Origin of the sequence: Stappia sp. BW2, from assembly GCF_008107695.1 — a bacterium.
Taxonomy (GTDB): Bacteria; Pseudomonadota; Alphaproteobacteria; order Rhizobiales; family Stappiaceae; genus Roseibium.
This window is the reverse complement of sequence record NZ_VIRG01000070.1, coordinates 1255717-1371059: the sequence shown is the minus strand read 5'-3', so window position 1 is coordinate 1371059 and position 115343 is coordinate 1255717. Positions and strand designations below refer to the sequence as shown.

Annotated in this window: 102 protein-coding genes, 1 tRNA gene and 1 pseudogene (1 of these 104 running past the window's edge); 37 read left to right on the top strand and 67 right to left on the bottom strand. The window is 57.2% G+C overall.

Translation table 11 applies throughout. The features are described from left to right. The 6 genes from trkA to dusB all read right to left on the bottom strand — a co-directional run. Positions 1-1175 carry the 5' portion of a Trk system potassium transporter TrkA gene (gene trkA, locus FMN63_RS25300; protein ID WP_148586857.1) on the bottom strand. Its footprint begins 202 nt before the window's first position, so the window shows 1175 of its 1377 coding nt (coding positions 1-1175); its start codon is at positions 1173-1175; the stop codon falls past the left edge of the window. Between the two features lie 50 nt (positions 1176-1225). After that, positions 1226-2593 carry a nitrogen assimilation response regulator NtrX gene (ntrX, locus tag FMN63_RS25295; protein ID WP_148586856.1) on the bottom strand — a complete coding sequence of 456 codons (1368 nt, stop codon included), beginning with the start codon at positions 2591-2593 and terminating at the stop codon, positions 1226-1228. After that, complete coding sequence (locus FMN63_RS25290; RefSeq protein WP_148586855.1) at positions 2583-4847, bottom strand: sensor histidine kinase NtrY-like; 2265 nt, start codon at positions 4845-4847, stop codon at positions 2583-2585. The genes ntrX and FMN63_RS25290 overlap by 11 nt, the downstream gene beginning before the upstream one ends. Positions 4848-5216: 369 nt before the next feature. Next, positions 5217-6656, bottom strand: a complete 1440-nt coding sequence (gene ntrC / locus FMN63_RS25285; RefSeq protein WP_148586854.1) for a nitrogen regulation protein NR(I) — start codon at positions 6654-6656, stop codon at positions 5217-5219. A 2-nt stretch (positions 6657-6658) separates the two neighbouring features. Further along, positions 6659-7798, bottom strand: coding sequence for a two-component system sensor histidine kinase NtrB (locus tag FMN63_RS25280; RefSeq protein ID WP_148586853.1), 1140 nt, complete (start codon positions 7796-7798; stop codon positions 6659-6661). Positions 7799-7806: 8 nt separating this feature from the next. Then, entirely contained in the window at positions 7807-8811 is a 1005-nt protein-coding gene (gene dusB, locus FMN63_RS25275) for a tRNA dihydrouridine synthase DusB (protein ID WP_148586852.1), read from the bottom strand. 170 nt (positions 8812-8981) lie between these two features. Here dusB and FMN63_RS25270 point away from each other — a divergent pair, with 170 nt between their 5' ends. The 5 genes from FMN63_RS25270 to FMN63_RS25250 all read left to right on the top strand — a co-directional run bounded on the left by FMN63_RS25270 (position 8982) and on the right by FMN63_RS25250 (position 12506). After that, complete coding sequence (locus tag FMN63_RS25270; RefSeq protein ID WP_148586851.1) at positions 8982-10235, top strand: bifunctional 2-C-methyl-D-erythritol 4-phosphate cytidylyltransferase/2-C-methyl-D-erythritol 2,4-cyclodiphosphate synthase; 1254 nt, start codon at positions 8982-8984, stop codon at positions 10233-10235. Positions 10236-10241: 6 nt separating this feature from the next. After that, on the top strand, positions 10242-10751 hold the full coding sequence (locus tag FMN63_RS25265; RefSeq protein ID WP_148586850.1) for a CinA family protein: 510 nt from the start codon (positions 10242-10244) through the stop codon (positions 10749-10751). 104 nt (positions 10752-10855) lie between these two features. Then, entirely contained in the window at positions 10856-11323 is a 468-nt protein-coding gene (locus FMN63_RS25260; protein WP_148586849.1) for a hypothetical protein, read from the top strand. Between the two features lie 172 nt (positions 11324-11495). After that, positions 11496-11972, top strand: coding sequence for a hypothetical protein (locus FMN63_RS25255; RefSeq protein WP_148586848.1), 477 nt, complete (start codon positions 11496-11498; stop codon positions 11970-11972). Between the two features lie 99 nt (positions 11973-12071). Next, positions 12072-12506, top strand: coding sequence for a hypothetical protein (locus tag FMN63_RS25250; RefSeq protein WP_148586847.1), 435 nt, complete (start codon positions 12072-12074; stop codon positions 12504-12506). 18 nt (positions 12507-12524) lie between these two features. Here the strand turns inward: FMN63_RS25250 and FMN63_RS25245 are convergent, their stop codons facing one another. The 11 genes from FMN63_RS25245 to FMN63_RS25195 form a co-directional block, all read right to left on the bottom strand. Beyond that, entirely contained in the window at positions 12525-12977 is a 453-nt protein-coding gene (locus tag FMN63_RS25245; protein WP_148586846.1) for a type II toxin-antitoxin system RatA family toxin, read from the bottom strand. A 29-nt stretch (positions 12978-13006) separates the two neighbouring features. After that, positions 13007-13981 carry a lipoyl synthase gene (gene lipA, locus FMN63_RS25240; RefSeq protein WP_148586845.1) on the bottom strand — a complete coding sequence of 325 codons (975 nt, stop codon included), beginning with the start codon at positions 13979-13981 and terminating at the stop codon, positions 13007-13009. A 56-nt stretch (positions 13982-14037) separates the two neighbouring features. Next, a complete protein-coding gene (locus FMN63_RS25235) occupies positions 14038-14457 on the bottom strand; it encodes an acyl-CoA thioesterase (RefSeq protein WP_148586844.1) in 420 nt (139 codons plus the stop codon). A 3-nt stretch (positions 14458-14460) separates the two neighbouring features. Continuing rightward, positions 14461-14724 carry a hypothetical protein gene (locus tag FMN63_RS25230; protein WP_148586843.1) on the bottom strand — a complete coding sequence of 88 codons (264 nt, stop codon included), beginning with the start codon at positions 14722-14724 and terminating at the stop codon, positions 14461-14463. 39 nt (positions 14725-14763) lie between these two features. After that, positions 14764-15003 carry a GlsB/YeaQ/YmgE family stress response membrane protein gene (locus FMN63_RS25225; protein WP_148586842.1) on the bottom strand — a complete coding sequence of 80 codons (240 nt, stop codon included), beginning with the start codon at positions 15001-15003 and terminating at the stop codon, positions 14764-14766. Between the two features lie 32 nt (positions 15004-15035). Beyond that, the gene (locus tag FMN63_RS25220) at positions 15036-15284 is read right to left on the bottom strand and encodes a GlsB/YeaQ/YmgE family stress response membrane protein (RefSeq protein WP_148586841.1); all 249 of its coding nucleotides are present in this window, start codon (positions 15282-15284) and stop codon (positions 15036-15038) included. A 191-nt stretch (positions 15285-15475) separates the two neighbouring features. Further along, complete coding sequence (gene lpdA, locus FMN63_RS25215) at positions 15476-16924, bottom strand: dihydrolipoyl dehydrogenase (protein ID WP_148586840.1); 1449 nt, start codon at positions 16922-16924, stop codon at positions 15476-15478. Between the two features lie 72 nt (positions 16925-16996). After that, complete coding sequence (locus FMN63_RS25210) at positions 16997-18301, bottom strand: pyruvate dehydrogenase complex dihydrolipoamide acetyltransferase (protein WP_502706277.1); 1305 nt, start codon at positions 18299-18301, stop codon at positions 16997-16999. Positions 18302-18356: 55 nt separating this feature from the next. Beyond that, on the bottom strand, positions 18357-19748 hold the full coding sequence (locus FMN63_RS25205; protein ID WP_148586838.1) for a pyruvate dehydrogenase complex E1 component subunit beta: 1392 nt from the start codon (positions 19746-19748) through the stop codon (positions 18357-18359). 14 nt (positions 19749-19762) lie between these two features. Continuing rightward, the gene (gene pdhA / locus FMN63_RS25200; protein WP_148586837.1) at positions 19763-20812 is read right to left on the bottom strand and encodes a pyruvate dehydrogenase (acetyl-transferring) E1 component subunit alpha; all 1050 of its coding nucleotides are present in this window, start codon (positions 20810-20812) and stop codon (positions 19763-19765) included. A gap of 175 nt (positions 20813-20987) precedes the next feature. Then, entirely contained in the window at positions 20988-21329 is a 342-nt protein-coding gene (locus tag FMN63_RS25195; RefSeq protein ID WP_286192758.1) for an FtsB family cell division protein, read from the bottom strand. 126 nt (positions 21330-21455) lie between these two features. Here FMN63_RS25195 and FMN63_RS25190 point away from each other — a divergent pair, with 126 nt between their 5' ends. Next, a complete protein-coding gene (locus FMN63_RS25190) occupies positions 21456-22112 on the top strand; it encodes a protein-L-isoaspartate(D-aspartate) O-methyltransferase (RefSeq protein WP_148586836.1) in 657 nt (218 codons plus the stop codon). A gap of 195 nt (positions 22113-22307) precedes the next feature. On the opposite strand, the gene mfd is transcribed toward FMN63_RS25190, so the two are convergent. Next, the gene (gene mfd / locus FMN63_RS25185; protein WP_148586835.1) at positions 22308-25793 is read right to left on the bottom strand and encodes a transcription-repair coupling factor; all 3486 of its coding nucleotides are present in this window, start codon (positions 25791-25793) and stop codon (positions 22308-22310) included. Between the two features lie 17 nt (positions 25794-25810). Further along, on the bottom strand, positions 25811-26119 hold the full coding sequence (locus FMN63_RS25180; RefSeq protein ID WP_162530129.1) for an FAD assembly factor SdhE: 309 nt from the start codon (positions 26117-26119) through the stop codon (positions 25811-25813). Positions 26120-26357: 238 nt separating this feature from the next. Here FMN63_RS25180 and recG point away from each other — a divergent pair, with 238 nt between their 5' ends. Beyond that, positions 26358-28460: an ATP-dependent DNA helicase RecG gene (gene recG, locus FMN63_RS25175; protein ID WP_148586834.1), complete on the top strand. Its 2103-nt coding sequence runs from the start codon at positions 26358-26360 to the stop codon at positions 28458-28460. Between the two features lie 168 nt (positions 28461-28628). Here recG and FMN63_RS25170 read toward each other — a convergent pair whose 3' ends face one another. Continuing rightward, positions 28629-29366 carry a DUF502 domain-containing protein gene (locus tag FMN63_RS25170; RefSeq protein WP_205514278.1) on the bottom strand — a complete coding sequence of 246 codons (738 nt, stop codon included), beginning with the start codon at positions 29364-29366 and terminating at the stop codon, positions 28629-28631. 143 nt (positions 29367-29509) lie between these two features. Here FMN63_RS25170 and FMN63_RS25165 point away from each other — a divergent pair, with 143 nt between their 5' ends. Then, the gene (locus FMN63_RS25165; RefSeq protein ID WP_498931156.1) at positions 29510-29908 is read left to right on the top strand and encodes a DUF454 family protein; all 399 of its coding nucleotides are present in this window, start codon (positions 29510-29512) and stop codon (positions 29906-29908) included. 3 nt (positions 29909-29911) lie between these two features. On the opposite strand, the gene FMN63_RS25160 is transcribed toward FMN63_RS25165, so the two are convergent. From FMN63_RS25160 to glmU, 3 genes are all read right to left on the bottom strand, one after another. Continuing rightward, positions 29912-30358 (bottom strand): GNAT family acetyltransferase, encoded by a 447-nt coding sequence (locus FMN63_RS25160; protein ID WP_148586832.1) that lies wholly within the window; start codon positions 30356-30358, stop codon positions 29912-29914. Positions 30359-30361: 3 nt separating this feature from the next. Beyond that, the gene (gene glmS, locus FMN63_RS25155; protein ID WP_148586831.1) at positions 30362-32188 is read right to left on the bottom strand and encodes a glutamine--fructose-6-phosphate transaminase (isomerizing); all 1827 of its coding nucleotides are present in this window, start codon (positions 32186-32188) and stop codon (positions 30362-30364) included. Between the two features lie 117 nt (positions 32189-32305). Further along, the gene (gene glmU / locus FMN63_RS25150) at positions 32306-33661 is read right to left on the bottom strand and encodes a bifunctional UDP-N-acetylglucosamine diphosphorylase/glucosamine-1-phosphate N-acetyltransferase GlmU (protein ID WP_148586830.1); all 1356 of its coding nucleotides are present in this window, start codon (positions 33659-33661) and stop codon (positions 32306-32308) included. Positions 33662-33843: 182 nt separating this feature from the next. Between glmU and FMN63_RS25145 the strand changes: the two genes are divergently transcribed. After that, positions 33844-35112: a hypothetical protein gene (locus tag FMN63_RS25145; RefSeq protein ID WP_148586829.1), complete on the top strand. Its 1269-nt coding sequence runs from the start codon at positions 33844-33846 to the stop codon at positions 35110-35112. A 75-nt stretch (positions 35113-35187) separates the two neighbouring features. Here FMN63_RS25145 and FMN63_RS25140 read toward each other — a convergent pair whose 3' ends face one another. The 3 genes from FMN63_RS25140 to FMN63_RS25130 all read right to left on the bottom strand — a co-directional run bounded on the left by FMN63_RS25140 (position 35188) and on the right by FMN63_RS25130 (position 37758). Continuing rightward, the gene (locus tag FMN63_RS25140) at positions 35188-35928 is read right to left on the bottom strand and encodes a cytochrome c biogenesis CcdA family protein (RefSeq protein ID WP_148586828.1); all 741 of its coding nucleotides are present in this window, start codon (positions 35926-35928) and stop codon (positions 35188-35190) included. 127 nt (positions 35929-36055) lie between these two features. Continuing rightward, positions 36056-37123, bottom strand: coding sequence for a TAXI family TRAP transporter solute-binding subunit (locus FMN63_RS25135; RefSeq protein WP_286192757.1), 1068 nt, complete (start codon positions 37121-37123; stop codon positions 36056-36058). A gap of 341 nt (positions 37124-37464) precedes the next feature. Next, positions 37465-37758 carry a hypothetical protein gene (locus FMN63_RS25130; RefSeq protein WP_148586826.1) on the bottom strand — a complete coding sequence of 98 codons (294 nt, stop codon included), beginning with the start codon at positions 37756-37758 and terminating at the stop codon, positions 37465-37467. 371 nt (positions 37759-38129) lie between these two features. Here FMN63_RS25130 and FMN63_RS25125 point away from each other — a divergent pair. After that, positions 38130-38205, top strand: a tRNA-Lys gene (locus FMN63_RS25125). A 165-nt stretch (positions 38206-38370) separates the two neighbouring features. Here FMN63_RS25125 and FMN63_RS25120 read toward each other — a convergent pair. The 3 genes from FMN63_RS25120 to FMN63_RS25110 form a co-directional block, all read right to left on the bottom strand. Continuing rightward, positions 38371-38661, bottom strand: coding sequence for a hypothetical protein (locus FMN63_RS25120; RefSeq protein ID WP_148586825.1), 291 nt, complete (start codon positions 38659-38661; stop codon positions 38371-38373). Between the two features lie 96 nt (positions 38662-38757). Beyond that, positions 38758-39063, bottom strand: coding sequence for a hypothetical protein (locus tag FMN63_RS25115; RefSeq protein ID WP_148586824.1), 306 nt, complete (start codon positions 39061-39063; stop codon positions 38758-38760). Next, the gene (locus tag FMN63_RS25110; RefSeq protein ID WP_148586823.1) at positions 39060-39878 is read right to left on the bottom strand and encodes a glycoside hydrolase family 108 protein; all 819 of its coding nucleotides are present in this window, start codon (positions 39876-39878) and stop codon (positions 39060-39062) included. Before FMN63_RS25110 ends, FMN63_RS25115 begins: the two co-directional genes overlap by 4 nt. A gap of 23 nt (positions 39879-39901) precedes the next feature. On the opposite strand from FMN63_RS25110, the gene FMN63_RS25105 reads away from it, so the two are divergent. Then, positions 39902-40621, top strand: coding sequence for a hypothetical protein (locus FMN63_RS25105; protein WP_148586822.1), 720 nt, complete (start codon positions 39902-39904; stop codon positions 40619-40621). Positions 40622-40645: 24 nt separating this feature from the next. Here FMN63_RS25105 and FMN63_RS25100 read toward each other — a convergent pair whose 3' ends face one another. From FMN63_RS25100 to FMN63_RS25065, 8 genes are all read right to left on the bottom strand, one after another. Then, the gene (locus FMN63_RS25100) at positions 40646-43279 is read right to left on the bottom strand and encodes an endosialidase catalytic beta-propeller domain-containing protein (RefSeq protein ID WP_148586821.1); all 2634 of its coding nucleotides are present in this window, start codon (positions 43277-43279) and stop codon (positions 40646-40648) included. A 53-nt stretch (positions 43280-43332) separates the two neighbouring features. Further along, positions 43333-48060 carry an LPD38 domain-containing protein gene (locus FMN63_RS25095; RefSeq protein WP_148586820.1) on the bottom strand — a complete coding sequence of 1576 codons (4728 nt, stop codon included), beginning with the start codon at positions 48058-48060 and terminating at the stop codon, positions 43333-43335. Next, positions 48050-50560, bottom strand: a complete 2511-nt coding sequence (locus tag FMN63_RS25090; RefSeq protein ID WP_205514276.1) for a transglycosylase SLT domain-containing protein — start codon at positions 50558-50560, stop codon at positions 48050-48052. Before FMN63_RS25090 ends, FMN63_RS25095 begins: the two co-directional genes overlap by 11 nt. Before the next feature lies 1 nt (position 50561). Further along, positions 50562-51110 carry a hypothetical protein gene (locus FMN63_RS25085; protein WP_148586819.1) on the bottom strand — a complete coding sequence of 183 codons (549 nt, stop codon included), beginning with the start codon at positions 51108-51110 and terminating at the stop codon, positions 50562-50564. 9 nt (positions 51111-51119) lie between these two features. Next, entirely contained in the window at positions 51120-53186 is a 2067-nt protein-coding gene (locus FMN63_RS25080) for a phage tail protein (protein WP_148586818.1), read from the bottom strand. Beyond that, positions 53186-53809, bottom strand: coding sequence for a hypothetical protein (locus FMN63_RS25075; protein ID WP_148586817.1), 624 nt, complete (start codon positions 53807-53809; stop codon positions 53186-53188). The genes FMN63_RS25080 and FMN63_RS25075 overlap by 1 nt, the downstream gene beginning before the upstream one ends. Positions 53810-53873: 64 nt before the next feature. Next, positions 53874-54344 (bottom strand): hypothetical protein, encoded by a 471-nt coding sequence (locus tag FMN63_RS25070; protein ID WP_148586816.1) that lies wholly within the window; start codon positions 54342-54344, stop codon positions 53874-53876. Positions 54345-54403: 59 nt separating this feature from the next. Further along, entirely contained in the window at positions 54404-55279 is an 876-nt protein-coding gene (locus tag FMN63_RS25065; RefSeq protein ID WP_148586815.1) for a phage capsid protein, read from the bottom strand. 178 nt (positions 55280-55457) lie between these two features. Here FMN63_RS25065 and FMN63_RS25060 point away from each other — a divergent pair, with 178 nt between their 5' ends. Beyond that, positions 55458-56288: a S1 family peptidase gene (locus FMN63_RS25060; protein ID WP_148586814.1), complete on the top strand. Its 831-nt coding sequence runs from the start codon at positions 55458-55460 to the stop codon at positions 56286-56288. A gap of 24 nt (positions 56289-56312) precedes the next feature. Here the strand turns inward: FMN63_RS25060 and FMN63_RS25055 are convergent, their stop codons facing one another. The 12 genes from FMN63_RS25055 to FMN63_RS25000 all read right to left on the bottom strand — a co-directional run bounded on the left by FMN63_RS25055 (position 56313) and on the right by FMN63_RS25000 (position 67336). Then, positions 56313-57137, bottom strand: coding sequence for a hypothetical protein (locus tag FMN63_RS25055; protein WP_148586813.1), 825 nt, complete (start codon positions 57135-57137; stop codon positions 56313-56315). Then, on the bottom strand, positions 57137-57496 hold the full coding sequence (locus tag FMN63_RS25050) for a hypothetical protein (protein WP_148586812.1): 360 nt from the start codon (positions 57494-57496) through the stop codon (positions 57137-57139). The genes FMN63_RS25055 and FMN63_RS25050 overlap by 1 nt, the downstream gene beginning before the upstream one ends. Continuing rightward, positions 57493-59055, bottom strand: coding sequence for a portal protein (locus tag FMN63_RS25045; protein ID WP_148586811.1), 1563 nt, complete (start codon positions 59053-59055; stop codon positions 57493-57495). Before FMN63_RS25045 ends, FMN63_RS25050 begins: the two co-directional genes overlap by 4 nt. Next, the gene (locus FMN63_RS25040; protein ID WP_148586810.1) at positions 59056-59268 is read right to left on the bottom strand and encodes a hypothetical protein; all 213 of its coding nucleotides are present in this window, start codon (positions 59266-59268) and stop codon (positions 59056-59058) included. After that, positions 59256-59639, bottom strand: a complete 384-nt coding sequence (locus tag FMN63_RS25035; RefSeq protein ID WP_148586809.1) for a hypothetical protein — start codon at positions 59637-59639, stop codon at positions 59256-59258. The genes FMN63_RS25040 and FMN63_RS25035 overlap by 13 nt, the downstream gene beginning before the upstream one ends. After that, complete coding sequence (locus FMN63_RS25030) at positions 59639-61270, bottom strand: terminase large subunit domain-containing protein (RefSeq protein WP_148586808.1); 1632 nt, start codon at positions 61268-61270, stop codon at positions 59639-59641. Before FMN63_RS25030 ends, FMN63_RS25035 begins: the two co-directional genes overlap by 1 nt. A 340-nt stretch (positions 61271-61610) precedes the next feature. After that, on the bottom strand, positions 61611-62165 hold the full coding sequence (locus tag FMN63_RS25025) for a hypothetical protein (RefSeq protein ID WP_148586807.1): 555 nt from the start codon (positions 62163-62165) through the stop codon (positions 61611-61613). A gap of 460 nt (positions 62166-62625) precedes the next feature. After that, on the bottom strand, positions 62626-64515 hold the full coding sequence (locus FMN63_RS25020; protein ID WP_148586806.1) for a hypothetical protein: 1890 nt from the start codon (positions 64513-64515) through the stop codon (positions 62626-62628). A 51-nt stretch (positions 64516-64566) separates the two neighbouring features. Then, positions 64567-65280 carry a hypothetical protein gene (locus FMN63_RS25015; protein WP_148586805.1) on the bottom strand — a complete coding sequence of 238 codons (714 nt, stop codon included), beginning with the start codon at positions 65278-65280 and terminating at the stop codon, positions 64567-64569. 2 nt (positions 65281-65282) lie between these two features. Then, positions 65283-66425 carry a DUF7146 domain-containing protein gene (locus tag FMN63_RS25010; protein WP_148586804.1) on the bottom strand — a complete coding sequence of 381 codons (1143 nt, stop codon included), beginning with the start codon at positions 66423-66425 and terminating at the stop codon, positions 65283-65285. Further along, complete coding sequence (locus FMN63_RS25005; RefSeq protein WP_148586803.1) at positions 66425-66934, bottom strand: helix-turn-helix transcriptional regulator; 510 nt, start codon at positions 66932-66934, stop codon at positions 66425-66427. Before FMN63_RS25005 ends, FMN63_RS25010 begins: the two co-directional genes overlap by 1 nt. A 78-nt stretch (positions 66935-67012) precedes the next feature. Further along, positions 67013-67336 (bottom strand): hypothetical protein, encoded by a 324-nt coding sequence (locus FMN63_RS25000; RefSeq protein WP_148586802.1) that lies wholly within the window; start codon positions 67334-67336, stop codon positions 67013-67015. A 71-nt stretch (positions 67337-67407) separates the two neighbouring features. Here FMN63_RS25000 and FMN63_RS24995 point away from each other — a divergent pair, with 71 nt between their 5' ends. Further along, positions 67408-68091 (top strand): hypothetical protein, encoded by a 684-nt coding sequence (locus FMN63_RS24995; protein ID WP_148586801.1) that lies wholly within the window; start codon positions 67408-67410, stop codon positions 68089-68091. A gap of 78 nt (positions 68092-68169) precedes the next feature. After that, the gene (locus FMN63_RS24990; protein WP_148586800.1) at positions 68170-68847 is read left to right on the top strand and encodes a hypothetical protein; all 678 of its coding nucleotides are present in this window, start codon (positions 68170-68172) and stop codon (positions 68845-68847) included. A 116-nt stretch (positions 68848-68963) separates the two neighbouring features. On the opposite strand, the gene FMN63_RS30025 is transcribed toward FMN63_RS24990, so the two are convergent. Continuing rightward, the gene (locus FMN63_RS30025) at positions 68964-69182 is read right to left on the bottom strand and encodes a helix-turn-helix domain-containing protein (RefSeq protein WP_353619239.1); all 219 of its coding nucleotides are present in this window, start codon (positions 69180-69182) and stop codon (positions 68964-68966) included. A gap of 69 nt (positions 69183-69251) precedes the next feature. Here FMN63_RS30025 and FMN63_RS24985 point away from each other — a divergent pair, with 69 nt between their 5' ends. The 12 genes from FMN63_RS24985 (at position 69252) to FMN63_RS24930 (ending at position 75893) form a co-directional block, all read left to right on the top strand. Next, complete coding sequence (locus FMN63_RS24985; RefSeq protein WP_148586799.1) at positions 69252-69713, top strand: helix-turn-helix domain-containing protein; 462 nt, start codon at positions 69252-69254, stop codon at positions 69711-69713. An 18-nt stretch (positions 69714-69731) separates the two neighbouring features. After that, positions 69732-69962 (top strand): hypothetical protein, encoded by a 231-nt coding sequence (locus FMN63_RS24980; RefSeq protein WP_148586798.1) that lies wholly within the window; start codon positions 69732-69734, stop codon positions 69960-69962. After that, entirely contained in the window at positions 69959-70531 is a 573-nt protein-coding gene (locus tag FMN63_RS24975; RefSeq protein ID WP_148586797.1) for a hypothetical protein, read from the top strand. The genes FMN63_RS24980 and FMN63_RS24975 overlap by 4 nt, the downstream gene beginning before the upstream one ends. Before the next feature lie 773 nt (positions 70532-71304). Next, positions 71305-71601: a hypothetical protein gene (locus FMN63_RS24970; protein ID WP_148586796.1), complete on the top strand. Its 297-nt coding sequence runs from the start codon at positions 71305-71307 to the stop codon at positions 71599-71601. Continuing rightward, positions 71598-71921, top strand: a complete 324-nt coding sequence (locus tag FMN63_RS24965; RefSeq protein WP_148586795.1) for a hypothetical protein — start codon at positions 71598-71600, stop codon at positions 71919-71921. The genes FMN63_RS24970 and FMN63_RS24965 overlap by 4 nt, the downstream gene beginning before the upstream one ends. Continuing rightward, a complete protein-coding gene (locus FMN63_RS24960; RefSeq protein ID WP_148586794.1) occupies positions 71918-72313 on the top strand; it encodes a hypothetical protein in 396 nt (131 codons plus the stop codon). The genes FMN63_RS24965 and FMN63_RS24960 overlap by 4 nt, the downstream gene beginning before the upstream one ends. Beyond that, complete coding sequence (locus tag FMN63_RS24955) at positions 72310-72504, top strand: hypothetical protein (RefSeq protein WP_148586793.1); 195 nt, start codon at positions 72310-72312, stop codon at positions 72502-72504. Before FMN63_RS24960 ends, FMN63_RS24955 begins: the two co-directional genes overlap by 4 nt. A 109-nt stretch (positions 72505-72613) precedes the next feature. After that, positions 72614-73048 (top strand): hypothetical protein, encoded by a 435-nt coding sequence (locus FMN63_RS24950; protein WP_148586792.1) that lies wholly within the window; start codon positions 72614-72616, stop codon positions 73046-73048. After that, complete coding sequence (locus FMN63_RS29655; protein ID WP_205514274.1) at positions 73032-74387, top strand: site-specific integrase; 1356 nt, start codon at positions 73032-73034, stop codon at positions 74385-74387. The genes FMN63_RS24950 and FMN63_RS29655 overlap by 17 nt, the downstream gene beginning before the upstream one ends. A gap of 209 nt (positions 74388-74596) precedes the next feature. Beyond that, positions 74597-74869 carry a hypothetical protein gene (locus tag FMN63_RS24940; RefSeq protein WP_148586791.1) on the top strand — a complete coding sequence of 91 codons (273 nt, stop codon included), beginning with the start codon at positions 74597-74599 and terminating at the stop codon, positions 74867-74869. Continuing rightward, a complete protein-coding gene (locus FMN63_RS24935) occupies positions 74856-75398 on the top strand; it encodes a hypothetical protein (RefSeq protein WP_148586790.1) in 543 nt (180 codons plus the stop codon). The genes FMN63_RS24940 and FMN63_RS24935 overlap by 14 nt, the downstream gene beginning before the upstream one ends. A gap of 150 nt (positions 75399-75548) precedes the next feature. Then, positions 75549-75893: a hypothetical protein gene (locus tag FMN63_RS24930; protein WP_148586789.1), complete on the top strand. Its 345-nt coding sequence runs from the start codon at positions 75549-75551 to the stop codon at positions 75891-75893. 65 nt (positions 75894-75958) lie between these two features. Here the strand turns inward: FMN63_RS24930 and FMN63_RS24925 are convergent, their stop codons facing one another. From FMN63_RS24925 to tpiA, 8 genes are all read right to left on the bottom strand, one after another. After that, complete coding sequence (locus FMN63_RS24925) at positions 75959-76597, bottom strand: hypothetical protein (RefSeq protein ID WP_148586788.1); 639 nt, start codon at positions 76595-76597, stop codon at positions 75959-75961. Positions 76598-76638: 41 nt separating this feature from the next. After that, a complete protein-coding gene (locus FMN63_RS24920; RefSeq protein WP_148586787.1) occupies positions 76639-76950 on the bottom strand; it encodes a hypothetical protein in 312 nt (103 codons plus the stop codon). 447 nt (positions 76951-77397) lie between these two features. Beyond that, on the bottom strand, positions 77398-80553 hold the full coding sequence (locus FMN63_RS24915) for an efflux RND transporter permease subunit (RefSeq protein ID WP_148586786.1): 3156 nt from the start codon (positions 80551-80553) through the stop codon (positions 77398-77400). Next, a complete protein-coding gene (locus FMN63_RS24910) occupies positions 80554-81714 on the bottom strand; it encodes an efflux RND transporter periplasmic adaptor subunit (RefSeq protein WP_148586785.1) in 1161 nt (386 codons plus the stop codon). It lies immediately after the preceding gene. Between the two features lie 286 nt (positions 81715-82000). After that, positions 82001-82822, bottom strand: a complete 822-nt coding sequence (locus tag FMN63_RS24905; protein ID WP_148586784.1) for a VOC family protein — start codon at positions 82820-82822, stop codon at positions 82001-82003. Between the two features lie 27 nt (positions 82823-82849). Continuing rightward, entirely contained in the window at positions 82850-84478 is a 1629-nt protein-coding gene (gene pyrG / locus FMN63_RS24900; protein WP_148586783.1) for a CTP synthase, read from the bottom strand. Positions 84479-84611: 133 nt separating this feature from the next. Further along, on the bottom strand, positions 84612-84995 hold the full coding sequence (gene secG, locus FMN63_RS24895; RefSeq protein ID WP_148586782.1) for a preprotein translocase subunit SecG: 384 nt from the start codon (positions 84993-84995) through the stop codon (positions 84612-84614). 125 nt (positions 84996-85120) lie between these two features. Beyond that, on the bottom strand, positions 85121-85879 hold the full coding sequence (gene tpiA / locus FMN63_RS24890) for a triose-phosphate isomerase (protein WP_148586781.1): 759 nt from the start codon (positions 85877-85879) through the stop codon (positions 85121-85123). A gap of 231 nt (positions 85880-86110) precedes the next feature. On the opposite strand from tpiA, the gene FMN63_RS24885 reads away from it, so the two are divergent. From FMN63_RS24885 to FMN63_RS24865, 5 genes are read left to right on the top strand one after another with little or no spacing between them, the layout of a single operon-like run. Further along, complete coding sequence (locus FMN63_RS24885) at positions 86111-88003, top strand: peptidylprolyl isomerase (protein ID WP_148586780.1); 1893 nt, start codon at positions 86111-86113, stop codon at positions 88001-88003. 24 nt (positions 88004-88027) lie between these two features. Further along, positions 88028-89041, top strand: a complete 1014-nt coding sequence (gene trpD / locus FMN63_RS24880; RefSeq protein WP_148586779.1) for an anthranilate phosphoribosyltransferase — start codon at positions 88028-88030, stop codon at positions 89039-89041. A 3-nt stretch (positions 89042-89044) separates the two neighbouring features. Continuing rightward, a complete protein-coding gene (gene trpC / locus FMN63_RS24875) occupies positions 89045-89857 on the top strand; it encodes an indole-3-glycerol phosphate synthase TrpC (protein ID WP_148586778.1) in 813 nt (270 codons plus the stop codon). Positions 89858-89863: 6 nt separating this feature from the next. Then, positions 89864-90376 (top strand): cyclic pyranopterin monophosphate synthase MoaC, encoded by a 513-nt coding sequence (moaC, locus tag FMN63_RS24870; RefSeq protein WP_148586777.1) that lies wholly within the window; start codon positions 89864-89866, stop codon positions 90374-90376. Next, positions 90376-91581, top strand: coding sequence for a molybdopterin molybdotransferase MoeA (locus tag FMN63_RS24865; protein ID WP_148586776.1), 1206 nt, complete (start codon positions 90376-90378; stop codon positions 91579-91581). The genes moaC and FMN63_RS24865 overlap by 1 nt, the downstream gene beginning before the upstream one ends. A gap of 128 nt (positions 91582-91709) precedes the next feature. On the opposite strand, the gene FMN63_RS24860 is transcribed toward FMN63_RS24865, so the two are convergent. From FMN63_RS24860 to FMN63_RS24835, 6 genes are all read right to left on the bottom strand, one after another. After that, positions 91710-92507: an FAD binding domain-containing protein gene (locus FMN63_RS24860; protein WP_148586775.1), complete on the bottom strand. Its 798-nt coding sequence runs from the start codon at positions 92505-92507 to the stop codon at positions 91710-91712. A gap of 74 nt (positions 92508-92581) precedes the next feature. Next, on the bottom strand, positions 92582-94942 hold the full coding sequence (locus FMN63_RS24855; protein ID WP_148586774.1) for a xanthine dehydrogenase family protein molybdopterin-binding subunit: 2361 nt from the start codon (positions 94940-94942) through the stop codon (positions 92582-92584). Positions 94943-95160: 218 nt separating this feature from the next. Next, positions 95161-95652: a (2Fe-2S)-binding protein gene (locus FMN63_RS24850; RefSeq protein ID WP_148586773.1), complete on the bottom strand. Its 492-nt coding sequence runs from the start codon at positions 95650-95652 to the stop codon at positions 95161-95163. 234 nt (positions 95653-95886) lie between these two features. Beyond that, on the bottom strand, positions 95887-96591 hold the full coding sequence (locus FMN63_RS24845) for an SRPBCC family protein (protein ID WP_148586772.1): 705 nt from the start codon (positions 96589-96591) through the stop codon (positions 95887-95889). A gap of 277 nt (positions 96592-96868) precedes the next feature. Beyond that, positions 96869-99106, bottom strand: coding sequence for a bifunctional diguanylate cyclase/phosphodiesterase (locus FMN63_RS24840; RefSeq protein WP_209001305.1), 2238 nt, complete (start codon positions 99104-99106; stop codon positions 96869-96871). A 7-nt stretch (positions 99107-99113) separates the two neighbouring features. Further along, the gene (locus tag FMN63_RS24835) at positions 99114-100484 is read right to left on the bottom strand and encodes a sensor histidine kinase (protein WP_209001304.1); all 1371 of its coding nucleotides are present in this window, start codon (positions 100482-100484) and stop codon (positions 99114-99116) included. A 1207-nt stretch (positions 100485-101691) separates the two neighbouring features. Here FMN63_RS24835 and FMN63_RS24830 point away from each other — a divergent pair. Together FMN63_RS24830 and FMN63_RS24825 are read left to right on the top strand one after the other, a co-directional pair. Then, positions 101692-102450 (top strand): FadR/GntR family transcriptional regulator, encoded by a 759-nt coding sequence (locus FMN63_RS24830; protein ID WP_148586770.1) that lies wholly within the window; start codon positions 101692-101694, stop codon positions 102448-102450. A gap of 130 nt (positions 102451-102580) precedes the next feature. After that, the gene (locus FMN63_RS24825) at positions 102581-103732 is read left to right on the top strand and encodes a fumarylacetoacetate hydrolase family protein (RefSeq protein WP_148586769.1); all 1152 of its coding nucleotides are present in this window, start codon (positions 102581-102583) and stop codon (positions 103730-103732) included. Positions 103733-103794: 62 nt separating this feature from the next. On the opposite strand, the gene fumC is transcribed toward FMN63_RS24825, so the two are convergent. Both fumC and FMN63_RS24815 read right to left on the bottom strand, forming a co-directional pair. After that, complete coding sequence (gene fumC, locus FMN63_RS24820; RefSeq protein ID WP_148586768.1) at positions 103795-105180, bottom strand: class II fumarate hydratase; 1386 nt, start codon at positions 105178-105180, stop codon at positions 103795-103797. Between the two features lie 22 nt (positions 105181-105202). Continuing rightward, complete coding sequence (locus FMN63_RS24815) at positions 105203-106012, bottom strand: hormone-sensitive lipase (RefSeq protein ID WP_148586767.1); 810 nt, start codon at positions 106010-106012, stop codon at positions 105203-105205. Positions 106013-106165: 153 nt separating this feature from the next. Between FMN63_RS24815 and FMN63_RS24810 the strand changes: the two are divergent. After that, positions 106166-107747 (top strand): annotated as a pseudogene (locus FMN63_RS24810) (acyl-CoA synthetase). A gap of 1027 nt (positions 107748-108774) precedes the next feature. Continuing rightward, the gene (gene lexA / locus FMN63_RS24800; protein WP_148586766.1) at positions 108775-109485 is read left to right on the top strand and encodes a transcriptional repressor LexA; all 711 of its coding nucleotides are present in this window, start codon (positions 108775-108777) and stop codon (positions 109483-109485) included. A 4-nt stretch (positions 109486-109489) separates the two neighbouring features. Here lexA and FMN63_RS24795 read toward each other — a convergent pair whose 3' ends face one another. After that, complete coding sequence (locus FMN63_RS24795; RefSeq protein WP_148586765.1) at positions 109490-111628, bottom strand: ComEC/Rec2 family competence protein; 2139 nt, start codon at positions 111626-111628, stop codon at positions 109490-109492. 403 nt (positions 111629-112031) lie between these two features. On the opposite strand from FMN63_RS24795, the gene gltX reads away from it, so the two are divergent. Next, positions 112032-113456 (top strand): glutamate--tRNA ligase, encoded by a 1425-nt coding sequence (gene gltX, locus FMN63_RS24790; RefSeq protein ID WP_148586764.1) that lies wholly within the window; start codon positions 112032-112034, stop codon positions 113454-113456. A gap of 235 nt (positions 113457-113691) precedes the next feature. After that, the gene (gene gltA / locus FMN63_RS24785) at positions 113692-114984 is read left to right on the top strand and encodes a citrate synthase (RefSeq protein ID WP_148586763.1); all 1293 of its coding nucleotides are present in this window, start codon (positions 113692-113694) and stop codon (positions 114982-114984) included. The last annotated feature ends 359 nt before the right edge of the window (positions 114985-115343 follow it).

The following is a 115343-nucleotide window of genomic DNA, read 5'->3' as shown; positions in this document are numbered from 1 at the left end:
GTGTCGAGCGCCTCCGCTTCAACAATTTCAGCAGCACCATTCTGAAGCGAATGCACGCCTCGGATACGCCCGCGCCGAACATGTTGCAGAATGCGGGAAATCGTGACGGCGCGTGGGTTGATGAACGCATCGATCCCAAGCGCATTTGCAAAAGCTGGATAACTCGGATTGTTCAGAAGCGACAGCGACCGCTTACAGCCAAGTTTCTTGGCCATGACGGAGGACAGGATATTGACTTCATCCTCGTTGGTGAGAGCCACCATGGTGTCAGCGTCGCCTGCGTCCGCCTCATTCAGGATCGTCTGATCCAGTGCGCTACCATGCAGGATAACCGAGCGCTTCAATTCATCTGCCACGGCCATCGCCCGTTCGCGCGAGGCTTCGATCAGCTTGATCTTCGTGCCGGATTGACGTTGTTCGAGAGCTTTGGCGACATAAAGCCCGATGTTGCCGCCGCCGCAAATCACGACACGCGCGGCTTCCGGCTCCTCGTGTCCGAAGATGCTCAACGTCCTGCGAACCTGGTCGCGGCGGGCAACCACGTAGGCAAGGTCTCCGGTCAGGATGGAATCGCTGCTCTTGGGAACAAACAGCCTGTTGTTACGGTAGAGGCCGACCACAACGGCGCCGAGATCCGGAAAGAGCTCGGTAAGCTGTCGCAAGGGCGTATCCACAACCGGGCAGTCTTCCTCGCACATGATGCCGACGACAACGACCTGATCGTCCGCAAACCGCACTGTTTCGACAGCTCCTGGAAGAGCCAGACGGCGCAGAACCATCTCGCCTACTTCGATTTCCGGTGAAATGATCACGTCAATCGGCATGTGGTCGCGTGAGAAAAGATTGCGCCAACGCCCCTGCAGATACGACTGGGCCCGGATGCGGGCAACCTTGGTCGGCACGTTGAACAGCGAATGCGCCACCTGACAGGCCACCATGTTGACCTCGTCATAGAGCGTCACGGCAACGATCATGTCGGCTTCTTCGGCGCCGGCCTGCGCCAGAACGTCCGGATGCGCCCCGTGCCCGACGAAGCCACGCACATCGAGTTGATCGCCGATGGCATTGATCAGTTGCGGAGAAGAATCGATCACAGACACGTCGTTCTGTTCCGCAGCCAGACGCTCGGCAATGCCGTAGCCCACCTGCCCCGCGCCACAAATCACGATTTTCATGGAAAGATCCCTTTCCCGCCTTGCCGTTACTTATCGCTTCCCGAAGGGCCTCAGGTCATGCCCAAGGTTTTCAGCTTCCGGTGAAGCGCAGACCGTTCCATACCGACAAATTCGGCTGTCCGCGAGATGTTACCGTCAAATCTCTTGATCTGTGCCTGAAGATATTCACGTTCGAAGATCTCCCGTGCTTCGCGCAGCGGTACAGACATCAGGTGTTCGCCCGTGCCGGACGTCGGCAAGCTCGGCAGGGTTTCGCCGATCTCGGCCGGCAAAAGATCCGCAGTAATGGTGCTGTCCGGATCGCCGCGGCTCAGAATCATCAGGCGCTCGACGTTGTTTCGCAACTGGCGCACGTTGCCCGGCCAGTCGTGCGTTTGCAGCACGGCCATCGCGTCGTCGCCAATTGGCCGTTGCGGAATGCCTGACGCCCCCGAAATCTGTGTCATGAAATGCTGCACCAGAACCGGAATGTCTTCCCTCCGCTCGGCAAGCCCCGGCACACGAAGCGGAACCACGCTCAGCCGGTGATAAAGATCCTGGCGGAACAGGCCAGAGGCGATGTGTTCTTCAAGGTTCTTCGATGTGGAGGACAGGATTCGAATATCAACCTGAACCTTCTGGGTGCCCCCGACGCGGGCAAAGCTCTGCTCAACAAGGACGCGCAGGATCTTTCCCTGGGTCTCGGCAGGCATGTCGGCAACTTCATCGAGATAGAGCGTGCCGCCATGCGCTTCTTCGAGCGCACCAATCTTGCGAAGATTGCCGCTTTCATCCTCGATCCCGAAGAGTTCTTCTTCCATACGTGAAGGTGTGATCGTCGCGGCATTCATCACCACGAACGGACTTTTGGCGCGCGGCGACATGTCGTGGATCATCCGGGCCGCCCGTTCCTTGCCGGCCCCGGAAGGTCCAACGATCAGAATACGGCTGTTCGTCCCGGCAATCTTCTGAATGGTCTGACGCAGATTGTGCGCAGCCGAAGAGTTGCCGATAATCTCGCTGGTCTCGCCACTGCGCTGCTTCAGGTCGCGTATTTCACGCTTCATGCTGGAGGCTTCGAGAGCCCTCTCGACGATATGGACCAGCCGATCAGCCTTGAACGGCTTTTCGATGTAATCGTAAGCGCCGCGTTTAATCGCCGAAACAGCCGTTTCGATATTGCCGTGACCGGAGATGATAACAACCGGCATTTCCGGGTCGGTTTCACGGAAAATATCAAGCAGCGCCAAACCGTCGAGGCGGCTTCCCATCAACCAGATATCCAGGATCACCAGAGAAGGTTTGCGCTCCTTCACTGCGGCCAGTGCGCTGTCGGAATCATGTGCGGTCCGCGTTCCATAGCCGTCATCATCAAGGATGCCGGCAATCATCTCGCGAATATCGGTTTCGTCGTCTACGACAAGAATATCATGCGCCATGGGAAGTCACAGTCTGGTTTTGCAGGTCGGTTTCCGCCTCGATCTCGGCTTGTGCTGCCAATGTCAGTCGAACGAGCGTGCCCGTGTCCTCTGGGTTGCTTTTGGGGGCGTCGAGCAATTCGATGCCACCGCCGTGGTCTTCCAGGATCTTGCGGACGATGGCGAGGCCAAGGCCCGTCCCCTTCTCCCGGGTTGTCATATAGGGTTCCAAAAGCCGGCTGCGATTTTCTTCCGGCAGGCCGATGCCATTGTCGATGACGTCAATCACGATCCGGCCGCTGACTCCATCGGAATCATCGCGCAAATGAACCATCACCTTGCCCTTGGGCAAGTCGTCACCGGTGCGTGCGCTTACAGCTTCCGCTGCGTTCTTGACCACATTGGTCAAAGCCTGTCCAACCAGACGCGCATCGAAAACGGCTGACACCGGGCTGGAGGGCACATCTGCGGTGATACTGATATCCGGATTTGCGACCGACTGCATGAAGGCCGCATCCCGCACAGCTTCACGCAAGTCCCCCTGCGTTTTCGTCGGCTTGCGCATCCGGGCAAAGGAAGAAAACTCGTCCACCATCTGACCGATGTCGCCAACCTGCCGCACAATCGTGTCGATGCATTGATCAAAAACCTGGCGGTCTTCCTCAATGCGTTTGCCATACCGGCGACGGATTCGCTCGGCGGACAACTGGATCGGCGTCAACGGGTTCTTGATTTCATGCGCGATACGCCGGGCAACGTCGGCCCAGGCCGAATTACGCTGTGCTGAAACCAGATCGGTAATGTCGTCCAGCGTCACCACGAACCCGTGCTCGCGCCGGGTCGATTGTTCCCGGGTGATGCGTACGTTGATGGTGCGCAGACGCCCTCCCCGCGCGATCTCGATCTGCGTTTCCGGAACCCTGTCGGTCTCAAGTTTCAGGACATCCGAAATGCATTCATCAAGTTCCGGCACCACTTCAACGAGCGATTTGTTCAGAATCTGAACCTCGTCAAGCTGCAGCAACTCCAGCGCGGAGCGGTTGATCAACATGATCGAGGCTTCGTCGTCAACGCCGATGACACCAGTGGAAACACCCGAAAGCACAGCTTCATTGAAGCGGCGACGGCGGTCGATCTGTTCGTTGGCAGCCAGCAGTGCGTCGCGTTGCCCAAGCAACTGCCCGGTCATCTTGTTGAAGGTCTCGCCCAGATTGGCAAGGTCACCGCCGGACTTCTCTGTCGGCACCTTGACGACAAGATTGCCTTTGGACACCTCATCGGCCGCCGATATCAGCGTTCGGATTGGTGAGACCAGTCGGTTGGCAAATCCGAATCCGATCCAGATTGCCGACAACAGCAACACCAGCGCCACCCCCAGATAAACGAGAGCGAAGGCAACCTGAACGCCGAATCGACTGTTCTCCATCTGCTGGTACTGGGAAGCTCCCGTCTCGGTCAGACGCAGATATTCAACCACACGCGGGTCAATGGCGCGCACGGCATAGAGGTAGAAATTGTCATAGGCCGACAATTTCATGACCCCGCCGACAAGGTTGGAACTTCCCGGCGCAATCAGGATCGGATCTCCGGATTTTGCCTTGAAGAAACTGTCGGCAGGCGGCAACGGCACTTCCGCTTTCGGATCAAGGACGACGCGGGTGACGACCTCACCATTCTCGTTCAGAATGAAAGCCGCAAGAATACCGCGAAGCGAAACCTGCGTTGAGAAGAACTGATCGAAACGGGTCGGCTCGAAGTCGTAGACCGCCTTGGCCCTGTCAATGTCGTTGGTCATGGCGATCAGGTCACCACGCAGAACTCTGGCATGTTCCTGAAGATAGGCCTGCGCAACCGTCAGGGCATTGTCGACGATTTGGCGCGTCCGGTCTTCAAACCAGCGATCAAGTCCCCGGTCGAGCGTAATGGCTGCCAGAATGGCCATAAGCACGGCGGGAACCGCGGCAACGACGCTGAACAGGGTCACGACACGCACATGAAGACGTGCGGCAGCACGGCCGCGCCGGCGCGCTTGCCAAAGCTTCAGGATCTCGAAGGCAATAACACCCAGAAGAATCGCTGCCAGCGCACCGTTGATCGTCATCGCGACCGTGATGACGTCCCGCGTGGGATCGATGGAAGTCAGGCCCATCAGGATAACGAAGGTGACCCCGATGGAGACAAGAGCAAGCAGAATGATCGCAAGCCCAATCCGCCGCGAGAACTTTCCAGCGGCGCTTGATTGCGCGACGGGTTCTTTTACTGCTTCCAGTATCATTCGGTCTCTGTTGCCTAACGCCCGCCAAAAGCGGACCGTCTTTCTTGATTTGCGGCAAACTTATCACACAATGTTGCGAAATTGCGACAGACGCAAAGACACGTCAATAAATTGCGGTGGACAGGCCATCACTTTATCATAGAGGATTGATTTCATATCTCTTTTGAGGGGACGTCTAGCGTCCTGCCGTTGCCGCCTGAAGGGGCATGTCAGCAGTCTGGTTCCATGAAACCGGCCCGATTTGAGGTTCAATCGAACGCGTTGTCGATCTGATTCACTCAGATGTCCGAGGCATTGTCGTCGCCAGTAACAAGATGCGGCCAGACCTGACGGTCTGACCGCAGCATCATTTGATCCTGTTTCGTCAGTCTACCGGGTGGACCGCATAACCTGAATATCAAGATCCCGGATCTTCTTGCGCAGCGTGTTCCGGTTGACCCCGAGTAGTTCCGCAGCCTTGATCTGATTGCCTCTGGTGGCAGCCAGGGCCGCGCTGATCAACGGATACTCGACTTCTCTCAGAATACGATGGTAGAGGCCCGGAGGTGGCAAGGCGTCGCCGAAGGTGTCGAAGTAACCGGAGAGATAACGTTCGACAGACCCTCCGAGATTGATTGTCTCCTGGGTGTCTTCTTCCAGCGGCGAAACCGATGGCTGGCTCAGTTCCTGCTCTAGAAGGTTTTCGCTGATCACGTCCTGAGGATAGAGCGCGGCCAGACGGCGAACGAGGTTTTCGAGTTCACGTACGTTCCCGGGCCAGCGATAACGGCGCAGCAGATTGAGCGCCCCCTGGTCGATCTGCTTGGCCGGCAGACCTTCCTTTTCCACGAGCGCAAAGAAGTGCCGCACCAGATCCGGGATGTCTTCAACGCGTTCGCGCAGCGGTGGCAGGCGGATCGGGACGACATTCAACCGGAAATAAAGGTCTTCACGGAAGAGGCCCTGATTGATCAGATGTCTCAAGTCCTTGTTGGTGGCGGCGATGATCCGGACGTCCGTCTTGATCGGGGTGCGGCCGCCAACGGTGGTATATTCCCCTTGCTGCAAGACGCGCAGCAACCGGGTCTGGGCCTCCATCGGCATGTCACCGATTTCGTCCAGAAACAGTGTTCCGCCGTCGGCCTGCTCAAACCGGCCGGAGCTGCGGTTCTGAGCACCGGTAAAGGCCCCTTTTTCGTGGCCGAACAATTCGGCCTCGATGAGATCTCTCGGAATGGCTGCCATGTTGATTGCGACAAACGGGCCGTTCCGCCGTTTGCCGTAGTCATGTAGTGCGCGCGCCACAAGCTCCTTGCCGGTACCGGATTCGCCGTTGATCATGACCGTGAGGTCGGTCTGCATAAGCCGTGCGAGTACCCGGTAGATCTCCTGCATCGCGGGAGAGCGTCCGACCAGCGGCATGCCCTCGCCGGCATCATCCAGATCAACCGCCGGCCGTTTCTTCGGCTCCTCCAGCGCACGCTGGACAATGCTGGTCAATTCCTTCAGGTCGAACGGCTTGGGCAGATATTCATAGGCCCCCTTCTCCGAGGCCTTGATGGCCGTCATGAAGGTGTTCTGCGCGCTCATGACCAGAACCGGAAGCTCCGGCCGCATTTTCTTCATGCGCGGCAGAACATCAAAAATATTCTCGTCCGGCATGACCACATCAGTAATCACAAGGTCTCCATCACCCGAGGAAACCCATCTCCAGAGCGTTGAGGCGTTGGAGGTCAGCCGCACCGTATATCCAGCCCGGGAGAGGGCCTGGTTAAGAACGGTGCGGATGGCTGCGTCGTCGTCTGCAACTAAAATCGTGCCCGTCGGCATGGTTACTCGGTCCCTCTGCTGGTCCGGTCGGACGAAGCCGTGATGTCACCCGTGAACGCGGGCATCAATATTCGGAAAACGGTTTTCTGGCGTTGGCTGTCACACTCGATGACGCCGCCGTGGTCGCCAATGATTTTGGCCACAAGCGCAAGCCCCAGGCCTGAGCCATTGGTCTTGGTCGTGATAAACGGTTCAAACAAATGAGGAAGCAGATCTTCCGGAACACCTGGCCCATTGTCCTGAACGCAGAATTCCAGTGGCAGGCTTACCTTTTCGTCAGTACCTGGAACAGATAATCGAACGCCTGGACGAAACGCTGTCGTGATGCGAATTTCGCCGTCGGGATCATCTCCTATCGCTTCGCTGGCATTCTTGATCAGGTTCAAAAACACCTGAATGAGCTGATCCTTGTTGGCATAAACCGGCGGCAAGGACGGATCGTAGATTTCGACGATACGTTTGCCGCGGGCAAAGCCTGAATCCGACAAGCGCTTCACATGATCCAGAACCACATGAATATTGACGGGTTCTCTCTCGATTGGCCGCTCGTCGGAAAAAACCTCCATCCGGTCGACCAGTTTCACGATCCGGTCGGTTTCATCCATGATCAGGCGCGTCAGCGCGCGGTCTTCGGCAGGAACCGACTGCTCTATCAATTGCGCCGCGCCGCGGATGCCGGACAAGGGATTCTTGATTTCATGCGCCAGCATGGCAGCAAGACCGGTAACTGTGCGAGCCGCGCCCCGGGACGTCAGTTGCCGGTCGATCTTTTCGGCCATGGTGCGCTCCTGGAACATCAGCACCACCGCCCCTGGCCGTTCAGCAACCGGTGCTGCGTTGATGTCCACCACCTTGGGCGCACCAATACGCGGAGAACCGATGTCGACCTTGTATTCATTCACCGGCGCACTTCGCTCGCGCACCTGTTCTATCAGGGTCAGTAAAGGACTGCCGAAGGGAACGAAATCACTGATCGGATGACGGCGGAGCACGGACACGCTGGAGCGCATGAAAATTTCCGCGGCCATGTTGGCCGTCTCGATAACACCATCGGGTGCAACCAGAAGCACCGGGTGTGGCAATGCATCCAATATAGTCGGGCCGTCGCTCGCAAGCGCGGCCGTACGGCCTGTCTGAGACATGGTGTCCTTCAAGCTGCTTTCCGTATGTTCGAGGAAGAAAGCCAATCACTCGCGAGCCGGAGAACTTCCGACGGCTGATTGGAAGTCATAAGGGTTTTGCGGACAGGTCCGGGAATATCCGCATTGCCTGCAGTCACAGCCTCGTCCAGATACCAGCCGAGGTGTTTGCGCGCGATACGAAGGCCCTGCCGCTCGCCATAGTGGCTCAGGATTGCTTCGTAGTGCTCTACCACCAGCTCCGCCAGCTCAGATCCCTTGGGCGCTTCCAGCTTCTCCCCGGTTGCGAGGAAGTGACCGATGTGACCGGGCAACCACGGTCGCCCGTAGGCACCACGACCGATCATCACGCCGTCCGCGCCGGAAAGTTCCAGCATGCGCACAGCATCGTCAAAACCTTTGCAATCACCATTCGCGATCAGCGGCACGGAAACAGCTTCCTTGACGGCCGCGATCGCCCGCCAGTCCGCATTGCCTTTATAGAACTGGCAACGGGTTCGCCCGTGAACGGTGATCAGCCTAATTCCTGCTGCTTCTGCCCGGCGGGCCAGTTCAGGCGCGTTCAGGCTCTTGTCGTCCCACCCCAATCGCATTTTAAGCGTGACTGGAATGTCAACTGCCGCGACAGTTGCCTCTATAAGCGTCAAGGCATGATCCAGATCCCGCATCAACGCAGACCCGGAGTATCCGGACGTCACCTTCTTGGCCGGGCACCCCATGTTGATATCGATAACATCTGCACCGAGACCGGCGATAACCTTTGCAGCTTCGCCCATCCATCTGGCTTCACGGCCCGCAAGTTGAACAACATGAAGCCCTTTGTCCTGAGCTTCCGCACGCATCTGCGTTTCGGCATCTCCTTTGACAAAGGATTCGCTCGCGACCATCTCACTGACAACCATGCCGGCGCCATATCGGGCAGCCAGTCGACGGAAAGGAAGATCGGTCACGCCGGACATCGGCGCGAGCACTGCCGGGTTTGCGAGTTGATACCGGCCAATGTTGAGTATTTTCATAGACGGCAACACTGCATCTCTTTTCTGCTTATTGACTGTGCAGATTTAATTTTGCCTATATTGTAGACATTTTTCGCAATGCAACAAGTCAAAATTTGCGGTTCGAACTGGTTCATATGTAAAGACGGTTCCAAGCTGACGGTTTGATGCAAAGCACGAGGAGCCCGTTAATGACAAAAACAGCCGCCGCCCTGATTGTTGCCGCAGGGCGTGGCACCCGTCTTGCGGGTTCCGGTGATGCCCTACCTAAGCAATACAGGCCGCTTGCTGGCCGTCCGGTGCTGACCCATACACTGAATTCACTTGGGAATCACCCCCGGATCTGCCGTATCGTAATCGCAATTCACACTGACGATGTCAGTCTGTTTTCACACGCTGCCGCAGCTGTTGATCCCGATTGCGCCCACAAGATCGGCCCGCCCATTTTTGGCGGTGCAACCAGACAACAATCGGTTCTGGCCGGCCTTAAGGCTCTCGCAGCCGAAGGATTTGATTTTGTATTGATCCACGACGCAGCGAGACCGTTTTTGCCGGCGGCCGTGATCGACCGGCTAATTGAACGGCTGGATGCCGGCGAAGAAGGAGTTCTCGCGGCCTTACCCGTCGTGGACACTTTGAAAAAGGCGGATCAAACAGGCCACTCGATTGAAACTGTCGACAGAACCGGTCTTTGGGCTGCACAAACGCCGCAGGCATTTTCCTTGCAGCGCATTTTAACGGCACACGAAAAGGCACTCGCCGCCGGTAAAGTTGAGTTCACCGACGACACCGGACTTGCGGAATGGGATGCGATGACCATTGTCCTGACAGAGGGCGACCCTGCCGCGTTCAAAATCACAACTGCCGCTGACCTGCTGCGCGCAGAACAACAAGCCGAGTTACAATTGATGTCCACCTCTTCCGTCGCGCCCCTGCCGCTTTCTGCCCTTGCCGATGTCAGAACAGGGATCGGATACGACGTTCACGCCTTTGAAGACGGTGATGCCGTCATATTGGGCGGGGTGACCATAGAGCACACTCAAAAGCTCAAGGGTCATTCAGATGCAGACGTGGTCCTGCACGCCATCACTGATGCGACACTGGGCGCCATCGGAGATGGTGACATCGGCCAGCACTTTCCGCCAAGCGATCCGCAATGGAAAGGCGCCTCCTCCGACAGGTTTCAGGAGGACGCCATGCGCCGACTGTTCGAGCGTGGCGGTCGACTGGCCCACATAGATGTCACCATCGTGTGCGAAGAACCCAAGATAGGTCCGCACCGCGAGGATATCCGCGCGTCGATTGCCAGGATCTGCTCCGTGCCTGTCTCAAGGGTATCCATCAAGGCCACGACGTCCGAGCGCCTCGGCTTCACAGGCCGAAAGGAAGGTATCGCAGCACTGGCCAGCGTGACGGTTCGCCTGCCCTTTCAAGACGAGGACTAGACATCGATGACTGAAACATCCCCCAACAGTCTGGAAGAGCTTGCCCCTTTGACAATCGCCGTGCTCGACGGGCTGATGGCCGCCGGTAAAATGGTGGCGACGGCAGAATCGTGCACTGGAGGGCTGATCAGCGGAGCGCTTACCGAAATTGCAGGGTCTTCAGCCGCCGTGGACAGGGGCTTCGTGACCTATTCCAACGAAGCAAAGACCGAAATGCTCGGCGTTCCAAAAGACCTCGTCGATGCATACGGCGCCGTCAGCAAGGAAGTTGCCATAGCAATGGCCGAAGGTGCTCTGGCCCGCTCCAATGCGGATGTTGCGGTCTCTGTAACCGGCATCGCAGGACCAGGGGGCGGAAGTGCCCAAAAACCTGTCGGGACGGTTCATGTCGCGGTTGCGGCGAAGGACCGGCCGACGGATCATGTCCATTGCCGGTTTACGGACAACGGTCGACAATCTATCAGGCTGGCGACAATCAGAACTGCCCTTACATCGATTTTAAATGCAATTTCCTGAGTAAACGCTCATTAACGCTCTCAGGAGTTCGCGCTGGGCATACAATTGGCCATATGTATATTTCCGGAAACCTGACCTCTACGTAACTCAAGATCCGATCCCAGATGTTGAAACCAGCGACCCTTCTGGCTGCATGTTTGTGCGCAAGTTCCACTGCGTTGGCAGGAGCCATTCCCCGGCCCGGTGATTTCTACCTGATTTCACGTGATCGTAGCGGCAACTTTGTCGGTAGCCACAAGCTGTTTACCGATTACGCTCGCGGGCTGAACAAGGTCTCTTATTGCGAGCGCAGCTATTTCGTGCGCAGTCATTCCGTCGCCTGGACGCAGGTAGAATCGGAACGCGGCAACACTGTTCAGGTGGAATTCAACTTCGGCCGGGGCTGGCGCCCTATCTGCGGCAATCCTGAGCAACAGGTGACGCTTCAGGATATCGGCATCACGGTAAGTGCGCGCGACCTGCTTGCCAAAACGGACGAGCCTTCCGCTCCACGAAGCCGACTTTCCGTGATTGGATCGATATTCCAAAGCGACACTTCCGAAGAAGGGCACAGCACTTACCACACGCGCTAAACCCAAGCCCCCAAAAGATCTTTTTTAGAAAAAATACATAAAGAAATCAGCGACTTTCAAATTTTAGTAAAACTCATTTCCCTTGCGAAATCTCTCTTACAACCACTTGCAGTATGATCACCTTAAGCAGGAACAAACGCGCGAAATAAATGCGCGGTAAAGGAAACGGGATATGTCAATCCAGCGTGCGCTTCTTGCAGGAGGTACCTTTGTCCTTGCTTGCGCAAACGCACAGGCGGGCAGCATGACGCCAAAGCCGGGCGACACCTATATTATTTCGCGCGACAGCAACAAGCTTTTCCGCGGATCGCACCGTATCTATGACCGGATGGCGGACGGACTTGTGCAAGTTCAGTATTGCGGGAGATCCTACTGGGTGCGCTATGCAACCGTTGCCTGGACGCAATTGGAAGTGCAGCAGGACTACGAAGTTCGCGTGGAGTTCAACCGGGGCAAGGGTTGGCGCCCTATATGCGACCATCCTGAAGAACAGGTGACGCTGGAAGACCTTGGCGTGGAGGATGACCCGCGGCTTGTCGTTCAGAACGACGGGACCACCTTGAAAAGGGTGAACCGTTTTTCCGTCATTCGCGAAGCCTTCAAAACAACCGGCGGCGACACGGCTGCCAAGACGTATCACCGCAACTGATAAAAGCCGGCACCAGGCCAGTAAGGCTCGGGTAAGCTGGTCAGCTTAGACTTTCAACAACAACAAGGTGACGAAACGCAAACGAAAAAGGACCTGGACATGAAACGCGCCCTCGCGTTCTTCGCAACTCTGATCGCTGCCGGTAGCACGTTTGCCGGCAATGCATACGCTCAGAGTGACTTCTATATCCGGTCCCAATACTCAAATGGCACGTTCACCGGTTTTCATGAAATCCTGACAAAACCCAAAGAAGGCTACTACAAGGCCCGCTATTGCGACCGCACCTTCTGGGTATCCTCCAACACGGTCATCTGGACGGAGGAAGAAGCTGCTGCAGGCAGGGATCTTGTCGTGGAAGAGAACGTCGGCTCCAGCCGCACGCCCGTATGCACCGACTACACTTCCTTCGCAACGCTGGATAGTCTTGGACTGAAGAAGAAGGAAATCGAAAAGATCCGGCGCGAGGCTCAACCGCTTGACATGCAATCGAGCCGCATACGCATCATTCGCGACGCCTTCAAGCAGTTCAAGTAAAACGACCGGACGACGATATCAGGTACCGTAAACCTGATCGGCCCGGGCTTCAAAGGCGCTCGAAAACTTCCTGAACGCCTTCTCGAACATGACACCCATGAGAGAGCCGAGCGTTCTGCTGCGAAATTCATATGAAATATAGAAACCGACGGTGCAGGTCCCCTCGCCTTCGTCCTCGAAGGTCCACCTGTTTTCCAGGTGCTTGAACGGCCCATCCAGATATTCCACCAGAATTGTCTGCTCCTGTGGCCGCAGTTCAACGCGACTGGTGAAGGTTTCCTTGAACAGCTTGTAGGCAACCGTCATGTCCGCCACCAGCACCGTCCGTCCGCCATCCAGTTCCTTACGGCCACGGACCTGTAGATCCTGGCAAAGCGGAACGAATTCGGGATAGTGCTCCACGTCGGCAACAAGGCGGAACATTTCGTCCGCCTTGTGGTTGACCTTTTGGTCGGATGAAAAACTGGGCATACGGTGTCCAGTGTCCTGTTGCTTTGGCGTTAGTGGCCGAGCTTGGCTTTACGAGCTGCACGAAGATCTGCGAAATCTTCACCAGCGTGGTGTGAAGACCGCGTCAACGGGCTGGCCGACACCTTCAGAAAGCCTTTTGCATACGCAATGCGTTCATAGCCCTTGAATTCCTCCGGTGTCACAAAGGACACGACCGGATGGTGCTTCTTCGAAGGCTGCAAATATTGCCCGACTGTCAGGAAATCGACATCGGCGGCTCTCAGGTCATCCATCAACTGCAGAACTTCGTTCCGGACTTCACCGAGACCGACCATGATGCCCGACTTGGTGAACATCTCCGGGTCCAGTTCCTTGACCTTCTGAAGAAGGCGGATCGAATGGAAGTACCGGGCCCCGGGACGTACTGTCAGATATTTCGACGGCACGGTTTCGAGATTGTGATTGAAGACGTCGGGTTTTGCCTCGACGACAATCTCCAGAGCACCGTCCTTGCGCAGGAAATCAGGGGTCAGAACCTCGATGGTGGTCGATGGCGCAGTCTTGCGAATGGCGGTGATCACATCGGCAAAATGCCGGGCGCCGCCATCGTCCAGATCATCCCTGTCGACAGAGGTGATCACCACATGCTCAAGTCCCATGGCGGCAACCGCATCCGCAACGCCTTGCGCTTCCTTGGGGTCGACCGGGCCAGGCATGCCGGTGCGCACATTACAGAAAGCGCAGGCACGCGTGCAGGTGTCCCCGAGGATCATGAAACTGGCGTGTTTTTTCGACCAGCATTCACCGATGTTCGGGCAACCCGCCTCTTCACAGACCGTGACAAGATTGTTCTCGCGCACGACGTTCTGCGTTTCGCGATAAACCGGAGACGTAGGCGCCTTGACTCGGATCCATTGCGGTTTGCGCTGGATCGGATTGTCCGGACGGTGAGCCTTTTCCGGATGGCGCGGGCGCGCTTCGGATTGCTGCTGCGGGCGATTGAGCGTGTCGACGATCGTAACCATGGGCCTTAAGTGTCGTTATTCCGGTGAAAGGTCAAGACGGATTAGTGTTGAGCCAGCTATGTGCTTAACGCAGGCCCGGTCAGTTCCTGTAGTCGTTTCCTTGCGTGTTCCGAAAGCGGCTGAGACTTGCGCGTGCTCTCGTTCATCTGGACGATTACCGTGACAGCCTGTGCCACCGCCCTGCCATCCTGAAATACCTTCTGGAACAACTTGAACGAGCTGCGTCCTACGTCAAGCACTGCGGTTCCGATCTCTACATCGCCCGGCCAATTGACCTCCGCCAGGAAGTCCAGTTCCAACCGCGCGATCACGAAAGCTGCGCCATCGTCTGCCAGTGCGTCATTGTAGAGCAGCTCGACACGGCCGGTTTCCAAAAACGTGGCGAAAACGGCGTTGTTGACGTGTCCCTGCCGGTCCGTATCTCCGTAACGAAGCTTGTCGGCTGCCCGAAGCGGGAATTGGTCTGGTGACGCCATTCGTCAATTCGCTTCCGATTGCCCCAAAGGCTCATCGGAGGAAGATGACCCGGGAAATCTGGTTCTGATGCGCTTGTACAAATCCACGATAGGCAGAAGACAAAAAATGACGATAAACGATAGTTCAATACCAACAGTAATAGCGCCCACAACAAGGACTACTGCGGCAGGTACCAAAAATAAACGGCTGAAAATCGTATTACGGAAAATTGCTCCGTAGAAAATTAGAAAAAGATATTTTGAAACTTCAATTCCCTGACCCGTCATCCAATAAACTCCTGTCCTCGCCGGCTCATTCCCATCAGGTCACCGAAACATCTTCTTCCAGATGAACAGGAACAGGATCGAGCCTAGAACGGCGATGATCAGCCGATCGAGAATCCCGCCTGTCACGTGCAGATTGAAGAGATGCGCCAGCTCACCACCGACAAGCGCCCCGACAAGGCCGACGACAAGACTGCCGAGAAAACCACCGCGGCTGTTCAGCACACGGTGAGCAACGGCGCCCGCAATCAGGCCGATGATGATTGTGATGATCCACCCCATCGCGGGCTCCTATTTTCCGAAAGTTCGTTTCCTCAGGAGAGCAAACGCGCCAGAAGAACAACGACAATCGCCCCAACGGCGGCCACGACAATCTCATTGACATAGGCATTGCCCAGATTGACGTTGATACCCGCGAGCTTGAACAGGAAACCGCCGACAAACGCTCCGATAAGACCGCTGATGAGATAACGGATCAAACCACCGCCGCCAACGACAATGCTTGCCAGCCAGCCAGCGATAATGCCGATTGCGACCCAGATCAGAATTGCTTTTACATCCATGAATGACGGCTCCTTTCAGCCTTTTCCCAGGTAGCCTCACGTTACCCTTTTCAGGAATGGCGTCCAGCGTTTATGTCTTGATTGGCCTTTAGGGTGTGGACCCTAGGCCTGCCCAACGCCGTTGACTGTTTTCTGATTCCAGGAGCAGCACAAGAGGGTCGGCCCCGGAACATTTCCGGGGCCGACAGGGATCAGGCGTTCAGCACCTTGCCGTATGCATCAAGCACGGATTCCTTCATCATTTCCGACAAGGTCGGATGTGGGAAGATCGTGTGCATCAGCTCTTCTTCGGTCGTCTCAAGGTTCATGGCGACAACGAAGCCCTGGATGAGTTCGGTTACTTCGGCACCGCACATATGTGCGCCGAGAAGTTCCCCGGTCTTCTTGTCGAAGATGACCTTGATCATTCCATTGTCTTCGCCGAGCGCAATCGCCTTGCCGTTGGCATTGAACATGTAACGGCCAACACGGATTTCGCGGCCCTGCTCCTTGGCTTTTGCTTCTGTCAGACCGACGGAGGCGACCTGGGGATTGCAGTAGGTACAGCCCGGAATCTTGCGATGATCCATCGCATGAACACCCGGAACAGCCGCGATCTTCTCGATACAGATCACACCTTCATGTTCGGCCTTGTGGGCCAGCATCGGCGGACCGGCAACATCGCCAATGGCGTAGATGCCCGGAACATTGGTGCGCCCATACTCGTCGATGACGACACAGCCACGATCCGTCTTCACGCCAAGTGTCTCAAGACCAATATTTTCGATATTGCCCTGAACGCCGACGGCGGAAATCAGATGGTCTGCCGTAATCTGGCTGACCTTGCCATCCTTGGTCTCGACATGAGCGGTAACCGAATTTGCCGCCTTGTCGACTTTCGTCACCTTGGCTTCCGTAATAATCTTCAGGCCGCGTTTCTCAAGAGCCTTGCGGGCGAACTTCGAGATTTCCTCGTCCTCGACCGGCATCACGTTGGCCATCAGTTCGACAACAGTGACGTCAACTCCCATGGAGCGGTAGAAGGATGCGAACTCGATGCCGATAGCCCCGGAGCCCATGACGACAAGCGACTTCGGCATCTTGGCGGGCTTCATGGCTTCGAAGTAGGTCCAGATCAGCTTGCCGTCAGGTTCGATGCCCGGCAGCGAACGCGGACGGGCGCCGGTCGCCACGATGATATGCTTGGCCGTATAGGTGCCTTCGCCCTTCACGCCTTTCGGAACCGGGTTCTGCGGCTCGACAACAGGCTTGGACGATTTTCCGACCTTGACTTCGCCGGGTTTGGTGAGCTTGGCTTCCCCCCAGATCACATCGATCTTGTTCTTCTTCATGAGGAAACCGACGCCACCATTCAGCCGTGCGGACACGCCGCGCGAACGCGCAACGACATCCTTGACGTCGGCCTTCATGGTGCCGTCCAATGTGAGACCGAAACTCTTGGCATGGTTGGCATGGTCAAGGATTTCCGCAGAGCGCAGCAGAGCCTTCGTCGGAATGCAGCCCCAGTTGAGGCAGATGCCTCCCAGGTGCTCGCGCTCGACGATCGCGGTCTTGAAGCCCAACTGGGCGGAACGGATAGCGGTTACGTAACCACCCGGCCCGGAGCCGATGATGATCACGTCGTAATTGGTATCAGCCATGGTGTTGTTCCCCGGCGATTGATGTCATCGATTGAAAACGGCGCGGAGTTGCCCCCGCGCCGCAGATGAGGCTTAGACAAGCATGCTCATCGGATTTTCGATGTAGCCTTTGAAGGCGGCCAGCAGTTCGGCACCAAGAGCGCCGTCCACACAACGGTGATCGGTCGAGAGCGTGACGCTCATCACCATGGCAACCGCCAGTTCACCGTCCTTGACCACGGGCCTTTTTTCGCCAGCGCCAACGGCCAGAATGGTCGCGTGCGGCGGGTTGACGACGGCCGAGAAGTTCTTCACGCCCATCATGCCCATGTTGGAGACCGCTGTTGTGCCTCCCTGGTATTCTTCCGGCTTCAGCTTCCGCTCTTTCGCCCGCTTGCCGTAATCCTTCATCTCGTTGGAAATGACGGAAAGCGGCTTTTCTTCAGCTCTGCGAATGATCGGCGTGATCAGACCACCGGGAATGGAGACAGCGACACCGACATCGGCATGCTTGTGCATGACCATGTTGTCGTCGGTCCAGGAGACATTCGCATCCGGAACATCACGAAGGGCAAGAGCCAGAGCCTTGATGGTCATGTCGTTGACAGACAGCTTGTAGGCCGGCTTGCCGTCCTTGTCCTTCGCGGCCGCTTCGTTGAGTTGCGCGCGAAGCGCCAACAAAGCATCAAGTTCACAGTCCACGGTCACATAGAAGTGCGGAATGGTCTGCTTGGACTCTGTAAGCCGCTTGGCAATGGTCTTGCGCATGCCGTCATGCGGCACGAGTTCGTAGCTGTCCTTGTCGAACAGTTTCAGAACCTGCTCCGCGGACGGTCCGGTTGCCGGTGCAGATGCTGCGGCAGCCGCGTTGGGAGCTTCAGCAGCAGCAGCAGCCGACTTGCCTGTACCAGCTTTAAGAGCTGCCTCGATGTCTCGCTTCACGATGCGGCCATGAGGACCGGAACCGGAGAGCGCTTTCAGATCGAGATCGTTCTGCTTGGCAAGGCGCCGGGCAAGTGGCGACGAGAAGATACGGTCGCCATCGGCGTTTTTCGGAGCCGGAACCGGATCCGTCGCGGCCTTGGCCCCAACTTCGATAGCCGGCGAACTTTCCGGCACGGCCGGCACCTTTTCGCCACCGGACTTTTCTGCCGGAGCAGACCCACCCGAGGTGTCGATGGCACTGGCGTCTTCACCGTCTTCCAGAAGAACGGCGATCAGCTCATTGACCTTCACGCCCGCGGTTCCCGCAGGCACGACGATCTTGCCGACCGTTCCTTCGTCAACCGCTTCCACTTCCATGGTCGCTTTGTCGGTTTCGATCTCGGCGATCACATCGCCAGCCGAAACCTGATCGCCTTCCTTGACCAGCCATTTGGCCAGGTTGCCCTCCTCCATGGTTGGAGAAAGGGCCGGCATGGTAATATTGATTGGCATGTCCGTCTCCCTGGCCTCAGGCGGTATAGGTTACGGCTTTAACCGCATCGATGACTTCGCCAACGTTCGGCAGAGCCAGCTTTTCCAAGTTTGCGGCGTAAGGCATAGGAACGTCCTTGCCGGTCACCCGAAGAATCGGCGCATCGAGATAGTCGAACGCTTTTTCCTGCACCTGGTAGGCGATTTCCGAAGATACCGAGCACATCGGGAAGGCTTCTTCGATCGTCACGATACGGCCCGTCTTGCGGACGGATGCCAACACCGTGTCAATGTCCAACGGCCTGATCGTGCGCAGATTGATGACTTCGGCGGAGATTCCCATCCCTGCCAGTTCATCAGCCGCTTTCATGGTGTAGGTCATGCCGATACCCCAGGAAACCAGCGTCACGTCCGTTCCGCTACGTTCCACCTTGGCCTTGCCGATAGGCAGGACAAAATCGTCCATGTCCGGAATTTCGAACGAATGGCCGTAAAGGATTTCGTTTTCCAGGAAGATGACCGGGTTCGGGTCACGGATGGCCGCCTTCAGAAGGCCCTTTGCGTCCGCTGCCGAATAGGGCTGAATAACCTTCAGGCCAGGAACATGGGCATACCAGGAGGCATAATCCTGCGAGTGCTGGGCCCCAACGCGAGCCGCGGCGCCATTCGGACCGCGGAAAACAATCGGAGCGCCCATCTGTCCACCGGACATGTACAGCGTCTTGGCAGCCGAGTTGATGATCTGGTCAATCGCCTGCATGGCGAAATTGAAGGTCATAAACTCAACGATCGGCTTCAGACCCGCCATCGCGGCGCCAACACCAAGGCCGGCAAAGCCATGTTCGGTGATCGGCGTGTCGATGACACGTTTGGCGGTAAACTCGTCGAGCAGGCCCTGGGTGATCTTGTAGGCGCCCTGGTATTCGGCAACCTCTTCCCCCATGACGAACACGTCGGGATCGCGGCGCATTTCCTCGGCCATGGCATCGCGCAGAGCTTCGCGCACGGTGGAGGACTTCATTTGAGTGCCTTCCGGAACTTCCGGATCATCGGCAGTCTCCGGCGCAGGTGCTGCCGGTGTTGGTGCGGACGCGACAGCCGGAGCGCTCGAAGCTTCGGCCTGAGCCGGGGCCGGCTTATCTGCAGCAGGTGCATCCCCGCCGGAGTCCATGGCACTGGCGTCTTCGCCTTCGGCCAACAGAATCGCGATCTTGGCATTCACCTTGACGTTGTCAGTCCCTTCGGCAACCAGGATCTTACCAAGTGTGCCCTCGTCGACCGCTTCAACCTCCATGGTGGCTTTGTCGGTCTCAATTTCGGCGATCACATCGCCTGCGGAAATGGTGTCACCCTCGGCCTTGAGCCACTTGGCGAGCTTGCCTTCTTCCATCGTCGGCGAAAGCGCCGGCATCAAAATGTCAATCGGCATGTTGTCCCCCGGCCTTAGAGCAGAATGTCGGTATAGAGTTCAGACGCATCCGGTTCCGGATCTGTCTGGGCAAATTCGGCGGCTTCCGCGACCCGGGCACGAACTTCCTTGTCGATCCCCTTGAGATCGTCTTCGGAAGCCCATCCATTTTCCATGAGGCGCGCACGCACCTGCTCGATCGGGTCGTGTTCGGTCCGCATCTTCTGGACTTCGTCCTTGGAGCGGTATTTCGCCGGATCCGACATGGAGTGGCCGCGATAGCGGTAGGTGATCATTTCGAGAATGAACGGCCCCTTGCCCTCACGACACCATTCCAGCGCCTCTTCAGAGGCTGCCTTTACGGCGCGCACATCCATACCGTCGACCTGCTTGCCTGGAATGCCGAAGGAGTCTCCACGCTGGGAGAGATCCGTGGTAGCAGATGCCCGGGCGACGCTGGTGCCCATGCCATATTTGTTGTTCTCAACGACATAAACGACCGGAAGCTTCCAGAGCTCGGCCATGTTGAAGCTCTCGTAGACCTGTCCCTGGTTGGACGCACCGTCTCCGAAGAAGGCCATCGCCACGTTGCCGTTCTCACGGTACTTGTTGGCAAATCCGAGACCGGTGCCGAGGGACACCTGGGCACCAACGATGCCATGGCCGCCATAGAAATGTTTCTCCTTGGAGAACATGTGCATGGAGCCGCCCTTGCCTTTCGACAAGCCGCCGCGACGACCGGTCAATTCCGCCATCACGCCTTTCGGATCAAGGTCCATCGCCAGCATGTGGCCGTGGTCCCGGTAACCGGTGATCATCTGATCGCCGTCTTTCTTGGCCATCTGCATACCGACGACGACAGCTTCCTGTCCGATATACAAATGACAAAATCCACCGATGAGGCCCATACCGTACAATTGTCCGGCTTTTTCCTCAAAACGGCGGATGAGAAGCATTTCGCGGTAAGCGTGAAGTTCTTCGTCCTTATCGAACTTGGCGATCGCAGGCTGCGCCTTCTTGGCGGAGCTGCGTGTCCGGCTAGTGCTCTTGGAGCTGGCGGAAGTAGTTTTTCTTGCTGTGGCCATAACCCTCATCTCGGCGTGACGTTTCCCCTAAGATAGGTAGGAGCAACTTATCCGGTTGGGTCTGTCAATCCAATCCACATATCTCGCACTGCACCAATTGAGATAGGATGATGATTTTTATAGAGAATACCCTGATTAACCGATTTATTGTTAATTATCCAAAATCAACCAAAAGTCAGTTAACACCGTAACGGTGCCCGGGCCGCAGCACTACCAACTCGTAAGGATGGACCAAATTCAGATTGAGCCTCGCACGCTCATCCAGCATATCCGGATCGAGGCTCTCCGGCCGAAGAAGACTGACCTTGGCAACCAGTTCCTGACGTTGTGCGGTCAGGTCGGCCAATTCCGTTTCAAGTTCCGACACCTGACGCTCGATCATGGCTCGGCCAACCATGCCGAGTTCGCCGCTCATGGCATGAAAGCCAAAATAACCAAGCGCCGCAATAGCGATTGCGGGCGTGATCAATCGGCGGAGAAAGGATTGTTTTCGCTGACGGGTAGCTGCTCGGGGCACTCTTTGGACCTTAACGCTGATACAATGGCCTCTTGGTCTGCCCACTATGCGGACTTAGGTTTAATAGAGTCTTGATACCGACCATCAAATGCACGGTAAATTTGTACCGGGCAGGAGCAGTCTTTTATGGATCAATTCGCGTCTGCCCGCGCAGAAATGGTCGAACTGCAGTTGCGGGCACGCGGCATTCGTGACGAAAGGGTATTGGCTGCCATGTACAGTGTCCCTCGTCATCTTTTTGTTCCCCAGGACCAGAAAAGCCGCGCTTATTGGGATCGGCCGCTGTCCATCGGTCATGGTCAGACAATCTCCCAGCCCTACGTGGTCGCTCTCACCTGCGAACTCCTCGAAAGCGCGGAAAACGGCAAGATTCTTGAGGTTGGAGCCGGGTCGGGCTACGCGGCGGCCGTGCTTGCACAGCTGGCGGATCAGGTTGTCACACTTGAACGTTTTCCGGACATTGCCCGGTTGGCACGGGAAAATCTAGAGAAGGCAGGCTGCAGCAATGTTGAGGTCCTTTGCACCGACGGCACTCTTGGATGTCCAGCCAAAGCGCCCTTTGATGCAATCGCTGTAGCCGCGGGTGCGCCGATGGTTCCTGATTCTCTGAAAACACAACTCAAAGTTGGAGGGAGCCTGGTGATTCCGGTTGGCCAGTCACGGCGGCTGCAAGATTTGTTGAGGGTGCGCCGGATTTCAGAAGCGGCGTTCGAAACAGACACTCACGGCACAGTTTCCTACGTACCGCTTGTCGGCGCGGAAGGCTGGACGGTCTGGGATTGAAGCCCGTTTGACTTGCATCCGCCTTGAGGTCGCCGATTGTGCCCGAACATCATCTCCAAATGTTATTGCAGGCAAGTTGGGAAAATCCGAGTTCTGAGCTGGAACCCAAACATCTGGCTGAATATGGCGAACACCCGAATTACCCAGATGGTCTCGCCTTCAACGTACAACATGCTTTGGATGTTGCGCCCCGCTTCAGGCAGCCGCTAACCGCGCCAGCTTGGTCAGCACCGTTGCAGTGCCTTTCAAACGAGCGTCTGTTTTTTCCCAGTCGCGCGTCAGAACCACCTTTTGATCCGGCCTGATCTTTGCAAGCACTCCCTGTTCGGCAATATAGGAAACCAGCCCTGCAGGATTAGAAAATTCGCTGTTGCGGAACGTGATGACGATTCCCTTCGGACCGGCATCGACCTTTTCGACATTGGCTTTGCGACATAGCCCCTTGATGAAGACGATCTTGAGCAGATGCTGCACTTCTTCCGGAAGCGGTCCAAAACGGTCGATCAGTTCCGCACCAAAGGAATCGATTTCCTCAGCCTCGGTAACATCCCCCAGGCGGCGATAGAGCTGAAGGCGTAGCTGCAGGTCGGCGACATAGTCTTCCGGGATGAGCACCGGCGTGCCGATGTTGATTTGCGGCGACCATTGCTCGTCGCCAAAATCCGCTCCGCCATCCTTGAGCTGGGCAACCGCCTCTTCCAGCATCTGTTGATACAGCTCGAAGCCGACTTCCTTGATGTGACCGGATTGTTCTTCGCCAAGCAGGTTCCCTGCCCCGCGAATGTCGAGATCGTGGCTTGCCAGCTGGAAGCCGGCCCCAAGAGTTTCCAGTGACTGAAGCACCTTGAGTCGCCGTTCAGCCGTTGTCGTAAGCGTCTTGTTGGCAGGAACGGTAAAGAGCGCATAGGCACGGGTCTTGGACCGGCCGACGCGGCCCCGCAACTGATAGAGCTGCGCAAGTCCGAACATGTCGGCCCTGTGCACGATCAATGTGTTAGCGGTGGGAATATCCAGGCCGGACTCCACGATGGTCGTGGACAGAAGCACGTTATACTTGCCCTCATAGAAGGCATTCATGACGTCTTCCAGCTCGCCCGGCGGCATCTGGCCATGAGCGACCGCCACTTTCAATTCAGGCACCTGATTTTCCAGGAACTCCAGGCGCTCGGCGATATCCGCCAGACGCGGACAGACATAGAAGCTTTGTCCGCCGCGATAGTGCTCACGCAGAAGCGCTTCACGAACCACCAGCGGATCGAATGGCGAGACGAAGGTTCGTACCGCCAGCCGGTCCACCGGCGGCGTAGCGATCAGCGACAGTTCACGCACGCCGGTCAGCGCAAGCTGCAATGTCCGCGGGATCGGTGTAGCCGAAAGCGTCAGCACGTGAATGTCCGACTTCAACTCCTTCAGCCGCTCTTTGTGCTTCACGCCGAAATGCTGTTCCTCATCGATGATCAGAAGGCCGAGATCACGGAACTCGATGGACTTGCCGAGCAACGCATGGGTACCGACGACAATATCAACGGACCCGTCGGCAATACCCTTCTTCGTAAGGTTCAGCTGCTTGGTCGGCACCAGGCGGGACGCATGGGCCACGTTGATCGGCAGGCCGTGAAAGCGTTCGGCAAAGGTCTTGAAGTGTTGGCGGGCCAAAAGCGTCGTCGGCACCACCACAGCCACCTGCCGACCGGACATGGCGGCAATGAAGGCCGCGCGAAGTGCGACTTCGGTCTTGCCGAAGCCCACGTCGCCGCATACCAGCCGGTCCATGGGCCGGCCGGAGGAAAGATCCTCGAAAACGGCATCGATGGCCGTCAGCTGATCGTCTGTTTCTTCATAGGGGAACTTTGTTGCGAACTCGTCGTAGACACCGTCCGGCGTTTCCACCACCGGTGCCGTCTTGAGCGCACGCTGCGCCGCAGTCTTGATCAGCCCGTCGGCAATTTCAAGAATACGCTTCTTGAGCTTGGCCTTGCGGGCCTGCCAGGCACCGCCGCCAAGTTTGTCGAGCTGAGCTTCCTGGTCTTCCGACCCGTAGCGGGACAGAAGTTCGATGTTTTCGACCGGAAGATAGAGTTTGTCACCACCGGCGTATTGCAGCTCCAGGCAGTCATGCGGCGCGCCGACAGCTTCAATGGTCTTGAGGCCGATGAAACGACCGATACCGTGGTCGACATGAACCACGAGATCGCCTTCCGAAAGGCCCGTCGCTTCGGTGATGACATTGGCGCCCTTTGCCTTGCGGCGCGACTTGCGCACCAGGCGGTCACCAAGAATGTCCTGCTCGCCAATGAAGACGACGTCTTTGAGCTCGAAGCCATGCTCGATGCCGAGAATGCACAAAGCAGTCGTTTTTGCGGGAAGACCCTCAATGTCTTTCAGTGTCTCAGCGTTCTTGACGGCCCCAAGACCATGATCTTCCAGGATCTGACCGAGACGGTCCCGCGAGCCTTCCGACCAGCAGGCAATCACCGTACGTTTGCCTTGCTTTTGCAGCTCGCGCACATGGGCAGTCAACGCATCGAAAATATTGATATCGCCCGCAGCCCGCTCGGCAGCGAAACTCCGCCCCTGACGCCCGCCGAGCTCGACAATTTTCTTGCCGGTGCCTGGTGGCGGGGTAAAGGGATCAAGCGCAGCGCTTGCCCGATCTGCAACAGCTGCGCGCCACTCCTCTTCAGTGAAATAAAGAGTCGCCGGCTCCACCGGCATGTAGGGCACCGTTCCGGCGCTTGCCCCCATTTCACGCGCTTCCTGGCGCGCGCGATAATATTCGTTGATCTGGTCGACCCGTTCACGCACCGCGTCGCCCATGCTGGTGTCGAGAACAACCGGCGCATCGCCGATGTAATCGAACAGGGTTTCCAGCCGGTCATGGAACAACGGCAACCAGTGTTCCATGCCTGCATAGCGGCGGCCGTCACTGATCGATTGATAGAGCACGTCCTCGCGGCTGGCCGCACCGAAATTGGCAAGGTAGGAACGGCGAAAGCGCGAGATGGCTTCCTCTGAAAGGACGACCTCGCTCATGGGAACCAGATCAAGCCGCTTCAGCTGTTTGGAGGTTCGTTGCGTCTCCGCATTGAACGAGCGGATCGATTCCAGCGTATCACCAAAGAAATCGAGCCGTACCGGCTCTTCCTCGCCCGGCGCGAACAGATCGACAATGCCGCCACGCACTGCATATTCACCGGTCTCACGCACCGTCGGGGTTCGCGAAAAGCCGTTCATTTCCAACCAAGTCGAAATCGCCGTCATATCGACCCGGTTACCCGGTGCCATGGAGAAAGTCTGATCAGCCATGAACGAACGCTCGGGAACACGCTGTAGAGCCGCGTTGAGCGTCGTCATCAAAACGGTCTTCTTGCCTTCCTTCATGCCGCGCGCAAGTTGGCCAAGTGCCAGCAGGCGGCGTGCACTGATGGCCGCATTGGGGGAAACGCGGTCGTATGGCAGGCAGTCCCAGGCGGGTAGTTGAAGGATTTCGACTGTCGGATCGAAAAACTGGAGCGCTTCGCTGACCATGGCCATACGCGTGGCATCGCGGGCGACAAACACCAGGGCAAGACCCTGCGAACCGGATTCGGCAAGCAGCCTTGCAAGAGCGTAGCTTTCAGCGCCATCCGGTACGCCGGCAAGCGTCACGTTGGCCTGATCCTTCAGCAGGCTGTCAAACACGGCTGGTGTCCTTGTTGTTATTTAACGAACCCAGCCGGACCGGCGGCTTCGTGGTATACGATGATGCGTCGGTAAAGCGGCCCGTCCCACTCCGGTGGCAAAGGCGTGCGCCCGGTCATCCAGGCGTAAAGATCCTGGTCATACGCGGTCAGCAGGTGTTCGAGTTCGCGAAGCTCTTCATCCGACAGGTTGTCGATCTCGGCATCGGCGAAACCGCCCAACAGAAGATCCATTTCCTTCATGCCCCGATGCCAGCACCGAAACAGTATTTTCTTGCGCCGGGAATCCCGTTCGCCGCCATTGGGATCGACTTGCGTGCCGGACATTTCGGACATGTGAAACAGACCTGTGTGAAGCTGACCGGCATGCGGCGAAGGCAGATCTGCTTTCACCGGAGCAAACCGGACGGGTGAATTCGTGCCGGTTATATAACGCCAGAGTTCGTGCTTGTCAGCGCCCAGTTCACAGAATGTTCTATTTGTTGCGCAGCACTCCGCCTTCGTGGCAGAACAGGGGCCCTGATGCCTGACGTCCGACCACCTTCCAAAGGTTCACACGCCGAACATGCGCCCGCCGGTTCTCGATCCCCTGTTTGCCCCGGTCTCGACCCTGCCCGGAATTGGGCCGAAGATCGAGAAGCTCGTTTCAGGACTCGTCGGCAGCCAGCCGGACCGCGACGCGACAGTAGCGGACCTGCTCTTTCACATTCCCCATAACCTGATCGATCGGCGCCACCGCCCGGGCATCGCCTATTCGGAAAACGGCGAAATCGTCACGCTGGACGTCACTATCGGCAGGCACATGGCCCCGCCCCGGCATTCAAAAGCGCCCTACCGGATCAACGCCTTCGACGAGACTGGGCAGATCACCTTCGTGTTCTTTCACCCACGTCGCGATTGGCTGGAAAAAACCTTTCCCGAAGGCGAACGCAGGATCGTTTCCGGCAAGGTCGAATGGTTTAACGAACGCCCCCAGATGGTGCATCCGGACTATTCTCTGAAACCCGAAGAAGCAGAAGAAATGCCGGCAATAGAGCCGGTCTACCCGCTGACTGCCGGACTGGCTTCCAAGACCTTGCAAAAGGCCGTCAAGGCCGCGACTGAGCGCATACCGCCCCTTCCGGAATGGCTGAATGAGGCACATCTTCATCAAACAGGCTGGCCGGACTTTGCAGAAGCCCTGAAAACACTTCACGCTCCACACGAACGAAGCGACATCGAGCCTGCATCCCCTTACATGCAGCGCCTTGCCTATGACGAATTGCTTGCCAGTCAACTTGCCCTTGCCATGGTGCGCGCGCACATGCGCACGCTCGGCGGCATAGCCCGCAGACCAAAGGGAGATTTGCAAAAAACGGTAATTGGGTCTTTGCCGTTTCAATTGACTGGCAGCCAGGCGAAAGCGATAGAAGAAATAAACGAAGACCTCGCCAGGCCTGTACGCATGTTGCGGTTGCTGCAAGGCGATGTCGGCGCCGGAAAGACCGTGGTTGCTCTCGCCGCCCTGGCGCAGGTGATCGAAACCGGTGCCCAAGGGGCGCTGATGGCGCCGACGGAAATCCTCGCCCGCCAGCACTATGCGTCGATGTTGCCGCTTTGCGAAAAAGCTGGCATTCGCCTTGCCCTGATGACCGGAAAGGACAGCCAGAAGGAGCGCCGCATCCGGCAAGAGCAGCTTGATGCTGGAGAGATTGATCTCGTTGTCGGTACGCATGCCCTTTTCCAGGGAACTGTCACGTTCCGAAACCTGGCCATGGTCGTCGTCGACGAACAGCATCGCTTCGGCGTCCATCAGAGGCTCGCCCTGTCTGCCAAGGGCAATGGCGTCGATGTTCTTGTCATGACCGCAACACCGATCCCGCGAACGCTAGTCCTGACAGGCTTCGGTGATATGGATGTTTCGCGCCTGACGGACAAGCCGGCAGGCCGCAAGCCAATCACAACAGTCTCGGTGTCATTGGACCGACTGGACGAAATCATCGGCAGGGTCGGCGCAGCAGTCGGGGACGGCCAGAAGGTCTATTGGGTGTGCCCGCTGGTGGAAGAGTCCGAAAAGATCGACCTAGCCGCTGTCGAAGAACGACATCGGGTTCTGGAACATGCTCTCAGACAAAGGGTTTCACTGGTCCACGGCCGCATGAACGCCGACGAAAAAGACGCCGCAATGGCAGACTTCAAGTCCGGGGCAACGAAAGTGCTGGTAGCAACGACCGTGATTGAAGTCGGCGTCGATGTGCCCGACGCCACGATCATCGTGATCGAACATGCCGAACGGTTCGGTCTGGCGCAATTGCACCAGTTGCGGGGCCGTGTTGGCCGTGGCGACAAACCGTCCTCCTGCGTTCTGCTTTACAAGGGACCGCTTGGTGAAACGGCGGGCGCCCGGCTGAACATCATGCGCCAGACCAACGACGGTTTCCTGATCGCGGAAGAAGACCTGAAGCTGCGTGGTGGTGGTGAAATTCTGGGCACCCGTCAATCGGGCACTCCGGGTTTTCGTATTGCCCGGGCCGATGAACACGCCGACCTGATGGAAGTCGCCCGTGACGACGCACGGCTGATCCTTGAACTTGATCCCGATCTGAAAACAAAACGCGGCGAAGCTTTGCGGTGCCTGTTGTATCTGTTCGGACGGGACGCAGCCATCAGGCTTCTCCGCGCAGGCTGACCCCACTTCAGAAAGCTGCAAAGCCGATACGAGCGCTCGACATGATCGCGCGACGGCTATTGATCACCACATCCTTCGCGCAGCGAACCAAACCAATCCCGCGTCAAACCGCAAAAGCGCCCGCCGCTTCAGCTTAAATCCGGGTGTTACTCAAGGAGGTTGAAACGCTCACGCGTCTTCGGAGGTTCTCACCCGTTCCAGTTGCGCGGGGTCCACGATATCATCTGCAAGGATCTCTGGGTATTTTGGATTGACCAGGCCAGCCGAGATGACAAGCTTTGCCGCATCCTCGACGCTCATATCCAGCTCAATGACATCTTCTTTGGGCACGAACAGCAGAAAGCCCGACGTCGGGTTTGGCGTTGTCGGCAGAAACACGGAAAGCGTATCGGCCTTGTCCTTCAGCCTGCGTTCCACTTCCCCCTTTGTGTCGGTGGAAATGAAAACGATTGCCCAGAGACCGCGGCGCGGATACTCGATGAGTGCGGCCGTTGTAAAGCTGCTCCCGCGCTGATCAAGCACCGTCTCAAAAATCTGCTTCAAGCCACTGTAAATATTGCGAACAAGCGGCATTCGACCGACGATTTTTTCGCCAACCGAAAGGAAACTACGACCGAGAAAGTTTGCCGCGAGAAAACCGACGACCGTCAGTACGAAGACTGCAACGATGAGCCCGAAGCCCGGTATCGGAAACGGCAGGTAGGTGTCAGGATTGTATAACTTGGGCACAAATGGCTTGACCCAACCATCAACCCATTTGATGAAGGTCCAGGTCAGCCACAGAGTGATGCCGATAGGGCCGGCAATGACCAGCCCCGTCAGGAAGTAGTTGCGAAGACGGGTTGTCGAACGCGACCGATGGCCTATCTTGTTGGCCTCTTCTGTTTTATGTTTGTGTCGGCTCATGGGTTAAACCCGAAACTTCCCTGTGTATGCTCGTCTTTTCAAGTGATCCGCACTTAGATAAGCATCTTTATCGCAGCGTGGTATCTTTCGCTCGATTTATTTTTCAGCGATATATTCAGACTGTGCCGGATTTGGAGGCAGTGTTGCGGCGGACCACGTTCAAACTTCTGGGAACCGGATGCGTCGGCCTCGGGATTGTCGGTGCATTCCTGCCCATCCTGCCAAGCACCATCTTTTTCATTCTGGCTGCGGCCTGCTTCGCCAGGTCATCTCCCGCGCTCGAAGCCCGCATTCTCAACCATCCCATTTTCGGACCACCCGTGGTGGCCTGGCGCGAACATGGTGCGATCCCGCCAAAAGCGAAGATCTTCGCCGTTTCCGGCATGACCTTCGGCTACTGCGTGTTTTATCTGTCAGCCCATCCCGGCCTGTGGCTTGCGATTGGTGTCGGACTGTTCATGATCGGCTGTGCCGCCTACGTGCTGTCGCGTCCCTCCGGGCCGGGTAGCACTCCGCCTGACGGGTGCAAGGATCCGTCCTGAGCTTTAAGGTTTAATGTCCGGAATAAGCCTCTTGCCCAAGGCAACGGCTGTTTCTTCGGCATAACCGAGCTGTTCGTAGAACCTCAGAACCTTTTCATTGCCCTGACGCACCATCAGATTGATCTTCGGGCACCCCCGGGCAATCAGGAAGGCCTCACAGCGGCTCATCAGCATCTTGCCAAGTCCAACCGTCTGGAAATCCGGGTCGACAGAAAGATAGTTGATCGACCCGCGATGACCGTCATAACCGGCCATGACAGACCCAATCAGCCTGTCTCCACGCAGCAGCACGAAAAAAGCGCCGTTTTCGTCGGTCTGCTTCCGGTCGATGTCCTTGTCAGGATCATTCCAGGGACGCGTCAGACCGCATTTGTCCCAAAGCGCGATCACATCGCTCCTGTACCGCTCTTCGAACGGCAGAACCCGGTCGTGTGTGCTTATGCCGTCCACGGACTATTCAACCGTCACAGATTTTGCCAGGTTTCTCGGCTGGTCGACATCTGTGCCCATGAACACGGCTGTATGGTAGGCAATAAGCTGAACCGGCAGAGCGTAGATGATCGGCGCCACAATGTCGGTCATGTCCGGAAGGATAACCGTATTCTCAGCGGCGTTACCGCATTCCGATGCCCCACGCTGATCGGTGATCAGGACGATCCGTCCGCCGCGAGCCGCAACTTCCTGCATGTTGGAAACGGTCTTCTCGTAAATCGCATCGAAGGGCGCAATGACGAAAACCGGCATATTTTCGTCGATCAGCGCAATCGGCCCGTGCTTGAGTTCTCCTGCAGCATAGCCTTCTGCGTGGATGTATGAGAGTTCCTTCAGCTTCAACGCGCCTTCCAGCGCAAGCGGGAAATTGGTTGCCCGGCCAAGATAGAGGGCATTGCTTGCCTTGGAGAGCGGATGCGCCAGTTTCTCTATGTCGACTTCGCAGGCCAGAGCCTTCAGCGCGAGGCTTGGAACTTCCGTCAATTCTGCGACCAGTTCCTGTTCCCGCTCGGGTGTCAGAACGCCGCGTTCCCGCCCGGCCTGCAACGCTAGTCCGGCCAGAACTGCGAGCTGACAGGTAAAGGCTTTCGTGGAGGCGACGCCGATTTCCGGTCCCGCGACGGTCGGAAAGACCTTGTCGGCCTCACGCGCAATCGTGCTTTCAGGAACGTTCACAATCGCCCCGATCGTCGCGCCATTGTCTTTGCAATAGCGCAGCGAGGCCAGTGTGTCGGCGGTCTCCCCGGACTGGGAAATCACCAGTGCCGTATCTTTGTCGCTCACCGGCGTTTCCCGGTAGCGGAACTCGCTGGCAATGTCGATCTCCACCGGCAGACGGGCATATTTCTCGAACCAGTATTTGGACACCAGACCAGCAAGATAAGCTGTCCCGCACGCTGTGATGATCAGCCGCGACAAGTCCTTGAACTTCAGCTCTTCGGCACCTTCCACCCGAGCGCGTTTGGTTTTGTAATCGAAATAGCGCGACAGCGTATGGCCAAGAACTTCAGGCTGCTCGTGTATCTCCTTCGCCATGAAGTGCTTGTAGTTGCCCTTGTCCATCAGGCTGGAAGTCACAGAAGACTTTGCCTCGGGGCGGGTGACGGGACGGTTCTGCTGATCGAAGATCTGAACACCCGCTCTCGTGATGACCGCCCAGTCCCCTTCGTCGAGATAGGTAATCCGGTCGGTAAACGGCGACAGGGCGATAGCATCCGAACCGACGAACATTTCACCGTCACCATGGCCGACGGCAAGCGGAGATCCCTTGCGGGCTCCGATGAGAAGATCGTCTTCGCCGGAAAACAGCATGGCGAGCGCGAAGGCGCCTTTCAGGCGTGGCAACACTTCTGCGACAGCATCCTTTGGAGAAAGGCCTTTTGCCATCGCCAGATTGACCAGATGGGCAACGACTTCTGTATCCGTTTCCGTGTCCAGCACTGCGCCCGCGGCAACGATTTCCTCACGCAGGTCCAGATAATTTTCGATGATGCCATTATGAACGACAGCAACCGAACCGGCCTGATGCGGATGGGCGTTGGCAACAGTCGGTGCACCATGTGTTGCCCACCGGGTGTGCCCGATACCGGACAAGCCCATCAGAGGCGCTTTTTCGAGAGCTGCTTCCAGGTTGCGGAGCTTGCCTTCAGCCCTGCGACGCACGATGGCGCCATCCACCAGTGTGGCAACGCCAGCAGAATCGTAACCCCGGTATTCCAGACGCTTGAGCGAATCCACAATCCGAGGCGCCGCATCAATCGTTCCCAACACGCCAACAATGCCACACATGCAAAAAGCCCTTTAAAAATAGATCCAGCGGACCGCACTGCTTTAAACGACGGTGCCAATCAATCAGAAATCAATACCTGTTTCAGAAAATGACAGGGGTGGGGAAATGTCTATACCTCAGGATTTGTTGTTCTTGGCTGCCTGCAGCCGTGCGCGCAATTCCTTGGCCTTGCCTTCCTTCACGGTCTGACGCGCCCGCCCGAAAGCCATGGAATCCGGCTCGACATTGGCCGTAATGACGCTTCCAGCAGCAACAAACGCGCCGCTGCCGAGTGTTACCGGCGCAACGAGCGTAGAATTGGATCCTACAAAACTACCGGCTCCAATGTCCGTACGGTGTTTCAGATACCCATCGTAGTTGCAGGTGATCGTGCCCGCTCCGATGTTCGACTTGGAGCCAACGCTGGCATCGCCGATATAGCTGAGATGGTTCGCCTTGGCCCCGTCCCCGAAGGTGGCGTTTTTCACTTCAACGAAGTTTCCGACGCGGGTATCAGCTCCAAGAACTGCGCCTGGCCGCAATCGCGCATAGGGACCAACGACACTGTTTTCACCGACGGTCGCACCTTCCAGATGACTGAAAGCCCTGATCCGCGCACCAGCGGCGACCTTCACCCTCGGCCCGAAGACCACGCTTTGTTCAATTATACAGTCCGTTTCCAGGACCGTGTCGTGCGAAAAGTAAACCGTATGCGGCGCCAGCAGTGTGCAGCCGTTTTCCAACGCGGCTTGGCGCATCCGGTCCTGGAAATCCGCTTCACAAGCAGCCTGTTGAGCGCGCGTATTGATGCCTTGCGTTTCTGCTTCGGAAGCGGAAATTGCAACGACTTTCAATCCCCTGCTGTTGGCGATTTCAACAGCATCGGTCAGGTAAAACTCGCTCTTGGCATTGGCATTGCCAATTGAATCCAGCAAAGAGAGTGCGTGCTTGCCTGAAAAGCCCATGATGCCGGAATTGCAAAATGTGATCTCCCGCTCATCGTCCGAAGCGTCTTTTTCTTCGCGAATGGCGATCAGACGGCCATCTTCAGTCACAAGCCGCCCGTAACCGAACGGCTTCCGGGCTTCAAACCCGAGAACAGCAACCTCCGCCCCGTCGGCCAAAGCGTTGCGAACTTCTCCGATCGTCTCCGGCGTTACCAGTGGCGTGTCGCCGAAAAGGATCAGAATATCGTCTGAAATCGTTTCCAGTGCAGTTCGCGCAGCAAGAACCGCATGCGCCGTCCCCAACCGCTCGCGCTGAACCGGGCAAGTCGCCTCTGGCGCCAATACATTCACCAGCTTTTCAAGCTCTGGCATGTCTGGCCCGACCACCACTGAAATTCGATCGGATCCCGCTTGCTTCAAAGTCTTGATCACATGCCCGACCAGCGGCAAGCCACCAATCTCGTGCATCACCTTGGGCAGGTTGGATTTCATCCGGGTACCGAGCCCGGCGGCTAGAACAATCGAAAGGCAAGAACGTTCAGTCATCAATGGTCCACTGTCAAATATCAGGGCATCACCCATACGTGTCGGCCACTATATGCCCCGATCCACAGAACATTGAAAGATCTGACTTCCGGAGCGTTCGAGTTTGCGTTTCCTTAACCATAATACGCACCTGATGGGGTATCTTCTTTGAGATTCGGTTTCAGGTGCGGAAAGCAGGACTTTTGGCAAAGCGGAAGGCACAAAAATCTGTTCGGGACATAGTCCGCGAGACGTTCACGCCTTCGCGTGTCGGCGTGCTTTCGTGGGCGTTTGCGGCCGTTTGCATGGGCACAGTCGGGCTTGCGTCGTACCAGTTCAGCAACGCCCCACAGCAGTTCACTCCGAAATTTGATTTTCCCTCTGGCCTTACGCTTCCTCCGATGGGAGGCGTTGCAACGACGGCCTCTATCTCGACCTCTTCCGGTAAAGGTGTCCCGATCGAGGTCATGCAGTTGCCGGACGGTGGTAAAGATGCTCCGTTGCCCGCTTTGAGCCAAAGCCAGATTGAAGTCCTGCAAAAGGAAATCGTCGGATTGCGTCGACGCCTGGGCGCATTAGCCGAACAAAACGTCGCCTACTCGCGGCGCATTGCTGCGCTGGAAAAGGAAGCCGCCCGTTCAAAGTCATCCAGCTCCCACACCACGGTTGGGAGCAATGGTGAACCGGCAGAGCCTGGTCCCGGTGTGATCCGTACAGAAGCTGCAAACTCAAACCCCAAGACTTCGCTTCCCGTTCCGCACCCCTCTCCGAAAATGAAAGTTGAGGTCAACCAGCAGGTTTCGGCAACTTCTGCGGCCCTAGCTCAAACGGCCAGAAAGGATGCGTCTCCGCAACGCGTGACGGAAGCTTCCAAGGCTCCACCCAGAATGGTCAGCATGCAGGCCGGAACCAAAGCATCCAATGCACCTTCTCAGAAATTCAATCCCAGCGAACCAGTTCGGATTGTCGATCTGCCCAGGGTCAACCTGCCGGCTGCTGGTGAAGCGCCACAGGCAACCGGATCCATCCCCTTGACGGTTGAAGAAAACACGCCTTCTTCTCAGGCAACAACGGATGCGTTCGATGCAACTCCCACGCAAACGACCAGCAGACCAGTGGTGGTCACACCCTCAAGTCCAGCCGGGCGACTGCGTGGTGGCGGCGACAGCAAACTGAAGCGGAGCGATTTCGGGGCTATCATTGGTCACTACAGCTCCACGGCTGCGGCCGCGAAAGCATGGGCGGATTTCAAGAATCAGAACGTGGAACGCATGCGTGACCTTCGCCCGCTTCTGATGGAACAGACCACGCCACAAGGCGGCATTGCCCTGATGGTCGGCCCCTTCGCTAATGCGGCAGATGCCGCCGTTGCATGCCTGCAGCTGTTGGATGTCACGGAACTCTGTCACCCGGCCCTGTTCGCAGGGGAACCGCTTGTGACCGCCGCCGAGTTTCGCGACACGGCGTTTTAAGTCTACCCAAATCAATAACGAACAGTGTGGCACGCCAGAGCGCCAATTTCCCGGCGCTGTTATTCAATTGATGCGCTAACCGATCGTCTGAAGTGCGGGAAACGTCTCCAGGAGCCAGTAGGACATAACAGCCATCTGCCCGGTCAGGAACATGACCCCGGTCAGGACAAGCACTACGCCCATGGTTTTTTCAACCGCGCCCATATGTTTGCGGAACTTTCGCATGAATTTGAGGAACGGCGACGCGAAAAGGGCAGCAATCAAAAACGGGATACCGAGTCCGAGAGCGTAGGCACTCAACAGCAAAGCGCCCTGCCCGACCGTTTCCTTGCCGCCTGCGACAAACAGAATGGCAGCCAGAATTGGACCGACACAGGGGGTCCAACCAAATCCGAATGCCAGGCCGATCACGTAGGCGCCAAACGGTCCTGCAGGCTTTTTCTCCACATGAACACGCGCTTCCTTGTAAAGCATGCCGATGCGGAAAATGCCCAGGAAATGAAGCCCCATGACGATGATTGCGGCGCCCGCAATGTAGCTCAGATAGTCCAGATAGGCTCGAATGAACTGGCCCAGGAAACTGGCTGTCGCACCGAGAAGAACGAACACAGTCGAAAAACCCAGCACAAAAAACAGGGCGCTTAGAAAAACACGCCGCGACGCTGCGTTGCTGTCTTCGGCTTCACCAGACAGTTGCTCCAGCGAGACACCCGCCAGGAACCCGAGATACGGTGGCACGAGGGGCAGAACGCAAGGCGAGACAAAAGATAGAACGCCGGCAAGCGCAGCGCCTACGATGGTGACTTCCTGAATCATTCGATATTCCGGTTGTTCTGGCGGCCACACCGGCAATCCGGTGAGGCTTGGGGCGACCTTCTTAGCCGTTTCCCAACGTTGACCAAAGACACAAGTGCTCACCATTTGGAGAGCGACGTTCGCCCGGTCAGTTTGCCTGCGCCGGAGCGGTTGCGGGCACTAGGCCTTTTTCCTGGAAGTAGGTCAATGCGCCAGGATGTAGCGGCGCCGGCATCTTGTAGGCCACCAAGTCCTTCTCGGTCAGGCGGCTTAAAGCCGGATGAAGACGCTTGAAGCTCTCAAAATTTTCGAAAACAGCCTTCACAAGCGTCCTGACGATCTCTTCCGGCATACGCGCGGATGTCACGAAAGTGGCGACAACGCCGAAAGAACCAACGGGCTGATCAAGGCCATATAGACCCGCCGGAATATCGGCAGGCATATAGTATGGAGCCTCAACCACAAGCGCATCGATTGCCTTGCCGTCTATCCCGATCAGGCGAATGTTGCAGCGAGCCTGAGTTTCCTCAATCAATGCGGCGGGGTGGCCGATAAGTTCGAAATAGGCATCAATCCTGCCCGAACACAGTGCCTCCGACAATTCGGAAGTTTTGAGTTCCTGAAGGCTTTCCTGATCGCTCTCAGACCAGCCCAATCTGCTGATAAGGGAATTCCAGGAAGCCGCCGATCCAGACCCTTTGCCGCCTATGTTTATTCGCGCCCCTTTCAAATCGTCGAACTTCCGATAAGGAGAATCTTCTCGAACGGCGATGGTCGCAACCTCGGAATGGAGTGAGAAGATAGAGCGCAGTTCCTCGAACGGGCCGTCTTTTTCGAATGCGGATGTCCCCAGATAAGCATGGTGCTGCCAGTCGGACTGGACATAACCGAAATCGATTTCGCCGGAATGAATTTTCCCGATGTTGGCGATTGAGCCGAGTGTGGTTTCGACAGAACACCGAACACCGTGCTCTGAACGGGTCATGTTGACGATTTTGCAGGTCGCGCCACCGGAAGGATAATAGACGCCCGTCACCCCGCCGGTTCCTATGGTTATGAAATGCTGTTCATCCGCACGGGCACTTCCAAGCGCCCAACCGACAAGAAGCAAGCCGGCGCCAAGGAACGCTGAAAGGCGGGTGCGTGTGGGACTGAAACCGGTCCAGTGGCGCCTCAAGCGCTTCGTAGCAACGACAGTCTCCAGTAGCTTTGCCAACAGTTCAGCCCTTCTGCCGTTTCTTGGAAGCGGCATCCCTTTCCAACTGACGAGCACACCGAACGCGACCCGTGCATTTAGGAACCCGCATCGGTTTCCATTGATCCAGTGGCGCTGTTTCCGCACCAAACACGATATCCAAGGAGTAGCAAAGGTGTCTTATGAACACCAGCTGGCAACAACCGGTTCAATCACAAAATACCTGAACTGAGAAAGCGGATCGGTAAGGGCTACAAATTGAAAAGTGAATTTTTAAAGTTCAAATAATCTTCGTTTCATCAAGGTCGAGCAACGAAATATGCCACGGCCCCCTACCCTGGGCCGGCCATACTGAAGAAAAATCAGTTGTGACGGCCTCCCTTGATAACTTCAAAAAGCTTGCCCTTGAGCTCTTCGTCAGCGTCTCCATCGCGAAGGCCCTGTCGCCACTGATCGAGGATCAGACGCAAGCCAAGCGTTTCCCGGCTATGCGGAAGATCTCCGATAAATGACGCAAAAAACAGGTCGAGCCGTTCCCGGTCGATCAAGCCCTGGTCGATCAGTCCATGAATCAGCGTCATCGTCGCAGCGATGTGCCCTTTCACGAAATCAAACTCGACGGAGCTCGTATGGGTGTCGATTGTCGTGGTGTGCATGTAACCTCTCATGTATCCAACAACGTTACATCACCCGACTTTATTGCGCTACCTGACAGTTTTCGCAGGAGAATGATCGTTATTTTCTTTAAAGCGAAACTTTGCAAATATATTCTGAAATAGTAAATCGACTTTCTCTAGGTATTACTATTAGCTTTCAATTTAACACTATCAACAAGCGGTATTGTAATTCATCACTACGCGAATTTTCCCCAGTGTATTCATCGACGTGCATACAAAAATGCCGATTTTTCCTAGCTTGTTGAAAAAGTCGATTTTGCCTCTTGCATTGTCCTCAAGCTCGGCCTAAACACACGCCACCAACGCGGTCGCGCTGCAACAACGCACTGAACCGCTTCGGAAATTGGTGAGAGCCGATAGCTCAGCTGGTAGAGCAACTGACTTTTAATCAGTAGGTCCAGGGTTCGAACCCCTGTCGGCTCACCAAAAATTCCGGAACAAAATCAGCCTCTTATCACAAAGTCGAAATAAAACAGAATGAGAACATGTGAGGCGAATTTTTTCCTCACATCTCACACGTGTGAGATTTCGTTCTAATTTTGTTTTTCCACGGCTCATTCTATCGTGCGCGACAAAAAGTGATGCGGATACCTATTTTCGAGGCTTCAGATCCCACTCCAGGCGCTCCAGCGTAGCGCGGATCCAACGCATATCTGCTCTCATATCAGCAAGATCTCGAGCCTCTCTAATGCGTTCCTGGCCGAGCGTCTTCCAACCTTCCTCAAGGTCAGTTATGCGTCGGCCGTAGTCTTCGCGCAGTGATCTTAAATCCGACGACAACATTCCCCACTGCACCGCAAAACCGACGATGAGTGCGAAGATGGTTAAGACATTGCCCAGTGAAATTCTGCTGTCGACCATACGCGACTTCTGCTCCGCCATCAGGGGCACCCCAGGCGTTGATAGTTTGCATCATTTGCGGCAACGCGCTCCAGGCCTGGCCGGTCAGCCTGCGCCAGGGCAACAGTGCCGGCCGGGCTAAGGGCGTTCGCCCGGAAGCCCGCGCAGTTGCTGACATGCTTCGACGGGCAGCCCCCGAGAGCGAAGGTAGCCGGCACAAAGATCATGATCAGAAAGGCCCTTGAGCCGGGTTTCATCCTGGACGCGTGCGCGCTCAGCTTCCGCAGCACCTTCCGCCAGTTCCGTTTCATATGCCGCATAGCCGGCCCTCCAGCGCGTTTCCCCGTAGATCCAGATGCCTGACAGCATGGCCAGGCAGAGAAGCCCGCCCAGGGCGTATTTGTTGCCCAGGACGCGCTTTGCGATTTCATAGGCGGCAATCATGCCGTCACCCGGTCACGCTCAAGCCGGTAGATGAAATAGATCCCGCCGGCGACCAGGCAGCCGGCAACTGCCCAGGCGATGGGGCCGGAACTGGTGGCAATGGTGACCAGACTGGAACCGAAGGCCCCCAGCAGCGTGAGCCACTTGGGATCCTTGGCGATTTCCTCGACAACGGCAATCGTGCCCTTGTCTTCCTCCAGAGCCTTGCCGGGAGCCTCCGCATTCGGCGCGGGGATCGGCACGGGCGTCGGCCGCTGCTCGGCATTCATGGCCAGCAACACGCCCCGGTCGATCACGCCGTAATCGTCCGTTTGCACGCCGAGCTTTTCGCCCATGATGCGCCGCGTCCAACCCTTGCCGAAGGTCGACCAGTGCTTGAGCCCCCGGACGAACTTGTAGCGCCGCTCGCACAGCTGGCGAACAACGGTATCGGCGGACAGATCGCCAAGCGCCGCCAGGGTGACGTTGCCGATCCAGCCGTCCGCCTCGACGCCCAGGACGCGCTGCAGATCCTTGATTGCCCGTTTCGGCCCGGAGTTCACCCCATAGTCGAACACGGCATAGTCAACGCCGGCAGGAAGCTGGTCGGCCGCGACCGCCTGCCAGTATTGCTCCCGGTAGATCGCGCGGACTTCCGCATCGGTGATGTGCTTGACGCTTTGCCTGGAAAGGTTCATCCGCCGGCGATAGCCGTCATAGGTACGCTGGATCACCCCCTTGTTCGTGGCGCCGCCCGGGTCCTTGGGGTGGTTGGCGTATCCACCTTCATGGACGAGCACCCAGGACAGGCATTCCTCGAAATTCACCGCCGTCATAATCGCGATCTCCGGTTGCCGGATTGGTTTCTGATCGCGATTATCGGCCTATGCAGGTAGGGTTAACTGTTGAACGCATCAGCAAAGGTTGGAACGTCAAGATGCATTACGTGCCGGAAGACGAACATGAGCGCAACGCCCTTAAGGAAATGTTTAACTCCTCAGATCACGCAACAGCCTTGCTCGCCGGGGCTTTTCTCGACAACCTTCTCAAAGACCTTTTCAAACACAAAATGAGAAAAGAGGAAAATAGCAAAACAAAAAAAATATTTGAAAGCATTTTTCACGCAAGTGGCGCACTAGGAAGCCTGAGGACAAAAATTAACCTAGGATACTTGCATGATTTTTACGGTGAATTATTGCACAACGACCTTAATTACATTGCAGTAATCAGGAATGATTTCGCTCACAAACTAGAAAGACTCCACTTTAACGACATTCACTGTAAAGATCTTTTGACAAATCTAAAAATAGTAGACTTTGTTCACAAACCGCCAACCGGTATCAGGGACACAGCAAAAAACAGAGAGGAAGTCGTTTCCCTCGTAAATGACTTCAGCGCTCACGTCGGCAATACGGCCGAAGAACGAGCCGAATTTTACCACCAACAAACCACTGACCCTAGAGGGCGTTTCATCAGCAGTTTTTTCTTGTGCGCACGCGAGCTGAAGGGCTTAACAGCTACGTACATGAGCGTGACACATGGCAAATTCATTAATCACAATTACAAATTGCCAAAGTAAGAAGCCCGAGCTTTAACCAGTTTCTTATGCCCAGGCGTCGCGAACCCAGTCGGAGATGTAAGTCACTTCGATCTGGAAATCATAGTCCGCCACGGCATCCGTGCTGTACGCCTTGGTGTAGACCGTGCAGCCCGTGGTGTTGACGTTCACCGCCTGTGCGTAGCCGTTGACGTTTCGGCAGGAAACAGACGCGAAGACCCTGTTTGCAGAAGGCAGCGCCGGCCAGGTCAAAGTGTAATTTCCGGTACTGTTTCGGCTGACGGAAATATTTCTGCCGGAATAAAGGGTGCCGTCAGATCCCTTGACAAGGGCCTGCGAAGCCACTCCCGAAGACCCAGACAATTCCTCGACATGGAGCTTGTCGTAAACGGCAATCATGGGCGCTCCGTTGAATGCCGACCGACCGATGGCCTTTTGAATTCCGTGTGTTTCGAGCTTTTCATCATCGACACGGATCTTTGTCACGATGATATCCGGAACGCCTGTGCCAACACCCGGGTCTTCGTTGTCGGTGGAATGCATCAAAATTAGACCACCGTTAAAGGAGATGATGTCTCCAACAAAGACAGCGTTGAGGCCCTCGAAGTCTGACCATTTGTAGGCTGTGCCGAGATAGATGAACTCGACGGCGTCCCAATAATTCGCCTTGAAGTCCGTCTTGTCGGCCACCAGCAGATAGAGCGGCACCTCCCGCTTTTCGTAGTTCCCGGAAACGTCATCCGTTCCTGTCCGGTTTTCAGACGCAAAGGCGAAAATCGTATCGCCGATCATCGTCAACGGAATGGGCGAATACTGCATGAAACCAACAGGCCCGCCTATGTTGGTGTTCATCGTGACGCCATCGTTATCGCTCCACCAGGCGAGCGGCGAATTGTTTGTGAACTGGGTTCTGGCAAACCCGTAGAGCGTGCCGTCAGTATCGCGATGCACCGTCGCCTCTACGCGGGACGCTGTCGTGATTTTCCTGCTGTATTCAATGGCCGGACTATTTCCAAGCAATCCGGTAAGCTTGACCAGCGACGGGCCTGCGGTTGCCGAACCGCCGTGCACGCAGGTATAGACCGTTCCCCCACTGCTCGGCACGCAGGCCATGCTGTGGAACATGGTCGGCTGGCCCGTCTGGTCGGCGATATCTGCAATCAGCTTGGATCCGAGCGACGTGCCACCCCAGTTGATTTCGGTCCAACCGCTTTCCACGAAAGTCAGCACATGGTCCGCAGAGGCAAGTGTTTCGTCAGACGAGGCTGACGGTCCGATGAAATAGAACCGGCTCGGCGTGCCGTTGGTCACCGTGTACTCGGTCCCGGCGACAAGCGTCGTGCCACCAATGGATACGTTCGAATTGAACTTGATCTTGTTGCCTGAGCGCACCCCGTGGTTCGGCGCGATGAATTGATAGCTCGTGCTTCCGTTGCTCGCGACGATCTGCCCGGTCAGTTTTTTCTTTTGCCCCAAACGCCGCGCGTAGAGCTTGTGCTCGGTCGCCGTTTCACTCTCACGAACAATCGCGAATTGCTGACCGTCATTTGCATCCGCCGCCCAGCATGTGACACCGCCGGTAAGTCCGGACTGCTGGAACAACCGCTCGAAGTCCTGCGCGGATTGCGCACCGTCAAATGAACGCACCATGCACGGGTGCAGGTCATCCGCAAGGTGACTGGTCCCCTGGTTCCAGGGGAAATAGATCACCCCGTCGCTTTCATGGAATTTACCCTGCGGCCAGCCGTCATAGCGCCTCGATGAGGTCAGCTTTCTGGGCTGGCTCACCTGGAGCGTATCCGCCATCGGATATTTGATGTCCTTGGGATTAACGGCTTCACCGTTGGAGACCTTCCAGTAGCCGTGCTTGTAGTTGTTTCCGGTTGGAATGTCGGACAGGGAAGGAAGGGAGATTGTCTTCCAGCCTGCATCGATTTCCCGGCCGGAAAGAACCAGCTCCAGGTTGGCCAGCGCCGTCTTGTTGTCTGCAGCGGAATTTTCTTCCGAGACTGAAAAGGCCTTCAGAAAATCGACCGCCCCATCCGACAAATGGCTGAACTCAATCGACTTGTCGATGATCAGGTCGGCGAAGACCTCCGCGCGTGTCATGGGCACAAATGCTGTGCCTGAGCCATTTCGCTTGAGGTAGGTGCTGGCCGTTGCCGGAAGCGCCTCCAGATCCTGGTCAACAAGCACCTTGTTGACCAGCTTGGAGCCCGACCACCCTAAAACAGCTTGGTCAGAGCCTGGCGTCGGGAGTTCTTGAGCGCTTTCTCCGAAGGCAACCTTAACCGCTCGATCAGTGTCACGCCTCAATTCCTGCTGAATGATCCTGTGACGATCATGTTCGTCATCTTGCGTTTTGGAGCTGAAAATTCCGTTCTGCACAACAGAACTTTTTCGATCGAGAACCGCCTCGCCCCAAATTTCCAGCGTATCTCCCGCTGCTGCCCCTGCAACAAGCGTGAAACTGCCGCCATTATAAACATCGGCACCGGCAACGGTGTAATCGGCACCTTCGGTCAGAACGGTAGGGCTTCCACCAGCCGCGGCCGTTTTCTGAACCTTCACATCGCGGTTTTGCTGAAACTCGAAGGGAATATCAAACAGCGTCTGCCCTGCAGTTGCCGTGTATTTCGCATAGCGGGCTTTGGTCTCGATTGGAAAAACAGCGCTCATTGAAGGGGCCTCGCCTTTTGGGATAAGGCGAGGCTAAGCGCCTGGAGGTATGGTCAACCGCCGGCAGGTATGACCTGCGGTTTCGAGGCTTCTGGTCGCTTCAGGCCGCTAGAAATGGCAAAGCCTTCTGCCTCGACACTCGCAACCAGATCGATCGTCAGTGCATCAGATCCATCAGACAACAACCTGGCCTGCAGTTCGGGCCAGGCACGTTGCACCGCGTCGAAAGACCAGACCTTCTTTTCGGCAAAAAGCGAGCCAAGGGTCTCAAGGAGCGCCGGATCAATAGCCTCGAGCTCGCGGTAGAAACCCATCTCGTCGATCGGCGTGCGTTGCGCCCACCCTTCGATCCCGGTCGCCATCAGGGCATTGCGAGAGATCGCCATGGACAGCGTCCCGAGAACATCGTCGGCCGCGGACTTTGCCGCCGGCGTCACGGCCTGGGGTTCGCCCATCTGATTGCGCAAGGTTCCGGAAGACATTTCCCGGCGCAAGATGTTGATCGCCTGGACGGCACCACGGGCACGGACAAGCGGGTGGATCCTTTTGACATCCGCCTTGTGTGTCGATAGCGCGATATAGGCCTTCCCGATTTCGTCTTGCGCGGCATAAAAATCAGCACGCTCGACAGGGCCGAGTTGCTTCCAGCTCTGCGCCTTGCCTTCCAACGCTCCGGAGCGGCTTGCCATCAGATCCCAGAACATCGTCACCGACTGGCTGCCTTTGGCTGCATCCTTGATGAACCGGCGCGAAATCGGGGCGTCGTCCCACCCCGGAACAGGTGCGTCAGGTTGCGCCATATCGTAGAGGGAAAGCGCGGACCGGCCCCAGCTCGCCAGGTGGTTCATGATCAGATGATCGATGATCGCCGGCGACATGTTGAACGCTTCTCCGAGCTGTTTGGAAAACTCTGTCGTGCGCGATGTATACTGAAGCATGGGCTCGAGGGCAGTCATATGCTCCGGAACGATCGGTGCATCCGTGAACAGGTTCTTATTGGTCCGGACTTCGAAGTAGCTATTGATCGTCGGGTTGCCTTCCAGGATCGAAGGCGGCGTCAGCGAATAATGAAGGCTGTCCAGCCAGCGGCCAAAAGCGATCGGATCCTTGAGCTTGATCGCTTCGAACGTTGCCTCTGCCAGGTTGAAGACTGTCGCCAGTTCGAACGGCTTCGGGATGGCCAGCCACTTCTCGCCCATCTTGACGGTCCAGTGCGTCGACCTGGTGTAGGTCGAGATCTCGTCATGGTCTTCGTGACGGGACATCAGCGCATATAGAGACACCGTGCCGGCAGTCGCGACCGCCATGCGGGCCCAGGCCTTCACCGCCTCGCCAAGCGCTCGCGCATCTTCCGGTCCGGAGGAAAGTCCTAAGGCCTTACGCGCGAGCGGCATCAGCATGTGACGGCCTGTCTTGTCCAGGCCCTGCAGGGACGCATTCAGAAACGGCACAATCCGGGCGACCGCCGCCATCTGGGATCCACGCCTGTCAAAATCGATATAATCGCGCGCACGCCAAGAAGCCTCGAGCGCTGCCTCATAATCGTCAAGCCCGCGTGCCTTGGCCTCGTCCTTGAACGTGCGGTAAAGGCCGATCCGCGAGGCAGTCTCGGCCACTTCCGCAGTTTCCAGAACGCCTCTGAAACTGGTCAGGCGTTGAGCCACCCAGCCCTTGCGCTTCAGTTTCGAGATGTCACGCTTGATGCGGGCCTGGCCGAGGCTGGCCGTTTCCTGCCCGCCGGAAATGCCGTATGAGCGCGCATAGGCGCGAGCCGTCTCCGATCCCATCAGATCATCAGCAGCCCCCTGGAGGGACCGGCCGAGACGCTTGAGCGGCTTGCCGTAATAGATCGCTGCCATTGCCTGGTCGCGCACGAAGTTTGCCCCAATGAAGTCGAGCGATGTCGTGATGCCGATCCGGAGTACACGCGCCGGCATCGCGATCAACTCAAGCCAGAAGTTCTTCTCGGCCTGGTTCATCATGGTTAGAGCCGAATACATGTCGCGGCCGAATGGTCCGTCCGCCAGGCGCAGTGCCTTCAGGTCGCCGCCATCGCGGAAGAACACGATCGGCTCCCCCGCCTCGTTGATCATGGCCGGCCGGAAGATGGCGGCCTTCTCGTCGCCGACCGCGCTCTCGACCGCGTCGCGGATCAGCATGATGTCCTGCTTGCTCATGCCGGCGTTACGAGCCGCACTCTCCACTGCCTCGAGCGGATCCACCATCGAGGCCTGCAGCTGCTTGACGGGGATCTCCTCGGCAATGCGTGCGCTGCCGACACCCGCCACCTTTGTCAGGCGATACAAGGCCTTCAGAACATCGTTGCGCGCAATTGTCATTGCAGTCTCGTAGGCATCAGCAGCAAGGCTTTCGAGAGGGTTGATCACATCCCGCTTCGACCCCTTGAACCGGCGCGCGATGCCATACTTCAGATCTTTCGCCTTGCGCGTCTTTCCGGCCGGCAGTTTCTCGTCTGTTTTCGATGTCGCGAAATCGCGAAGCCCGGGCACATAGTCGACGATGGCAAGCCCTTCCTGCCAGGTCTTCCGGTCGATCAGGCCAGCGTCGTATTTCTTTTTCCAGAGCGCACGGCTGTACTGGTAGACTTTCTCGGCCGCCGCCTCGAACTGAGGATTGGCTTTCACCAGGTCCTTGACGTTCTGAAGGTGATCGCCTTCGGTCAGCTTGTCCGGCGCATTCGGAATGTCACCCGCCTTGAACCGCTGCCACTCGCCGATCGCGCGCCGGCTCCACAAATAGGACCCGAAATCTCGTACCAATGCATCGTCCCAGGCGGAAAGGGAATTGGGCTTGCCGGTCGCCTCGATGATCGCATCACGCAGCGACGGGCTTTCGGGGTTGAGGCCTTTATACGGAGCAACGCCATACATGACGTCCATATGCCCGGCCGAGAACGCGCCGCGGCTGATCCGTGCGAGCTTGTAGGCGTCGCTCGACACATTCAGGTCCAGATGTTTTCCGGTATTCTCGAAATGAAGGTCTTTCAGATGGGAGACCGCGCGCTGCAGCGGATTGAGATCATCAAGAAAGAAACCGTAGATCCGCTCCAGGACATCCGAAATCGTCCCTCCAATCCCACCTTCAGAGAATTCCTTCCTCGCAGTCTGGATCCAGCCCTTCTCTTTTGAACTGACAATCGTTGCAGCAACGGCCGCCTGGCTCGGAGCATCCATGAATGCCGACCAGGCCTCGGCCGCATCATCGATACCCTTCATCAGATCCGGATGTTTCTTCAGGACCTCGGCAAAATCGGCAGCAAGATCCGGCATCTGTTTTTCGACATAGGGACGGTTTGTGATCCACAGCCGGAAGAACTCGGCAAAACCTTCGAAATCCCGCTGTTTCGTGCCGTCGTAATCGAGCGGCCGGAGTGCTTCGGAGTTTCGTCCGATAAAGGCCTTCACTTCCGGGATCTTGTTATCAAGGTGATGACCGTATTCGTGGGTCAAAGTGTCGAAGTCATCGAGCGACTGGACACGCACGCCACCTGTCTTGGTGTTGTATTGGCCAAGCACCTTTTTGGATCCGCGGATCCGCCCCTGCCGGGTTGCCGGAATATCGAGGGCGAGCGCCAGCGCTTCTGCAGTTTCACGCACACGCGCAACCGGCTCGGCGGCCGCCTCATCGCCGGTTGAAGACTTACCTTTTGCCGGTCGCGCTCTCGTACCCTTGTCGATAACATCCGATCGGGAGACCGTTTCCACCTGCAGAAACTCGGCCGCGGCAGACGCCTGTTTCGCTGCCCCGGCAGGCTTCGCCGGTTCAGCCGCCTCCGGATCAACCTTCGGCCCAGGATCCGGGGCCTTGCCTGCGCCTTGCTCCGGGACTTCCCGAGAAACAATTTCTCGAGCCTCGAGGCCGCGATCGGAGAGATCGTCGCCGAGCCTGCGTGCCGCGACGGGGGGCGCATCGACATCTGCAGCGTTTGGTGTTTCCGCCGTGTTTCCAGAAGCCGCCTTGTCTTTTGCCGCGGGAGCTGCAGGGGCGTCCTTTACCAGTTTCTGGCCGAGAACATGTTCGGTGCCATCCTCGAGCCGAACCTTGACCATCCCGTCTTTAACCCCGGCTTGGTCCTCAAGGATCGTGACGGCTTGACCGTTCAGTGGCTCGGCCTCTATCCCCTTGGCAGGATCCGCCGGAGCCTCGACAACACCGGGACGGCCGGCAACCGGCTCGACGGCTTGCAACGGCGGTCGCTTCGGCGCGAGTGCCTCTTTCACTTTCGGCGTACCGAGCTCAACACCGCGCGCTGCGGCACCGGCAGCACCGCCGATGCCGGCTCCCAGCAGAACGCTCGCACCATATTGAACGGGGTCGAACTCCTCACGGAAATCCGCGCCGATCTCAATCCCTTGTATGGCAGCATCTGAAACTGCGTTGACTGCGGCGCTATCGACCGCACCTGCAAAGACCCGAGCCCAGAGGCCGGTGACGGCTGTTTTGGTTGAGGCAAGCACCTTGCCCCCAAGGCCGACAGGCACGAAGTTTTCAACGCTCGCGGCCGTACCGGCAATCTGCCCACCCAGGGCGACGGTTCCCTCGGTAAATCCCTGCCATTCGGGCAGCGCGTCATAAGCTGCATCGAACCGCTCGCGATCGCCGCGCCGGCTTTCCGTCGAAGCATCACCGACGGCACCCAGGATCGTGTTGTAGCGATAGCCGGCATCGAAGTTCTTGCGGAAACGCTCGCCAAGTCCAGGCGCGGCACCTGGCTGGAGAACCGGATCGTCGTCGTATTGATCGAAATGATTATTGGGCATCCGGAATGAACCCCTCTCCGGTCTCGTCTACATACTCGATCCCGCCTTCAACCTTGCGCCGATAAGGATCGGCCGGCCGGGCATCGAGGATCCTGGCGGCTGCGCCAGTTCCATACTTCTCATCGAACTGAGCAGCGAGATCCGGATTCTTCAGAAGGTCCTGGACAGCTCGATAAGGCGGGACCGGGTCCGTCCCGGGATCGACACGCGCGCCGAAGGACTGTTCTGAGGCTGTTGCCTCGCTGCTAACGCGCGCGGCAGCCTGATCGCTGCCGCTCGGCCGGTCGAGCTTGTTCACCTTCGCGAACACGGCCGCGCCGTACCGTGCCAGATCCTTATCGATGCCCCGCACCTCAAGCACCTGCTGCAGAACCTGATCGGCATGAGGACCATAAGCTGCCTGAATTTGACCGACGAGCTCGTTCATGGCCGCCGCCTGCGAGCTAGCGTCTCCCGATTTTATGGCCCGAGCCAGGTTCGACGCTTCTTCGACAGTCAATGGCTGACGGGCGAGCTCCGGGATATCCAGAGCCCCTTGCGCCTCCAGGCGAGCCTGGACGAGGTTGACCAGCGTTTCCGGTGCTTCCGGATCGGCAAGATCGGCCAGCTCGGCAACCTCCGGAAAACTCTCCTCGACAGCCCGGGCCGGATCGCGGGCACGCAGCTTGATGACATCAGCGGCTTTCTTTTCTGCGGCGGCCAGGACAGCTTCCTGATCGCGGAAACCAGGCGACCCCGGATCGGGTTCCAGCAACTCGAGCCGCCGCTCGATGTCATCAGCCGAAAGCGTTTCCAGATCAGCTACAGCCTCATAAACACGACCAGCCAGGTCGCGTCCCTCCTGCCAGGTTTCATATTCCTCGGGGGTCAGCGCAGAGAGAACGGTCTCGTCATCGAAACCGGCCGCGGTGAAATCAACCGGTTTTCCCGTCCGTTGGATCGACGCAATATCGTCCTTGAGCAGATCCTTGATCCGCACTTTCTGCAGTTTCGTTGTTGCGTCTTTTCGGTTGGTCTCTGCCCGGGCATCGCGAAAGAGCGTTTGCGAAAGTGCCTTGACAGTGGAGAAGTCAAGCGCGGCCAGCGCCCCCTCACCGGTCTGCCAGTCCTCGAGGAGTGACAGGGCGAACTGTTCCTTCTGCGCCGGCGTTTCAAGTGCGTCGAATACGCCCTGGACACGTGCCCGCGCGGCCGTCTTGCCAAGGCTCTCTTTCTGCCTTTGCCCTTGCAGAGGAGTGATCGTTCCGGCCTCGACAGCCGCATCGACCATGTCGCCAGCCCGCGCGAGCTGCTGGGAAAGGATTTCATCCCCTTCCGGATTTGCGCCAAGCGCATGTGCCTGGCGCTCGAGGTCGCGCTCTCGAGCAGAAAAAGCCCCCTCTGCTGCAGCAACTTCTTCCGCCTTCAGCCGTGTTTCCTGCCGGCTCGCGACGTTGAGCCGGTAGGATCGTGACTGCTGGGCGAACGACTTCTGGAAGGCCTCACGCAACTCGGGATCCTGCAGGCTCGGATCTGCCAGATACCGTTTTTCGATTTCACCCAGACGATCGGCGAAGCCGGACGGATCGTCGCCAAAATCGTCATAGGCATTCGCAAGTTCGGTCGATAGTCCTTCAGCCATCCGCCAGCTGTAGGCTCGAGTAGCCGCGGCGTCGAAGGCGTCTCCGCTGATCGTTCCATCCCGGCGGAGCGCCAGCGGCTGGGAGTTCAGTGACGGCAACCCGTGTCGAACATCTCCCGGCTCATCACCAGCCTTCCGGAGCCAAAGACCGGCAAATTCCGCCGCCGTCATATCCTTCTTGCCGCCATTCAACTTGACAGCATCCGCACCAACCAGGTCGACTGCCTTGGCATCCGGATTGGCGAGGAGCTTAGCAGCTCCACCCTTGCCTTGCTGATGGGCGAGATACAATTCGCCAACGGTCGGCTCACGACCGAGAACCTTCGCCAGGTATGCTCGATTGTCACGCAAAAGGCGTGCACCGGCGTCCGACGCCTCAACCGGATCAAAACGGTTCTTCAAGCCATAATCGGCAGCTGTCCCATCAATAAACTGAAACAGGCCGCCCGCACTCGACGAGCTGTTTTTCGCGGCTGGATTGAAACTGCTCTCCAGCTCGGCAATCTTCAGAAGTTTTGCCGGGTCCTGACCGTGGCGTTGCGCCGCCTCGACGATCGACGATCGAATGTGCGCCGGCGCGTTAACCTGACCACGGGACGGCCGTGACCGCGTTCCAGTGCGCGCGTCCTGCTCGGCAGCACGCGACTGCATATAGGAAACAGCGCCACGCTCACCCGCGGACAGTCCGGCCATTTCGGCCTCGCGAACAGCAGCCCGGTCGGCAAGCGTCTTCAGCTTCGACGACAGCGACACGGCAACGTCCGCCAATGCCCGGGACGCATCTCCCGTATCGACTGCGAACGAAGGAACGCCGCCGATCCGGGCCTGGCTTTGAATATTGCGGAAGCTCCCCGGATCCCGGCTCTGCCTGTTTGCCATGTTATCCCCGCTGGTAAAGACTGATGCCGTAATCGAGGCCGGTACCGACGGCACTCAGGAGGCCGGCTGTTCGCTGACTATCCGCCTTTCGGCGCAGACCATTTGCCCGAAGGCGGTAAAGGGCAGAGCGGAACTCCTGGTCATTCCGGCTTACAGAGAGATTTGTCTGCGCCTCTCGCTTGGCCGATGCATTGGCTTGCTGGCCGATGCCGGCGGAAATATCGATGCCAGCATTCGCGGTTGCGACTTCGTTTGCCCCAAGGATCCGCATCAGCTCCCGCTTCATCTGCGTCTGCTGATTGGTGGCATCGACCTTTTCCTGGCCAGCCTCCAGATCGGCCTGCACCGCTGCATCTTCAGATGCACGTGCGGCCGCATTCGCTGACCCGATTTGGCCGAGAATGCCAATGCCTGCGGAAAGACCCTGCAGGACGGTCAAAGCAGTGGAACCGATCCCGCCTGCCGCGCTGGCGGTGCCGGCCGCCGTGCTCGCAGCCGTACCGAGCCCCGATCCAACAACCTTGCCGATCGCTGCCAATGCCAGGTGCATATCTACCTCCTAAAACGCAGGTTCGGGCGTCACCGATCGGATCGTCAGTTTGCCCGGCCGCAATTGAGACAGTGTAAGCTTGGGTTCCTCGTGGAAACCGGTCAGGCCGGCGATTGACAGTGTTCCCGTTACACCTTGCTGCAGTTCCGGCACATCTGCCTTCAGTCCGTAGCGAAACAGCCCGACACTCTTCAAAGGACCATCGTTGATCGCGACAGCGAGCGACGTCGTATCAAGCACAGAGATTTTTGCCGTCGGGATCCGGATCGGCCGCTTGACAACCACATTCGGCGCAACGTCGCGCGGAGGCGGCAGCAAGGTGACCTTGGGAGGCGACCAGGTGCCGAGATACCCAGTCGTCACACCGTAATCGAGTGTGATCGCGCCGGAAGCGACCGTATAGGGGCCGAGCACGTTGTCATCTCCAATGACCCAGATTTCCCGCCCCTCGAACCGGGACAGGCCGCTGATGGAGGTTTGCGGACTGCCGTAGCTGAAGGTCATCACCTCATCGAGGAGATACCCCGTCGTCAGTCGCTCTAGCCGACGGCCGCCTGGCCGCTCGACGATCCAGGACATTTCGTTCCGACCATTGGCGCAAACCGCCTTGAATGAAGCGCTGTCGGATGTCATCCGCGAAAACGCCGTTATGTCCTGTTCGCGCAGAAAGATCCCGAGCCTCGCGGAGCCATCTTCCAGAACAACGCCATTCAGGTTTCCGCTTGTCGATTTTTCGGCCCGGCGCATGGCCTGGTCTTTGACATCCTCGACGAGATGGGACGCAAGCAGAGAAATATCGCGCGAGACAAAATTGCCCTCAACGTCCGTATAGCGGAATTCACCGATCACCGATCCGGTGCTGGAAACGAAATTGAGTGCGCCCTCGTTCTTGACGACAGGCACGCCGGCCTTAACGCCGCGCTCGCCCGACTGGACATGGTTCGGAGGCTCCGTTCTGTCGAGACCGCGTTCGGCAATCCAGTATTCGGCCGAGTTCGTGAAGATCGCGAGATTGCGGGAAGGAACGAGCTGCTCGATCGCCTCGCCGCCCTCGACGTCCATCGGGATCAACGCCGGACCATTGGCGCCAGTGAACCGTTCGTCGTAATTGTAGTAGTCGCCCTGAAGCGAAAACATCCAAGCGTTGGGCAGGCTTTTGAAACCACCGAGCAGGAGACGTTGGTTATAAAACGCACCACAGCGCGGCCACCCTCGATCGGCAGAGATCACGTCTTCACCAGGCGCAACTCCCGCCGTCGTCTTGGCTGCAAGGATCGCAGCATCGGCCTTGTTGATGACCGTCCCGGACACCGCCCAGCCATCACCTTCATTTCCGGTACCGGAAAAGGTGATGTTGATTTTCGTTCCGCCCGCACCACCACTCGCTGAAACGGCCGTTGCGCCGCTTGCGACGTTCGGCAGGTCCAGGATCGCCGCCTGGATCGCCGCGGCCAACACGGTCATGTCGCTGTTGTAAGACAGCGAAACGGTCTCCTGTTGAGACACGGTCAGAGTGAAGATTGATGTGCCGCTGGTGAGCCCGACAAATTCGAGACGCCACACGGCCGCAACGCCGTTGGTATAGGAACCACCGCCAATCGGCCCGCCGTAGTCGTAGCTGGGGATCGCCTCGAGCGGCGCATCATCGCGAGCCCAGCTCGTGGGACCTGCGTGCTTGATCCGTTGCGGTTTCAGATCCTGGTGAAACAGAAGCATCGTATCCAGAAGCTGGGCCTGGTTGAGCTTCGGCAACATGCCAGCCGTAAGGGACGAGATCGTCACGGTCTGAAGTTTGGCTGTTGCGCTCCAGGCTTCCATCTTGCCGCTGGCAAAGACCAGGTCATAGGCGGATCCGTCAGAGGCTCGAAATCCGAAGATGCGCTCGGCTGTGCTGTCCACCTGGCCGATATCGACCAGCCCGCCTCGCAGCGTGAAACCGCCCTGAGGAATGGTCACGACATTCTCCATCCGGTTGGCACCGGTTCGAAAATACTTGAGCTCCGTCCGTTCCTCGAGGAGCGGATCGAGTTCGCCGGCGGTAAAGGCGGATTGCAGGCGGCCGGGAACAGCGACCATCAGGACCTCCAGGCGCTAAGTAACGGATTGTCGTCGACAGGCATCGAACGAGGCGGTGTTGCCTGGGAGTTGTTGTTGATGGCGTTGCGCATCTCTCCACCCCGGTTCTGTTCCTGGGGAGAGCCATAGGCCCGGGCGTGAAGTGTGTTATGCGTCTTGAGATCGCTTGCCAGGGCCAATGCCAGGTGAGCCGCAAGTGCAGTCACGGTCGCCTTTCGGAATGCCGGCTCCCAGTTCTTCGGATCGGGGCGAAACGGAACCGAGGCATAGAGCGGGCTGTGCATCGCGTGCACCTGCCCCTTGATAAGCCGGAACTGATTATAGATCCGGTTCGGATCCGTGAGATCATCTGAGAGCCATCGCGGTGGACCACTGCGCGAGCCTGGAATATCGAAGAGATAGGTATAGCCCGAAGGCGGCGCCTGACCGGCGATCAGACTGAGTTGCCGGATTTCGAACTTAAACTCGAAAGGCTCCAGCCCCAGATTGAAGTCGACAACGTTCTCGTAAACCAGAGAGGCGGCCTGGCCGCCGATGGTGTCCTCGTCCAGATCCTGCAGCGGATCCGCGCCGATCTCAGCGCAGGCAGCATTGACGATATCGAGAGTAGAAAGAAGGGACATTGGCACCTCACGCGACAAGTCACGCGGGACCGAGAACCCGCGTGACTGTCCGAACCATCAAGCCTTAGGAAGCAGCGAGCAGTCCGGAAGCTACAAGCGCGGCCTGAAGGGCGTTCAGTTTTGCCGCAACCTCGCGGATCGCCGCGGCGTTGGTCGCTGCGTCAGGAGACGAAAGGTCCGGCAGATCACCATCGTTGGTGCCACCGATCGCGCCGGCATTTTCCGTGAGCGCTGCAATTGCCGTCTGATCGCCGGTGACGACCGAGGTCTCGCGGGCGATGGTCACGCTCGAGGCCGAGGACGCAGTGACAACATACAAGCGCACCGTTGGTGTGCCATCCAGATCAAGAGAGCAGAAGATGACGTCACCAATCTTCAGACGATCGTAGAGCGTCAGAAAATAGTCGGTGGTTTCGACGCCGGCGGCATCGTCGTTTGTGATGTAGGCGTGAATGTTACGAACCGAACCTGCGAGAGAGGCATCGACAGTGCCGATATGAGCGATGGTCCGGAAGCCGCTTTTTTCAAGAGACATTGTTCAGATCCAGATTTCGAGAAAAGAACGCCGGCAGCGCACCGCCGGCGGCCATATCGTCAGACGATCGCAATCGCGCTGTTGGAGGATGTGGTAAAGCGCTTGATGCCTTTGCCTTCCTGAAGCTCCTTGGCAGCGCCCTTGGCCTTCAGGTTGATGGTCCAGACATCGTTACGGTTGTCCCACTGTTCCCGCATTTGCAGATCGGTGTGAGCACCCCACCCCATGGCGGACTTGTGCCAGATGAACAGGTCCTGTTTGTTTGCAGAGGGAACGGGATAGAGATCCTGGGCCTCTTCCTCCTCGAACAGGAACCAGTTGACCCCGTTCCAGAACCGGGTGTCGGTCGCCTTCACGAACGGAATGTCACTGCCGACATGATCGGCACTGTTGACCACCTTGTTTGCCAGAAGCTGGTTCCACTGAAGAGACGGCAGTCCGCAATAGACGTTCCCATCCCAGGGAACCTTATCCTGCTGCAGCGCGGAGCAGAGCGTCAGTGCGTTGGCGGCATTGAAAGCTCCGGACGAAAAATCGAGGCCAGCCGGGGCAGACGTAATTTTCGCTGCCATCACCTGGTAAATCTCGATGTCGGTCGCACGGCCGAGCGCCATAGCACCGCTTTCGTAGACGATCTCGCGCTCGTCGATCGACATACGGTCCAGATCCCATTCTTCGACTTCGTCGAAGGCGGTCCAGGTGTACATGTCGACTTCGAATTTCTTCCGGGCAGAACCGGAAGGGGTGTTCTGCTGATTGCGGTCCTTCTTGACGGCTTTCATCTTGCCGGCCAGATAGAAGATCGCCTTGCTCGAGCCTTCGAAACGAACGGCCGGAGAAACAGTTGGGCGGAGACGGTTGCCTCGCTCCTGGTAGATGTGCATGGCGCGGGCCGGATACTGTGTCCGGAACCACTCAGGTGCCTGCGCGGTCATCGCGTGTACCTCGATGTTGATTGAGCTGAAAAACACCGGGGCTGGAGAGGCCACTTGCAGACACGGGTCCGAAACCGGAGAAGGCCGCGCCGCTTGCAGGTCCGCCCTTGGCAAAATCAAGCCTAAGGCCGCGTGGCTATGGTAAACCGACTACATTTCAGATTCAGGAGGAATCATTTTGCCTATCGTCAGTACTCAAACACTAATGGTCTATTCCACAGTTCGCATTGTCGCGCATACAAGCGCTGGAACTGCCTTAGGCACAGGCTTTCAATTCGCATTTCGAATCGAAGGTAAAACAGTGCCTTTCCTGATTACGAACCGGCACGTATTAGAAGATGCACATGAAGTTGAATTCTACTTACACACTATAGATAGCGAAGCAAAAATTATACCTGAGGGCCAGCAGCGCATGAAGCAAGAAAATGCGCAAAACTTGGTAGTCTATCACCCTGATCCTGAAGTTGATGTCGCGGCAATACCGCTAGGACAGATGTTTCATATTCTCAAAGAGAATGGACGCCAACCGCTCTCAGTACAGATTGACAGCAACCTGTTCGCCGACCCTGAAGACCCAAAATGGCAAGACGAAATATTGCCGGTACAAATGGTCGGCTATCCTAACGGGCTGATGGACGAGGTGAACAACATTCCCATCGTAAGAAATGGGTACACCGCTACTCCCTACAAATTTAGGTACAACGGCAAAAGTGAATTTATGGTCGACATCGCCTGTTTTCCAGGGTCGAGCGGTTCACCGATCTTTTCACACACTAGAGGAACGATAGTGAACTTGGATGGAAGCTATGGTGTTGGGGAAAAAACTTCGCTCCTCGGATTACTATATGCCGGACCAATATACAATAAATCAGGTGAAATAATAAGAAAACCAGTCCCTACAAATTCGTATGCAGTGAACATAGGTGACATGATGCATCTTGGATATTGCATTAGGGCTTCTGAAATTATGGCGTTATTGCCGCAGATCAAAGCAAAATTTCGGCTTTGACCTACGGCTTGTAAGCTACACTCGTTACTTTACCCGACTGCACGCCGCATCGTAACGCCGGCGAAGATCCTCATCGAACCGCTTGTCGGGATCCGGGTGGCTCCTGTTGCGAGGATCGATACGAGGATCCGTGTGAAGTCGCTTCACATCCTCATCCGTGAGCTCGCCCTGCGATCCGCCCTCGCCACTCACCCGGATCCCGTTCTCTGACAAACGTCCGGAGAGCGACTGCAGGAGAAAGTTTCCCGCGGCCGTATCGGTCATCGAGACAAGGAGCGCCTGCACATCGGCCTTCATGCTTTCCGGTACGCCCTTGAGCTGCGCGCCGAGGCCGTTCGCAAACGCTTCCGTGTTTTGTAGCGCCGTCGTCGCCGCGGTGCGGTCCATTCCGCTCGCGGTCATGAACGATTTGACCTCTGCCGCAGGATCAAACGGCGTCGACAACATGCCGGCATCGGCCATTGGGCCATACACCCCGCCGATGAACTTCTGCAGCTGATCCTGGCTCAATCCCGCCTCGAACGCCGCTTTGCGCGCATGGTCCCATGCGGGATTGTCCTTGAGATCCCCGAGCCAGGGTTTCAGTTTGTCGTCGGCCTCAAACGAATAGGCATCGGCTGTTTCAGGCCGCGCCGGCATCTGTGCGAGCTTGGTGCGTAGTCCTTCAACCCGGCCGTTGACATCATTGAAGGCCGGCAGAAGCTTCGACAGGGTCTCATCGGCTGTCGTGCCGGCAAATTCAGCAGGAAGGCCTTCCGGCGCTGCCCAGGCTTCACCGCCTCCGTTGCCACCGCCGCCACCGGCATCGGCCGCGTCAAAGAACGGCCCTATCCTTTCAAACAGAAACATTAGACATCTCTCGGTTTTGTGGTTTCACCACGGCCTTCCGCGATGGCCGAGGCGATCATGTGCGCGACGGCATTCTGCCCCTCGCGGAACGCGCCGAATGTGGCCATCGACTGCATGTCGAGGCCGAGCGAGACGAAAAAGACTGTGCGGTAGAGCGTGTTGGCAAAGAGGTTGTCCAGAGCCTTCCGGCCGCCAGGTGTCTCAGCAAACTGAGCCCAGGCGGAAGCGATCGCAGCCCTGTCCTCAGTCTCTTTCGCCTCACTCAGTTCCAGCGCTTTCTTGATCTTTTCATCCGCGCCCTCGAACCATTCCCAGCCGCCAGAAGGAGCGTTCTGGATCAGGTTCTCAAAATCGGTCATGGGGAAGCTCCTGCCGTTTCTGTTATCGCGGCCGCAGCCACCGCTGCTGCGGTGGCGTCCGCGTTGTCCGCGTCCATCTGTTTTCGCTCGTCGTCGGTAACGATGTATTCCGAGGGAACGCCAAGCTGGCGGCCCACGTCCGTCAAGGCGCTCTCAAACTTCGCAATCCTACGCGCGAAATTCGGATCGCCGAGAGACGCGGCGATCATGAGGACCATCTGCAGCCATTGGATAATCTTTTCGATGCGCTGCGCCTCCCGAGCGATCGCCAGCGGGCTTTTCACGCGGACGCGCACGAGAAGCTGATCAATGCCGATCTCCTGGCGGATCAGACCCTTGTTGTAGGCGATCTCGATGGTCCGCTTGACGGCAGGAATGACGATTTCCTTGACCAACCGGCCATAAGCGCCGAGATGGTCGGATGCCAGACGCTTCACGCGCTCGAGGATCTCGGTTGCCGATCGGACTGCAGCCCCATCCGCCGGCAGGCTCTGATCCATCATGGTCGCCTTGACGCCCATGCGCATATCGTTCAGCACCAGGTTCGAGAGATCCAGGCGAGGATCCGGAAACCGGTTGATCGACGGACCAAGCGGGCCGCCATTGCGGCCGACCTTCCAGAATTTTCCCGGTGCGAGTGGGGCAAGGTCCGGATTGAACACACCATCATCGACGGCGGTATAGATCCCGAGCATTGCGATCGCCGCGGCCTGCAGCTGTAGCCTGGCCGCCGTGTTCAGCGTCTTGATCGTCGGCATGGCCAGCATGACGGGACCGCGGCCATAGGCTTCGCCGGGAACCCGGAAGTAACGCGCGAAAAGCCAGGGACAGGTCCGGCTCTGGTTCATGTAGACGGCGGTATCCTGCTGTTTGCACCAGACCGTCATCAGCCAGCGCTTCAGTTTTGGATCCCAAACCGTATCGACGCAGACCTCGATTTCCTTTTCCGGCTTGTCCTTCAGGAGCTTCTTGAGGTTTTCACCGAATTGGCCGTCCGGCCAGGTGTCCTTCAACACCCGAACCGTCATCTTGCGCTTCCAGAAAATGGCCGAAATCTTGTTGTTCGGGCCGTTCTCGATCAGGAGCTCCTCGATCGGAACACTGATCGGCTCCCAAAGCTTCTCCGGCTCGTTTTCGTTTGCCGGGTTCATCAGGATCGCGCCATTGCCGGCACTCAGATCGAGGGCCATTTCGTGAAACGCCATATCCCAGTCGCCGTCGTCGAAAAACGCCTGACAAACGCTGCTGACAGGGGCAAGGATCTCCGTCAGACGGTCTTTTTCGGCCTGGTCGCGGACAATGGGGCCCGGTTCGAGTTGAAAGTTTTCCTGACCGGCCGGCCAAAGGTCCTGCTGGACCTTCCCGGCGAAGCGGAACGCGCTGTCGATGGCCGTATGATCGAAGACATCATTGACGCGCTTGTCGCCCTTTCCGGTTTTCGCGGACGGTTTGCGGAAAGGAATGGCGTATTGATAGGCCTCGTCCAGCAACGGCTGGAAGCTGTCCCGTTCCCGTTGCGCATTGTTGCGCCGGGCCTTGAGCGCGGTCAGATATTCCATTTAGCCGAGGGTCTCCTGCCCCGCACCGGACAGGAAGGTCAGCAACTTACCGCCGCGCTTCTTGCCACCACCAGGATTTGAGGTTGCCTGGTCGGTTTCCGCCTGGCTGGCAGCAAGCTGCGCAAGGCTGCGCCGTTGCTGTTCTTCCGCATTCCGTTTAGCGAGCTCGGTCGCCCCGTTATCGCGTTTGCCGCCGCCCATTAGAGCTTGCATGTCCAGATTTCCCCGTAGTCACAACGTTCCGAAAACGAAAAGCCGCAGCGCCGCGCCATGACCTTGCCGGCCCGCGTGGTGCAGATGACGACGATTTCACGATAGTCCGCGGTCTGAAGCGTCAACCGGATCGCACGGAACAGCGACGGGAGGTTTCGGCCGATCGCCGGCGCGAGGTTGAACCAGGCCTCTCCGACGCCATCGGCGATCGGATAGATGCCGGCGATCCCGACGAGGTCCTCACCATCACGAAATGCCCAGGTTTGCCCGCCGCTCCACATTTCCCGCAGAATGGCCCAATGCACCCGCGTTCTCGCACCTCCGAGCTCGGCCATGTCCGGCAGCGTTGCGGAACTTTCCACCTGCAGCATCAGCAGCCAACCTTGTGAACGTCGAAACTGCCACCGGAGCCACCGCCCTGGCCGCCCCAAGGTGTAGGACGCGAAGTGCCAGGGAGCTTGTCGAGACCGGCCGCGGCCCTCAGAGACCCAACCTTGCCGCGTATCCCGAGGATCCCGTACTGGTCGGCATCCATGATGTCCGAGTGCGGATGCGTTTTTTCGGGCTTTTCTTCATACTCGAAGGAGGATTTTTCCGGCTTCCGCTTGAACCGGTACTTACCCTCATAGGCCTCGACTGTCAGAGGACAACGCACCGGGCAGATCAACAGTGTCGTGTTGGGCTCGAGGTAGCCCCGAAGCTCTGCCTTCTGCGCATCTAGGCGCATGCCGAGCTCGTTGCTGCCTCCTGCAGGAATGAGAACAGGCAGGCCCATGATCATGGCGATCGTTTCCATCGCCGTGAGCTGGCCGCCTTCCTTGTCGGCGCCATACTGCGCGGCCGGATCCATGAAGATCCGGATCGATCGGGCGTTTGGATAACGTTCCTCGACGCGGTTCTTCAGCGCTTCCCCGAACCGCGCCGCGCCTACCCCGTGCCCCAGATAGAGCTCATCCATGTTGCAGATCCGGCCAGGCGCATGCACCTGCTTGAAGGAGGCGGCCGGGTTCAGCGTGTTCATGGAAATGTCGATGCCGATTACGAGCTCGAGTTCCGGAAAGAAGCCGATTTCGCGCGTTGCGACATGGATCCTGCGATCGAATGTCTCCAGGACAGGCTTGCCGGCGCGGCTATAACCGAACTGGTTGTCGACCATCCTGCGCACGAAATGCTCGTCCTGGTTCTGGACAATCCGATCGTAGTAGTCAGGCTCCAGATTGAAGCGGTTTTCCGCTTCATTCGAGCGGCCGCTAGGCTGCTCGTGGAACGCGCGCCCGGGGCCTCTGTTTTTGACCAGGCACCCGTAAGTCCAGTTGTCGAGCGTTGGCGCGTTCATATCACCAATAACAAAGCCGCGCCTTGGCGCGTCCGCATCAAGCATGATGCTCTTCATCGGATAACGGCCGACGCGTTGTTCCGCATCGTCGAGCGCCCCTTCCGCATGGGTGTCGAGCTCGTTCAACCAGACGCCGGAGTATTCCCGGCCTTTCATCAGGGTTTCGATATCGTTTTCGTTGAGGCCGGCAAATTCCGTGATCGCCTCGATGCGGATCCCGTCCTTACCGATGAACCGCAGCGTATGGGTTACAGGCCGATCGTTGCCGCCGGTCCACGACGAGCCCGGGTATGTCTTTGGGAACCATTGCTTCCAACTCTCCAGGACAGTTTTCTCGGCCGAGCGGAACGTATCGCGCAGAACGATCCAGCGGCACATCCGGGTTGGCTTGCCGTCGACGGGATGCTTGCAGATCGGCGCGAGTGTTGCGGCGTAGATCCGCTTGAATGCACAGGCTGTCGTCTTCCCCCCACCCAGGGGCCCCATGATGACGGCGGTCTTGAGCGTTTCCAGAATGAAGGCTTGCGCAACCGGCCCGGGAGGCACATAGCGGACCAGGTCGAAATCGCCGAGGATTTCGTACTCAAGTGCTTTCTTCCGCACCTGCTCATCGGAGTAGACGCGAAACTCCTTCTGCCCGACAAGGTCTGAAATATGGCCGCTCATCCCCTCGCCCCCCGACCCCCGGGCCGAACCGAAAATTTCCCGGTGACCCGAGATCCCGTGCCGTGAGGCCATTTGCAAAAAATGGGATCGGTGTGAGAGCGCTCCCCCTCTTGGGTGCCCAGCCCCCCGCCTCGGGGGAAGCCCTCGGCTCCTGCCCCCCAGGCAATCGATCCACGCCGCGGGGCCAGGCCGGCCAGGTCGCCGGCATTCCGGATCGGTCGTGTCGCAAAATGGGGGCATCCCCCTCGGAGCAACTGATTTTCGATTGGTTGCTCAACCGCCGAAAACATACGCGCATTCAATGCCTTGCGGGTTTCATGTGAGGTTTGCCCATGTGAGGTCATTCCTCGTCCTCCTGCAAGTCATTGATTTCATTAGGTGCGGTGGTGATCGTCGAGCCCAGGCTCAACGCCTTCCGGCCGGCGATGATTTCGCCCTCCTCGAGCTGGTTCGTGCCCAGGTCGACGATCAGCGTCGGCAGCCGCTCGTCGATGATCGCGACCTCAACAGGCTTCTTGCCGTGGAGATACGGAGCCAGGACACTCGCCACCGCATGCTGTTCCTTGATGATGTCCATCAGGCTCGGCATCGCGGTCATGATCTTCTTCCCGACCGCCACCTTCGCCCGATCGTGATCCTCGAACCACGCCTGGAGCGCGACAGGATCTGCCGTGAGGAACTGCGCCATCGCCGCCAGCGGATCCCGGAAGCCCTGCGCCTGGTAGAACCGCTCGAAATCCTTGGTCTTGCGGTTCATCGCGCCTTTCGGCCGCCCAGGTCGCCGCTTGCCGTTGATCTCGCCCTCGTCCGGCCGATGACGCTCCAGCGCCTCGCCCGCATCGGCGAACGGGTCGACCCCGTATTCGTTGTCGTCAAACAGGTCGCCATCAGCCATCGAAACCGCTCCTCGAATATTTAACTACCGAGCGGCCGGCGCAACTGTCTAAGGACTGTCTAGAGAAGTGTCTAACGAAATTACCAATGAAATCAGTTACATATATACAACTAGACAGATTAGACACATTAGACACACACAATCTCATGTATGTACGCAGGTGCGCCCACATATGAGGCTCATTGCTGTCTAAACTGTCTAATCTGTCTAATGGGGTAATTCTGGCAATCATGTCAGACACTTAGCTCTAGACACCTGTTAGACACTTTAGACAGTTTCCTGTCTTCCAAGTGTCTTGCCCTGCCGCTGTTTGAGGACGATAAGCTGCCATCAGGCCGGTCAACCGGTCTGTTCCCTGCAGGGCAAAGGGTCGGGGTTCTCGATTTCCCGGGTTTCGGCGGCGACGAGGAGGCATCGGGCGGTGCTCAGCCGCCCGGTCTGAACCGGGTTCTGGTCATGGTTAGCCTTCGAATTTCATGAGGTTTTGCAGGGAGATAAAGGTGCAACGCTGCTGTTGACCGGCCACCGTGTAGCGGTTGTCCAGCTTCTCGCCGCCGTCCTTGTCTTTCTTCTTGATGCCCTTGTGCACGATGTGCGGCGGCCCGCGCCGCAACGCCCAGGACCACGATCCGGAGCCGCCACGATCGCCATAAGGCGTGTCCGCCAGCATCCTGCCGATCGTCCGGCTCTTGTTGGGGATCGCCAGGGCGTAGCCGTCGTCGACGTGTTGTGTCGGAACCAGGCCGAGATCCGCAAGCGCCAGGCGCGATCGCGCCACGCCCTCCTCGATCTCCTTCAGCTTCAGGTCCTCGAGGACCTGCGCCACCGTCTGGCGGGAACCGTGGCTGTAATTGTCAATGGGCGAGGACATGATGAAGCGCAGGCACTCCTGCCAGCTCGGCTCCTTGTCCTGCAGCTCCGGCACGGCATCAGCCGCAAGCGCAGCCCCCCAGGCTTCCAGGTTCTCGTATGCCGGCAGACCGCAAGCCTCCAGGCCCTCGTCTCCCAGGAGAAGATGCGCGCAGGCCAGGAACGTCCCGAAAGTGTTCTGGCCGCGGCTGTCATGTCCGGCCTCGCGCAACACCGTCCGATAGGCCTCAAGGATCCGTGGCAGGTCCTGCCACTGGTCGACCAGGCGTCGCAACAGCCTGGCACCTGTCGTCTCCGGATCCGCGAGCTTCGGCACGATGCCGTCGAGCGTTTTCAGAGCGTCGAGCTGGATGATCGCCAGGCGCGTCAGGTTTGCCGGCGGGATCGGCGGCGGGTTGATGGCGGAAAAGCCGAAGGCCGATCGCGCCTGAAACTCGACGCCCTTGTGGTCCTGGCCGCCACGGATCCGGACCGATCCGGACGCGGCATCGCGTGCCATCTTCAGAACCTTCTTGGCCTGCTCGATGTTGTCGTCGCCCTCGAGCTCGTCGATCCAGATCGGCAAACTATCGTGCCCGACATGTTGATAGAGACCGGCCTCCGTGGCGTTGGTGGTCGAGACCATCCCCCGGCCGAGGACTGTCTTCAGCAGCTTGATCAATTCGGATTTGCCGGTACCGGCCTCGCCCACGATGAAGGCAGACGGCCGCCAGTCGAGCGCCGCGCCCAGCATGGCAACGCCGATCCAGCCCATCAGCAGCATGGCGTCGGTCTGGCCGCGGCCCATGTTCCAGGTGCGGAACAGCCGGTAGAGCTCCATCGCCGGATTGTCGTCATGCGGCACGGCCGCCGGCCAGGGCACGATGCCGGCAGGCCGGCGCACATAGAAATGCGCCCCCACTTCGCCCGTGTCGGCCAGCTTGCCATCGATCCAGAGATATTCGCCGCAATGAAGGACGAGCTTGCCGTCACTGGCGATCCAGGCACCACGGCCGCGCACAAGTTCCGTCGGGCTCCACGGTCCGCGCGCATGGGCAGCGGCATAAAGATCCCGCCGGACGAGCTCAGCCTTGAAGCCGATCACGCGTTTGCCTTTGCGATCGTAAGACGGCCAGGCCCAGCACAGAAAGTTTTCGTGGCGGGAGAACAGCTTCTGGATCCGCTCCACGCCCATGGCCTTGTCGCCGGTGCAGAACACCTGCCCCTTGGTATCGACGAAATAATAGAGCTCACCGTCATAACCGAGCGGCCGCACCGGGCAGTCCTCCGGCAGGCAGCCGGTCTCATCGACGTCGCCCTGCTCGAGCCACTGCCCGGGTTCGATGCCGTCGAGCGGCATGCCGGGTATCGGCCATCTGTTCTCGGCCGAGCGATGTTCGGCCATTTCCAGCTTGGCCCGTGCCGCGCCGGTAATCGCCGCAACACGCCGTTTGCCTCTTTCCTGTGGAAAACTTCCGTCTTGTGGTTCAGAACCGCTCATTTCCGCCCGTTTGGTTGTCGTTTGTCATGACACTTTGCCCGCCAAACGGCGTTATTTTTGACGTTTTGCGGTGCTGGAGCGGCCCTTGCGCTGCGCCGGCGTTTTCGGTGCCGGCGGCAAATCGGGCTCCTGGGCAGGCTCCCTGCCCGTCTCAGGCACACCCGACTGACCGGCCGATGCCGAATGGACGTTCTCTCCCAGGGAAAGCGCACCGCCCGGCTCGTTGGCCTGGTTTTCGTTCTGCTCGGCTGCAGCGGCTTCTGCTGTCGCACGCTGATAGTCGGCGATGGCCTTGGAGGCCTCGACGGCATGGGGCAACAACTCGCTCATGGAACCGATCGGCTCGAAGATCGTGTCTTCGATCGGCAGCGGTTTCGCCGCCTGCGCAACCTGGTCGCGCCGCTCGGCCTCTATCTGCCGGCAATGCAGTTTGGTGTAGGTCGACGAGCAGACCTGGACGAAAGTTTCGAAGGTCAGGACGAGCTCCTGGTCGAGCGTCTCCCAGCTTTTCCCGAACAGCCGCTGCCCCATCAGCCAGCGATACAGGCGCTCCCCGGTCTCGCAGCCTTTGAAACAGACATAACCGCCCATGCCCTGGATACAGCCCTCGAGTTCGCCGGGATCCTCGATCGGTAGAAATTCCCGCGGATGGAAATCTTCGTCGTCAGCATCGAGCGGAACGATCAGCAGGTTGTAGAGCTGATGTGCCGCCGCATAGGCGACCCGGGTTGCATAGCTCTCGCAATGGATTTCGAGAATGTTCATCTTCACCCTTCCCCGCCCCTCAGGGCGTCGTTAACGTCCTTGCCCCAGGCGCGGGGCATGGTGATTGTCTCGACCGGCTTTCGAAATGATCGGAACCGCCGCTCGGCCCGCCGGAACGTCGAAAGCGCCTGCGGGTTGGTCCAGTCGCCGTCCTGGAACAGGATCCAGGAGCTCACGCAGGCATGGTCGTAAGCGGTCAGGAAATTCGGCAGCGAACCGGCTGCATTGGAGCGCAGCTCCGGATCTGCATATCCGGCCGAGATCGCATCCTCGATGCCCTCGGCCGCGCTGGCGATGCCGCGGATCCCCGCGTCGGCCGCCTTCTCCATGTTCAGCCCGCTCGGCCCGTATGTCGTCCGGATCATCAGTCCGGACGTATCGGGAAACATCATCTTGGCCTTCGGCTCGTCCTTGCCGAACGGGATCGCCTCGGCCTTGTCGGTGCCGTCCGGCCGCAGGAAGGTGTAATGGCAGGCCCCCAGGCGGCCGTCCTTGTCGACCATGGCGGAAATCAGCGCCGGAAAGACCGGCCCCCGGTCCAGCTTCTTGCCCTCCGCATCGCGCGGGGCCCCCAGCCAATATTCGCACGCCGGGTGAAACCGGAACGCCGGCGCCAGGTTCGGCACACCGCGCAGGTCCAGCCCGCGCTTCACCCGGAAATATGTGTCGATCTGCGTTCCCAGGATCTCCGGCGCGCAGGAAAAGAAGAACTTGCGGGCCCGGTCGCGCGAGGCCTTCAGTGCCCGTGCCGCCTCGGCCTCCATAGCCTTGCGCTTGGCTTCCGCCTCGGCTTCAATCTGCCGGCGACGTGCCGGCGACATGGCACGGATCCCGAACCGGTCCTCGATCCAGGCTACGGCATGCAATCGCGTTTCGTCGGTAACGGCCCCCTGCAGGCCGACCGCGACCAGGTCGATCGCATCGCCCCGCTCACCGGAAACGAAATCGCACCAGCCGCCTCGACGCGCACCATCCAACCAGATAATGGTCTGGTCCGGCTTCGACCAGGTCCGCCACGGCCAGGCAATATTCCAGGAGCGCCCGCGCCGGTGATGACGCGGATCCGCATTGCCGCCGAACAACTCGGGGATCAGGGTTTCCAGATGGTCCAGCACATGGGCCTTGGCGACGGAAAAGCGCGACATCAGCCGGCCCTTTCCAGCAACATCGCCTCCAGGTCGCGAAACGCGCCGCCGAGCTCCGGGTCCTCGCGCAGGTCCTCCACCTGGCGCACGGCCTTGGAAACATATTGCTTGGTGCAGCCGTAAACGCGCCCGGCCGTCGCGCTCGGCACATTGGCCCCGGTCACCAGCAAGTAGAGCGCGGCCTTGCGTTCATACTTTTCGGGAAGCCGTCCGCTCACCGCGGCCAGGAACCCCTGGAACGCCATCCGCGCCGCAGCCTCCAGGCCGCTGGCCCGCACACCGAAGGACGCCCTTTCCATGGGTTCCTCCCGCTCGACCGCGCGCAGGGCAAAGGTCAGCTTGCGGATGTCACTGTCGAAACCGCGCCGGTCTCGCCGTATGCGATAGATCTTGCGCGCGGGAACACCTGAAAGCGCAGCCAGCTCGTCGAGTGACACGCCCAGCCGAAGCCGCTTCTTTTCCAGGCGCTGCAGTTTTGCCGCCTGGTCAGGTCGTTGAGTGTTGGCCATGGCCGCCTCCGGTACCGGTAAAAATCACTCATCCGGCCGGACGCAGAACCTGCCGGCCGATACGCGAGGGAACAAAACTCAGGAACCGGGCTTTACCGGCTCATGTGCTTTCGACAGCACCGCGGCCATGGCCAGCAGAGCGCCGGCCAGAACCATGGGAGTCGACTGATGGGTGATGTGCCGGGCGGATCCCGCCAGGATGTGCTCGGCGTGGTCCAGCGCTTCGGCCAGGCTGAACGGCTGTTGCAGCACTTTCGGCTCGTCGCTCGAGGCATTGGTCTCGATCACGACCAGGCGTTGGTCTTGGGTTTCGGCCAGGTGCCGCAACCGGGATTTCTGGCCGAGAACGGGCACGGTCGCGATCTGCCAGCACTCGACAGGTGCCAGTTTCTGGTTGCTCATGATGCAACTCCAACGTTCGAAGCAGCTGTGCTATGACGCTTTGGAGTAAAACCAACCATTTGGGGGACTGGATGAAAGAAGACAAATCGTGGGTTTTGCCGGCGGCGTTTGTCACGTTCGGTCTGGTTGTTGTCGTGGCGATTTTTGCGATGTTGTCGAAGCAAGATTTGTTGCTTGGCCCTAAAGCGACGGCCGTCGCGGGGTGGCTGACACTTATCGTTACTGCCGCAGGTTTTGGCGTCACTATCTACATAGTCAGCATGACATCGCGTCAGGTTCTTGCCGCAAACAAGCAAATCGATTTTCAGGATATGGGGCTGTACAAAGAACGAATTGAACGCATTTCCGAACTTCAAAACGTCGCATTCACCCTCTTCGATGACATCCATGAAATCGCCTGCGACGAATACTTGCTTATCGACAACGGAAACCTCGCTAGAACGACGGCAGAAAGGTTGCTTGAAAAGTTCAAAGTAATCCAAAAACACCACAACGATGACGATCACAACGATACGGCGCCGGACATTAATAGTGGCAACAAATATTTGAATTCGCTTCAATCCGTGATGCTCTCGATAACTCCTGTCAGATGGGACGGAGACGACCGAACACGCAGGCAAATTGCTCTGTTCATCGAAAAGAAATGTCAGACGTTTTTCAAAGAACAGACAGCTTACGTTGATTACCTGCAAAAGCGAGAACAACAACTTCGAGCAGAAAGAGATAATCTTCTTTCCCAGTATTCCCGTCGCTAAAAGGCTCACTGCAACTCCAAGGTTTAATTGGGCTGTGTTATGAACCGTCGGAAGAGAACAACTCGATTGGGGGACTGAATGAAGGAAGACAGATCTTGGGTATTGCCGGTAGTTTATGTGGCTTGTTGCGGAATAATTATTATCGCGGCGTCCAAAATCCTGTCTGCGCAAGACATGTTTCTTGGCCCGAGCGCGACGGCTTTGGCTGGTTGGCTGACATTGCTCGTCACAATTGGTGGCTTCAGCGTGACGATTTACGCGGTGAGTTTGACAGCACAACAAAGCGCTCACACACGAAAACAGACAGAACTTCAGGACCTTGAAATTTACACTGACCGAATTGGTAAGCTCGATAACATATCCAGTTGCATTTCCACCTCTGTAAACCATGCAAGAAACATCGAATATAGTCTCGGTGACCCTACAGGGGTTGTCATCGAGAACCACTGCGAAAAATTTAGAGAAGCTTTTGTAGATAACAAAAATGCCATGAAAGCTGACATCCATGGCGATGCAAGAATTGAACTTGAAAAATACTCCGACTTCATGGGCGCTTACGCAGATCTGATATTTGAACTTGAAAACATCGGAACGATTTTTATTACAGAAAAGCGCCGTACGTTTTTCGAAATGAAAATTGAAAAGTTCAATAAATTCATGTCTTATGCACGCGCCTACTCCGAAGCGATCGACAACCGAAAAGCCAAACTTCTCGGCAAACGCAGAGCCATAAGTCACAAGCACTACCCAGACTAACTGGTCTTCGCCTAGACCTATCAGTTCATTGAGTTGTGTTGAAAGTCGTTGAAGAAGTTCCCTCAACAGCGGTGAGGCCTTGATGGCAATAAAGCCGAACGAGCTTTGACAATCTCTCATCGCGCAGCCGCCTCCGGTTGATCGTCGCGCCCTTCCATGAGGCACACCGTTGAAACCTGTCCGTTCGTCAGGTTTGATATGCGTTTGGCGGTCTCCCAGCTGGGCCGGGAGTGGCCATGGCGTATCCGTGACAGCTGCGCCGGAGTGATGCCGACTTGCTCCGCAAAGGTCAGTGCCGGTTTCCCGGACTTGGAGAGAAATTCGTCGAGGGTCATAACATCAAATTGCAAATAAATTACATTATATGCAATATACGAGAGATAAAAATTTCCTCGGAGAATTACATGTGGTGTTATGGCATTACACAAGGCTTTGAAAATAATGCGTATATGAGCAAGACGCCTGTGAATATCGCACTCATTTTAAGCGGCCTTAAAGGTGAAGACCTGGCCGATCGGATGGGCATTTCCGCGCCACATCTCTCTCGCCTGAAGACAGGCAAGAGCCCTACCACGAATATTCACGTCCAGAAGCTGGCTGAAATTTGCGGCATCACCGAACAAGAATTCTACCGCCTAATGGCAGGTGACGAGAACGTCTCACCAAAAGCATCCCGATCGGTTGCCGGCGTAGATCCGGACGAGCGGCTCATGTTCAATTCCGATTGGATGGAAGACGCGCTCGACGCGGCCAGGTCTATTGACCAGAAATATGCGAACGGACGCGCAAAGACCGAAGATTTCAAGCCTTTACTTCATGCCATTTATAGATTTCTAGAAGCCGTTAAATCCGAAAAGAATAATTAGGGCATTGGGAGGCTTAACGTGAGGGAGCGTTATACGCATTTATTAGATGTTTCACTACAACTTGCTGTTGAGGATGTTGTTTCTGCTGCCAGAGCGGACAAAATGGATAACCTACCCGAGCTCATTTGCTACAACATTGCGAGACACGAAGATCCAACGAGACTGACACCGGAACAAGCTGAACGGTTCGTCGCAAAAATGAAGGATTTGCTTGGAGTTCACCACGTTCACAGGGCGATGAAAACATGACAAAGACATTCTCAGTGCGCGCATCGATCGAAGATATCGATAAGGGCGATGGGGACGCATTTGCACAACACGTCTTGTCGATCTGGCGACGAACAGAAGGAAACCTGACCTCCGAATACATAAGGGCGTTCCCGCAGATGATCCTTTTCGATGGCTCGCCCAAGGTCAACGACAGTCCGGATCTGCTGGAATGCGGAGAGGAAGCTCTTTCCGTCAAGATCCTTGGCGACGGCTGGGCAGAGAACCGCGATAAGGCCCGGGAGTTCCTCGGCAGAGATTACTGCTCAGTCGTGGGAAGAGACTACTTTGATGCGACGACGCAACAGCTGCCAATGTACAGCATCGTCCAGGCTGAAATGCAAAACACCGCCGGCACAACAATAAACGTACGGTATCAGCGACTTATATTGCCGGTTCGGACGATGGGCGGAGCCCATTTTCTTTTTGGCTATTCTTTCTGGTATCAAAAAGAGCGGCAGGTACAGGCTGCCTTACCAACTTCCGAAAGCCCTGTTCGTCGCAAGTCAGAAACGCAAGATTACGCCAATCTGTTTCTTCCGGCTCAATGATCCAATCGAAGGCAGAGCAGTGGCAGCCGTTGAAGCCCCAACGGGTCGCCAGTCCCCGATACGCATGCCAGTCACGCATCCAGCCATAGGCAACACACGGCCGCCATTCGTCGAACGCGAGAAGTAGCGCCAGGCGCACAAGCACATAAGAAAGGTTGTTGTCTCTGCAGTCGGGACGAACCAGACCTTCACCTAGGTACGCATAACGCCCCTTGTACCTCTGAGCGTCTACAGGACTGCCATCTGCAATCTTCACTCGCTTCCCGGGCTCGGATCCGTCAAAGGCCCTTTCCCAGTATTCCTGGATGAATTTTTGCAGCGTCCAGGAGCTTTCATCGCAACGCGCTGCGACTGTCCCAACAATCGCTCCAGACCGATAGGCACCAAGCCAAAAAACCCGATTTGGCGGCAGGGTATCGACAGCTCTACGGAAGTTTTCCCCTGTCCCCTTCCCGCCAAGCTCGAGCGCCGCGGTTTCCAGGGCCTCGACATCAGTCGAATACCGAATGTCGTAATCATCGATTTTTTGCGCCTGGTCGACTAGCGCAGCAATGGCTTTATGAAGTGCGATCTTGTCAATTTGGTAATCTGGCATTGCGCTCAGTCCGTTAAAGAGCCGGAGGATAGTCAAAACCTACAAAACGGTCGAGCAAGTAAACCGCTGCCAAACAATCAGCTTTTTCCAAAATTACATAATACGTAATTTTTGGATTGCGTTTTAGATTAATATTACATTACCCTTACGCTCACTGGTCACCATGGAGTGAGCGAAAATGCCCGCAAAAGCCATCCCCGCCGCTGAGGTCGCCAAGAAGCTCAGCTGCAACGAGACGACGTTCCGCAACAAGCGGCGCAAGCTGGAAGTCGAACACGGTTTCCCGCCGAAGCTGCCCGGCTTCAACGCGTGGTCGGAACCGGCCGTCGATCGCTGGATCACAACCAACGGCCACACCTACCTCCCGGGTTTGCCCGGCAGCCAGGACCGTGCCGGCACCCTTCAGATCGTCACCGACGCAGCCGAAAGCCTCGCCCGCGAATTTGGCCATGGCACGAAGGAGCACGCAGCATGACCGCGCAACGCTACGAATACCGCGCTCCGGACACGTCCGATCTGATGCTGCACCTGACAAAGGCGCAGAAGGACCTTCTGGTCGAAATCTCCGGCAACAAATGCGCCTGGCGCACCTCCACCGGTGGCAAGGGCCGCTGGCGGCCGAAGGGGCAGCGCTCCGGCCACACCCTGTCCACCGGCGATGCGCTCGTCCACCGGGATCTCGCCATGATCCTCTACGGCAAAGGCCCTCCTCGCCTGGTGCTGAACTACCGCGGCGAAGGCCTCGCGCTGGAAATCAAGAAGGAACGCCAGGACAGGCAGAGGTCAAGATCATGAGCCGGCCGCTGGAGCCGAACGTGCTGCGCGCCCATGCCGATTACGTCGACCAGGTTCTTGCCAGCCTGCGCCGCGAGCAGCTGACGCCCGAGGGCAATTACCGCCGCGCCGGCGAGATCCTCGACGACCTCGTGAACGAACATGGCGCCAGCCGGCGCTTCTACGGCGGCACGCACTCGCTGCGCATGGCCGGCCTGCAGGCCAGCTGCACCGCCGGCGGCATCGGCCTCCTGGAAAACTGGGTGGCCGCTGCCCGGCGCAAGATCGCCGCGCTGGAGGCAACGGATCCCGCCACTCGGCCGAAGGCCGCAAGCGCGACTGCGCGCCGGAGCCTTTGCGAGGCGCCCCCGCAGGCCAGCGAAGCGTGCGGCCGTGAGGGAGAAAGCCAATGAAGGCCGACTTCAACCCTTTCGAGCTGATCTGGTGGTCAATCGGAAGCCTGGGCTTCGCCTCACTGGTGATTGCCCTGCTCCTCGGCGCCTTCGCACTGCTCTACCCGATCGCCGCCCGCTACGCCATGCGCGACCAGCTTCCCCGGGACCAGTTCCTGGACTGGGACAGGCCATCGCGCCGCAGGAAATAAGCCGGAAGAACGGGACAACCCGCACCGGTGCACATGCAGATGATGTGGAACCCTATTGCATCGCGTTGTTCAGCCACATCCCGCGCGATGCCACCTGAGGGGCGGCCACATGTGCCGCCCCTTTTTTCTGGTACTCTTGGATTTGAAAACAGGTGCCCTGATGAAGAAAAATTCGAAGTTACCTGAAAAAGCGCCACCTCTGGAGAGGCTTGAGGTCAACATGACTTTCGGCCCAGGGCTCTATGCGTTCGACCTCGGCTGGCCCTTTGACAACGAGCGTTCATCACAACTGGAGGGGTATTCCTGTTCAGTCGACTTCAACTACGACGCGGAAAACAAGGTGATGTACGTTTCCAGTCACCACCCAGTTGGCGAATTTGACGCCGGTTTGTTTCGCCTTTCCATCCAGAAAGCACGCATGAGCGTGGACTATGGATCAACCGGTAAACCCGTCTCTATCGAGATAACTGGAACGGTTACACTGCCGGGTCTGTCTGACTTTGTGGTTGATATGGAGGCACTCAAAGATGCCGAAGAAGATTGAGATCAGGATCCCGCTCGTCACCTGGCGCGATGGCCGGCCGCGGTTCTTTCCTGCGCCCGAGCTGCGCAAGGCTTTCGGAATCAAGGGCGAGGATCTGCGCCATCCGGACGGATCGTGGTTCACGGTTGAAGAAGCCAGTGCCTGGTCGGAAGCCAAACAGGACGAGTTGCGCACATTGCGGCAGAAGTCCAGGGGCCAGACACCGGCACGAAGCCGGCGTATGGCGGCGAGCCTGGCACGAGCCTCAGGGCTGCCGACGCTCTCCCAGGTGGTGACGGATTTTTGCGAAAGAAACCCGCGCATGCTGGGCAAGGATGTGATCGAGGGCAAGAAAACCCGCAAGGGCCTGTCGCCGAAAACCATCCAGAATTACAAGGCCGCCGCGCGCCTGGTCGAGAACCTCGAGGACGGCCGTTTCTGGAACGAGCTCGCCGCGGCGCTGACGCCAAAGAACATGGAAATCCTGCTGGACCGCTTCGAGGTCAAGCATGGCCTGGCGCAGACACGCCAGCTGCGCGCGCTGCTGTCGGTCGCCTATGCCCACGGGATCCGCACCAACCTGGTGCTGACCAACCCGATCCGGCACATGGAAGAACGCCTGCCGACACTGGCACCTCGCGTGCGCTACGGCTCGATCGAGGCGATCCGCAAGCTCGTCGCCGCCGCCGACCTGGTCGGCCGGCCGGAAGTGGGCGACATCGTCATCCAGGGCGTCTGGTTCGGTCAGCGCCAGGCCGACAGGCTCGGTCTTCTGGAAAGCCAGATGGAACAGAACATCGAGGCGCTGTTCCGCCAGCGCAAGAAGGGCGGCCAACCGCTGCTCATCCCGATCGCCGATATCGTTGCCAGCCGCCACAGCGCGGCCCAGGAGCGTCGCAAGGACTGGCGGGTCAACTGGCCCCATGTGAACCTCGACGAGCGCCAGAGACGCCCGTTCAACGGCCAGCATTACACGCATCTGTTCCAGGAGATCCGCACCGCGGCCACATACGGCATCTGGCGGATGGAGGATGGCACCCTCGCCTCGCCCCTGCCGAAGGACATCAGCCTGAAGAAACTGAAGCGCACCGGCCTGGCTGTGCTTGCCTACGTGCCGGCGTGGGATGCGGAGCTGCCCCCGTGCGAGGAGCTCGACGGTTTCCGCGACCAGGACCTGCGCGACACGGCCGTGACCTGGCTCGCCCGCGCCGGCTGCGACACCTCGGAGATCGCCTCGATCACCGGCCACAGCCTGAAGTCAGTCAACGATATCCTGAAACACTACCTCGGCCTGCATCCCGATCTCGCAAGACGCGCGATCGGCAAACTGTCGGCCTGGTATGAGGAGGCGCAGGGGTAGGTCTAAACTCAATCCTGCAGTCGCAAGTATAACAATTCGATGACTCGACTTTTGCGAGTAACCATGCATGATCCAATTGTGTTGAACTAGGCAGCGTTCCAGTCACGTAAGGGGGAAGTGCCTCGAAACCGCCAGAGTTCAGCGCGAGAATGCTTATCAGCTTGGTCCCGCGCACAATCTGAAAATGCCCCCCAAAAAAGAATAATTATATGGAGCATTTGAAAGAGGTAATTGAGGCCGTCTCCGTTGCGGCAGAAAAATTTGGGGTCGGGTTTACAGGTTTTAGTGTTCTGATTATCGGGATCGTCTTTGCTTTCAAGTTTCCCGAACTAGTTAAGGCAATATCGACTTTTGTGAACGATTATCGAAAAACGTCCGCCGAGATTAAAAAGATGCAAAAGCTTCTAGATCTTGAAATCGAGACCAAGAGACGCGAAATCTGCGGTGGGGAGAAAAAGGAGACAACAAATGGCTCAGCCTGAGTTGATTATCGTTGGCCTCTCAGTGACCGGACTTCTGGCGATTTGGTATTTCAATCTCCGGATCAGGCGGCTGCGGCGTTACAAGAAGCACGCGGATGCATTTTATGCAAAGGCTCGGCCTTTGATTGAGCATCCGAAAACACCGCTCGAAATCTTGGACACACTTCAGTTCATGAACCAGCACATAACTGATCGCCGTGCGGCGCACAGTATGGTTCGTGCGATTACGCACGCGAAGAATAATCTGAGTGAAGTCGAAAAGATCAAGGCGCGCGCCAAGTTCGCCGTCATGGACACGTTTTTCGATGATGCTCCGGAGCTTCAGAGAACGTTCTCTGAATGCTTGGCCACTGGCCTTCTCGCTATTTCCTATAATAGCGGTGCGATTGGCTTTTGGGGCTGGCTTGCGCGAAAGGGCTTTGTCTCGTTCGTACAGGCGGAAAAAGAGGTAGCGGCCGGCGTCGTTCGCACCTACGCACGTAGTGAGCAAGCCATCCATACGAAGACCCGTGAACTCGAGGTAGCCTGACTGACTTACCACAAGTGAACAGTCGGCAGATCACCGAGTTAGACGCATGAAAAATCTGATAAACCCGGGCACTTAGTGCCTGGGTTTTTTGTTGCCCATCTAACAACCTGCGGTTAAAGCTGCGTGTATCAAAAGCTGTTGGGGGCAACAATGAAACTGAAAATCGTAGCGACAATCGCGCTTGCCGGATCGTTTTTAGCCGGCTGCGCAAAGGGGCCGGATGCCATCAAACCTGCGGACATTCCGCTGGCGGCCTACACGAGCAGTTCCTGCTCATCGCTGTCCAAGGATCTCGCTCTGGAAAAATCCCGCCGTGAAACGCTCGAGAGCGCACAGAGAAGCGCGCAGACCGGCGATGCTGTCGGCGTGTTCCTTCTGGGCGTTCCGCTTGCCAGCGCCACCGGTGGCGACAAGGAAGGCGAGCTTTCGGTTTCCAAGGGTAAAGTGCAGGCGATAGAATTGGCGATGAAATCTAAAGGCTGTCGGGGCGCATAACCCCCAAAAATAAGCGGCACGGCAGACAGTGAAAGAGATTTGTCACGATTGCTGTGCCGTTCGTACTATAGGACAGGCGCACCTAGCTTTTTCATCTCGATGTCAATCTCGAGCATAAGCCCAATGAAATCGCCAATCTTCATGTCTTCCGAATAGATTTTGCGCCCGTTGTCTTCTGGTGAGTATGCTAGAGATCTCCAACTCACTCCTTTAGAGTTTGGTGATCTAAAACAGATTTCTCCGTGGTGAACGACGGCGTTTCGAATAACACGTGCAAAGTTCATCAAGCTCGAAGGCCATTGATTTGTGTTCTTTGAATATTTTTCATTCATCCAATCCGTTTGTCTTTCTACGTAGTTAGAAAAAATTGGGGATACTATGTTCATAAGAAGCTCGCCAACTTCGACCTTATATTCATCTACATCATTATTTTGATCGTAGCACTCGGCACTAATCGTAAGGTCTACTGGATCGATGTTGCGCACCAGACACTCAACCGGTCCATGGATCGGCAATTTAAAACAAAAATCATATTGATTTGATGGACAAAAAAAACCTCTCTTCGGAATAATTGCCGGCGGTTTTCCATTCCTAACCGACACAATTGAGTAGTATAGACAAGAATTTAATATGATAATTTCAGCAAGAGAACGAAATAACCTGTCTCCTTTCGCAAGCTTTATAATTCCAATATCAAGGGACATCTAAATAACTCCATCAAATATTGATTTTGGAGACTTTAGCGTCAGTCTCCCAAACTGACCACCTGCCAGGTCTGGATCATTTTGACCGGACCTGGTCGGCGGATCCGCATCGATCCGTAATCGCCAGGCTCCGGATGATGAACCTTCACCTTCACATACCGATCGTTCCCGCAACCGCTGCAGTCAAACGGCGGCCAGACCACCGGCCGATCGCCACCGAGCAAACGTGCGAGATCCGTCGCCAGGTAGTTCGCCCGCTTCCAGCAGCACTGGCACGTGACCTGCAGCACGACGCCGTCCTTGGCCGCCTCGCGCAAGAGATAGTGCTGGCTCAAAAATCGCGTGACCGTCACATTGAAACCCCGGTGAACCCGGGTGCAAAATACACGAGAACAAAATAAGAACAAGTGGGCGGTTTTGACAACCTCCGGAAACCCGGATAAGCCGCGTGAGATTTTGAAGTTTTTCGGGAAGCCACTTCCTGTAAGAAACTGAAAAACCTTAGGTGACTTCCCTCTTTTAATCAGTAGGTCCAGGGTTCGAACCCCTGTCGGCTCACCAATATTTCCAAGGTCTTATCCCAAAAATTTTTAAGCTTGCAACATCTGCCGTTGTGCTGAACCAGCGTGCGGCTAGATCTTTTTTACATTGCCTGGCTTGGATCGCTCTAGATTCCAAGCTTTACCCAATTTGCTCTCAAAACGAAAAACCGGGCAATCCCTATGGATCGCCCGGCCTTGATTACTTTACGTCACTTTCAAACAACGCAAATAGGATTGCGAACTGAAATTATTTTACAATCAGGAAGCCGCAGGCTCCTCTGCCGTCTGCCCTTTTTCCTTCCCGCCAAACCAGCCTTTGACGGTTTCACGCATGGTCTGCAAGTTCACGTACAAAATCGGGATCATCAGAATGCCGATGCACGTTGCAAACAGCATTCCTCCGAACACTGCGAAGCCGATGGCTTTCTGACTGGCGGCACCAGCGCTTGAGGCTGTCATGAGTGGGACAACCCCCAGCAGGAACGACAACGCGGTCATCATCACCGCCCTGAACCTGAGATGAGCCGCTTCCACGGCCGCGTCCTTGATACTCTTGCCATCTGCCCTTTGTTCTATCGCGAATTCCACGATCAGAATGGCGTTCTTCGCCCCCATCCCGACCAGCATGATCATTCCAATCTGCGTGTAGAGATTGACGTCCCCTCCAGTCACGAACACCGCCACAAGCGCTCCGAGGATCGCAAAGGAAACCGACATCAAAATCGCGATGGGCATTGTCCAGCTTTCGTACTGGGCAACCAGAAACAGATAAGTAAACAAGATCGACAGGAGCAGGATCAACAGAACAATCTGGCCTGATCCCAACTGCTGCAAGGCTGTTCCCGTCCATTCGAGCGCATAGCCGGACGGAAGCGCCTGAGCGCCGGCGGCGTTGATTTCGTTGATCACCACACCGGTCGATGCGCCGGGTGCCGGATCAGCCATCACAGCTGCCGCTCTGAACATGTTGTACCGGGTCAGGATCTGCGGACCGAGCACGTTCTGCGTGGTCAGAATACTTCGCATGGGCACCATGGTGCCGTCGCTCGCCCGTACATACAGCGCCCCGATATCCTCCACCCGATCGCGGAACTTGCCCTCGGCCTGGATCATGACCTTGTAAACACGGCCGAAGATGTTGAAGTCGTTGATGTAGTAAGACCCAAGATAGGCTTGCAACGTTGTGAAAACATCAGAAACGTTGATGCCAAGCGTCTTGGCTTTTTCTCGATCGAGATCGACAAACACCTGCGGCACATTGGCCCGGAAGGTTGAATAGGCCCGGCCCACCTCAGGGCTCTGATTGGCAGAATAGATCATCGAGCCCAGTGCCGATGCCAGATCTTGCGGCGTACCGCCTCCGGTCTGCTGCAGCATCGCCTGAACCCCGCCAGTCGTACCCAGACCCGGAATTGGCGGAGGGTTGAAGGCGATGATATTTGCGCCGGGAATGGTCGAGAATTCCGCCCAGAACTTTGCAAGAATCGCGTTGATACGCAGATCGGGCGCCTGACGATCCTCCCAGTTCTTCATGGTGGCAATCACCAGAGCCGCATTCGAAGACGTTGCGCCATTCAGGATCGAGTAGCCGTTGACGATGACGATGTCTTCGACACCTGCGGTTTTTGAAGCCAGTTCAACCACCTGCTTGGTGACGGTCTCGGTCCGCTGCAGCGAGGCTCCGTCGGGAAGCTGTACGTCGACCATCAGGTACCCCTGATCTTCCGAAGGCAGAAAGCCTTGCGGCAGAGATCCACCAAGCGTCACGATCAGAGCAACCGCACCGGCAACGACCGCCAAACCGATGATGGCGAAGCGGACGAGACGGCGAATGACAGAGGTATAGCCATTGCGGACCGAGGTGATCCCACGGTCGAAAAGCCCCATGATGCCACGCGGGGGTCCCGAGCGAGCCTTGAGGATCAGACCACAAAGCGCCGGCGACAACGTCAGCGCATTGATCGAGGAAATAAGCACCGAGACCGAGATCGTCACTGCGAACTGCGAATAGAGACGTCCGGTAATGCCGGGCATGAAGATGGTCGGGACGAACACAGCCAGAAGCACAAGCGTGGTGGCGATCACCGGACTGGTGATCTGTTCCATCGCCTTTGTGGTGGCTTCCTTCGGTGGCAAACCTTCATCGGAAATGATGCGTTCCACGTTTTCCACGACGACGATCGCATCATCCACAACGATACCGATGGCCAGCACGAGCGCGAATAGCGAAATCGTATTGAGCGTCATGCCGAGGGCCAGCAACACGGCAAACGTACCGATCAACGACACCGGAATTGCAACAGTCGGGATAATCGTGGCCCGCCAGTTCCCGAGGAAAATGAACACCACCGAGACCACCAGAAGGAAGGTCAGGAACAGGGTGGTAATAACGTCGTTGAGCGAGGCCTGAACGAAATCCGTGGTGTTGAAGGGAACACCGTATTCCATGTCCGGCGGAAAGTTCTTGGCCAGTTCGTCAAGACGCGCGAGCACGTCTTGCGATACCTGCAGCGCGTTTGCGCCAGGGGCCTGATAGATTGCCAGAACAGTGGCCGGCTTGCTGTTGAATTCGCCCGAGGCATTGTAGACCTGAGCGCCGAGTTCCACCCGGGCTACGTCACCAATCGTTACGACGGCACCATCAGCTCCCGTCCGCAGCACGATCTGTTCGAACTCTTCCGGCGACGACAACCGCCCCTTTGCCTTGATGGTGTATTGAAACTGCTGCCCGTCCGGCACCGGAGGCGAACCGATCTGACCGGCAGCCACCTGAATATTCTGGTCGCGTACGGCTGTAATGAAATCGGTAGGCGTCAGGCCAAGGCTGGCGAGCCTGTCCGGATCGAGCCAGATACGCATGCCATAAGAAAAATCGGTCATCACGTCTGCACGACCGACACCTGGCACGCGGGCAAGCGCGTCCTTCAGATTGATCGAAGCGTAGTTTGACAGGAAAACCGGATCGAAACTGCCTTTCGGCGAATACAACGTAATCACCAGCAGCATGTTCGTGCTGGCTTTCTGCACTGTCACGCCATTGTTGGTCACGTCACTTGGCAGCTGGCTGTTGGCCTGACTGACCCTGTTCTGGGTGTTGACCGTCGCAATGTCCGGATCTGTTCCGACCGCGAAAGTGACATTGAGAGAATAGTTGCCGCTGTCGTTACTCGTCGACTGCATATAGATCATATCGTCAACGCCGTTCACCTGCCCCTCGATGGGGGCGGCTACGGTTTCTTCCAGCACTTCGGCGTTTGCGCCGGTATACGTCGCGGCAACATTGACGACCGGCGGCGTGATATTCGGAAACTGTTCAACTGGAAGCGATAGATAGCCGAGCACACCGGCAATCGTGATCACAATGGAAATGACCAGCGCGAATTTCGGCCGGTAGATAAAAAAGCGTGAAAACATTTAGCTTTTCTCCGCCGGCTTGGAAGCAAGAACCGGGTTGACGACGACACCGGGGCGCACTTTCTGCAAGCCTTCGACGATGACCTCGTCGCCTTCTTTCAGGCCCTTGGTGACGACGAATTTTGCCCCTTCCTGCTGACCCAGTGTCACATAGCGCTGCTCGACTTTCTTGTCCGCTGTAATAGCGAGCGCGAACGCGCCTTCCTGATCCCGCTGAATTGCAGCTTGCGGAACAACAAGTGCTGTTTCTGTCTTGGGGGCTTCGAGGACCACGGTGACATAGGTACCGGAAATCAGGCGGATGTCCTTGTTGGCGAACTGGCCACGGAACGAAATCGTTCCCGTGGCCGTGTCGACCTGGTTGTCAATGAAAACGATCTTTCCTTTTTCGTCGTAGTCTTGGCCATTTGGCAGCACCAACTTGAGGTCTGGAGATTCCTCCGGTGTAATATCGGCCGGATTGATGCCGTGGGTCTTGACCGCGTTCAGATACTGCGCCTCGCTGACGGAGAAATTAACGTAAACGGGAGCCAGGCTGATGAGGCTTCCAAGAGACCCGGTCCCTGGCCCGACAACCTCACCGACGCTATAGGTGGTCTTGCCGAGCTGCCCGTCGAAAGGTGCTGAAATGTCTGTGTAACTGAGATTGAGTTGTGCCTCCTGAAGAGACGACTGCGCTGCTTCCACTGACGCTTCTGCCTGCTGTTTCTGAGCAAGAGTCGCTTCATAGGCCGCCTCGGACAGGTGCCCCTTGTCTCTCAGGTCTCTGTCCCGCTTTTCGTCGGCCGACTTCAAAGCGGCGTCAGCCTTTGCACTCGCAAGATCAGCCTGCGCCTTTGTCAAAGCCGCCTGGTACTGGGCTTTTTCAATGGTGAACAAGAGGTCGTCTTTCTTGACGACGGAGCCGTCGGGAACGGCCTTCTTTTCCAGGAACCCTTTGACACGGGCCATCAGATCGACCTTGTCGATGGCGGCAACCTGACCGACGAAGCGCGCACTTTGACGAATACTCTGAGACTCGATCTTGGCAACGCTTACCGATGGTGGCGGCGCAGCTGGTGCCGCCTTTTGCTTGTCGTCAGAGCAGCCGACCAGCAGCACCGAAGTGGCCGCAACCAGTGCAAGCGTGCGAGGGATAGAGGCAAAAGGCAAAAAAGTCATTCGTGAACTCCGCAGTCCGACCACCAGGCCAAGGCGCTAAATATGAGGATCACTATAAAAGGACTGGTTGATTCAACAAGAGAATAGTGCCCGAACCGTGTGGTCTCAGGGGATTAATTCCTTAACGTTTTCAAAGTCAGCCCTGTATCGCCCGCCTGGAGAGCCAGGAGCGGCAAACTTCAAATCTAGGACTTGGTGATTTTCGGGATGTGGCAGGACGTCGAGGCGTCCCAGGTCAAAAGGCGACACACGTTCATGACACCTAAAACAGCGCTTTAGTCGGAGATTATTGAGGAGACAGGATCAATGTCAGTCCGTTCAGCTTGTTCGCCGGAACTGTTTTTCGCTCAGCCAGTCCCCTGCAGCCGATTTCGAGAGCCGCAATTTGCGGCAGAGGCCCGGCAATCTGACCAGCTTCTTCGGCTCCAACCAGCGACGCATAGGCTGATTGCGTCAGGACAGAAATCGTACCGCGAGCTGTGTTCAGCTCCAGACCGAGACTGGTCGCGCGCATTTCTCGCTGACCTGTAAAACCACCCAGAAACGCGTGATGGTCAGACGGGTCACCTGCGACGAGATAAACCGCCTTGACCGTTGACGCACCATTGGCGTGGTTTTGAAAGGAGTCCTTCCAGAAGTTCTCCGGAAACCTGTTGCAGCAAGTGAAATAGCCGATCTCAGGGGCAAGCGGATCACTGACGAATGTCAGATCGAAGGCAACCTGTGCCTCGCTGCCATCCGACAGATTGGCAGTACGCTCGAAGGAAAACGGTTCGTAGAGTTTCAGTCCCGCTTTACGGAAATCGTCCCTGTCCTTCTGCGGATCGGCACTCTCCAGAACCAGCATGCTGGCCCCTTCCCGGCTGACCAGAAAGTCGCGATTGAAGGCTCCAAACGAAAACACATTTTCGGAGGCTTCGAATATGAGATCCCGATCAGCGACGCTCAGCAATTCGACGAAGAAACCATCGAGCTGCACCAAGCGATTGGCCGTTCCCCAGGAATGCCGATTTTCGGGCGTAACCGTGAAACCGAGTTCGCTCCAGGCTTGGCCCGCGGACTCCAGATCCTTGACCGCAACAACGATATGATCGAGCCCGCGAACCATGTTTCCTCCCCTTCCCACTCAGGCTGATTAGACCAGGCGGCCCTGATGGACTGCCGCGCTGATGAAGGAAGCGAACAACGGATGTGGATCAAAGGGACGGGACTTCAGTTCCGGATGGTACTGAACGCCGACGAACCAGGGGTGATCAGCAATTTCGACTGTTTCCGGAAGAACACCGTCAGGAGATGTACCGGCGAAAATCAGGCCGCATTTCTCGAGTTTGTCGCGATAGCCGATATTGACTTCGTAACGGTGACGATGACGTTCCGAAATGCTTGTCGTGCCGTAGATTTCAGCGATCCGCGACCCAGTTTTGAGAGCTGCCGGATAGGCCCCAAGGCGCATTGTTCCGCCCAGATCGCCCTCTGCATCGCGCACTTCCTTGTTGTTGCCCTTCGTCCACTCGGTCATCAGGCCAACAACAGGTTCCTTCGCGGGACCGAACTCGGTGGAATTGGCATCCGAAATACCGGCGAGATTACGGGCAGCTTCCAGAACAGCCATCTGCATGCCGAAACAAATGCCGAAATAAGGGATCTTGCGGGTGCGCGCGAAGTTTGCGGCTGCAATCTTGCCCTCTGCCCCACGTTCCCCGAAACCACCGGGAACCAGAATGCCGTGCACCCCTTCCAGATAAGGGCTCGGGTCTTCCTTCTCGAAGGTTTCCGATTCGATCCACTCGAGGTTCACTTTGACCCGATTCGCGATGCCGCCATGAACCAATGCCTCGATCAATGACTTGTAGGCATCCTTGAGAACCGTGTACTTGCCGACGATGGCGATCTTGACTTCGCCTTCCGGATTGGCGACCGCCTCCGATATGCCGTTCCAGCGGTCGAGAACCGGCGCAGGTGCGCCCTTTATGCCGAAGGCCGCCAGAACTTCGTCGTCCAGGCCTTCCTTGTGGTAGGCAATCGGCACGTCGTAGATAGACTTGACGTCGTAAGCCGGAATGACCGCACTTTCACGCACGTTACAGAACAGCGACAGCTTCCGTTTTTCCGTTTCCGGGATCGCGCGGTCGCAGCGGATCATCAGGATATCCGGCTGAATACCGATAGACCGCAGTTCCTTGACCGAGTGCTGTGTCGGCTTGGTTTTCATTTCGCCGGCGCTTGGAATGTACGGCATCAGGGTCAGATGCACATAGACGACGTCGCCACGCGGAAGATCGTTGCCAAGCTGGCGGATCGCCTCGAAGAAGGGCAGCCCCTCAATATCGCCAACCGTTCCGCCGATCTCCACGAGGACAAAATCGTAGCCCTCGTTGCCGGTCAGAACGAAATTCTTGATTGCGTCGGTGACATGCGGAATGACCTGGACGGTTCCGCCCAGATAATCGCCTCGCCGTTCCTTGGCAATAATGTCCTGATAGATCCGCCCGGTGGTTATGTTGTCCTGCTGGTTGGCAGGACGACCGGTGAACCGCTCGTAGTGGCCGAGATCGAGGTCTGTTTCCGCACCATCGTCAGTGACAAAGCATTCGCCATGCTGATACGGGCTCATGGTGCCCGGATCGACGTTCAGGTAGGGATCGAGTTTGCGGAGACGAACCTTGTATCCACGTGCCTGAAGCAATGCGCCCAGTGCCGCGGAAGCAAGACCTTTTCCAAGCGAGGAGACCACGCCGCCAGTGATGAAAATATATCGCGCCATGGACCGATACCATATCCTTGCCGAGGGCGCTTTGGCCACTCGGGAGTTGCGTTCTCAACACATAAAAATGCCCTGCGAGATAAGCCGCAGGGCATATGTCAGGTGAATGGGTCCGAAGACCCGTTTGGCCGCCTTATTGCGCGGCCGGGACCTGGGGTCCTGAAGGTTCTTGCTGATTGAGCTGTTTCAACGAATCGAGAACACCGCCTGAACCGCCTTCGGTCGCACCGTCCGTTGCGGCGGGCGCTCCCTGGGTTGCCGTCGGCACGGCATCAAGAATCGAACCAGGGCGGTCCTGATTCTTGGCAATCAGGCTGAGCGTCAGCGACGTGGCGAAGAAAGCCACCGCCAGCACAGCAGTCGCGCGCGTCAGAATATTCGCAGTCCCACGGCTGGACATCAGACCACCGCCCCCGCCGCCAATGCCAAGCGCCCCACCTTCGGAACGCTGCAGGAGGACAACAAGCACAAGGGCCAAGACGACCATCAAGTGGATTACGATGACTACGGTTTCCATCGAACGCCATTCTTCATTAAATACAAGATTTGCGGCCTTCTACACCAGACGCCGTCAGCTTTCCACCCTTCAATTGCGCCTTCATCACAGAACCTTCAAGGCCAGGCGCAATATTAAGGGTAGCGTCAGGAGTAAGCCGCGAGGATGCCAAGGAAGTCCTCGGCCTTGAGACTGGCGCCGCCGACCAGCGCCCCATCGACATTGGCAACCGCCATCAATTCGCGGGCGTTGGCCGGTTTCACCGAGCCGCCGTAGAGAAGGCGCATGGAATCTCCTTCTGAACCGAACCTTGCAGACAGGTTGTCACGCATGGCCTTGTGCATTTCCTCCACGTCGTTTGTCGTCGGGGTCAGACCGGTACCGATCGCCCAGACGGGTTCGTAGGCAACAACACAATTTTCGGCCGTCGCACCGTTCGGAATAGACCCGTTCAGCTGACGCTCGACAATCGCAAGCGCCTGTCCCGCCTTGCGCTCTGCTTCCGTTTCTCCAACGCAGATAATGGCAACAAGGCCCGCTCTCCACGCGGCCCGGGCCTTCTCATTGACATCGACGTCACTTTCACCGTGATCGGTCCGGCGTTCGGAATGTCCGACGATGACAGCTTTTGCACCAGCATCCGCGAGCATTTCAGCGGAAATATCACCTGTATGGGCGCCCGAAACGGCCGTATGACAATCCTGCCCGCCAACGCTCAACGTGCCACTTCCCGTCTTTTCGGCAATCGCCGCAATCAGCGTTGCCGGTGCGCAGATCATCGCGTCGACCGAATCCGCCAGATCGTCGCCGATCCCGGCGCACATCTTGTAGACTTCAGCCTGACTTGCCTTGAGGCCGTTCATTTTCCAGTTACCGGCCACCAGCGGCTTGATCGCTGCACTCATATTCAATTTCTCCCTCGGCATGATCCAGGATTTGCCGCCTATAGAGCAGAAGCGCCGTTGCGTTGCAATCACCCTGAAGGCGGGAAAACCCAAATCGCTTCCGAAGTTTGTCAATGGCCGCCTTGCGGCAGCGGCGCGGCGTCTTTATGATCCGCCCGCTCCGGCCAAGGCCGGCGCTGAATTCAGCCGGTGATGCCGGCTGCCGGAAAGAAGAAGAATACGGGAGTCGTCATGCTTGACGCGCTGCGCAAGGGCGCTGGCACCTGGGTTGCCAAACTGTTTATTGCTCTGTTGATCATGAGCTTTGCCGTGTGGGGCATTAGCGGTTTTTTGACCGGTACCGGCCAGAACACTGCCGCTAAGGTCGGTGACACGGAAGTCTCCCTGTTCGATTTCGACCGGGCTTACAGGCAAGACCTTGGGCGGCTGGCTCAACAATTCGGACGCCAGTTGACACCGGCGGAAGGTGCGGCTCTCGGTGTGCCGCAGCAAACGCTCGGCAAACTTGTTGCCGAAGCGGCCATGAACGATACAGCGCAGACCATGAAGCTGGGTGTCTCAGACGCACGCCTCGCAACGATCATCCAGAGCGATCCCGCATTCGAGGGTCCCGGCGGACGCTACGACAAGAACCGGCTGCAACAGGTTCTGCGCGCAAGCGGTTACCGGGAAGACGAATATGTCGTCGAACGCCGCAAGGTTGCCGAGCGTGCGCAGCTTGCGGAAGGTATTGCCGGGAGCATGAAGGCACCGGTGACCTATCTGGAATTGCTGGACACCTATCAGGGAGAAGCGCGCAGCGCCGATTACCTGCTGGTCACGCCGGAATTCATCGGAGAGATCGAAGATCCCACGGAAGACGTTCTCAAGTCCTACTTCGAAGAAAAGAAGGATGACTTCCGCGCACCCGAGTTTCGGGAAATCAAATATGTCGCTCTGACGCCAACCTCGCTGGCCCGTCCGGATGATATCTCCGACGAGGACGCGCGCGCGGAATACGAACGTCGGTCGGAAGATTTCTTCCAGCCTGAACGGCGCAAGATCCGCCAGATGTCGTTCCCCTCTCAACAGGCCGCGGAAGAAGCCGCTCAGGAACTTGCAAACGGCAAGACTTTCGACGAGCTCATGAGCGAACGGAATCTGACCAACAATGACGTAACCCTGGGCGTTATGGCAAAAGCCGATTTTCTGGATGAAGCGATAGGCAACGCGGCGTTCAGTCTTGAGGACGGCGCGACAAGTGGTCCGGTCGAGGGTCGGTTCTCCACTGTCATTCTCAATGTCGAGGAGATCCTTCCGGAAAGCACCAAACCCTTTGAGGAAGTTAAGGACGAGATTGTCCAGAGCCTCGCGAAGGAACAGGCTGAGAGGGAAATTCTCGATATTCTTGATGAAGTCGAGGATGCCCGTGCAGGCGGAGCGCTTCTGGATGACATCGGTGAACGTTTCTCGCTGAGCGTGGAAACTCCGCCCGCTTTCGACGCTTCCGGAAACGGGGAAGACGGGAAGCCCGTCACCCTGCCAGATGCGGAAGGCCTGGTGGCAGGAACGTTCGACAGCGACATCGGGATCGAGAACGACGTTCTGCAGTTCGGGGACCAGGGATTTCTATGGTACGACGTTGCCAAGGTCATCCCTTCGCGTGAACGCACGCTCGACGAAGTCCGGGCAGACGTCATCGCAGCCTGGAAGAAGGATGAACTTGCGAAACGCCTGAGCGATACCGCCGCAGACCTGCTGACCAAAGCCGAAGGTGGCACGCCGTTCATCGCCCTTGCAGCGGAAACCGGACTTGATGTGAAATCTGCCGCGGACCTGAAGCGCAACACACCGTCCGGAGATTTTGGCCGCGATGCGGTGTCAGCTGTCTTCAGTGGCCCCGTCGGAACGGCTGCTGTTGCCGAAGCCAATGACGGAAAAGGCCGTCTCGTCCTGAAGGTCACGGGTTCGAACATTCCGGAATTCCAGGAAGGTGCACCGCAAGTTGCCGCCCTGGGGCAGCAGCTTTCCCAGCAACTTCAGGATACGCTGCTCGGCCAGTTCATTACCGATCAGGAAAACAAGGCAGGCGTTGAAGTCAACAATGCCGCCATTTCCCAGATGATCGGATTGGACCGGAATTGATCCGTTTGAAAGTGGAATGACGAGATGAGCACATTCAAGGACTTCATTGCCAAGGTTTCAGACGGTCATGCCTTGAGCCCCGAAGAAGCCCGCGAAGCCTTTGAGGTGATCCTGTCTGGATCTGCAACGCCATCTCAGCTTGGCGGCTTTCTGATGGCCTTGCGGGTGCGCGGCGAGAGCATCGCCGAGGTGACCGGCGCTGTCGCGACCATGCGTTCCAAGATGGTCCCGGTAAAGGCCCCGGCCAACGCTATCGACATCGTGGGAACTGGAGGCGACAACTCCGGCAGCTACAACATCTCCACCTGCACGGCTCTGGTCGTTGCCGGCTGCGGTGTCCCGGTCGCCAAACACGGCAACAGGTCGTTGTCTTCCAAGTCCGGCGCGGCGGAAGCCCTCGCCGAACTTGGCGTCAACATCGATATCGATGCCAACAAGATTTCTGACTGCATCACCAGGGCGGGAATCGGTTTCATGTTCGCCCCATTGCACCATGCTGCCATGAAGCATGTGGGCCCGACACGCATGGAACTGGGCACGCGCACCATCTTCAATCTGCTCGGTCCTCTAACCAATCCTGCAGGTGTCAAGCGCCAGATGGTTGGCGTCTTTGCCCGCAAATGGGTGGAACCGTTGGCGGAGGCCTTGCGCGAGCTGGGTTCGGAAAAAGCCTGGGTGGTTCATGGCTCTGACGGAATGGACGAAATCACCACCACTGGGCCGACGGCCGTCAGCGAGCTCATGAACGGAACGATCCGCTCCTTTGAAATTTCACCGGAAGACGTCGGACTTGCCATTTCCGATCCGAAAGATCTCAAGGGCGGGCTTCCTTCCGAAAATGCCAAAGCGCTGCGTGGCGTCCTTGCCGGGGCGAAAAATGCCTATCGCGATGTAGTTCTTTTCAACGCGGCCGCGTCTCTGCTTGTTGCCGACAAGGTGGACACCTTGAAAGACGGTGTAGAGATGGCGACTCAATCCATTGACAGCGGCTCGGCAGCCGACACACTGGAAAAGCTGGTTGCAGCGTCAAACGGGTAAGAGATGGCTGATATCCTTCAAAAAATCGAAGCCTACAAGCGTGAGGAAATCGCCACCGCCAAGGCGGCTGTCTCGCTTGACGATCTCAAGGCGCGCATCGGCGAGGTGAGCGCTCCGCGCGGGTTCCAGAAGGCGATCGAAGCCAAACACGCTGCAGGCGATTACGCCCTTATTGCCGAAATCAAGAAAGCCAGCCCTTCGAAGGGGCTCATCCGGGAGGATTTCGATCCCCCGATCCTTGCCAAGGCTTATGAAAAAGGCGGGGCAGCTTGTCTGTCCGTGTTGACGGACGGGCCGTCCTTTCAGGGAAAACCTGAGTTTCTGACCGCCGCACGTGACGCAGTCACCCTGCCCGCGCTGCGCAAGGACTTTCTCTATGATCCTTACCAGGTGTATGAAGCCAGAGCCTGGGGGGGTGACTGTATCTTGATCATTCTGGCTGCTGTCGATGACGACACGGCCAAAAAACTGGAAGACACCGCATTTGAACTTGGGATGGATGTCCTGCTCGAGGTGCATAACGCACAAGAACTGGAGCGCGCTCTCAAGCTGTCTTCCCGTCTGCTCGGAATCAACAACCGCAACCTCAAGACCTTCGAGACCAAACTGGAAACCAGTGAAGATCTCGCGCCCGGAATTCCGGACGACAGGATCATCGTCGGTGAAAGCGGATTGTTCACCCCAGCCGATCTCGCCCGGATGAACAAGGTTGGTATCTCGACCTTCCTGATCGGCGAAAGCCTGATGCGCCAGCAAGACGTTGCTTCAGCCACCAGAACTCTTCTCGCCCGTCAGGCGATCACCGAAGCGGTTTAGGCGGATATGGCCAGCCAGGACCCAACATTGACCCATCTGGATGCGGCAGGCTCCGCCAACATGGTGGACGTCTCCGAAAAATCTGTCACCCATCGGATTGCCGTTGCACGCGGCACTGTCGCCATGCGTCCCGAAACGTTGGATCTCATCCGCTCCGGCAACGCCAAAAAAGGCGATGTCATCGGCACGGCACGGATCGCCGGTATTCTTGCCGCCAAAAAGACGCACGAGCTGATCCCACTCTGCCATCCACTGATGTTGTCAAAGGTCTCCATCGACATCGACACGGACGATGGTCTGCCCGGCCTGGTCGTAACTGCGACAACCAAGGTCAGTGGTCAGACCGGCGTCGAGATGGAAGCCTTGACCGCCTGTTCCCTCGCCTGCCTGACAATCTACGATATGGCCAAGGCCGTCGACAGGGGCATGGTGATAGGCGATATCCACCTGGTCGAGAAGTCCGGAGGCAAGTCCGGTCACTGGACGCTCGATAAAGACGGCAGCCTGGGTGGCACCTGATGAGCCTGATGCCCGTCTCGGATGCGTTGACGAAGCTGCTTTCCGGGGTGATGCCCCTGGAAACGGAGCTTGTTTCGCTTGAGAACGGCAACGGCAGGTACTTGTCGGAACCGCTCGTCTCCACGCGAACGCAACCACCGTTCGCAGCCTCCGCGATGGACGGATACGCCATACGTCACGATGACCTGACGAGCGAACGCACCACCTTGACCGTTATTGGCGAAGCACCCGCCGGCCATGGATATGCCGGGACTGTTGGTGCGGGCGAAACGGTGAGGATCTTTACCGGTGCACCGGTTCCGACCGGCGCGGACACGATCCTGATTCAGGAAAACGCGGAGCGTGACGGCGAGCGGATAACAGTTTTGGAAAACCCGGCGAAGGGCGCATACGTGCGGCCAGCCGGGTTGGATTTTTCGGAAGGCGACGCGCTTCTACAGCCGCCGCTCAGGTTAGCCTATAGGCATCTTGCCCTCGCCGCAGCCATGAACCATGCCGTGCTTCCGGTACACCGTCGTCCCAGGGTCGCAATCCTGGCAACCGGCGACGAACTCGTTCGCCCGGGGACGCAACCCGGTCCGGACCAGATCATCGCCTCCAACCATGCCGGGATCGCGGCTATGGTCGAAGATTGTGGCGGTGAACCACTGGATCTTGGAATATCCCCGGACGAACCGGTCGCGCTCGCAAACCACGTCAGACGTGCGATCAACGAGAAAGCCGATATCCTGGTTACACTGGGCGGCGCTTCGGTTGGCGACCACGATCTCGTACAGGACATTCTTGGACAGGAAGGCATGGACCTGGCGTTCTGGCGAATTGCCATGCGTCCGGGAAAACCGTTGATGGCCGGACGGCTTGGCAACACCAAAGTACTTGGCCTGCCGGGAAATCCCGTTTCCAGCCTCGTCTGCGGCCTCCTTTTTCTGAAGCCGCTCATGCAGGCCATGCTCGGTCAGGGACAGGAAGGGTCCGACACGCAACGTGCCACCCTCACTGCCCCCCTCCCGGAAAATGACCGCAGACAGGACTATGTCCGGGCAACGCTTTCCACATCGGAAGACGGCCAACTCATGGTTACGCCCTTCTCGCGGCAAGACAGTTCCATGCTGAATCTGCTGGCAATATCCGGCGCACTTGTGGTCCGTCCACCTCATGCACCGGCGTTGGACGCAGGGGCCGAAGTCCCTATTCTGGTGCTCTGAAAAGCACTGCCCACCGAGCGACAGTTCGCGCTCCCTGCCTGTTTGAGCGGTTGAAAACACCCAGTTGAACAAACAAAACCCGGCCGAGTGCCGGCCGGGCTCACATTTTCAGATCAATTCGACGTCCGTCAGGCCTTCTGGACAGCCCGCTTTGCCATGACCGTGACCAGGTTCGCGCGATAGGCTGCCGACCCGTGAATGTCGGACAGAAGATCGTTTGCATCTGGAGCGATACCGGCGACCGCATCTGGCGAGAAATTGCCGGAAAGTGCGGTTTCCATGGCAGACATGCGGAACACACCGTTCTGCCCGGCGCCTGTCACCGCCACCTTGACCGATCCATCGCTGGCCTTGGCAACAAAAACCCCTGCCATGGCATAACGCGATGCCGGATTGGGATATTTGGCGTAGGCACTTGCGGCAGCGCCCGGAAACTTGATGGCGACGACAATTTCGTCTTCCTCGAGCGCGGTTTCAAACATGCCCGTGAAAAAGTCTTCCGCTACCAGTTCCCGTTTACTTGTGACCACGGTCGCTCCAAGAGCCACCAAAGCCGCAGGATAGTCGGCAGCGGGGTCATTGTTGGAAATCGATCCGCCCATGGTGCCCATGTGACGAACTGCGGGGTCGCCGATACCGCCGGCAAGTGAAGCCAGCCCAGGAAGCTTCTGCTTCACCAGATCGGAGGTTGAGACCTCGTAATGGGTTGTCGCTGCGCCGATGGTCACACCATCGCCGTTGGCACTGATCCCCTTCATGTCTGCAATCTTGGTGACATCGACCAGATCGCTTGGGGCGGCAAGCCGCTGTTTCATGGTCGGCAGCAAAGTCTGGCCGCCACCAAGGAACTTGCCGTCATCGGCATTGGCCATCAGTGAAGCGGCTTCCGCCACCGATCCGGCCTTGTGATATGTCGTTTCATACATTCTGGGTCTCCCCGTATTTCGAACTTGTAAAATGGCGGGCGGGTTATCCCGCCCGTAAATCACGATTTTGGGCGTTATTCGGCCGCCTGCTTCACACCTGCGTGGTAAAGCGCCCAGACCTTTTCCGGAGACGCCGGCATGGACAGGCTGTTGTCCCCGATCGCATCCGTGATCGCGTTGATGACAGCCGGCGGAGAACCGATGGCACCTGCCTCACCGCAGCCTTTCATGCCGAGCGGATTGCCCGGGCACGCCGTTACATGTGTCGACAGACTGTAGGACGGCACATCATCGGCACGCGGCATGCAGTAATCCATGTAGGACGCTGTCAGAAGCTGGCCGTTTTCGTCGTAGGACGCATTTTCAAGCAGCGCCTGACCAATGCCCTGCGTGATACCGCCATGCACCTGACCTTCCACGATCATCGGGTTGATGATGTTGCCGAAATCGTCAGCAGCGACGAAGTTGACAACTTCGGTCTTGCCCGTATCCGGATCCACTTCGACTTCGCAAACATACGTGCCTGCCGGGAAGGTAAAGTTGGTCGGATCGTAGAAGGCGCCTTCCTTGAGGCCCGGTTCCATGCCTTCCGGCAGGTTGTGAGCCGTATAGGCAGCAAGAGCCACCTCGGTGAAGGTCAGCTTCTTGTCGGTACCGGCCACTTTCAGCTCACCGCCCTCAATCTGGATGTCGCCTTCGGAGGCTTCCATCAAATGAGCTGCGATCTTCTTTGCCTTGGCTTCGACCTTGTCGAGCGCCTTCACGATTGCAGACATGCCGACCGCTCCGGAGCGCGAGCCGTAGGTCCCCATGCCAAACTGAACCTTGTCCGTATCGCCATGTACGATGGACACTGCACTGGTATCCAGGCCGAAGCGTTCGCTGATGAGCTGGGCAAAGGTTGTCTCGTGTCCCTGGCCATGGCTGTGCGAACCGGTCAGAACTTCAATCGACCCGACGGGATTGACCCGGACCTCAGCAGATTCCCAAAGTCCGACGCCTGCACCGAGAGAACCAACGGCAGCAGACGGCGCTATGCCGCACGCCTCAATGTAGCAGGACAGACCAATACCGCGAAGTTTGCCGCGGGAGGCTGCTTCAGCCTTGCGCGCGGCAAAGCCATCATAGTCCGCAGCCTTTAGCGCAGCGTCCAGCGTCGCATCGTAATCGCCTGCGTCGTAACACATGATCACCGGCGTCTGGTGCGGGAACGTTCGGATGAAGTTCTTGCGGCGGAACTCAGCTGGCGACAAGCCAACTTCGCGAGCCGCCGTTTCCATGATCCGTTCCAGAAGATAGGTCGCCTCCGGCCGGCCAGCGCCGCGATAGGCGTCCACCGGGGTGGTGTTGGTGTAGACCGTCTTCACGTTGGCATGGATCGCAGGAATGTCGTACTGCCCCGACAACAACGTTGCATAGAGGTAAGTCGGCACGGACGACGAGAACAACGACATGTATGCGCCAAGATTGGCGATGGTCTTGACTCTGAGACCCAAGATCTTGTTGTCGGCGTCGAGTGCAAGTTCCGCTTCCGACCGATGGTCACGGCCATGCGCATCCGTCAGGAACGCTTCGGTTCGGTCAGACACCCATTTGACCGGGCGGCCGACCCGCTTGGACGCCCATAGGCAGACCATTTCTTCCGGGTAGATGTAGATCTTGGAACCGAAGCCACCACCGACATCAGGTGCGATCACACGCAGCTTGTTTTCCGGGGCAACGTTATAGAAGGCCGACAAGACAAGCCGGGCCACATGCGGGTTCTGTGAAGTCGTGTAGAGCGTGTAGTGCTCTTCAGCCGCATCGTAACCGGCAAGAGCCGCGCGTGGTTCCATCGCGTTCGGAACAAGACGGTTGTTATGGATCTCCATGCGCGTGACATGGGCGGCCTTTTCAAAGGCTGCGTTTGTGGCAGCCTCGTCGCCAATTTCCCAATCGTAGATCAGGTTGCCTTCGGCTTCTGGATGAATCTGTGGTGCGCCTGACTCAAGCGCCGCCAGCGGATCGATAACGGCTGGCAGTTCTTCATAGTCGACGATCACCGCATCGGCAGCATCGCGTGCTTGCGCCTGCGTATCGGCCACGACCACGGCAACAGCCTGGCCCACATGGCGGACGATTTCCGGCTCAAGAGCGCGCCAACCACCCATCTTCATCGGCGAGCCATCCTTGGAATGGATCATCCAGCCGCAGATCAGGTTGCCGATACCATCGCCGACGAGTTGATCGCCAGTCAGAACGGCATCCACACCCGGCATTTCCAGCGCAGCGCTAGCGTCAATACCCTTGACCTTCGCGTGCGCATGCGGCGAGCGAACGAAGGCGGCATGGCCCATGCCCGGCATGGTCATATCGTCGGTGTATCTGCCTTTGCCGGTAATGAAGCGCTTGTCTTCCTTACGCAGGGCACGAGCACCAATCCCCTCAACAGCCATTTTTTCTCTCCCGAATATCTGCTCCGGCTCCGCCTGTACCGGACATCCTCCACACGCCGGACAATCCGGCTGCTGCCTGTCAGGCAACGATCTCTCAAGACCTGGCGGTCAATCCGAAGATGCCCGTTCCTCCCGGCATTGCATTCGGTTGATTGGTCTTGTCGTCCTGCTGCGCGAATTGCTCCGCGCATCATACTTTGGGAGTTCGGCCCTTGCCGTTATTCGGCAGCCTGAGCCATGCCGGCCATTTGATCGGAGGCAGCTTTGATTGCCTTGACGATGTTGTGGTAGCCGGTGCAACGGCAGATGTTGCCTTCCAACTCGTGGCGGATAGTCGTCTCATCGAGATTGCCGGCACCGTAACGATTGATCATGTCCACGGCGGTCATGATCATGCCGGGCGTACAGAAACCGCACTGAAGTCCATGATGTTCACGGAATGCGGCCTGAACAGGGTGCAGGCTGTCTGCCGTACCGATCCCTTCCAGCGTCACCACTTCCGCGCCATCTGCCTGGACAGCGAGCATGCTACAGGATTTGACGGCCTTGCCGTCGACATGAACGACGCAGGCCCCGCATTGCGAGGTGTCACAGCCCACGTGCGTGCCGGTCAAGCCGCGCACATCCCGGATAAACGATACGAGCAGCGTGCGGTCTTCGACATCAGCCGAAACCGTCTTGCCGTTCAATACCATCGATACTTTCGACATGAATTTCTCTCCCTCATGAAAGTCCCTGGACCATGGCTTTCGAGACAGCCTGTCTGCAAACAATGACAGACAAATCCATCCGAAAATCCGGTCCAGACCAGCGAATGGAAAAACAATCCGATTGGATTGTTTCTCACTGACCCAATTTCCCGGCTTGTCACCGTGTTTTGTACTGGGGCTCTGGCGGTTCCTGAATTGTCAGAGCCCGATCATTTCAAGTTTTATACGGCCCGGTCAACTTGCAAGTGCAAGCACCACAATCACGGCTGCGAGCAAGACAAGCCCCCAGACCATGGGACCGCCAAAAACGTTACGTCCAGCAGCGGCTTCTATATTCTGTTCCGCTTGATGGATTTTTTCCTCGACCGCATGCTCTGCGTCCTCGATGGCATGCATGACTTCGCCAGGCGTTTCCTCAATCGCGATCCGCTTGGCCTCCTCCGCCACGCCGGGATCCAGATCATCGCTCGCCGCGGCCGCTGTTTCCTGCGGCTCGGCAGGCGTTCCCACCATCTCGGAAAACTTCGTGAAGAACTCCTCCGCCATCTTCTTGGCGGTGGAATCGATCAGCCGGCTGCCGAGCTGGGCAAGCTTGCCGCCGACCTGTGCCTTGGCTTCATAGGCAAGTATGGTCTCGTCGCCCTCTTCCGTCAGCTTCACATCCGCGGAGCCTTTGGCGAAACCGGCAACACCGCCCTTGCCTTCGCCCACGATCGTGTAACTCTCCGGAGGATTCATGTTCTCAAGGGTAACTTCCCCTTTGAACTTCGCTTTGACAGGCCCGATTTTCGACGTGACCGCAGCGGTCATTTCGGTGTCCGAGGTCTTTTCGAGGCTCTCGCAGCCAGGAATGCAGGCCCGGAGGACGTCCGGATCGTTCAAGGCTTGCCAGACGGTTTCCCGTTTGGCCGGGATCCGGTGGGAGCCGCTCATATCCATGTATTTTCTCCCCAAGTCGCGCTTTGGCGCATTTTTTCAAAGGTCCAGTCAGCATTCAACGCGATTGGGGCGTTCGCCGCAAACACGTTTTCCCGTATGAGAGCGTGTTTCGTACAAATTTTCAATCGCTTATCTAAACAGAATTGCAGAACACAATCCCTGGAGGCTAGCGTCTGGACCCATCCACGAATGAACCGGCTGGCGCAGTCTACACGGTTCGAACGGTCTCGTCCTGACAGTTCCGGCCAGTATTGTTCAGTTGGACAGACAACCCATTTTATCCGAAGGCGACACCGGGTTCGACGGTTTTCTGAACGAACCCTTCGAGCTCGTCGGCCGGCAGGGGCTTGGCGTAGAGGTATCCTTGCAGATAGTCGCAATGAAGCTCCTGCATGATGTCTCTCTGGGCAACCGTTTCGACACCTTCGGCAGTGACATTCAGGTCCAGAGCCTGCGCAACAGCGATGATCGACTTCACGACTGCGAGCGCATCGGCATCCTGATCCATGTTCATGGTAAAGCTTCGGTCAATCTTGATTCCGTCCACGGGAAGTTTGCGCAGGTAACTGAACGAGGAATACCCCGTACCAAAATCGTCAATAACGACGCGCGCACCTTTTTCACGGAGCCAGGTGAGCAGAGCCAGTGTCACCCGGTCATTGCTCAAGAACAGCCCTTCCGTCACCTCGAAAACCAGTCGGTCGAGCGGCAACTTGGCTGCAGTCACCGCATCTTCGATATCCTTGTAAAGCCGATTGGTCTGAACCTGCTTGGGAGACAGGTTCACATTCAGCCGAACGTCGTCTGATATCCCGGTCAAGCTGCTGAATTCGGCGAACGATGTCTTGAACATCCATGCACCGATTTCGGTAATGAGACCACTGGCTTCGGCGGCTTCGATCATCCGTGCCGTATTGAGGAAGGTACCGTTCGGCGTGCGGAAACGCATCAGGGCTTCAAACGATGCCAGACTTTCGTCCCGGGCCCGCATGATGGGCTGATAGCTCAGCGAGAACTTCGTCTGATTGGTGGAGCCGGTCAGGAGTGAGGCGAGCCGCAGACGCTCGAAGGCTGCTTCCTGCATCAAGGGATGAAAGACAGCGTGATTCGCAACGCCCTTCTGCCGGACATCGTTGAGAGCAATCGAGGCGAAGCGCACAAGCTGTTCCGCGTTCTGGGCTTCCGCATCGGTCGACGCGAACCCCAACCGAAGCCGCAGGCTGATCTGGTTATCCTCAAGCGTGATCGGTTGCTGAAAGGCATCTTCTACGCGCGCGACCACATCCTGAATTGTGTTTTCCTGCCCGCCCTTCAGAAGGATCAGAAACTCGTCCTTTTCCTTCCGGGCAATGGTAAGCGCACCTGGAAATGTCTGCGAAAGCCGGTGTCCAGTCCGCTTCAGAACCGCGCCTGCCTTTTCGTCACCAATCCCGTCGACTATGACCCGGAAGCGATAGATGTCGCAGTGAATGACCAGTAGCTCCGGCCCATTGGCTGCATGTCTCTGGAAGGTTTCGAGAAATCCTGAAAAAGTCGACAGGCCGGTGACACGGTCAACGTAAGCCAGGTTGCGGATATGCTCCAACAGACCTGTTTTTTCGTACCCCAGCGCCACATTGGAAACGAACAGCTGCACCACTTCGGAACCAACGAGCTCTTCGAGCAGCTCCTCGGTCATGCCAAGATAGAGCGCGCCTGTCATGCCGTTCCGGGTAACAAGCGGCAACGCCACTCCATCGGGAGACGCAATTGTCGCCTGGCTTTCGACACATCTTGATACCGCGTTGCGAATGGCGTCGTCACTGATGACATCCACCGGCAAGTCGATCTTGTCTTCGAAGTTTCCGGTGGCGGCCAACACTCGAATGCTGGACTTGTCGAAAGATCCATAGTCCGGCAGCGTTTCAAGACCGCACAAAAGACTGTCGACAGGTTGCCCGGCCAGAACCGTGAAGTGCTTCAGTACGGCGGCGGCAAATTCACTCAGGGCGTTCTTTTCAACAATCGCAGCAAAATGCTCATTCAACTGTTTGAGTTTCTTGCGATTTGTCTCAAGTGACATGACCAGCTTGTAGCCGCGCAAACCGGTGACAATCGCGGTAATCAGCTTGGTGCGAGATAGCTCGGCTTTTTCCGTATAGCCATCAATATCGAACTTCATGATCACATCGGTCTGCGGAGCATACCCGGGCTGGCCCGTACGCAGGATCAATCGCGTAAAATGATTGCCGAGTTCCGAACGGATCCAGCTCACAAGCCCAAGCCCTGCCGTGTCGCTCTCCATGACGACGTCGACCAGGGCCACGGCAATATCCGCGTTCTCCAGCAGGATTTGCCGGGCTTCCTGGGCAGAAAGAGCATGCAGCAGTTCAAACGGGCGGTTTTCGAACACACAACCGCCAACCGCTATCTTGGTGACCTCATGCACGTCGGGGTCGTCATCGACGATCAGGATCTTCCACGGCGCCTTGACAGGCTTCTTCACTTCCGGCTCGGAAGGGGCAAGAAAGTCCATTACCATCTCAATGCACCTTCTGTCCGAGCTTCTTCCGGGTGTCCTGAACAACGACCGCGGGGAACTCGATTGTGAATTCTGTTCCGGAGCCGACGTTCGATGACACGGAGATGGTTCCACTCAGGGCTTCCGTGACCAGCTGGTAACAAATCGCCATCCCTAAGCCGGATCCTCCTTTGCCAAACTTCGTTGTGAAGAACGGCTCGAATACTTTTTTCAGATTCTTCTCCGGGATGCCTACACCGAAATCCTGACATTTGAAGATAATCTTGCATTCATTCGAATTGCCGCGCCCAATGTCGCTGGAATGGACAACCTGAGAAGACAACTTGATCAATCCGTCGCTCCGCCCTTCGTACCCGTGTTTCATCGCGTTTTCGACGAAATTCGAAACGAGCTGACTAACGGCCCCCGGATAACTGTCGATAGTTTCGTCCGCATGGAGATCCAATTCTATCCTGAAGGGCGTTTTCTTCAGTGTCGGCTGTAATGTCGCCAAGGTCTCGCGAATGATGTGATCAAAATTGAAAGCCCGTTTTTTCTCGCTCTGGCGGTCGACAGCAACTTGCCGGAAGTTCCCCACCAACTCGCGAGCCCGCCCAAGTGTTTTCTCGATAATGTGGGCCGTATCCGAAATACGCTCGATTTCGCTCTCAAGAGCTTCCTTGCTCAGCTTCTGGTCTTCCAGCTCACTGCGCAGGTAACCGGTTGAATCCTTGATGGTGGTCGCTGCCATCAGGGCATTCCCCAAAGGCGTATTCAATTCATGAGACACGCCGGCGACAAGCGCTCCCAGCGCAGCAAGGTTGTCTGCCTGAATAAGCTCTTCCTGCACCAGCTTGAGCTGTTCCGTCCGATGGGCCACCAAATCCTCGAGGTTCGTCTGATATTCTTGAATTTTTTGCAGGTCGAGATGGCGACGCTGAACCATGGACTGCAGACTGGCCGCAAGTATGCCGATCTCGTCCACGCGGCCAGGCATGAGTTCGGCTTTGGGCGGGTCCTCGATCAGTCGCGGTGTCGACAGGTAGTCCACGATTGCAGACAACGGCTGCCCGATCAGACGGCGAAAGACGGTCCTGATGACAATTGCCAGCAGCAGGAGATAGACGATGATCGCAGTGACGATAAAACCCACAGTGGAGACAATCTCATAGGAGATCGTATTCCTGTCGATCAGAATGAAGACCCGGCCGATTGCATCCTTGTGCAGAATTGTGCTTGGCGAATTGAGAGTATAGGTGAGCGCTTCAGCAGCACGTTCCCCGCTCGCAGGCTCGCCGAAATTGCCTGTGTCGGGCGTCTCGACCCAAACCTTTTCAACCACTTCAAGACTTTCCAACCCTCGGATGAGCTGCAGGGTCGCGTCGGCGTTCACCGTCCAGATGGCACGCTCGAACGGTCGCTTCGTTGCCTGAAAAAAGGCCTCGGTTACACGAATGGCGCGAGCGTGAGACGCATCCCAGGTTATCTTGGTGAGAATGCCAATGAAAATGATACCAAGTACGGCGAAAAGACCGAGCGTATAGAGAATGAACGTCCGGGACAGGCTGGCCCGGCCCATCTCCTTGGATGAATATGGCAGCGACGTACCGCCGTTAAGTGTCAAGACGCCCACCTCAATTCATGGTGCCCGTTCCAGCTCACATAAATCCGGCAAACCCGGTTCACGTGGCTCCGGTCAAGAACGAAAACCTAACCGCCTTTACGGGCAGTCATTTCAATGCTTGATTCACAGACACATCGATATTGCCCCTCGCCTGATCAACGCCCCTCATTACGGGTCTCATTCAATCAAAGCGCCAATGTATCTTCTATATTCGCCTGCTTTTCTAAATTTTCCATAAAAATCAATTGTAAATTGAAACAGCCTCCATTCTACGCTGCAACAGTTAGTCTTGAATCTACGAAAATATGAAATACCAATAATTTGAGCGGCATCGCATAAGGTTTACACTCCGGACAGGCTCGTACGGAGGAAAGACTTCGCAATACTGGCGCTCAGCGAATAATCGCGCGCGATCCAATCAGCTTTCATCGGCTTTCTGGGGCTTTGCTGATCACTGTCGGGAACGGCCCAGGCTGTTGGCGCGGAAGCTTGGCTTTTAGGCGCTGGCAATGTTCTCGGAAATGGTTGCCTGACGGACAGATTGCAAAGCTTGTCCGAACCTGTTCGACCGAAACGTGCACGCCGGCGGCATGCAGCCCCAAAGACCGTCGCTGGGGTTCAGTTCCGCTGGCAAAACGGCCAGCCATCCGGAGTTTTGATCTGGAGCCACCAGCAAGTATACGTCACCTCAGGAACGACGGCACCAGGAAACTGGCGTAAAGGCTATACACTTTCAACGGCCAAATTCTCAGTAATTGTCCTACAAATTTAAAACGATTTGCCTCATTTCATTACGAAACAGCCAATATTTAGCGTCGCAGAAACGTTAATAGCGACGGATTAGCTTACTAGAACGTTATTTTAGATTATTATTTCTAGTATTTTAAAAAATTGCCTTGTAAGACATGCGAAGGATGCAACGCCGGTCTCACCGTTCACGATCCGTATGTGAGACCCGACTGCCCGAGTCTGTTGAATGGATAATAAGAAACGCAATTTCTTCGAACTACCGGACAAAGTCCTCACATCTCTGCCGACCGGAGCGGTCAAAGATACAGTCGAACATCTTGGCAAGAAGATCGCGCATGGTGATTATGCGACGGGCGCGATTCTTCCGCGCGAGGATGAACTCGTCGAGAGTCTCGGCGTTTCTCGGACGGTCGTCCGGGAAGCCATCAAGGTATTGTGTGGCAAGGGGCTTATACGAACGGCCCGCAGATACGGCTCCCGCGTCTGCCCGTTTGACGACTGGAACCTTCTTGATCCGGACGTCATTCGCTGGCACGATCCGGAAAGTCCGCAAACGGCGAGAATATATGCCGAAGCGACAGATCTCAGATTGATATTTGAGCCAGAGGCGGCCGCACTGGCCGCGGTCAATGCAAATCGGAACCAACGCGACACCATTCTGGCGGCCGCACGAGCCATTCACCCCCTGGATGGTCGAGCCAGCATGATTGGTGCCGACTACATGTTCCATGCCACGATCCTTCAGGCCAGTGGCAACCAGATGCTTTCCCAGCTCCAAAACCTTATTTACGCGGTCATGCTGTTTTCCTATGCCACGTCCCTGAAAACACCACCGGAAGAAAAAGTTGCCCGCCGCAATCATGTAGGCGTGGCTGAAGCCATCGATTCCGGCGACGCCGAACTGGCGCGTGGACGCATGAAAGACATGCTGGTTCTGAACAAGGCAATGGCAGACAAACTGGTCGCTTCAATGTTTCAGGAATAACACTGGCAGGGGAAGCGTCCTATCGGGCGCACTGAAATCCGCGTTTCCACATTTGTTGGACAAGTGAGAATTTTCCCAGCAGATTAGGGAAAACCAACAATGACGGCCTTGCGGCCAATCAGGAAACGCCATGAGCTTTTATTCAGAAACCGAAATGTCCTCCGGCACTTATCTGGGTCGTGTCTGGCGTCCCGGCGCCAACGGACCTGCTGTCGTTACCCTGCGCGACAACGACGTCATCGACATCACCTCGAAGGCCGCCCCTACCGTAAGAGACATCTGCGAAATGCAGGATCCGGCAGCTTATGTTGACGCGGCAGAAGGCGAGAATCTCGGCCCTCTTGGCACGATTGCCGCAGCATCCTCCGACAATCCCGCCAATATCCATTTTCTTGCCCCATGCGACCTGCAAGCGGTGAAAGCCTGCGGCGTGACCTTCGCCAATTCCATGGTGGAACGCGTTATCGAGGAAAAAGCGGCCGGTGATCCCCAAAAGGCGGAAGTAATCCGCGCACGGGTGGGCGCAACTATCGGCGACAGCCTGCGAAACCTGCGCGCCGGATCAGAAGAAGCCGCGAAGGTAAAACAGGCGCTGATCTCGGAAGGGCTCTGGAGCCAATATCTGGAAGTCGGAATCGGTCCGGACGCCGAAGTCTTTTCCAAAGCTCAGGTTCTTTCTTCCGTCGGGCCTGGTGCTGACGTCGGTCTGCATCCAGTATCCAGCTGGAACAACCCGGAGCCGGAAGTGGTGCTGACGGTCTCTTCCAAAGGCGTGATTGTCGGCGCGACGCTTGGAAACGATGTCAACCTGCGCGACGTCGAAGGTCGCTCGGCACTGCTCCTGTCCAAAGCCAAGGACAACAATGCATCCTGCTCGATCGGTCCCATGATTCGACTGTTCGATGACGCCTTTTCGCTGGATGACGTACGCCAGGCGGAGTTGGATCTGACCGTCGAGGGAAAAGATGGATTTGTCCTGAAGGGTCGATCTTCAATGAAGGAGATAAGCCGAGATCCTCAGGATCTGGTCCGGCAGACATTGGGCCGGCACCACCAGTACCCCGACGGCATCATGCTCTTTCTCGGCACCCTCTTTGCCCCAACCCAGGACAGGGATGTCCCGGGTGAAGGCTTTACCCACAAACTGGGCGACGTTGTCACGATTGAAAGCCCGGGCCTGGGCAGCTTGAGCAATACGGTCCGGCTTTCGACGGAATGTCCCGAATGGACTTTCGGAATAAGCTCCCTGATGCGCAACCTTGCAGACCGTAGCCTTCTGTAGGCGGCTAAAGGTCATCAGCCCAGCGCACGGCGAAGACGCACATCAGGAAGCAGCCGAGCTTGTCAGAGCGATGGCTGGACCATTTTCGCAGGATCGACTGTCCGGTCGAACTCCTCTGAACTGACAAAGCCAAGGTCGAGGCAGGCCTGTTTCAAGGTCATATCATGCTCAAAAGCGTGATGTGCGGCATGACTAGCCTTGTCGTATCCGATGAGTGGACTGAGCGCGGTCACCAGCATCAAGGACTGATCGAGGAATTCCTTGATGCGCTTTTCGTTCGGCTCCATGCCTTCGACCAGAAACCGCGAGAAATTGGTACAGCCGTCGCCCATGATCCTGACCGACTGCATGATCGCATTGATCATCAACGGCTTGTAGACATTCATCTCAAGGTAACCGCTGGCGCCACCAATCCCTGCCACGACGTCATTCCCCATAACCTGCGCTGCGATCATCGCGAGCGCCTCGCACTGTGTCGGATTGACCTTGCCCGGCATGATCGAGGACCCGGGTTCATTGGACGGTATTTTTAATTCGAAAAATCCGCACCGCGGTCCGCACGACAAAAGACGAATGTCGTTTGCTATCTTGAACAAGGAGACAGCAAGCGTCTTCAAGGTCCCGCTCAGCATGACAAGCGCATCATGCGCGCCCTGTACGGCGAACTTGTTCCCAGCCGTATAAAACGGCAAGCCGGTCAATTCAGCGATCTTTGCGGCAGACAATTCGGCGAAGCGAGGATGTGTATTGATCCCCGTCCCCACCGCAGTGCCGCCCAGCGCCAGTCCATAGACGTCGTTGAGCGCAAAACGAATACGCTCAATGTCCTGACGCAGCATTTCGGCATACCCGGAAAATTCCTGACCCAGTGTCAGAGGCGTAGCGTCCTGCATGTGGGTTCGGCCGATCTTGATGATACCGTCCCAGGCATCGGCTTTGTCCTGAAGGCTTTTCTGGAGTGTCTGAACCCCTGGCAGCAGCCGGTGTGTCACCTGGAGTGCGGCAGCCATATGCATGGCGGCTGGAAAGCTGTCATTGGACGATTGTGACAGGTTCACATGATCGTTGGGGTGAACCGGATCTTTTGTTCCCATTACGCCGCCTGCCAGTGCGATTGCGCGATTGGAAATCACCTCGTTCACATTCATGTTGGTTTGAGTGCCACTACCAGTCATCCAGACATGCAGCGGGAAGTGGTCGTCCAGTTTTCCATCACTCACTTCATCCGCGGCCCGGACAATCAAGCGCGCAAGGTCTCCAGGCAGCAGGCCCAGCTCTTCGTTTGATAGGGCGGCCGCCTTTTTCAAGATGCCATAGGCGTGCACGAGCTCAATCGGCATCAGGTCACTGCCGATTGAGAAGTACTTCAGGGAACGCTGTGTCTGCGCACCCCAGTATTTGTCTTCCGGCACATCTATTTCACCGATGCTGTCGCTTTCAGTACGCATAAGCGTCTCCTCGTCGGGTGGCTCAAGAAGTCAGCAAGGTTTCAGTCAACTCGCTATCCGGCTTTTGAAGACCGTCGATGACGTCGAAATGATGCCGGTCTGCGTCTTCCCGATAGGTTGCCGTCGACCAGGCATCGGCAAGCAGTTTCGACTGCCGGAGAAATTCCGGTCGTTCCGAGCCTCCAACCCAGGCAACGACCGGACAGTCAATTGCGGGCTGCATAAGTGCAGCGCTCTCGGCAATCGCATCCTCTTCGCTCAACTGGAACGACTTGTTCATCACGGTGTTTCTGAGCGGACGGAGGTCGTGTAGCCCGCTAATGGATACAACCCTCTCGATCCGCGCCAGAACGTCCTCTGACAGGCGGGTGTCTTCACAAATCGTCCGCGTAACCAGGTGGCCTCCGGCGGAATGTCCGACGAGCCGGATCGGCCCGGCAACGCGAGCTGCTGCTTTCGTGACCGCCGAACTGATCTGCCGTGTCATGTCTGCGATTCGCGCATCTGGAGCCAGCTCATAGGATGGCATGCACACCGTCCAGCCCTTTGCCAGACAACCACTTGAGAAATGCGACCACGAACTTTTGTCGAATCTCAGCCAGTAGCCGCCATGCACGAAGACGACGAGACCTTTGGATTTTCTCTCAGGCCGAAACACATCGAACCGTTGACGGTTCCCCTCCCCGTAAACGACATCCAGATCCTTTTCGACCCAGCTTTTCCGGAAGGCTTCGGCATCTTGTGCCCAACGCACGATAAAATCGTCTGCACCTGCAATATGAGCAGCGTTTGAATAGGCATCATCCCAGTCAGTAATCGTCATCTCGCTCATTCGAAATCCTCTAACAACCATCGAAACCGATTAGTGGCATCCTTGCACGATTTGCCTTCAAAGCGGAACGGCCTGAATGCCAATCGCAACTTGTCAAACAGACTGCGGTCAACCTAACGTCAGAAAAAACCAGTAACCGGGAGGCAAACTCAGATGGTGGAGCGCTGTTCCAATCGCGTGTCCAATCTTGCGCATTTTCTGACCAGAAACGCAGCACGATGGCCGTCTCGACCGGCGGTTGTTCAGGATGGGACCACCTGGACCTGGTCGCAGGTCGATTCGCGCGTTTCAGCTCTTGCGACAGGCCTCAAGGCGGAGTTTGGAGTTACCAAGGGTGACAGTCTGCTGGTGCAGGCTGAAAACTCGGTTCAGATGATCGAGATCATGCTGGCAGCTTTCCGACTCGGGGCCATATGGGTTCCCTGCAACTTCCGACAAGCCCCTGGCGAGACTGCTTATGCAGCAGAAAAAGCAAGGGCGACGGTATTCCTGTGTGACTCAAGTTTCAGTGCCCAGGCCGAAGCTGTGCAGAACGCAAGACCCCAGCTAGCAGGGTGTGTGACAATAGGGTCGAGCGATTTCGGCACCAACTACGAGGATCTCGTCTCCCGCCACTTGGGACACGCCTTTGCCAACGAGCGCGTAAACTACGACGATCCGTGCTGGTTGTTCTTCACGTCTGGCTCCACAGGCCGCCCCAAGGCGGTCGTCCTCAGTCACGGGCAAATCGGCTTCGTCTGCGTCAACTACATGGCGGATCTGGTGCCAGGAACCACGGAACAGGACGCGTCGCTGGTGATAGCGCCGTTGTCGCACGGCGCTGGGCTTCAACTCATCGCGCAGTTTGTAGCCGGTTCCGCACATGTGCTTCTGCCGCGAGGTGGTTTCAATCCAGCCACCGCTTTCGAGCTCATCGAAAAACACAAGATCAGCAATCTTTTCACGGTTCCGACAATCGTCAAACGCCTGGTGGAAGATCCTTCGGTCGACCGGTTCGATCACTCGAGCCTTCGCCACGTCATCTATGCGGGCGCCCCCATGTACCGGGAAGACCAGAAACTGGCGCTCCAAAAACTGGGCAACGTTCTGGTTCAATACTACGGACTTGGCGAGGTCACCGGAAACATAACTGTGTTGCGGCCACAGGATCATTTTCTGGAGGACGGGCCCGAGACACGCAGTGGCACCTGCGGCACGGAGCGCACCGGCATAGAGGTGTCGATCCAGGACGAAGACGGCAATCACCTGCCCCCCCAATGAAACGGGTGAAGTCTGCGTTATAGGTGCGGCTGTCTGCGCAGGATATCTGGATGACGTCGAAGCCAACCAAAAATCATTCAGAAATGGCTGGTTCCGAAGGGGTGACATCGGCCACATGGATGAACAGCGCTACCTTTTCCTGACCGGCCGTGCTTCGGACATGTATATTTCGGGTGGCTCCAACGTCTATCCGAAGGAAGTCGAGGAAATACTGCTCACACATCCGGAAATCTCCGAAGTCGCAATTCTCGGCATTCCAGACAGACAATGGGGCGAAGTCGGACTTGCCGTTTGTGTCGCAGCCCAGGGCAAAGCCCCCGACCCTCAGGCCTTGACAGACTTTCTCAACGGCAAGATCGCACGTTACAAGCTGCCGGCACGCTACCTCTTTATTCCCGCGATGCCGACCAGTGCCTATGGCAAGATCACGAAGAAACTGGTGCGAGAGCATCTGACAGAGAAGGGCTTGCTGTGAGACAGCTGCCCCCAAAGGACACCAAAGAACACTTGCCGATATCCAGCGTTCAGGTCCCTTTGCCGAAAACCGGCTGCCACACACCAGATGCCGAACGGCCCCTTTAGAGATAGACGTCAGGGGAGCAACTCCCCGTTCTGGAGGTTCTGGGTCGTCACGCCGAGCGGCATGAGCTGACTTCGGCCCTACTCAATCTTTCCGGTCTGACGCGTGAGGCGTTTGACTTCGTAATTCCTGCCTGCGCGATCAATGACCGCCACGCGGCCTGGTAAAGCGATACCCATTCCTCCAAGGGTGCCACTCTTGAAACAGCTATCGAAATTCTTGGCAGGAAGGACGGCGAGAGGTTCGCCCATATACACGCCTACTGGCACGAGGAAAGCAGAGAGCTTCTTGATCACCTGTTACCACACACGCTTCAGATAGCGCGCTGGCCTTATCAAGGGGTATGGTCTGCAAGGTGCAGCGTTAGAGGCTTCGCACAACCCGGAGACCGAATTCACGCTGTTTCGTGTACAGCAAGCCGAGACCCACTCCAGACCCATCAAGAACAACGACCTCATCACGACGCTGGCTCCATTTGCCGACCCTACTAACAGCATCCGCGAACTTGCTCTCCTGCTGGAGGGTTCGCCCTATGAAGTCCACGGCCTTGGCAGCCTTGCCGGAGCCGTCTTTCGCGATGCAGATGCCATGACAGGTCTGATTTCCGAAAAACTGCTTTCTCCGTATGCCGGGACAACACCAAATCAGGAGCTCTGTGTTCCCATACGAGCCATCGATCAGAATTGCGGATTGCACGAAGTCATTCTTGCTGCCGGTGGAGCCCCAACGCTTGTCACCTGCGAATTAGCGATCAAAAGCCGCGTAACGCATGACGACGCTGCGACATCAGCCACGAATTGAACGCGGCGGCTTGCAGAACGCCAAGAACAGTAAGAGAACATTTACCCTTGCAGAACACAATGAGAACAGGTACCATGTTCTTGATTTGTACCAGATGTTTTCTCGGTCAGGGGACGCCTACATGCTGACGCGCAAGCAGTACGAACTGCTCATGTTCATTCACGAAAGACTGAAAGAAACCGGTGTGCCGCCGTCTTTCGACGAAATGAAGGATGCGCTCGATTTGCGCTCCAAGTCCGGCATTCACCGTCTGATCACCGCACTTGAAGAACGTGGCTTCATCCGGCGCTTGCCCAACCGGGCCAGAGCCATGGAGGTCGTGCGCCTCCCCGATTCCATCGCGCCGGGCCTGGGCGCTCCCCGGCCGAGGGGCAGCTTCTCGCCCGAAGTCATAGAAGGCTCACTCGGCAAACCGGAACCTGCGAAAGCGGCGCCGGAACCCGCTATCGGTGTCACGGAAATTCCAGTCATGGGCAGAATTGCAGCCGGCGTTCCGATCGAGGCAATTCAAACCCACAGCCACTCGATCACCGTGCCTCAGGACTTGCTTGGACGCGGAGAGCATTACGCACTGGATGTGCGTGGCGATTCCATGATCGAAGCCGGCATTCTGGATGGTGACACGGTTCTGATCCGCAAGACCGACAGCGCCGACAGTGGAGATATTGTCGTCGCTCTTGTGGACGATGAGGAGGCAACCTTGAAGCGACTGCGCAAGAAAGGTGCCTCAATCGCGCTGGAAGCAGCGAACCCGGCTTATGAGACACGGATCTTCGGGCCTGGTCGTGTCCGTGTTCAAGGCCGCCTCGTTGCCCTGTTTCGGCAATATTGATCCTCTACTCGTCCTCGCGCCCTTTTGCACTTGATGCATGGCCGATTTGACGCAACCCATCCCTTGTGACCGTACCTGGCTGATGCCAGGGACGCGGCGGATCTGGGATGGCAAACACCAGCTTTTCGATTTTCAGCTTTCCGTCAGGTGGGTTCTCCCGGGCATCGGAAAGCCGATTGGTAGCGGTCTCCTGCCGAGTGGCGCTTCTTGATAACCAGATCGAAACCGCGCCGCGTGCGGAGCGTATCTTCTGGTCAAGAACAACCCCTGAGCCACATCCCTTCGGAGCGACTAGATCGGTCTCGATCAAATCGGCATACCTACAATCCATCTGAAACGCTTCGAACGTCCTGGGCTGAGCTATCGCAAAATACGGCATAGCCTGCTCCAGTGTCTCTGATCCTTCTCCTGGTCCATATGCTCTGACGACGCAGCCATCATCATCGCATTTTCTTTGTGGTGACTTTATCTTGCGCGACAAAATCGCCTCTTCAGGAACGCCTTCGGACTGGAGCCAGAGGTCGGTCGCAAAGGACCTTCCTCTGGCAGCGTATCTCAAGGATCCGGCATCATCCCGAGCAGCTATACGAGAGCCGCTTGCAGCAATCTGGATATCCGGAGGCCGGCCAGTGATGACAATCAGCAGCCCGGCGAGCAGTGGCAATCCGGCAAGCAGACGCCTCCTTCTAGGCAGCAGCAGGCCGGCAAAAAGCGCCGACAACAGCAGGCTTGCAGCCATTCCGTCCAGCCTGCCCGATGCGCCGCCGTCGGCATCAAGAGCGGCAGTAAAAGAGGCCACCTTCAACAGGAGCGAGACACCGAAAGACATCACTGTCAGAGGGAGTGCAGCCAGTCCGAAGGGCATCAGAACGAAGGCCAGCACACCCATCGGCATGACAAGCAACGAAAAGACGGGCATCCCCAGCAGGTTGCCCACGACGCCATAAGGCGCAATTCGGCTGAAATGATGAGCTCCGATAATGCCAGTCGCCAGTCCGGCAACCAGCGCAGTCACAATCAGACCGGCAACCCACCTGCCAAGAAAAACGCCTGTCGCCATGCCCCATCCTGACACTTTGTCACCGGTAGATCCGAAGCGCTCTCTGTGTCGCCACAAGTCATAAACGGCAACCAGACAGATCACGGCTGCGAATGACATTTGAAAGCCCGGGAAAAACAGTCGCTCGGGCGCAATCAGGAGGAGCAGGAGGCCTGCCAGTGCCACACTGCGCAAAGTCAGACCGCGCCGACCGACCAGAATTCCGACAAAGACAATGGCAATCATCAGAAAGGATCGCTGTGTGGCGACTGCGCCACCGGAGAGGAGCAGATAGACGACCGCAGCACCAAGAGCTGAAAGTGCTGCCCACTTATGCACGGGCCACCTCAACGTCAAAATCGGAACAAGCGACAAAAGAAGCAACACAGCCCCATAGGCGCCCCCGGCGAAGAGCGCCATATGCAGCCCTGAAATTGCTAGGATGTGAGCCAGCCCGGCTGAACGCAAAACGTCTTCCTGCTGCTCACCGATGCCGCTTCGGTCGCCAACCAGCAAGGCGACGATCAACGCGGTCTCGGGTCCATCGGCAAGACTGGCTTTGATCCGTTCCGCGATATCGCTACGCAGTTTCGCAACAGCGACACTGGGATGAAGCCAAAGTCCGCGACCTGGAACCTTCATGACCTGAGGTGGCCCGAAACTGAAACCCGTCGCACCTATCTGCTGATAAAACGCCCGGAAGGAATAGTCATACCCTCCAGGAAAAACAGGGCCAGGCGGCGGAAAGAGGCGCGCATTGACACGAACAGTTTCCCCAACCTGCACCCCACTGTCAGCGGGAACACGCAAGCGCACCTTGGCCGGAAACTCAGGTTCCCTCGCCGGTTGACCATTCACGGCGGTTACCGCAAGCACGAGCCGACTACCCCGCGCCCCTGTATCCACCTCCTCAACAACGCCGGTCACATCGGCGTTTATCGGTTCAGCAAGGCGCGGCGTTGAAACATAAGCAGTGCGAAGACTGGACGTAGCCAGCCCGGCGAAGAAAGCCAGGCAGAGCATGGCTGAAACCGCCACCTTTCCGCGTTGTCCTACGCGCAAGACTGCGACCGCTGCGATAATCATCACAGCCATCAACAGCATCCAGGACGGTTCCTCAGGCAACCAGACGTAAACGCCAATTCCCGCAGCGAACGCGAAGGCAACCCACAAGAGCCCCTGGGCATCCCAAAGACGATCTGTCGCAGAATTTATTCTCGAACTGGCATGGCGATTGTCGCCCGATACCCACAAACGCCGCCTCAAACGCTCGTCAGATCCGAACGCAGCAGGCGATAAACTTTGCCCCCGATCATCATGCTGTGCCGTTTGCAACCGGCTGTCAGTCGTATCCTGCGGACCGGTCAGTGACGTCACCCCAGCTCCCCGTTTGGTCCAAGAAAGGGCAGAAGCCCCTATTTAGCCTCGCCAAAGCCTGTGCTAAGACCGCGCCACCAATTCGGCGCGCTCCGCGCCGTCATACTGACAGAGACTTTTATAAAGCACCATGGCACAGAACATCGTCACGCGCTTCGCCCCGTCTCCGACCGGGTTCCTGCATATCGGCGGCGCCCGCACCGCGCTTTTCAACTGGCTATTCGCTCGCCATCATGGCGGCAAGATGCTGCTGCGGATCGAAGATACGGATCGGGCCCGCTCCACGCAGGAAGCAGTGGACGCGCTGATCGACGGCCTGTCCTGGCTTGGACTGGACTGGGATGGAGACCCAATCTCCCAGTTTTCGCGTGTTGAGCGCCACAAGGAAGTGGTCGAGCAAATGCTGGCAAACGGCACGGCCTATCGCTGCTACAGTACGCCGGAAGAACTCGACGCCATGCGCGAGAAAGCCCGAGCCGAGGGCAAACCGCCTCGCTATGACGGTACCTGGCGCGAACGCGACGCCTCCGAAGCCCCTTCAGGTGTTGACCCTGTCATCCGTATCAAGGCGCCTCAGGACGGTGAGACCGTTGTCGATGATCTCGTGCAGGGTCGAGTCGTGATCCCGAACAAGGATCTCGACGACTTCGTTCTGATGCGGTCGGATGGCACTCCAACCTACATGCATGCCGTCGTGGTGGACGATCATGACATGGGCATCACCCATATCATCCGCGGTGTCGACCATCTGACCAACGCTGCCCGGCAGACGCTTATTTTCCAGGCTCTTGGCTGGGATGTGCCGGCAATGGCGCATATTCCGCTTATTCACGGGCCGGACGGTGCAAAACTGTCCAAGCGGCATGGCGCGACCGGCGCTGAAGCCTATCGCGAGATGGGCTATCTGCCGCAGGCCATGCGAAATTATCTGGCCCGGCTTGGCTGGAGCCACGGCAACGAGGAAATCATCTCTCTGGAAGACATGATCAAGTGGTTTGATTTCGACGCCGTCGGCCAGTCGGCTGCGCGTTTCGATTTCAAGAAGCTGGAAAACCTCAACGGGCATTACATGCGCGCGACCGAGGACAGCGAATTGCTGAGCCATTGGAAGGTCTATCTCGCACATGCCGAAGGCGGCGATAAGGTTCTTTCCTGGCTTGCAGACGGCAACAACGAGGAAACTGCTCTCTCTGCGCTTCCAGGACTGAAGGAACGGGCCAAGACCCTGGTGGAGCTGACGGAAAGCGCTTCTTATCTCTGGCGTCAACGCCCGCTAGACACTGATGAAAAGGCCCGGAAAATACTGGACGACGATGCTAGAGCTATCCTGAAAGATCTCCACGATGTTGTCGCGAGTGTCTCTGACTGGACTGTGGAACCACTGGAAACAGCGGTAAAGGCCTACGCAGAGAGCAAGGAATTGAAACTCGGCAAGGTAGCCCAGCCGTTAAGGGCCGCGTTGACGGGCCGCGGCACGTCACCCGGCATCTATGATGTTCTGATCGCTCTCGGCCGGGAAGAATCTCTGGCCAGAATTCAGGATCAGGCTGCCTGATATCAAGTGCCGCCGGGTGCACCTTACAGCAAAATCCAAGCTTCCGGCGGCTGCACTGGCGGGCGAAATACGTCTTTGACCAAAGCGTTATATCGCCCAGCTTGCGGCAGTGCAGTAAATGGGATACGCAATACGCGAAAAGTCTCCAGTGCTGGTCCGGCAACCGGAAACGGGACCCATCGCCTGAAGGGTCGAACCAGGACGGCACATCCGTTTAACGTAAAGGGGTTTCTGAATGGCCGACAACAACGCCAAGCTCAATGTCGGTGGTAACGACCACGCATTCGACGTTCTTGACGGATCCATCGGACCGTCCGTCGTGAACATCTCGTCCTTGTACAAGGACACCGGAATGTTCACCTACGACCCGGGCTTCACCTCCACCGCGTCGTGCGAATCCAAGATCACCTATATCGATGGTGATGAAGGCACCCTGCTCTATCGCGGATATCCGATCGAGCAGCTCGCAGACCACGGTGACTTTCTGGAGTCCTGCTATCTTCTGCTTTACGGCGAACTGCCGACAAAGACCCAGAAGGAAGACTTCGTCAACCGTGTGACCTATCACACGATGATCCACGAACAGATGAACCGGTTCTTCTCCGGTTTCCGCCGCGACGCTCACCCGATGGCTGTCATGGTTGGCACGGTTGGTGCGCTGTCCGCTTTCTATCACGACTCGACAGACATCACCGATCCGCACCAGCGGATGGTCGCGTCGCTGCGCATGATCGCCAAGATGCCAACCATTGCCGCAATGGCCTACAAGTACCATGTCGGTCAGCCTTTTGTTTATCCGCGCAACGACCTGAGCTATGCAGCAAACTTCCTGCATATGTGCTTTGCCGTGCCTTGTGAGGAATACAAGGTGAACCCGGTTCTGGCCCGCGCCATGGACCGCATCTTCATTCTTCATGCCGACCACGAACAGAACGCTTCGACCTCTACGGTGCGTCTGGCCGGCTCCTCCGGTGCAAACCCGTTTGCCTGCATCGCGGCCGGCATTGCCTGCCTTTGGGGTCCGGCACATGGCGGCGCCAACGAAGCTGCCCTCAACATGCTGTCGGAAATCGGCTCCGTGGATCGTATTCCGGAGTTCGTCGCCCGCGCGAAGGACAAGAACGACCCGTTCCGCCTGATGGGTTTCGGTCACCGCGTCTACAAGAACTACGATCCTCGCGCTCGGATCATGCAAAAAACGACGCACGAGGTTCTTGGCGAACTTGGCATCAAGGACGATCCGCTTCTGGACGTTGCCATGGAACTCGAAAAAATCGCGCTCAACGACGAATACTTCGTCGACAAGAAGCTCTATCCGAACATCGACTTCTATTCCGGCATCACGCTGCGCGCGCTCGGCTTCCCGACAACAATGTTCACCGTTCTGTTCGCTCTGGCCCGTACTGTTGGCTGGATCGCCCAGTGGAAAGAAATGGTGGAAGATCCGTCCCAGCGTATCGGCCGCCCGCGTCAGCTCTACACGGGTGAAAAGCTGCGCGACTACACGCCGATCGAACAACGCCGTTAAGGCGCACGCCGGCAGTCGCCTGTAATTTTTCGCAGCTTATATCTGCGTACATGCCAAAATGAAGACGCCCTGCTTAACTGCCGGGCGTCTTTTTTGTGCCTAACTGGAACCGTGAAACACGTATAGAACGCACCCGGTTTATTTGTATGTATTTGGCTAGACGCAAAGCAGCCTGAAGAAAGCTGATGTTGTTCGGCATTGGAGAGGTCTGTTGCGTTGCGCTTCTGCTGGGTGTCTGCCTGGTCGACTGGTCTCAAACACACATGGAGAAACCGTCGATCTTCCCAGCCTCGCAGAGCTATTCCGTCTGCTTGAAGATCCAACTTCTTCCTGTCAGCAGTCAGTCAATTTAGGAAATC

Coding starts and splice junctions, on each gene's coding strand:
- ntrX (WP_148586856.1), bottom strand. CDS start 2,593: ATGGCGCATGATATTCTTGTCGTAGACGACGAAACCGATATTCGCGAG.
- FMN63_RS25290 (WP_148586855.1), bottom strand. CDS start 4,847: ATGATACTGGAAGCAGTAAAAGAACCCGTCGCGCAATCAAGCGCCGCT.
- ntrC (WP_148586854.1), bottom strand. CDS start 6,656: ATGCCGACGGGCACGATTTTAGTTGCAGACGACGACGCAGCCATCCGC.
- FMN63_RS25280 (WP_148586853.1), bottom strand. CDS start 7,798: ATGTCTCAGACAGGCCGTACGGCCGCGCTTGCGAGCGACGGCCCGACT.
- dusB (WP_148586852.1), bottom strand. CDS start 8,811: ATGAAAATACTCAACATTGGCCGGTATCAACTCGCAAACCCGGCAGTG.
- FMN63_RS25270 (WP_148586851.1), top strand. CDS start 8,982: ATGACAAAAACAGCCGCCGCCCTGATTGTTGCCGCAGGGCGTGGCACC.
- FMN63_RS25265 (WP_148586850.1), top strand. CDS start 10,242: ATGACTGAAACATCCCCCAACAGTCTGGAAGAGCTTGCCCCTTTGACA.
- FMN63_RS25260 (WP_148586849.1), top strand. CDS start 10,856: ATGTTGAAACCAGCGACCCTTCTGGCTGCATGTTTGTGCGCAAGTTCC.
- FMN63_RS25255 (WP_148586848.1), top strand. CDS start 11,496: ATGTCAATCCAGCGTGCGCTTCTTGCAGGAGGTACCTTTGTCCTTGCT.
- FMN63_RS25250 (WP_148586847.1), top strand. CDS start 12,072: ATGAAACGCGCCCTCGCGTTCTTCGCAACTCTGATCGCTGCCGGTAGC.
- FMN63_RS25245 (WP_148586846.1), bottom strand. CDS start 12,977: ATGCCCAGTTTTTCATCCGACCAAAAGGTCAACCACAAGGCGGACGAA.
- lipA (WP_148586845.1), bottom strand. CDS start 13,981: ATGGTTACGATCGTCGACACGCTCAATCGCCCGCAGCAGCAATCCGAA.
- FMN63_RS25235 (WP_148586844.1), bottom strand. CDS start 14,457: ATGGCGTCACCAGACCAATTCCCGCTTCGGGCAGCCGACAAGCTTCGT.
- FMN63_RS25230 (WP_148586843.1), bottom strand. CDS start 14,724: ATGACGGGTCAGGGAATTGAAGTTTCAAAATATCTTTTTCTAATTTTC.
- FMN63_RS25225 (WP_148586842.1), bottom strand. CDS start 15,003: ATGGGGTGGATCATCACAATCATCATCGGCCTGATTGCGGGCGCCGTT.
- FMN63_RS25220 (WP_148586841.1), bottom strand. CDS start 15,284: ATGGATGTAAAAGCAATTCTGATCTGGGTCGCAATCGGCATTATCGCT.
- lpdA (WP_148586840.1), bottom strand. CDS start 16,924: ATGGCTGATACCAATTACGACGTGATCATCATCGGCTCCGGGCCGGGT.
- FMN63_RS25210 (WP_502706277.1), bottom strand. CDS start 18,301: ATGGAGGAGGGCAACCTGGCCAAATGGCTGGTCAAGGAAGGCGATCAG.
- FMN63_RS25205 (WP_148586838.1), bottom strand. CDS start 19,748: ATGCCGATTGACATTTTGATGCCGGCGCTTTCGCCGACGATGGAAGAA.
- pdhA (WP_148586837.1), bottom strand. CDS start 20,812: ATGGCCACAGCAAGAAAAACTACTTCCGCCAGCTCCAAGAGCACTAGC.
- FMN63_RS25190 (WP_148586836.1), top strand. CDS start 21,456: ATGGATCAATTCGCGTCTGCCCGCGCAGAAATGGTCGAACTGCAGTTG.
- FMN63_RS25180 (WP_162530129.1), bottom strand. CDS start 26,119: ATGTCCGGCACGCAAGTCGATCCCAATGGCGGCGAACGGGATTCCCGG.
- recG (WP_148586834.1), top strand. CDS start 26,358: ATGCGCCCGCCGGTTCTCGATCCCCTGTTTGCCCCGGTCTCGACCCTG.
- FMN63_RS25170 (WP_205514278.1), bottom strand. CDS start 29,366: ATGAGCCGACACAAACATAAAACAGAAGAGGCCAACAAGATAGGCCAT.
- glmS (WP_148586831.1), bottom strand. CDS start 32,188: ATGTGTGGCATTGTTGGCGTGTTGGGAACGATTGATGCGGCGCCTCGG.
- glmU (WP_148586830.1), bottom strand. CDS start 33,661: ATGACTGAACGTTCTTGCCTTTCGATTGTTCTAGCCGCCGGGCTCGGT.
- FMN63_RS25140 (WP_148586828.1), bottom strand. CDS start 35,928: ATGATTCAGGAAGTCACCATCGTAGGCGCTGCGCTTGCCGGCGTTCTA.
- FMN63_RS25130 (WP_148586826.1), bottom strand. CDS start 37,758: ATGCACACCACGACAATCGACACCCATACGAGCTCCGTCGAGTTTGAT.
- FMN63_RS25120 (WP_148586825.1), bottom strand. CDS start 38,661: ATGGCGGAGCAGAAGTCGCGTATGGTCGACAGCAGAATTTCACTGGGC.
- FMN63_RS25115 (WP_148586824.1), bottom strand. CDS start 39,063: ATGATTGCCGCCTATGAAATCGCAAAGCGCGTCCTGGGCAACAAATAC.
- FMN63_RS25110 (WP_148586823.1), bottom strand. CDS start 39,878: ATGACGGCGGTGAATTTCGAGGAATGCCTGTCCTGGGTGCTCGTCCAT.
- FMN63_RS25100 (WP_148586821.1), bottom strand. CDS start 43,279: ATGAGCGCTGTTTTTCCAATCGAGACCAAAGCCCGCTATGCGAAATAC.
- FMN63_RS25095 (WP_148586820.1), bottom strand. CDS start 48,060: ATGCCCAATAATCATTTCGATCAATACGACGACGATCCGGTTCTCCAG.
- FMN63_RS25090 (WP_205514276.1), bottom strand. CDS start 50,560: ATGGCAAACAGGCAGAGCCGGGATCCGGGGAGCTTCCGCAATATTCAA.
- FMN63_RS25085 (WP_148586819.1), bottom strand. CDS start 51,110: ATGCACCTGGCATTGGCAGCGATCGGCAAGGTTGTTGGATCGGGGCTC.
- FMN63_RS25080 (WP_148586818.1), bottom strand. CDS start 53,186: ATGGTCGCTGTTCCCGGCCGCCTGCAATCCGCCTTTACCGCCGGCGAA.
- FMN63_RS25075 (WP_148586817.1), bottom strand. CDS start 53,809: ATGTCCCTTCTTTCTACTCTCGATATCGTCAATGCTGCCTGCGCTGAG.
- FMN63_RS25070 (WP_148586816.1), bottom strand. CDS start 54,344: ATGTCTCTTGAAAAAAGCGGCTTCCGGACCATCGCTCATATCGGCACT.
- FMN63_RS25065 (WP_148586815.1), bottom strand. CDS start 55,279: ATGACCGCGCAGGCACCTGAGTGGTTCCGGACACAGTATCCGGCCCGC.
- FMN63_RS25055 (WP_148586813.1), bottom strand. CDS start 57,137: ATGTTTCTGTTTGAAAGGATAGGGCCGTTCTTTGACGCGGCCGATGCC.
- FMN63_RS25050 (WP_148586812.1), bottom strand. CDS start 57,496: ATGACCGATTTTGAGAACCTGATCCAGAACGCTCCTTCTGGCGGCTGG.
- FMN63_RS25045 (WP_148586811.1), bottom strand. CDS start 59,055: ATGGAATATCTGACCGCGCTCAAGGCCCGGCGCAACAATGCGCAACGG.
- FMN63_RS25040 (WP_148586810.1), bottom strand. CDS start 59,268: ATGCAAGCTCTAATGGGCGGCGGCAAACGCGATAACGGGGCGACCGAG.
- FMN63_RS25035 (WP_148586809.1), bottom strand. CDS start 59,639: ATGCTGCAGGTGGAAAGTTCCGCAACGCTGCCGGACATGGCCGAGCTC.
- FMN63_RS25030 (WP_148586808.1), bottom strand. CDS start 61,270: ATGAGCGGCCATATTTCAGACCTTGTCGGGCAGAAGGAGTTTCGCGTC.
- FMN63_RS25025 (WP_148586807.1), bottom strand. CDS start 62,165: ATGGCTGATGGCGACCTGTTTGACGACAACGAATACGGGGTCGACCCG.
- FMN63_RS25020 (WP_148586806.1), bottom strand. CDS start 64,515: ATGAGCGGTTCTGAACCACAAGACGGAAGTTTTCCACAGGAAAGAGGC.
- FMN63_RS25015 (WP_148586805.1), bottom strand. CDS start 65,280: ATGAACATTCTCGAAATCCATTGCGAGAGCTATGCAACCCGGGTCGCC.
- FMN63_RS25010 (WP_148586804.1), bottom strand. CDS start 66,425: ATGTCGCGCTTTTCCGTCGCCAAGGCCCATGTGCTGGACCATCTGGAA.
- FMN63_RS25005 (WP_148586803.1), bottom strand. CDS start 66,934: ATGGCCAACACTCAACGACCTGACCAGGCGGCAAAACTGCAGCGCCTG.
- FMN63_RS25000 (WP_148586802.1), bottom strand. CDS start 67,336: ATGAGCAACCAGAAACTGGCACCTGTCGAGTGCTGGCAGATCGCGACC.
- FMN63_RS24995 (WP_148586801.1), top strand. CDS start 67,408: ATGAAAGAAGACAAATCGTGGGTTTTGCCGGCGGCGTTTGTCACGTTC.
- FMN63_RS24990 (WP_148586800.1), top strand. CDS start 68,170: ATGAAGGAAGACAGATCTTGGGTATTGCCGGTAGTTTATGTGGCTTGT.
- FMN63_RS30025 (WP_353619239.1), bottom strand. CDS start 69,182: ATGACCCTCGACGAATTTCTCTCCAAGTCCGGGAAACCGGCACTGACC.
- FMN63_RS24985 (WP_148586799.1), top strand. CDS start 69,252: ATGTGGTGTTATGGCATTACACAAGGCTTTGAAAATAATGCGTATATG.
- FMN63_RS24975 (WP_148586797.1), top strand. CDS start 69,959: ATGACAAAGACATTCTCAGTGCGCGCATCGATCGAAGATATCGATAAG.
- FMN63_RS24970 (WP_148586796.1), top strand. CDS start 71,305: ATGCCCGCAAAAGCCATCCCCGCCGCTGAGGTCGCCAAGAAGCTCAGC.
- FMN63_RS24965 (WP_148586795.1), top strand. CDS start 71,598: ATGACCGCGCAACGCTACGAATACCGCGCTCCGGACACGTCCGATCTG.
- FMN63_RS24960 (WP_148586794.1), top strand. CDS start 71,918: ATGAGCCGGCCGCTGGAGCCGAACGTGCTGCGCGCCCATGCCGATTAC.
- FMN63_RS24955 (WP_148586793.1), top strand. CDS start 72,310: ATGAAGGCCGACTTCAACCCTTTCGAGCTGATCTGGTGGTCAATCGGA.
- FMN63_RS24950 (WP_148586792.1), top strand. CDS start 72,614: ATGTGCCGCCCCTTTTTTCTGGTACTCTTGGATTTGAAAACAGGTGCC.
- FMN63_RS29655 (WP_205514274.1), top strand. CDS start 73,032: ATGCCGAAGAAGATTGAGATCAGGATCCCGCTCGTCACCTGGCGCGAT.
- FMN63_RS24940 (WP_148586791.1), top strand. CDS start 74,597: ATGGAGCATTTGAAAGAGGTAATTGAGGCCGTCTCCGTTGCGGCAGAA.
- FMN63_RS24935 (WP_148586790.1), top strand. CDS start 74,856: ATGGCTCAGCCTGAGTTGATTATCGTTGGCCTCTCAGTGACCGGACTT.
- FMN63_RS24930 (WP_148586789.1), top strand. CDS start 75,549: ATGAAACTGAAAATCGTAGCGACAATCGCGCTTGCCGGATCGTTTTTA.
- FMN63_RS24925 (WP_148586788.1), bottom strand. CDS start 76,597: ATGTCCCTTGATATTGGAATTATAAAGCTTGCGAAAGGAGACAGGTTA.
- FMN63_RS24915 (WP_148586786.1), bottom strand. CDS start 80,553: ATGTTTTCACGCTTTTTTATCTACCGGCCGAAATTCGCGCTGGTCATT.
- FMN63_RS24910 (WP_148586785.1), bottom strand. CDS start 81,714: ATGACTTTTTTGCCTTTTGCCTCTATCCCTCGCACGCTTGCACTGGTT.
- FMN63_RS24905 (WP_148586784.1), bottom strand. CDS start 82,822: ATGGTTCGCGGGCTCGATCATATCGTTGTTGCGGTCAAGGATCTGGAG.
- pyrG (WP_148586783.1), bottom strand. CDS start 84,478: ATGGCGCGATATATTTTCATCACTGGCGGCGTGGTCTCCTCGCTTGGA.
- secG (WP_148586782.1), bottom strand. CDS start 84,995: ATGGAAACCGTAGTCATCGTAATCCACTTGATGGTCGTCTTGGCCCTT.
- tpiA (WP_148586781.1), bottom strand. CDS start 85,879: ATGAGTGCAGCGATCAAGCCGCTGGTGGCCGGTAACTGGAAAATGAAC.
- FMN63_RS24885 (WP_148586780.1), top strand. CDS start 86,111: ATGCTTGACGCGCTGCGCAAGGGCGCTGGCACCTGGGTTGCCAAACTG.
- trpD (WP_148586779.1), top strand. CDS start 88,028: ATGAGCACATTCAAGGACTTCATTGCCAAGGTTTCAGACGGTCATGCC.
- trpC (WP_148586778.1), top strand. CDS start 89,045: ATGGCTGATATCCTTCAAAAAATCGAAGCCTACAAGCGTGAGGAAATC.
- moaC (WP_148586777.1), top strand. CDS start 89,864: ATGGCCAGCCAGGACCCAACATTGACCCATCTGGATGCGGCAGGCTCC.
- FMN63_RS24865 (WP_148586776.1), top strand. CDS start 90,376: ATGAGCCTGATGCCCGTCTCGGATGCGTTGACGAAGCTGCTTTCCGGG.
- FMN63_RS24860 (WP_148586775.1), bottom strand. CDS start 92,507: ATGTATGAAACGACATATCACAAGGCCGGATCGGTGGCGGAAGCCGCT.
- FMN63_RS24855 (WP_148586774.1), bottom strand. CDS start 94,942: ATGGCTGTTGAGGGGATTGGTGCTCGTGCCCTGCGTAAGGAAGACAAG.
- FMN63_RS24850 (WP_148586773.1), bottom strand. CDS start 95,652: ATGTCGAAAGTATCGATGGTATTGAACGGCAAGACGGTTTCGGCTGAT.
- FMN63_RS24845 (WP_148586772.1), bottom strand. CDS start 96,591: ATGGATATGAGCGGCTCCCACCGGATCCCGGCCAAACGGGAAACCGTC.
- FMN63_RS24840 (WP_209001305.1), bottom strand. CDS start 99,106: ATGGACTTTCTTGCCCCTTCCGAGCCGGAAGTGAAGAAGCCTGTCAAG.
- FMN63_RS24830 (WP_148586770.1), top strand. CDS start 101,692: ATGGATAATAAGAAACGCAATTTCTTCGAACTACCGGACAAAGTCCTC.
- FMN63_RS24825 (WP_148586769.1), top strand. CDS start 102,581: ATGAGCTTTTATTCAGAAACCGAAATGTCCTCCGGCACTTATCTGGGT.
- fumC (WP_148586768.1), bottom strand. CDS start 105,180: ATGCGTACTGAAAGCGACAGCATCGGTGAAATAGATGTGCCGGAAGAC.
- FMN63_RS24815 (WP_148586767.1), bottom strand. CDS start 106,012: ATGAGCGAGATGACGATTACTGACTGGGATGATGCCTATTCAAACGCT.
- lexA (WP_148586766.1), top strand. CDS start 108,775: ATGCTGACGCGCAAGCAGTACGAACTGCTCATGTTCATTCACGAAAGA.
- FMN63_RS24795 (WP_148586765.1), bottom strand. CDS start 111,628: ATGCTGTTGATGGCTGTGATGATTATCGCAGCGGTCGCAGTCTTGCGC.
- gltX (WP_148586764.1), top strand. CDS start 112,032: ATGGCACAGAACATCGTCACGCGCTTCGCCCCGTCTCCGACCGGGTTC.
- gltA (WP_148586763.1), top strand. CDS start 113,692: ATGGCCGACAACAACGCCAAGCTCAATGTCGGTGGTAACGACCACGCA.